This is a genomic window from Paracoccus denitrificans, assembly GCF_900100045.1.
GTDB classification, from domain to species: Bacteria; Pseudomonadota; Alphaproteobacteria; order Rhodobacterales; family Rhodobacteraceae; genus Paracoccus; species Paracoccus denitrificans.
Genome location: NZ_FNEA01000005.1, coordinates 55,431 through 164,163, shown reverse-complemented (window position 1 = coordinate 164,163; position 108,733 = coordinate 55,431). Strand labels below are relative to the sequence as shown.

The 108,733-nt window shown below is 66.7% G+C and carries 115 protein-coding genes and 1 tRNA gene (2 of these 116 only partly in view); 71 read left to right on the top strand and 45 right to left on the bottom strand.

Translation table 11 applies throughout. The features are described from left to right. Together BLT64_RS05745 and BLT64_RS05740 are read left to right on the top strand one after the other, a co-directional pair. Positions 1-195, top strand: partial view of an MlaD family protein gene (locus BLT64_RS05745; protein ID WP_011748599.1) — the end only. 1,107 nt of this gene lie to the left of the window's left edge; the window shows 195 of its 1,302 coding nt (coding positions 1,108-1,302); its start codon lies off the left edge, out of view; its stop codon occupies positions 193-195. 8 nt (positions 196-203) lie between these two features. After that, on the top strand, positions 204-833 hold the full coding sequence (locus tag BLT64_RS05740; protein WP_164901591.1) for an ABC-type transport auxiliary lipoprotein family protein: 630 nt from the start codon (positions 204-206) through the stop codon (positions 831-833). 6 nt (positions 834-839) lie between these two features. Here the strand turns inward: BLT64_RS05740 and BLT64_RS05735 are convergent, their stop codons facing one another. The 12 genes from BLT64_RS05735 to BLT64_RS05680 all read right to left on the bottom strand — a co-directional run bounded on the left by BLT64_RS05735 (position 840) and on the right by BLT64_RS05680 (position 14,718). Further along, a complete protein-coding gene (locus BLT64_RS05735; RefSeq protein ID WP_011748597.1) occupies positions 840-1,271 on the bottom strand; it encodes a DUF6841 family protein in 432 nt (143 codons plus the stop codon). 12 nt (positions 1,272-1,283) lie between these two features. Further along, positions 1,284-3,155 (bottom strand): excinuclease ABC subunit UvrC, encoded by a 1,872-nt coding sequence (uvrC, locus tag BLT64_RS05730; RefSeq protein WP_011748596.1) that lies wholly within the window; start codon positions 3,153-3,155, stop codon positions 1,284-1,286. 301 nt (positions 3,156-3,456) lie between these two features. After that, positions 3,457-4,227 (bottom strand): SDR family oxidoreductase, encoded by a 771-nt coding sequence (locus tag BLT64_RS05725; RefSeq protein WP_011748595.1) that lies wholly within the window; start codon positions 4,225-4,227, stop codon positions 3,457-3,459. 103 nt (positions 4,228-4,330) lie between these two features. Beyond that, entirely contained in the window at positions 4,331-5,134 is an 804-nt protein-coding gene (locus BLT64_RS05720) for a S49 family peptidase (protein WP_011748593.1), read from the bottom strand. A gap of 39 nt (positions 5,135-5,173) precedes the next feature. Beyond that, complete coding sequence (locus BLT64_RS05715) at positions 5,174-6,043, bottom strand: ribokinase (RefSeq protein ID WP_011748592.1); 870 nt, start codon at positions 6,041-6,043, stop codon at positions 5,174-5,176. 138 nt (positions 6,044-6,181) lie between these two features. After that, entirely contained in the window at positions 6,182-7,534 is a 1,353-nt protein-coding gene (locus BLT64_RS27590; RefSeq protein WP_011748591.1) for a cytochrome c1, read from the bottom strand. Positions 7,535-7,546: 12 nt separating this feature from the next. Further along, a complete protein-coding gene (gene petB, locus BLT64_RS05705; RefSeq protein ID WP_011748590.1) occupies positions 7,547-8,869 on the bottom strand; it encodes a cytochrome b in 1,323 nt (440 codons plus the stop codon). A 10-nt stretch (positions 8,870-8,879) separates the two neighbouring features. After that, positions 8,880-9,467, bottom strand: a complete 588-nt coding sequence (gene petA, locus BLT64_RS05700) for a ubiquinol-cytochrome c reductase iron-sulfur subunit (RefSeq protein ID WP_011748589.1) — start codon at positions 9,465-9,467, stop codon at positions 8,880-8,882. Positions 9,468-9,649: 182 nt separating this feature from the next. Then, a complete protein-coding gene (gene radC, locus BLT64_RS05695) occupies positions 9,650-10,441 on the bottom strand; it encodes a RadC family protein (RefSeq protein ID WP_011748588.1) in 792 nt (263 codons plus the stop codon). A 45-nt stretch (positions 10,442-10,486) separates the two neighbouring features. Beyond that, the gene (dnaJ, locus tag BLT64_RS05690) at positions 10,487-11,641 is read right to left on the bottom strand and encodes a molecular chaperone DnaJ (RefSeq protein WP_011748587.1); all 1,155 of its coding nucleotides are present in this window, start codon (positions 11,639-11,641) and stop codon (positions 10,487-10,489) included. A gap of 81 nt (positions 11,642-11,722) precedes the next feature. Then, entirely contained in the window at positions 11,723-13,639 is a 1,917-nt protein-coding gene (dnaK, locus tag BLT64_RS05685) for a molecular chaperone DnaK (RefSeq protein ID WP_011748586.1), read from the bottom strand. 257 nt (positions 13,640-13,896) lie between these two features. Next, a complete protein-coding gene (locus BLT64_RS05680; protein WP_011748585.1) occupies positions 13,897-14,718 on the bottom strand; it encodes an ABC transporter permease in 822 nt (273 codons plus the stop codon). Between the two features lie 141 nt (positions 14,719-14,859). On the opposite strand from BLT64_RS05680, the gene cysQ reads away from it, so the two are divergent. The 9 genes from cysQ (at position 14,860) to BLT64_RS05635 (ending at position 25,080) form a co-directional block, all read left to right on the top strand. Further along, on the top strand, positions 14,860-15,657 hold the full coding sequence (cysQ, locus tag BLT64_RS05675; RefSeq protein ID WP_011748584.1) for a 3'(2'),5'-bisphosphate nucleotidase CysQ: 798 nt from the start codon (positions 14,860-14,862) through the stop codon (positions 15,655-15,657). Between the two features lie 4 nt (positions 15,658-15,661). Further along, the gene (locus tag BLT64_RS05670; RefSeq protein WP_011748583.1) at positions 15,662-16,462 is read left to right on the top strand and encodes a 3-deoxy-manno-octulosonate cytidylyltransferase; all 801 of its coding nucleotides are present in this window, start codon (positions 15,662-15,664) and stop codon (positions 16,460-16,462) included. Between the two features lie 14 nt (positions 16,463-16,476). Further along, positions 16,477-17,670, top strand: a complete 1,194-nt coding sequence (locus tag BLT64_RS05665) for a glycosyltransferase family 2 protein (protein ID WP_241663487.1) — start codon at positions 16,477-16,479, stop codon at positions 17,668-17,670. Positions 17,671-17,816: 146 nt separating this feature from the next. Beyond that, positions 17,817-18,707 carry a UTP--glucose-1-phosphate uridylyltransferase gene (locus BLT64_RS05660; protein WP_011748581.1) on the top strand — a complete coding sequence of 297 codons (891 nt, stop codon included), beginning with the start codon at positions 17,817-17,819 and terminating at the stop codon, positions 18,705-18,707. A gap of 5 nt (positions 18,708-18,712) precedes the next feature. After that, a complete protein-coding gene (galE, locus tag BLT64_RS05655) occupies positions 18,713-19,711 on the top strand; it encodes a UDP-glucose 4-epimerase GalE (RefSeq protein WP_011748580.1) in 999 nt (332 codons plus the stop codon). Further along, positions 19,701-20,939 carry a glycosyltransferase family 4 protein gene (locus tag BLT64_RS05650; protein ID WP_011748579.1) on the top strand — a complete coding sequence of 413 codons (1,239 nt, stop codon included), beginning with the start codon at positions 19,701-19,703 and terminating at the stop codon, positions 20,937-20,939. The genes galE and BLT64_RS05650 overlap by 11 nt, the downstream gene beginning before the upstream one ends. Positions 20,940-20,966: 27 nt before the next feature. Then, the gene (locus tag BLT64_RS05645; protein WP_011748578.1) at positions 20,967-21,992 is read left to right on the top strand and encodes a glycosyltransferase family 2 protein; all 1,026 of its coding nucleotides are present in this window, start codon (positions 20,967-20,969) and stop codon (positions 21,990-21,992) included. Further along, on the top strand, positions 21,989-23,689 hold the full coding sequence (locus tag BLT64_RS05640) for a DUF5927 domain-containing protein (protein ID WP_011748577.1): 1,701 nt from the start codon (positions 21,989-21,991) through the stop codon (positions 23,687-23,689). The genes BLT64_RS05645 and BLT64_RS05640 overlap by 4 nt, the downstream gene beginning before the upstream one ends. Then, positions 23,686-25,080, top strand: coding sequence for a hypothetical protein (locus BLT64_RS05635; RefSeq protein ID WP_011748576.1), 1,395 nt, complete (start codon positions 23,686-23,688; stop codon positions 25,078-25,080). The genes BLT64_RS05640 and BLT64_RS05635 overlap by 4 nt, the downstream gene beginning before the upstream one ends. A 12-nt stretch (positions 25,081-25,092) precedes the next feature. Here the strand turns inward: BLT64_RS05635 and BLT64_RS05630 are convergent, their stop codons facing one another. The 7 genes from BLT64_RS05630 to choX form a co-directional block, all read right to left on the bottom strand. Beyond that, the gene (locus BLT64_RS05630; RefSeq protein WP_011748575.1) at positions 25,093-26,034 is read right to left on the bottom strand and encodes a DMT family transporter; all 942 of its coding nucleotides are present in this window, start codon (positions 26,032-26,034) and stop codon (positions 25,093-25,095) included. Continuing rightward, a complete protein-coding gene (queG, locus tag BLT64_RS05625; RefSeq protein ID WP_011748574.1) occupies positions 26,031-27,074 on the bottom strand; it encodes a tRNA epoxyqueuosine(34) reductase QueG in 1,044 nt (347 codons plus the stop codon). Before queG ends, BLT64_RS05630 begins: the two co-directional genes overlap by 4 nt. Beyond that, positions 27,055-27,744, bottom strand: coding sequence for an FtsZ-binding protein FzlA (gene fzlA, locus BLT64_RS05620; RefSeq protein ID WP_041529955.1), 690 nt, complete (start codon positions 27,742-27,744; stop codon positions 27,055-27,057). Before fzlA ends, queG begins: the two co-directional genes overlap by 20 nt. A gap of 85 nt (positions 27,745-27,829) precedes the next feature. After that, positions 27,830-28,588: a monofunctional biosynthetic peptidoglycan transglycosylase gene (gene mtgA, locus BLT64_RS05615; RefSeq protein WP_011748572.1), complete on the bottom strand. Its 759-nt coding sequence runs from the start codon at positions 28,586-28,588 to the stop codon at positions 27,830-27,832. 39 nt (positions 28,589-28,627) lie between these two features. Beyond that, the gene (locus BLT64_RS05610; RefSeq protein ID WP_011748571.1) at positions 28,628-29,209 is read right to left on the bottom strand and encodes a DUF1269 domain-containing protein; all 582 of its coding nucleotides are present in this window, start codon (positions 29,207-29,209) and stop codon (positions 28,628-28,630) included. A 134-nt stretch (positions 29,210-29,343) separates the two neighbouring features. Then, complete coding sequence (gene betC, locus BLT64_RS05605; RefSeq protein ID WP_011748570.1) at positions 29,344-30,840, bottom strand: choline-sulfatase; 1,497 nt, start codon at positions 30,838-30,840, stop codon at positions 29,344-29,346. After that, entirely contained in the window at positions 30,841-31,776 is a 936-nt protein-coding gene (gene choX, locus BLT64_RS05600; protein ID WP_011748569.1) for a choline ABC transporter substrate-binding protein, read from the bottom strand. A gap of 171 nt (positions 31,777-31,947) precedes the next feature. On the opposite strand from choX, the gene BLT64_RS05595 reads away from it, so the two are divergent. Then, positions 31,948-32,023, top strand: a tRNA-Ile gene (locus BLT64_RS05595). Between the two features lie 781 nt (positions 32,024-32,804). After that, complete coding sequence (locus BLT64_RS25975) at positions 32,805-33,869, top strand: tetratricopeptide repeat protein (protein WP_011748567.1); 1,065 nt, start codon at positions 32,805-32,807, stop codon at positions 33,867-33,869. Between the two features lie 237 nt (positions 33,870-34,106). Here the strand turns inward: BLT64_RS25975 and BLT64_RS26760 are convergent, their stop codons facing one another. The 3 genes from BLT64_RS26760 to BLT64_RS05580 all read right to left on the bottom strand — a co-directional run bounded on the left by BLT64_RS26760 (position 34,107) and on the right by BLT64_RS05580 (position 35,540). Next, positions 34,107-34,262 carry a hypothetical protein gene (locus BLT64_RS26760; protein WP_157137437.1) on the bottom strand — a complete coding sequence of 52 codons (156 nt, stop codon included), beginning with the start codon at positions 34,260-34,262 and terminating at the stop codon, positions 34,107-34,109. Positions 34,263-34,265: 3 nt separating this feature from the next. Next, positions 34,266-34,634: an Arc family DNA-binding protein gene (locus BLT64_RS26755; RefSeq protein ID WP_041529953.1), complete on the bottom strand. Its 369-nt coding sequence runs from the start codon at positions 34,632-34,634 to the stop codon at positions 34,266-34,268. Positions 34,635-35,120: 486 nt separating this feature from the next. Further along, positions 35,121-35,540: a hypothetical protein gene (locus BLT64_RS05580; protein WP_011748565.1), complete on the bottom strand. Its 420-nt coding sequence runs from the start codon at positions 35,538-35,540 to the stop codon at positions 35,121-35,123. Positions 35,541-36,153: 613 nt separating this feature from the next. On the opposite strand from BLT64_RS05580, the gene BLT64_RS05575 reads away from it, so the two are divergent. Further along, on the top strand, positions 36,154-36,393 hold the full coding sequence (locus tag BLT64_RS05575; protein ID WP_011748563.1) for a hypothetical protein: 240 nt from the start codon (positions 36,154-36,156) through the stop codon (positions 36,391-36,393). Between the two features lie 749 nt (positions 36,394-37,142). On the opposite strand, the gene BLT64_RS05570 is transcribed toward BLT64_RS05575, so the two are convergent. Then, positions 37,143-37,883, bottom strand: coding sequence for an N-formylglutamate amidohydrolase (locus BLT64_RS05570; protein ID WP_011748562.1), 741 nt, complete (start codon positions 37,881-37,883; stop codon positions 37,143-37,145). A 120-nt stretch (positions 37,884-38,003) separates the two neighbouring features. Between BLT64_RS05570 and pyk the strand changes: the two genes are divergently transcribed. From pyk to pheS, 7 genes are all read left to right on the top strand, one after another. Next, positions 38,004-39,449 carry a pyruvate kinase gene (pyk, locus tag BLT64_RS05565; protein WP_011748561.1) on the top strand — a complete coding sequence of 482 codons (1,446 nt, stop codon included), beginning with the start codon at positions 38,004-38,006 and terminating at the stop codon, positions 39,447-39,449. A gap of 40 nt (positions 39,450-39,489) precedes the next feature. Then, entirely contained in the window at positions 39,490-39,879 is a 390-nt protein-coding gene (locus tag BLT64_RS05560; protein ID WP_011748560.1) for a hypothetical protein, read from the top strand. 108 nt (positions 39,880-39,987) lie between these two features. Further along, positions 39,988-40,188: a 50S ribosomal protein L35 gene (gene rpmI / locus BLT64_RS05555; protein ID WP_010398741.1), complete on the top strand. Its 201-nt coding sequence runs from the start codon at positions 39,988-39,990 to the stop codon at positions 40,186-40,188. 12 nt (positions 40,189-40,200) lie between these two features. Then, positions 40,201-40,560: a 50S ribosomal protein L20 gene (gene rplT / locus BLT64_RS05550; protein ID WP_011748559.1), complete on the top strand. Its 360-nt coding sequence runs from the start codon at positions 40,201-40,203 to the stop codon at positions 40,558-40,560. 238 nt (positions 40,561-40,798) lie between these two features. Beyond that, a complete protein-coding gene (locus BLT64_RS05545) occupies positions 40,799-42,160 on the top strand; it encodes a cytochrome P450 (protein ID WP_011748558.1) in 1,362 nt (453 codons plus the stop codon). A 31-nt stretch (positions 42,161-42,191) separates the two neighbouring features. Next, positions 42,192-42,536 (top strand): arsenate reductase family protein, encoded by a 345-nt coding sequence (locus BLT64_RS05540; RefSeq protein ID WP_011748557.1) that lies wholly within the window; start codon positions 42,192-42,194, stop codon positions 42,534-42,536. Between the two features lie 58 nt (positions 42,537-42,594). After that, the gene (gene pheS / locus BLT64_RS05535) at positions 42,595-43,677 is read left to right on the top strand and encodes a phenylalanine--tRNA ligase subunit alpha (protein ID WP_011748556.1); all 1,083 of its coding nucleotides are present in this window, start codon (positions 42,595-42,597) and stop codon (positions 43,675-43,677) included. Between the two features lie 107 nt (positions 43,678-43,784). Here pheS and BLT64_RS05530 read toward each other — a convergent pair whose 3' ends face one another. Next, positions 43,785-44,762 carry an NAD(P)H-quinone oxidoreductase gene (locus tag BLT64_RS05530; RefSeq protein WP_011748555.1) on the bottom strand — a complete coding sequence of 326 codons (978 nt, stop codon included), beginning with the start codon at positions 44,760-44,762 and terminating at the stop codon, positions 43,785-43,787. A gap of 11 nt (positions 44,763-44,773) precedes the next feature. Continuing rightward, entirely contained in the window at positions 44,774-45,460 is a 687-nt protein-coding gene (locus BLT64_RS05525) for a COQ9 family protein (RefSeq protein WP_011748554.1), read from the bottom strand. Positions 45,461-45,584: 124 nt separating this feature from the next. Here BLT64_RS05525 and rpsU point away from each other — a divergent pair, with 124 nt between their 5' ends. After that, positions 45,585-45,791 (top strand): 30S ribosomal protein S21, encoded by a 207-nt coding sequence (rpsU, locus tag BLT64_RS05520; protein ID WP_011748553.1) that lies wholly within the window; start codon positions 45,585-45,587, stop codon positions 45,789-45,791. A 53-nt stretch (positions 45,792-45,844) separates the two neighbouring features. Here the strand turns inward: rpsU and BLT64_RS05515 are convergent, their stop codons facing one another. Continuing rightward, on the bottom strand, positions 45,845-46,303 hold the full coding sequence (locus tag BLT64_RS05515; RefSeq protein WP_024843610.1) for an Lrp/AsnC family transcriptional regulator: 459 nt from the start codon (positions 46,301-46,303) through the stop codon (positions 45,845-45,847). Positions 46,304-46,457: 154 nt separating this feature from the next. Next, on the bottom strand, positions 46,458-46,895 hold the full coding sequence (gene mscL, locus BLT64_RS05510) for a large conductance mechanosensitive channel protein MscL (RefSeq protein WP_011748551.1): 438 nt from the start codon (positions 46,893-46,895) through the stop codon (positions 46,458-46,460). A gap of 97 nt (positions 46,896-46,992) precedes the next feature. On the opposite strand from mscL, the gene BLT64_RS05505 reads away from it, so the two are divergent. After that, positions 46,993-47,694: a glutathione S-transferase C-terminal domain-containing protein gene (locus BLT64_RS05505; RefSeq protein ID WP_041529951.1), complete on the top strand. Its 702-nt coding sequence runs from the start codon at positions 46,993-46,995 to the stop codon at positions 47,692-47,694. Positions 47,695-47,875: 181 nt separating this feature from the next. Here the strand turns inward: BLT64_RS05505 and BLT64_RS05500 are convergent, their stop codons facing one another. Both BLT64_RS05500 and pheT read right to left on the bottom strand, forming a co-directional pair. After that, positions 47,876-48,433: a hypothetical protein gene (locus tag BLT64_RS05500; RefSeq protein ID WP_011748549.1), complete on the bottom strand. Its 558-nt coding sequence runs from the start codon at positions 48,431-48,433 to the stop codon at positions 47,876-47,878. 178 nt (positions 48,434-48,611) lie between these two features. Beyond that, complete coding sequence (gene pheT, locus BLT64_RS05495; protein WP_011748548.1) at positions 48,612-50,999, bottom strand: phenylalanine--tRNA ligase subunit beta; 2,388 nt, start codon at positions 50,997-50,999, stop codon at positions 48,612-48,614. Positions 51,000-51,181: 182 nt separating this feature from the next. Here pheT and BLT64_RS05490 point away from each other — a divergent pair, with 182 nt between their 5' ends. Continuing rightward, positions 51,182-51,493, top strand: coding sequence for a TM2 domain-containing protein (locus BLT64_RS05490; protein WP_011748547.1), 312 nt, complete (start codon positions 51,182-51,184; stop codon positions 51,491-51,493). Between the two features lie 8 nt (positions 51,494-51,501). Here BLT64_RS05490 and BLT64_RS05485 read toward each other — a convergent pair whose 3' ends face one another. Both BLT64_RS05485 and BLT64_RS05480 read right to left on the bottom strand, forming a co-directional pair. Next, a complete protein-coding gene (locus BLT64_RS05485) occupies positions 51,502-51,984 on the bottom strand; it encodes a hypothetical protein (RefSeq protein WP_011748546.1) in 483 nt (160 codons plus the stop codon). A gap of 181 nt (positions 51,985-52,165) precedes the next feature. Further along, a complete protein-coding gene (locus tag BLT64_RS05480) occupies positions 52,166-52,786 on the bottom strand; it encodes a ribonuclease T2 family protein (RefSeq protein WP_011748545.1) in 621 nt (206 codons plus the stop codon). 160 nt (positions 52,787-52,946) lie between these two features. On the opposite strand from BLT64_RS05480, the gene BLT64_RS05475 reads away from it, so the two are divergent. Further along, positions 52,947-53,693 carry a DUF1013 domain-containing protein gene (locus BLT64_RS05475; RefSeq protein WP_011748544.1) on the top strand — a complete coding sequence of 249 codons (747 nt, stop codon included), beginning with the start codon at positions 52,947-52,949 and terminating at the stop codon, positions 53,691-53,693. 45 nt (positions 53,694-53,738) lie between these two features. On the opposite strand, the gene BLT64_RS05470 is transcribed toward BLT64_RS05475, so the two are convergent. Next, complete coding sequence (locus BLT64_RS05470) at positions 53,739-55,211, bottom strand: NAD-dependent succinate-semialdehyde dehydrogenase (protein ID WP_011748543.1); 1,473 nt, start codon at positions 55,209-55,211, stop codon at positions 53,739-53,741. A 284-nt stretch (positions 55,212-55,495) separates the two neighbouring features. On the opposite strand from BLT64_RS05470, the gene BLT64_RS05465 reads away from it, so the two are divergent. Further along, the gene (locus BLT64_RS05465) at positions 55,496-56,200 is read left to right on the top strand and encodes a DNA alkylation repair protein (protein ID WP_011748542.1); all 705 of its coding nucleotides are present in this window, start codon (positions 55,496-55,498) and stop codon (positions 56,198-56,200) included. Here BLT64_RS05465 and BLT64_RS05460 read toward each other — a convergent pair. Continuing rightward, a complete protein-coding gene (locus tag BLT64_RS05460) occupies positions 56,188-56,691 on the bottom strand; it encodes a hypothetical protein (protein ID WP_011748541.1) in 504 nt (167 codons plus the stop codon). The two genes, BLT64_RS05465 and BLT64_RS05460, sit on opposite strands and share 13 nt — an antisense overlap. A 124-nt stretch (positions 56,692-56,815) precedes the next feature. Here BLT64_RS05460 and moaA point away from each other — a divergent pair, with 124 nt between their 5' ends. Beyond that, positions 56,816-57,850 (top strand): GTP 3',8-cyclase MoaA, encoded by a 1,035-nt coding sequence (moaA, locus tag BLT64_RS05455; protein ID WP_011748540.1) that lies wholly within the window; start codon positions 56,816-56,818, stop codon positions 57,848-57,850. On the opposite strand, the gene BLT64_RS05450 is transcribed toward moaA, so the two are convergent. After that, entirely contained in the window at positions 57,847-58,200 is a 354-nt protein-coding gene (locus BLT64_RS05450) for a GFA family protein (protein ID WP_011748539.1), read from the bottom strand. The two genes, moaA and BLT64_RS05450, sit on opposite strands and share 4 nt — an antisense overlap. 145 nt (positions 58,201-58,345) lie before the next feature. Between BLT64_RS05450 and uvrA the strand changes: the two genes are divergently transcribed. From uvrA to aroA, 29 genes are all read left to right on the top strand, one after another. Continuing rightward, the gene (gene uvrA, locus BLT64_RS05445; RefSeq protein ID WP_011748538.1) at positions 58,346-61,225 is read left to right on the top strand and encodes an excinuclease ABC subunit UvrA; all 2,880 of its coding nucleotides are present in this window, start codon (positions 58,346-58,348) and stop codon (positions 61,223-61,225) included. After that, entirely contained in the window at positions 61,222-61,593 is a 372-nt protein-coding gene (locus BLT64_RS05440) for a DUF4260 domain-containing protein (RefSeq protein ID WP_011748537.1), read from the top strand. Before uvrA ends, BLT64_RS05440 begins: the two co-directional genes overlap by 4 nt. Positions 61,594-61,771: 178 nt before the next feature. Further along, on the top strand, positions 61,772-62,137 hold the full coding sequence (locus BLT64_RS05435; RefSeq protein WP_011748536.1) for an NADH-quinone oxidoreductase subunit A: 366 nt from the start codon (positions 61,772-61,774) through the stop codon (positions 62,135-62,137). Then, on the top strand, positions 62,128-62,661 hold the full coding sequence (locus tag BLT64_RS05430; protein WP_041529949.1) for a NuoB/complex I 20 kDa subunit family protein: 534 nt from the start codon (positions 62,128-62,130) through the stop codon (positions 62,659-62,661). The genes BLT64_RS05435 and BLT64_RS05430 overlap by 10 nt, the downstream gene beginning before the upstream one ends. Before the next feature lie 3 nt (positions 62,662-62,664). Then, positions 62,665-63,291, top strand: a complete 627-nt coding sequence (locus BLT64_RS05425) for an NADH-quinone oxidoreductase subunit C (RefSeq protein ID WP_011748534.1) — start codon at positions 62,665-62,667, stop codon at positions 63,289-63,291. Between the two features lie 53 nt (positions 63,292-63,344). Beyond that, entirely contained in the window at positions 63,345-64,583 is a 1,239-nt protein-coding gene (locus BLT64_RS05420; RefSeq protein WP_011748533.1) for an NADH-quinone oxidoreductase subunit D, read from the top strand. Beyond that, the gene (gene nuoE, locus BLT64_RS05415; RefSeq protein ID WP_011748532.1) at positions 64,583-65,302 is read left to right on the top strand and encodes an NADH-quinone oxidoreductase subunit NuoE; all 720 of its coding nucleotides are present in this window, start codon (positions 64,583-64,585) and stop codon (positions 65,300-65,302) included. The genes BLT64_RS05420 and nuoE overlap by 1 nt, the downstream gene beginning before the upstream one ends. Positions 65,303-65,326: 24 nt before the next feature. Continuing rightward, positions 65,327-65,971, top strand: coding sequence for a helix-hairpin-helix domain-containing protein (locus BLT64_RS05410; RefSeq protein ID WP_011748531.1), 645 nt, complete (start codon positions 65,327-65,329; stop codon positions 65,969-65,971). Next, complete coding sequence (locus BLT64_RS05405; protein ID WP_011748530.1) at positions 65,971-66,234, top strand: DUF5337 domain-containing protein; 264 nt, start codon at positions 65,971-65,973, stop codon at positions 66,232-66,234. Before BLT64_RS05410 ends, BLT64_RS05405 begins: the two co-directional genes overlap by 1 nt. 4 nt (positions 66,235-66,238) lie before the next feature. After that, a complete protein-coding gene (gene nuoF / locus BLT64_RS05400; protein WP_011748529.1) occupies positions 66,239-67,534 on the top strand; it encodes an NADH-quinone oxidoreductase subunit NuoF in 1,296 nt (431 codons plus the stop codon). 174 nt (positions 67,535-67,708) lie between these two features. Next, entirely contained in the window at positions 67,709-68,107 is a 399-nt protein-coding gene (locus BLT64_RS05395) for a DUF5333 domain-containing protein (RefSeq protein ID WP_041530248.1), read from the top strand. Between the two features lie 8 nt (positions 68,108-68,115). After that, positions 68,116-68,256, top strand: coding sequence for a hypothetical protein (locus tag BLT64_RS26750; RefSeq protein ID WP_157137436.1), 141 nt, complete (start codon positions 68,116-68,118; stop codon positions 68,254-68,256). 130 nt (positions 68,257-68,386) lie between these two features. Then, positions 68,387-70,411 carry an NADH-quinone oxidoreductase subunit NuoG gene (nuoG, locus tag BLT64_RS05390; protein WP_011748527.1) on the top strand — a complete coding sequence of 675 codons (2,025 nt, stop codon included), beginning with the start codon at positions 68,387-68,389 and terminating at the stop codon, positions 70,409-70,411. Between the two features lie 5 nt (positions 70,412-70,416). Further along, complete coding sequence (locus tag BLT64_RS05385) at positions 70,417-71,184, top strand: YNQ4 family lipoprotein (protein ID WP_011748526.1); 768 nt, start codon at positions 70,417-70,419, stop codon at positions 71,182-71,184. 18 nt (positions 71,185-71,202) lie between these two features. Then, the gene (nuoH, locus tag BLT64_RS05380; protein WP_011748525.1) at positions 71,203-72,240 is read left to right on the top strand and encodes an NADH-quinone oxidoreductase subunit NuoH; all 1,038 of its coding nucleotides are present in this window, start codon (positions 71,203-71,205) and stop codon (positions 72,238-72,240) included. A gap of 3 nt (positions 72,241-72,243) precedes the next feature. Further along, positions 72,244-72,426, top strand: a complete 183-nt coding sequence (locus BLT64_RS05375; RefSeq protein WP_041529948.1) for a hypothetical protein — start codon at positions 72,244-72,246, stop codon at positions 72,424-72,426. Next, positions 72,426-72,917 carry an NADH-quinone oxidoreductase subunit NuoI gene (gene nuoI / locus BLT64_RS05370; protein ID WP_011748524.1) on the top strand — a complete coding sequence of 164 codons (492 nt, stop codon included), beginning with the start codon at positions 72,426-72,428 and terminating at the stop codon, positions 72,915-72,917. Before BLT64_RS05375 ends, nuoI begins: the two co-directional genes overlap by 1 nt. After that, on the top strand, positions 72,914-73,306 hold the full coding sequence (locus BLT64_RS05365; RefSeq protein WP_011748523.1) for a carboxymuconolactone decarboxylase family protein: 393 nt from the start codon (positions 72,914-72,916) through the stop codon (positions 73,304-73,306). The genes nuoI and BLT64_RS05365 overlap by 4 nt, the downstream gene beginning before the upstream one ends. Beyond that, the gene (locus BLT64_RS05360; RefSeq protein ID WP_011748522.1) at positions 73,303-73,707 is read left to right on the top strand and encodes a carboxymuconolactone decarboxylase family protein; all 405 of its coding nucleotides are present in this window, start codon (positions 73,303-73,305) and stop codon (positions 73,705-73,707) included. Before BLT64_RS05365 ends, BLT64_RS05360 begins: the two co-directional genes overlap by 4 nt. After that, a complete protein-coding gene (locus BLT64_RS05355; protein WP_041529947.1) occupies positions 73,704-74,306 on the top strand; it encodes an NADH-quinone oxidoreductase subunit J in 603 nt (200 codons plus the stop codon). Before BLT64_RS05360 ends, BLT64_RS05355 begins: the two co-directional genes overlap by 4 nt. Before the next feature lie 99 nt (positions 74,307-74,405). After that, positions 74,406-74,711: an NADH-quinone oxidoreductase subunit NuoK gene (gene nuoK / locus BLT64_RS05350; RefSeq protein WP_010392916.1), complete on the top strand. Its 306-nt coding sequence runs from the start codon at positions 74,406-74,408 to the stop codon at positions 74,709-74,711. A 6-nt stretch (positions 74,712-74,717) separates the two neighbouring features. Beyond that, positions 74,718-76,829: an NADH-quinone oxidoreductase subunit L gene (gene nuoL, locus BLT64_RS05345; protein WP_011748520.1), complete on the top strand. Its 2,112-nt coding sequence runs from the start codon at positions 74,718-74,720 to the stop codon at positions 76,827-76,829. Between the two features lies 1 nt (position 76,830). After that, entirely contained in the window at positions 76,831-78,372 is a 1,542-nt protein-coding gene (locus BLT64_RS05340) for an NADH-quinone oxidoreductase subunit M (RefSeq protein ID WP_011748519.1), read from the top strand. A gap of 9 nt (positions 78,373-78,381) precedes the next feature. Then, a complete protein-coding gene (gene nuoN, locus BLT64_RS05335) occupies positions 78,382-79,881 on the top strand; it encodes an NADH-quinone oxidoreductase subunit NuoN (RefSeq protein WP_011748518.1) in 1,500 nt (499 codons plus the stop codon). Continuing rightward, on the top strand, positions 79,874-80,632 hold the full coding sequence (locus tag BLT64_RS05330) for a biotin--[acetyl-CoA-carboxylase] ligase (RefSeq protein WP_011748517.1): 759 nt from the start codon (positions 79,874-79,876) through the stop codon (positions 80,630-80,632). The genes nuoN and BLT64_RS05330 overlap by 8 nt, the downstream gene beginning before the upstream one ends. A 3-nt stretch (positions 80,633-80,635) precedes the next feature. Beyond that, the gene (locus BLT64_RS05325) at positions 80,636-81,415 is read left to right on the top strand and encodes a type III pantothenate kinase (protein WP_011748516.1); all 780 of its coding nucleotides are present in this window, start codon (positions 80,636-80,638) and stop codon (positions 81,413-81,415) included. Beyond that, positions 81,408-83,084 (top strand): ribonuclease J, encoded by a 1,677-nt coding sequence (locus BLT64_RS05320; RefSeq protein WP_011748515.1) that lies wholly within the window; start codon positions 81,408-81,410, stop codon positions 83,082-83,084. Before BLT64_RS05325 ends, BLT64_RS05320 begins: the two co-directional genes overlap by 8 nt. Before the next feature lie 21 nt (positions 83,085-83,105). Further along, a complete protein-coding gene (gene trmB / locus BLT64_RS05315; RefSeq protein WP_011748514.1) occupies positions 83,106-83,807 on the top strand; it encodes a tRNA (guanine(46)-N(7))-methyltransferase TrmB in 702 nt (233 codons plus the stop codon). Positions 83,808-83,884: 77 nt separating this feature from the next. Continuing rightward, positions 83,885-85,216 (top strand): 3-phosphoshikimate 1-carboxyvinyltransferase, encoded by a 1,332-nt coding sequence (aroA, locus tag BLT64_RS05310; protein WP_011748513.1) that lies wholly within the window; start codon positions 83,885-83,887, stop codon positions 85,214-85,216. A gap of 85 nt (positions 85,217-85,301) precedes the next feature. On the opposite strand, the gene BLT64_RS05305 is transcribed toward aroA, so the two are convergent. Further along, entirely contained in the window at positions 85,302-87,206 is a 1,905-nt protein-coding gene (locus BLT64_RS05305) for a propionyl-CoA synthetase (RefSeq protein WP_011748512.1), read from the bottom strand. A 251-nt stretch (positions 87,207-87,457) separates the two neighbouring features. Beyond that, a complete protein-coding gene (locus BLT64_RS05300) occupies positions 87,458-89,737 on the bottom strand; it encodes an NADP-dependent malic enzyme (RefSeq protein WP_011748511.1) in 2,280 nt (759 codons plus the stop codon). A 163-nt stretch (positions 89,738-89,900) separates the two neighbouring features. Here BLT64_RS05300 and BLT64_RS05295 point away from each other — a divergent pair, with 163 nt between their 5' ends. From BLT64_RS05295 to BLT64_RS05270, 6 genes are all read left to right on the top strand, one after another. Further along, complete coding sequence (locus BLT64_RS05295; protein ID WP_011748510.1) at positions 89,901-90,296, top strand: cytidine deaminase; 396 nt, start codon at positions 89,901-89,903, stop codon at positions 90,294-90,296. Beyond that, entirely contained in the window at positions 90,293-91,585 is a 1,293-nt protein-coding gene (locus BLT64_RS05290; RefSeq protein ID WP_011748509.1) for a thymidine phosphorylase, read from the top strand. Before BLT64_RS05295 ends, BLT64_RS05290 begins: the two co-directional genes overlap by 4 nt. Beyond that, the gene (locus BLT64_RS05285; RefSeq protein ID WP_011748508.1) at positions 91,582-92,766 is read left to right on the top strand and encodes a phosphopentomutase; all 1,185 of its coding nucleotides are present in this window, start codon (positions 91,582-91,584) and stop codon (positions 92,764-92,766) included. Before BLT64_RS05290 ends, BLT64_RS05285 begins: the two co-directional genes overlap by 4 nt. After that, positions 92,763-93,731 carry an adenosine deaminase gene (locus BLT64_RS05280; RefSeq protein WP_011748507.1) on the top strand — a complete coding sequence of 323 codons (969 nt, stop codon included), beginning with the start codon at positions 92,763-92,765 and terminating at the stop codon, positions 93,729-93,731. Before BLT64_RS05285 ends, BLT64_RS05280 begins: the two co-directional genes overlap by 4 nt. Then, positions 93,728-94,363, top strand: coding sequence for a uracil phosphoribosyltransferase (gene upp / locus BLT64_RS05275; protein WP_011748506.1), 636 nt, complete (start codon positions 93,728-93,730; stop codon positions 94,361-94,363). Before BLT64_RS05280 ends, upp begins: the two co-directional genes overlap by 4 nt. A 69-nt stretch (positions 94,364-94,432) precedes the next feature. Next, positions 94,433-95,482 (top strand): SPOR domain-containing protein, encoded by a 1,050-nt coding sequence (locus BLT64_RS05270; protein ID WP_011748505.1) that lies wholly within the window; start codon positions 94,433-94,435, stop codon positions 95,480-95,482. Between the two features lie 7 nt (positions 95,483-95,489). Here the strand turns inward: BLT64_RS05270 and BLT64_RS05265 are convergent, their stop codons facing one another. From BLT64_RS05265 to BLT64_RS05255, 3 genes are all read right to left on the bottom strand, one after another. Beyond that, positions 95,490-96,509 carry a hypothetical protein gene (locus tag BLT64_RS05265; protein ID WP_011748504.1) on the bottom strand — a complete coding sequence of 340 codons (1,020 nt, stop codon included), beginning with the start codon at positions 96,507-96,509 and terminating at the stop codon, positions 95,490-95,492. A 366-nt stretch (positions 96,510-96,875) separates the two neighbouring features. Then, positions 96,876-97,781 carry an RNA polymerase sigma factor RpoH gene (gene rpoH / locus BLT64_RS05260; RefSeq protein WP_011748503.1) on the bottom strand — a complete coding sequence of 302 codons (906 nt, stop codon included), beginning with the start codon at positions 97,779-97,781 and terminating at the stop codon, positions 96,876-96,878. Positions 97,782-97,847: 66 nt separating this feature from the next. After that, positions 97,848-98,873: an RluA family pseudouridine synthase gene (locus BLT64_RS05255; RefSeq protein WP_011748502.1), complete on the bottom strand. Its 1,026-nt coding sequence runs from the start codon at positions 98,871-98,873 to the stop codon at positions 97,848-97,850. On the opposite strand from BLT64_RS05255, the gene BLT64_RS05250 reads away from it, so the two are divergent. Next, complete coding sequence (locus tag BLT64_RS05250; RefSeq protein ID WP_232290458.1) at positions 98,872-99,177, top strand: DUF6476 family protein; 306 nt, start codon at positions 98,872-98,874, stop codon at positions 99,175-99,177. The genes BLT64_RS05255 and BLT64_RS05250 overlap by 2 nt on opposite strands. Here the strand turns inward: BLT64_RS05250 and BLT64_RS05245 are convergent. Beyond that, the gene (locus BLT64_RS05245; RefSeq protein WP_011748501.1) at positions 99,168-99,422 is read right to left on the bottom strand and encodes an accessory factor UbiK family protein; all 255 of its coding nucleotides are present in this window, start codon (positions 99,420-99,422) and stop codon (positions 99,168-99,170) included. The genes BLT64_RS05250 and BLT64_RS05245 overlap by 10 nt on opposite strands. A 126-nt stretch (positions 99,423-99,548) precedes the next feature. Here BLT64_RS05245 and lgt point away from each other — a divergent pair, with 126 nt between their 5' ends. From lgt to pgeF, 3 genes are read left to right on the top strand one after another with little or no spacing between them, the layout of a single operon-like run. Further along, positions 99,549-100,439: a prolipoprotein diacylglyceryl transferase gene (lgt, locus tag BLT64_RS05240; protein WP_011748500.1), complete on the top strand. Its 891-nt coding sequence runs from the start codon at positions 99,549-99,551 to the stop codon at positions 100,437-100,439. After that, positions 100,436-101,503, top strand: coding sequence for a class I SAM-dependent methyltransferase (locus BLT64_RS05235; protein WP_011748499.1), 1,068 nt, complete (start codon positions 100,436-100,438; stop codon positions 101,501-101,503). The genes lgt and BLT64_RS05235 overlap by 4 nt, the downstream gene beginning before the upstream one ends. Next, positions 101,487-102,251: a peptidoglycan editing factor PgeF gene (pgeF, locus tag BLT64_RS05230; RefSeq protein ID WP_011748498.1), complete on the top strand. Its 765-nt coding sequence runs from the start codon at positions 101,487-101,489 to the stop codon at positions 102,249-102,251. The genes BLT64_RS05235 and pgeF overlap by 17 nt, the downstream gene beginning before the upstream one ends. A gap of 96 nt (positions 102,252-102,347) precedes the next feature. Here pgeF and BLT64_RS26240 read toward each other — a convergent pair whose 3' ends face one another. Continuing rightward, entirely contained in the window at positions 102,348-102,773 is a 426-nt protein-coding gene (locus tag BLT64_RS26240; protein WP_128492949.1) for a hypothetical protein, read from the bottom strand. A 92-nt stretch (positions 102,774-102,865) separates the two neighbouring features. Further along, positions 102,866-103,366 (bottom strand): Lrp/AsnC family transcriptional regulator, encoded by a 501-nt coding sequence (locus BLT64_RS05225; RefSeq protein WP_011748496.1) that lies wholly within the window; start codon positions 103,364-103,366, stop codon positions 102,866-102,868. Positions 103,367-103,530: 164 nt separating this feature from the next. On the opposite strand from BLT64_RS05225, the gene trxB reads away from it, so the two are divergent. After that, positions 103,531-104,547, top strand: a complete 1,017-nt coding sequence (gene trxB, locus BLT64_RS05220) for a thioredoxin-disulfide reductase (RefSeq protein ID WP_011748495.1) — start codon at positions 103,531-103,533, stop codon at positions 104,545-104,547. 28 nt (positions 104,548-104,575) lie between these two features. Further along, entirely contained in the window at positions 104,576-105,379 is an 804-nt protein-coding gene (locus BLT64_RS05215) for a bifunctional sulfate adenylyltransferase/adenylylsulfate kinase (protein WP_041529946.1), read from the top strand. Between the two features lie 164 nt (positions 105,380-105,543). On the opposite strand, the gene BLT64_RS05210 is transcribed toward BLT64_RS05215, so the two are convergent. The 3 genes from BLT64_RS05210 to BLT64_RS05200 all read right to left on the bottom strand — a co-directional run bounded on the left by BLT64_RS05210 (position 105,544) and on the right by BLT64_RS05200 (position 106,914). Then, positions 105,544-105,771 carry a DUF1150 family protein gene (locus BLT64_RS05210; protein ID WP_011748493.1) on the bottom strand — a complete coding sequence of 76 codons (228 nt, stop codon included), beginning with the start codon at positions 105,769-105,771 and terminating at the stop codon, positions 105,544-105,546. A gap of 13 nt (positions 105,772-105,784) precedes the next feature. Then, a complete protein-coding gene (locus tag BLT64_RS05205; protein WP_011748492.1) occupies positions 105,785-106,195 on the bottom strand; it encodes an Hsp20 family protein in 411 nt (136 codons plus the stop codon). Between the two features lie 122 nt (positions 106,196-106,317). Further along, positions 106,318-106,914, bottom strand: coding sequence for a DUF1176 domain-containing protein (locus BLT64_RS05200; RefSeq protein WP_011748491.1), 597 nt, complete (start codon positions 106,912-106,914; stop codon positions 106,318-106,320). 162 nt (positions 106,915-107,076) lie between these two features. Here BLT64_RS05200 and BLT64_RS05195 point away from each other — a divergent pair, with 162 nt between their 5' ends. The 3 genes in view from BLT64_RS05195 to BLT64_RS05185 are tightly spaced (at most 52 nt apart) and all read left to right on the top strand, a layout consistent with a single transcriptional unit that may run on beyond the window. After that, on the top strand, positions 107,077-107,295 hold the full coding sequence (locus BLT64_RS05195; protein WP_011748490.1) for a YdcH family protein: 219 nt from the start codon (positions 107,077-107,079) through the stop codon (positions 107,293-107,295). Between the two features lie 52 nt (positions 107,296-107,347). Then, positions 107,348-107,845 carry a 5-(carboxyamino)imidazole ribonucleotide mutase gene (gene purE, locus BLT64_RS05190; protein WP_011748489.1) on the top strand — a complete coding sequence of 166 codons (498 nt, stop codon included), beginning with the start codon at positions 107,348-107,350 and terminating at the stop codon, positions 107,843-107,845. Next, positions 107,838-108,733, top strand: the 5' portion of a protein-coding gene (locus tag BLT64_RS05185) for a 5-(carboxyamino)imidazole ribonucleotide synthase (protein WP_011748488.1). Its footprint extends 148 nt past the window's final position; the window shows 896 of its 1,044 coding nt (coding positions 1-896); its start codon is at positions 107,838-107,840; its stop codon lies beyond the right edge, outside the window. The genes purE and BLT64_RS05185 overlap by 8 nt, the downstream gene beginning before the upstream one ends.

The window sequence follows — 108,733 nt, the reverse complement described above, 5'->3', positions numbered from 1 at the left end:
GCCAGTCTGCGCGGCATGCTGGACAGCGCCCGCGCCCCGGTGCAGGCTTTCACCCGCGAGGGGCTGCCGCAATTCACCCGCATGGCCAGCGATCTGCGCGGGCTGGTGGGCAATGTGAACGAGCTGGTCTCGGCGCTGAGGCGCAACCCGTCGCAAGTCTTCTCGGGGCCGCGCGTGCCCGAGTTCCGCCGTTGAGGGAGTCCATGATGCGCATCACCGCCGCCCTGCTTGTCCTGACCCTGACCCTGCCGGGCTGCGCCGCGCTGCGCGCGCTGGAGGGAGAGCCCGACCGCGATGTGTTCGAGCTGCGCCCGCCTTCGGACGTGCCGCGCAGCTGCGGCCGGGGCCGGTTGGCCGAACTGGTGATCGAGCCGCCCAAGGCGCGCGGCACGCTGGACACCGACCGCATCATGGTCCGCCCGAACGAATTGCAGACGCAATACCTGCCCGATGCGCGCTGGGGCGATACGGTGCCCGTCACCCTGCAGACCCTGCTGGTGCGCGGCTTTGGCGTCTATGACGCCTTTACCCATGTCGGCCGCGCGCCGCTGGGCACGGCCGGCGACTACGCGCTGATTTCCGAGGTCAACGACTTCAATGCCGAGGTCGCGGGGCAGGGCGCCATCATCAAGTTGACGGTCGATGCGCAGATGGTGCGCGAGATGGACGCCCGCGTCGTCTCGCGCGGGCATTTCACCGCCACCGCCCAGGCGCCGACGACGAAAACCGCCGACCTGATCCCGGCCTTCGATGCGGCGGGCCAGCAGCTTGTCGCGCAGATGACCGATTGGGGATTGCGGGCGGTGGGGGTCAATCCTGCGCGCTGCCGTTAGCCCAGGTCAGACGATGCCGTGCTGTTTCAGCAGCGCCTCTTCGTCGCCGGTCACCCAGCCAAAGACCCTGGGCGTGCCGTCGAGGATCTGGACGAGGTAATGCACCTCGAATTCGATGGCGATTTCGGGCGCGTCGCTCCGGTCATAGAGGGCCGTCCAGCCGACATGGGCCACGCAATGCAGCGCGTCCATCGGCGACAGCCGGATCTCGCGGATCGTCATCTTTTTCGTGCCGATGGCCCGGTAATGCGCATAACCCTGCGCCATGGCCTGCCGTAGCTGATCGTCGTTGCGCCCCGCCTTCACCCCGGCCGGAGAGGCGGCGATGAATTCCGGGGCGTAGAGCGCGGCGACCTCTTCCATCTCCGCCTCGCCGGCCAGGGCCTGCGCGAACAGCCGCTCATAGCGGGCGAAGAATGTGCGAATGATGTCCTCCATGGCTTCCTCCTGTCAGCCCTTGTGGAAATGATCGACGATCTTCTGCGCCATGGCTTCGCTGATGCCCTCGACCGCGACCAGATCGGCAAGGCCGGCGCGACTGACCGCCTTGGCGCTGCCGAAATGCGCCAGAAGCGCCCGCTTGCGGGCGGCGCCGATACCGGCGATCTCGTCCAGCGGGTTGGCCATCACCGCCTTGGCCCGCTTGGCGCGATGGGTGCCGATGGCCCAGCGATGCGCCTCGTCCCGCAGGCGCTGGATGAAATACAGCACCGGATCGTTCATCCGCAGGGCGAAGGGGCGCTGGCCGTGACGGTGGAACTCTTCCTTGCCGTGGTCGCGATCCTCGCCCTTGGCGACGCCGATCATCGGAATGTCCTCGACCCCCATCTCGGCCATGATCTCATGCACGGCCGAGACCTGCCCCGCGCCGCCGTCGATCAGCAAGAGGTCGGGCCAGGCGTCGGTCTGGCGGTCGGGATCCTCTTTCAGCAGGCGCGAAAAGCGGCGGGTCAGCACCTCTTTCATCATGCCGAAATCGTCGCCCGGCGTGATCTCGGTGCCCTTGATGTTGAACTTGCGATACTGGCTCTTGATCCAGCCCTCGGGGCCGGCGACGACCATGCCGCCCACGGCATTGGTGCCCTGGATATGGCTGTTGTCATAGACCTCGATGCGCTGCGGAACGGCAGGCAGGTCCAGGGCCTCGGCCAGCCCCTCCAGCAGCCGCTGCTGCGCGGCGCTTTCCGACATGCGCCGCGCCAGGCTTTCGCGGGCGTTGCGCAGGGCGTTTTCCACCAGTTCGGCCTTTTCGCCGCGCCGGGGCACGCCCAGCGTGACCTTGCGCCCGGCCTTTTCCGACAGCGCCTCGGTCATCAGGTCGGGGTCCTCGATGCCGTGCGACAGCAGGATCAGCCGTGGCGGCACCTTGCCGTCGTAGAACTGCGCCAGGAAAGCCTGCATCACCTCGTCGGCCGACTCGACCCCGTTCAGCCGGGGATAGAAATCGCGGTTGCCCCAGCTTTGGTTGCCGCGGATGAAAAAGACCTGCACGCAGGCCTGCCCGCCCTCCATGTGCAGCGCGATCACGTCGGCCTCGGGTACGCCGCGCGGGTTGATCGCCTGCACCGATTGCACGGCGGTCAGCGCCTTGATGCGGTCGCGCAAGGCGGCGGCGCGTTCGTATTCCATCGCCTCGGCCGCCTCGGCCATCTCGCGGGCCAGCTGGGCCTGGATTGCGGTGGACTTGCCTTGCAGGAACAGCTCGGCATCGGCGACCAGGGCGTTGTATTCCTCCAGCCCGATGCGGCCGACGCAGGGCGCGCTGCACCGCTTGATCTGGTAAAGCAGGCAGGGCCGCGTCCGGCTGGAAAAGGTCGCGTCGGTGCAAGAGCGCAGCAGGAACACCCGCTGCAACTGGTTCAGCGTCCGGTTGACCGCCCCGGCGCTGGCGAAGGGGCCGTAATAGTCGCCCTTTTCCGCCTTGGCGCCGCGATGCTTCTTGATCTGCGCGAAGGGGTGCGACTTCGCCACCAGGATGTTCGGAAAGCTCTTGTCGTCGCGCAGCAGCACGTTGTAGCGCGGCTTGAGCTGCTTGATGAGGTTCTGCTCCAAGAGCAGCGCCTCGGTCTCGGTGCGCGTGGTCAGGAACATCATCGAGCAGGTCTCGCGGATCATCCGCGCGATCCGCGCCGAATGCCCGCTGCCGCGCGCATAGTTCGAGACCCGCGCCCGCAGGTTCCGCGCCTTGCCAACGTAAAGCACCGCCCCCTGCTGGTCCAGCATCCGATAGACCCCCGGCGAGCCGTCGAGCGTCTTCAGATAGTCCTGGATCAGCGCGTGGCCCGTCTTGGCGGGGCGCGTTTCTGGGGTGGAATCGGTCATATGGCTAACCAAATGATTCTCGGGCTCGGCTGCAAGCTGGTGCTGGGAAGTTCAAGCTGAATCCTGTCCACGGAATCTGTGGATAACTCTGTGAATCAGCTTGGGAGTATCACGCGTTCAATTAGCGTTTGTTGGGGTTTCCTCGATTTGCACAAATTCTAGGCACTAGAATAAGGTATTGATTAAAGGAGATATTTTTTCTCTCCTTCACAATCCTCTGAATTTCTTACCAGAATCGTGAAGATTGCGTGAACGCGTTCCGCAAGGTGGACAACTTGCCGCAGACCGGCGGATTTTTGCTCTATTCGACTCCCAGGACATCGGGGGTTCGCCAGGCCAGATGCTGGCCGCCGTCCACGCAGATCAGCTGTCCGGTGACCGAAGGCGCGTCCATCAGATAGCCTAGCGCGGCGCAGACATCCTCGGGTCCGGCGCCGCGTTGCAGGATGGTCGCGGCGCGCTGGTTGGCGAAATGGCTGTCGGACTGGCGGATGCCCTGCATGGTCGGGCCGGGGCCGATGGCATTGACGCGGATATCCGGCGCCAGTGCCTGGGCCGAGGTTCGCGTCAGCCACCACAGGCCGGCCTTGGCCAGCGAATAGGTCATGAACTCCGGCGTCGGCTTCAGCACGCGCTGGTCGATCATGTTGACGACCAGCCCGCGCGCCACCGGCTCGGTGCCGCTGCGGTCGGCCTTGGGAACCTGGCGCGCGAATGCCTGCGTCAGGATGAAGGGTGCGCGCAGGTTCGAGCCCATGTGGCGGTCCCAGCTTTCGTGCGTCGCCGTGGCGATATTGTCGTATTCGAAGATCGAGGCGTTGTTGACCAGAAGCGTCAGCGGTCCCAGCGTGGCATGGGCACGGTCCACCAGCGCCTCGCTCTGGTCGAGATCCAGAAGGTCGGCCTCGAAGATCTGGGCGCGCACGCCCATGGCGCGGGCCTCGGCGGCGGTGGCCTCGGCATCGGCGGCCGAGCTTTGGTAATGGATCGCCACGTCCAGCCCGCGCCGGGCCAGATACAGCGTGATGGCACGGCCCAGACGGCGGGCGCCCCCGGTCACCAGCGCGGTCATTTCCGCCCGATCCCCAGCAGCCTCGCGATCACGCGGCGCACCCCCGGGCCGGCGGCCAGGGCCAGCGCGACGATGATGAGCAGGCACAGGATGACGGTCTTGATCATCCGCGCCCCGCCCCAAAACGCGCGAAGGCGCTGCGTTCCTCGATGCCGTCGATGAAATCATCGGCGGAGAGGCCGAAGCGGCGCAGCAGCGGCACACGCTGGCCATAGGTCAGGAAGCGCACCTCCTTGCCGTAAAGCTCGCGCATCTTCGGGACCAGATGGGCGATCCCGTCGGCAAGTCCCAGTTCGACTGCCTCGCGGCCGGTCCAGATCTCGCCGGTGAACAGGTCGCGATCCTCGGGCAGGCGGTTGCCGCGCCGCGCGCGCACCTGTTCCTTGAACGCCTCGTGGATCGGACCCAGCAGGCGGTCCAACCGCTCGATGTCCTCGGGGGTCTGGGGCCGGAACGGATCCAGCATCGATTTCGAGCGACCGGCGGTATGCACGCGGCGCTCGATGCCGTGGCGCTGGATCAGCTCGACGAAGCCGAAGCCCGAGGAGATCACCCCGATCGAGCCCAGCACCGAGCTGTCGTCGGCCCAGATGTAATCCGCCGCCGTGGCCAGCCAATACCCGCCCGAGGCCGCCACGTCCTCGACGAAGGCATGGACCGGGATCCCGCGCTCTTCGGCCAGGCGGCGGATGCGGGCGCCGATCAGGCTGGACTGGACCGGCGAGCCGCCGGGCGAGTTCAGAGCCAAGGCCACGGCGGCGGGCTTGCGCCGCTTGAAGGCGCGTTCCAGCAGAGGCGCCAGCGCGGCATCGGACAGGCCGGGGCCGCCGCGACCGGCAACCCCGATGGCACCTTGCAGGCGCAGGACGGCGACGGTGGCCGGGCGGTTCAGGAACGGAATTCTCATGGGCTCCAGATAGGCAGATGCGGGGCTGCGGGCAAGCTCTCAGCCGCGGGCTTTCAGAAAAGCGAGGACTTCGGTGCGGTCGGGCATGGCATCGCCGGCGCCCCTGCGGGTGACTTGCAGCGCCGCTGCGGCTGCTGCATGGCGCAGGGCGGTCGGCGGGTTCTCGCCCCGTGCCAGCCCGGCGGCGAACCAACCGGTAAAGCAATCCCCGGCGCCGGTCGTATCCACCGCCTCTACCGCAAAGGCCGGCTGGTGCCAGGCCTGCCCGCCGCGCAGGTCGCGGAATTCGGCCCCCTCGGCGCCGCGGGTGACCAGCAGGCCCTCGACGGGCAGATCCTCGCCGAAGGCGGCGAAGGTGTCGCGGGCCTCGATCTCGTTCACCGACAGGATCGAAACATGCGGCAAAACCTCGCGCAGCGCCGCGATGCTGAAGGGGGCGGCGGAATAGATCACCCGCGCGCCCGCCCGACGGGCCAGCGCGGCGGTTTCGGCCTGCAGGTTGGTTTCGTTCTGCATCAGCAGGATGTCGTCCGGGCCAAAGCCGATGCCGCTGGCCAGGGCCGCCGGCAGGGCGAGGTTGGCGCCGCCATGCAGCACGATCGAGTTCTCGCCCGCGGTATCGACCAGGATGATCGCATGGCCGGTGGCGATGTCCGGCAGCCGGGCGATGGCCGAGGTCTGGACACCCGCCTCGGCAAGCCGCCCAAGCACCCAGCCGTCGCTCGCGGCCATGGCGCCCAGATGGACGACATCGGCCCCGGCTCGGGCGGCGGCGACCGACTGGTTGGCACCCTTGCCGCCCAGCCCCTGGGCATAGGATTGCGCGTGCAGCGTCTCGCCCGGGCGGGGCAGGGCGGGCAGGCGATAGACGTGATCGATGTTGATCGAGCCGAGATTGTAGATCGTCATATCCAGCCTCTTGCCAACGTCGCACCGGGCCATCTGAACGGCGCGCGGGCAGCTTGTCCATATCAGGCAGGGCGAAAGCGCGTCCCGGCAAAGAAAAACGCGCCCCGGAGGGCGCGTTTCAGGATCAGGACCGGGCGATCATTCCGGCTTGCGCGGATGCTTGATCGGCTGCCACAGCTTCTTGTTGGTCAGGTAGAGCAGCGCTGCAAGCACGATCAGGAAGATCACCGAGACGAAGCCGACCTGCTTGCGATCCATCATCTTGGGCTCGGCGGTCCACATCAGGAAGGCGGCCACGTCGGTCGCCATCTGGTCGACGGTCGCCGGGGTGCCATCCTCATAGGTGACCTGGTCGTCGCTGAGGGGCGCCGCCATCTGGATCCAGTTCCCGGCGAAGGCGGCGTTGTGGTAAAGCACCGCGCCTGCCTCTTCCTTTTCCTCGCCGTCATAGCCGGTCAGGACGGCATGGATGTATTCCGGGCCGCCGATGCCGTTGAACAGCTGCGAAAGGCCGGTGCCGTAGGGGCCGTGGAACCCGGCGCGCGCCTTGGCCATCAGCGACAGGTCCGGTCCCATCCCCTCACCGCTGACGGTGGGGAAGTGGTCGGTCGGAACGCGCGGGCGATCCTCTTCGGTTTCCGGGTCGGTGATGTCGAAGTTCGCGGCATAGGCGCGGACCTGATCCTCGGGCAGCTGCGGGCCGCCCTCGTCGGCAAGGGTGCGCAGCGGCACATAGCGCAGGCCGTGGCAGGCCGAGCAGACCTCGGTATAGACCTGCAAGCCGCGCTGCAGCTGATGCTGGTCGAACTTGCCGAAGGGCCCCTCGAAGCTGAACGAGATGTCCTCGATATGCGCGGCGGCATGGCTGTCGCCTGCCTCTTGAGCGGCCGCGTCGCCATGATCGGCAGCGGCTTCGTCTTCGACGACTTCCTCTGCGGGAGCTTCCTCGGCGGCGGCCTCCTCTGCGGGGGCTTCCTCCTCGGTCGCTTCCGGCTCTTCGGCGGCCGGTTCCTCGGCAGCTGCTTCGGGCTCGGCCGGGGCTTCCTCGGCCGCGGCCTCCTCGGCAGGAGCGTCTGCGGCCGGCTCTTCCGCGGGTTCTTCCGCTGCCGGTTCCTCGGCAGCCGGCTCCTCGGCCGGGGCCTCTTCCGTGGTCGCTTGCGCTTCCTCGGCAGCGGGCTCGGCTTCGGCGTCCGGTTCCTCGGTTGCCGCCGGCTCGTCCGCGGCCGGCTCTTCGGCCGGCGTTTCCGTGGCGGCCGGTTCTTCCGTTACCTCGGCTTCCCCGGCCTCGGCCTCTTCCGCTGCCGGCTCGTCCGCGGCTTCCGCCGCCGGTGCCGTGTCGGCAGCCGCGGGAGCGGCCTCGTTCGTATGATAGCTCGAGCCCGCAGGAGCCGTCGTGCCGGGCGCGGTGCTTGCGTCCTGTGCCACGGCGCCGCCTGCCAGGGCAACGGTCAGGGCCGCAACAGCCGTGAGCGATGCGTTTCTCAGGGTCATTGTTGCCTCTCCTTACTCGGCAGGATGGGTTTCAGGCCCGTAATGGGCATTGAAGTCTTCCTCGATGGTCTGCGGCATCGCATCGGGTTTTTCGATGATGCCCAGCAGCGGCAGGATGATGAGGAAATAGGCGAACCAATAGGCCGAGCCGGCCAGCGCGATATAGGGATAGATCCCCTCGGCCGGCATGGCGCCCACCCACATCAGGACCACGAAGTCCACCGCCAGCAGCCAGAACCACCACTTGAACAGCGGGCGATACTGGCCCGAGCGTACGCGCGAGGTGTCAAGCCACGGCACCAGGGCCATGACCAGGATGGCGCCGAACATCGCGATCACGCCGAAGAACTTGGCGTCGATGATGCCGAAGGACAGCCAGTTGACCAGCATCACCACCCAGACATCGGCGGTGAAGGCGCGCAGGATGGCGTAGAAGGGCAGGAAATACCATTCCGGCACGATATGCGCGGGCGTCACCAGCGGGTTCGCCTCGATATAGTTGTCGGGATGGCCCAGATAGTTCGGCATGAAGCCGACGATGGCGAAGAACACGACCAGCACAACGGCCAGCGCGAACAGATCCTTGATCACGAAATAGGGCCAGAAGGGCAGGGTGTCCTTCTTCGCCTCTTCCTTCGAGCCGCGACGGACCTCGACGCCGGTCGGGTTGTTGTTGCCGGTGGTGTGGAAGGCCCAGATATGGACCACTACCAGCGCCGCGATGACGAAGGGCAGCAGGTAATGCAGCGAGAAGAAGCGGTTGAGCGTGGGGTTGTCCACCGCCGGGCCGCCCAGCAGCCAGGTCTGGATCGCTTCGCCGACGCCCGGGATCGCGCCGAAGAGGCCGGTGATCACCGTGGCGCCCCAGAAGGACATCTGGCCCCAGGGCAGCACATAGCCCATGAAGGCGGTGCCCATCATCATCAGATAGATCAGCATGCCGACGATCCAGGTCACCTCGCGCGGGGCCTTGTAGGAGCCGTAATAGAGGCCGCGGAAGATGTGGATATAGACGGCGAGGAAGAACAGCGAGGCGCCGTTCGCATGCAGGTAGCGCAGCATGTAGCCGCCGTTCACGTCGCGCATGATATGCTCGACCGAGGCGAAGGCCAGGTCGACATGCGGCGTGTAATGCATCACCAGCACGATGCCGGTCGCGATTTGCAGCACCAGGCAGAAGGCCAGCACGATGCCCCAGATCCACCACCAGTTGAGGTTCTTGGGGGTGGGGATCATCAGGGTGTCGTAGACCAGGCTGACGATGGGCAGGCGGCGATGCAGCCAGCGCTCGAAGCCCGTCTTGGGCTCGTAATGGTCGTGGGGAATTCCGGCCATGTGCGCCTCCTCAGCCCAGCTTGATGGTGGTGTCGTCGAGGAATTCGGCGACGGGGATATGCAGGTTCTGCGGCGCCGGCCCCCTGCGGATGCGGCCCGAGGTGTCGTAATGCGACCCGTGGCACGGGCAGAACCAGCCGCCGAAATCGCCGGCGCCGTCGCCGATCGGCACGCAGCCCAGATGGGTGCAGACGCCGATCATCACCAGCCACTCGCCGGCCTCGTCCATCGTGCGGTTTTCGTCGGTGGCGGGCGCGTCGGGCTTGTTGGAGTTCTGGGCGCTCCGGTCGATCAACTGGCCCAGATCGACCTCACGGCCGGCCTGGATCTCGTCCTCGGTGCGGCGACGGATGAACACGGGCTTGCCGAGCCATTTCACCGTCAGCTGGGTGCCGGTCTCGACGCCGCTGACATCGACCTGGATCGAGGCAAGCGCCTGCACATCGGCCGAGGGGTTCATCTGGTTGACAAGGGTCCAGGCGGCGGCCCCGGCCGCGACGGTGCCGGCACCGGCCGTCGCGTAGTAGAGGAAGTCCCTCCGGGTGGCGCCGTGATCGCCTGCGTGTTCGTCTGCGTGGGACACGGGTTTGATCTCCATTTATGCCCCGGAATTCGGGGCGATACGACGGAACGGGCCGTGTTTTGCACAAGCCCTCGCCGCGCGGTTCTAGCGATCAAATCCCCGTCAGTCCAGCGGCCCCGGTGTCCGGCAGCGCCGCAAATCGCCGCAGGTGTGGGATTTTGGTTGCGCGGGAACAGGCGCCTTTCCGCGTGTTTGCGCTAAAGCAGTCCTTCGCTGCGAAAGCTGAGTTCGCGCGACCTGCCGATGATCAGGTGGTCGTGGACCGCGATTCCCATCACCTCGGCCGCCGCGACGATGCGGTTCGTCATGCCGATGTCGGCCTGCGATGGGGTCGGGTCGCCCGAAGGATGGTTGTGCACCAGAATCAGCGCGCTGGCGGACAGTTCCAGCGCCCGGCGCATGATCTCGCGCGGATAGACCGGGACGTGATCGACGGTGCCGCGCGCCTGTTCCTCATCCGCGATCAGCACATTCTTGCGGTCGAGATAGAGCACCCGGAACTGTTCGATCTCGCCATGCGCCATGGCGGTGTGGCAATAGTCCAGCAGCGCGTCCCAACTGGTCAGCACCGGGCGATGCATGACGCGCGACCGGGCGAGCCGTTGTGCCGCCGCCTCGACGATCTTCAGCTCTTGCAGGACGGCGGGGCCGAGGCCCGAAACCTCGGCCAGCCGGGCGGGCGGGGCGGAAAGCACGCGGTTGAAATCCCCGAAACGATCGAGCAGCCGGCGTGCCAGGGGCTTCACGTCCTGGCGCGGGATGGCGCGGAACAGCACCAGCTCCAGAAGTTCGTAATCGGGCATGGCCGCCGCGCCGCCCTGCATGAAGCGTTCCCGCAGCCGGGCACGGTGATCGGCGATATAGCTGGGCGGGCGTGTGCCGCACGCAACGGAGGCGGCCCCGGCGAGCGGAGCTTCATCCCCCGCAGAGCCTGGCGCGGGGGCGAAAAGCGGCAATGGTGCTTCGTGAAAGGCGCGATTCGGTTCCATGCCGCCAGACTGGCATGGAGGGGTGAACAGGCGGTTAACGCCCGATCAGCCCTTCATTTCGTCCCAGAACCCCTTGATCTTCTGGAAAAAGCCCTGGGTCTGCGGGTTGTTGTCGGCATTGATGGCCTCGAACTCGCGCAAAAGCTCTTTCTGGCGCGCGGTCAGGTTCACCGGCGTCTCGACCGCCAGCTCGATCAGCATGTCGCCGGCTTCGCCGTTCAGCCCCGGCCCGTGGCGCAGGGGCGGCATGCCCTTGCCGCGCAGCCGCAACTGCTTGCCCGATTGCGTGCCCGGCGGCACCTTGACGCGCGAGCGGCCGCCGTCGATGGTCGGCACCTCGATCTCGCCGCCGAGCGCGGCGGTGGTCATGCTGACCGGAACCTGGCAGGCCAGCATCCGGCCGTCGCGCATGAAGATCGGATGTTCCCTGACCTCGATGAAGATGTAGAGGTCGCCCGCCGGACCGCCGCGCATCCCGGCATCGCCCTCGCCCGCCAAGCGGATGCGGGTGCCGGTCTCGACCCCGGCGGGAATGTTCACCGACAGCGTGCGCTCTTTCTGGACGCGTCCGGCGCCACGGCATTCCTGGCAGGGATTCTTGACGATCTGGCCATGGCCGCTGCAGGTCGGGCAGGTGCGCTCGACGGTGAAGAAGCCCTGCGTCGCCCGGACCTTGCCCATGCCCGAACAGGTGGGGCAGGTGGCGGGCTCGACCGCGCCCTCGGCGCCGGTGCCGTTGCAGGCGGCGCAGGCGACCGAACCGGGAACGTTGATGGTCTTTTGCGCGCCGTTATAGGCTTCTTCCAGCGAGACGCGCAGATTGTAGCGCAGATCCTGGCCGCGGCTGGCACGAGAACGCCCGCCGCCACCGGCGCGGCGGCCCATCATGTCGCCGAACAGGTCCTCGAACACGTCGGCGAAGGCCGAGCCGAAATCGCCATGGCCGTTGCCCCGGCCGAAACCGCCGCCGCCGTTCTCGAAGGCGGCATGGCCGAAGCGGTCATAGGCGGCCTTCTTCTGGTCGTCCTTCAGGCACTCGTAAGCCTCGTTCACTTCCTTGAACGCGGCTTCGGACACCTTGCAATCCTTGTTGCGGTCGGGGTGCAACTGCTTTGCCTTGGCGCGGTAGGCCTTCTTGATCTCGTCGGCCGAGGCGCCCCGTGCAACGCCCAGCACCTCGTAATAGTCACGTTTCGCCATGTCGTTCGAGTCCGGGGTCTTTCAAGAAATGGCCGGCCCGTGCGGGTCTGCATCGGGCCGGCCGGATGGTTCGCATCGCGCTTACTTGCGCTTGTCTTCGCCGAGATCCTCGAAATCGGCATCGACGATCTCGTCATCCACGTCGCGCGGTCCGGCCTCGCCCTCGGCATCGCCGGTGCCGGCTTCGGCCTGGCTGGCCTTGTAGATGGCCTCGCCCAGCTTCATCGAGGCGTCCATCAGGTTCTGGATGCCGCCCTTGATCTTGCCGGCATCCTCGGACTTGAGGGCCTCTTCCAGCGCGCCGACGGCCAGTTCGATCGCCTCGACGGTCGAGCCGTCCACCTTGTCGCCATGCTCTTCCAGCGACTTCTTGGTGGTGTGGATCAGGCTTTCGGCCTGGTTCTTGGCCTCGACCAGCTCCTTGCGCTGCTTGTCGGCCTCGGCATTGGCTTCGGCGTCCTTGACCATGCGGTCGATCTCGTCATCCGAAAGGCCGCCCGAGGCCTGGATGGTGATCTTCTGCTCCTTGCCGGTGCCCTTGTCCTTGGCGCTGACGCTGACGATGCCGTTCGCGTCGATGTCGAAGGTCACCTCGATCTGCGGCATGCCGCGCGGTGCCGGCGGGATGTTTTCCAGGTTGAACTGGCCCAACAGCTTGTTGTCGGCCGCCATCTCGCGCTCACCCTGGAAGACCCGGATGGTCACGGCGTTCTGGTTGTCCTCGGCGGTCGAGAAGATCTGCGACTTCTTGGTCGGGATGGTGGTGTTGCGGTCGATCAGCCGGGTGAACACGCCGCCCAGCGTCTCGATGCCCAAGGACAGCGGCGTCACGTCCAGCAACACCACGTCCTTGACGTCGCCTTGCAGCACGCCGGCCTGGATGGCGGCGCCAAGCGCCACGACCTCGTCGGGGTTCACGCCCTTGTGCGGTTCCTTGCCGAAGAAGGCGGTCACTTCCTCGACCACTTTCGGCATGCGGGTCATGCCGCCGACCAGCACGATCTCGTCGATGTCGCCCTTGGACATGCCGGCATCCTTCAGCGCGTCCTGCACCGGCTTCATCGTGCGCTTGATCAGGTCGCCGACCAGGCTTTCCAGCTTGGCACGGGTCAGCTTCATGACCATGTGCAGCGGCGTGCCCGAATCCTTGTCCATCGAGATGAACGGCTGGTTGATCTCGGTCTGGCTGGAGCTCGACAGCTCGATCTTGGCCTTCTCGGCGGCTTCCTTGAGGCGCTGGAGCGCCATCTTGTCCTTGGTCAGGTCGACGCCGTGTTCCTTTTTGAACTCGTCGGCCAGGTAGTTGACGATGCGCATGTCGAAGTCCTCACCGCCCAGGAACGTGTCCCCGTTGGTGGATTTGACTTCGAAAAGCCCGTCGTCGATTTCCAGGATGGTGATGTCGAAGGTGCCGCCGCCGAGGTCGTAGACCGCGATGGTCTTGCTGTCCTTCTTGTCGAGGCCATAGGCCAGCGCCGCCGCGGTCGGCTCGTTGATGATGCGCAGGACTTCCAGCCCGGCAATCTTGCCGGCATCCTTGGTGGCTTGGCGCTGGGCGTCGTTGAAATAGGCGGGAACCGTGATCACCGCCTGGGTGACCGGCTCGCCCAGGTAGGATTCTGCGGTTTCCTTCATCTTCTGCAGGATGAAGGCGGAAATCTGGCTGGGCGAATATTTGTCGCCGCGCACCTCGACCCAGGCGTCGCCATTGCCGCCGTCGACGATGGCATAGGGGACGAGCTTCTTGTCCTTCTCGACTTCCGCGTCGGTGGTGCGGCGGCCGATCAGGCGCTTGACGGCAAAGACCGTGTTCGACGGGTTGGTGACCGCCTGGCGCTTCGCGGGCTGGCCGACCAGACGTTCGCTGTCGGTGAAGGCGACGATCGAGGGCGTGGTGCGCGCACCTTCCGAGTTCTCGATGACCTTGGGCTGGCTGCCGTCCATGATGGCGACGCAGCTGTTGGTGGTTCCGAGGTCGATGCCGATGACTTTGGACATGCAATAACCTTTCTTGCGGCGATATTCTGGGCCTTGGGTCCTTAAACGGCCCCCGAAGCCCGATCCCTGGATTGAGCGAGGGGGACCCTGTTCAGGGCCCCTTCGCACTTCATGGGCCTATATAGGAAGGGGTCTGGCGGGCTGCAAGCTGGCCGGACGGCAGAAAACATGCCGTCGGCGCCTGCGGTCGGGGCGCCGGCGCGCGGCCGGGCAAGGCCCGGCGCGAAGGCACGGCAGATGCGGGGCGGGGCGCGGCATCAGCGGCCGGCCGACCAGCTGATCGAGACCGTCCGGCGGGTCACGAATTCCGCCATCAGCCCGATCATCAGCAGCGTCAGCGTGGCATAGAGCGGATAGTCCAGCGACGAGTTGCGCGGCGAGTAGTTGATGAAGGCAAAGCCGCGCGTCTGGTCGATGACATGGAACAGCGGGTTCCACGAGAACATGTGCAGCAACGCGCTGGGCATCAGGTTCGCCACGAACATCTTGCCCGAAAACACCATGTTGATGCGCTGGTAGAACTGCGTCAGCACCTGGATGCCCTGCGGCCACCAGGGCCGGAGCGACAGGAAGATCAGCCCGATGCAGCACCCCGCGAACCAGGAAAGCAGCAGCATGGCATAGCAGCCCAGCGGGTTGTCGATCTGGATCGGCTGGATCAGGTAGTGATAGCCGGTCAGCACCACGATGCTGGAGAAGGTCTGCTTGTAGAGCGAGGCGAGCGCCGCGGCCGTGATCATCACCGCGGTGTTCATCGGCCCGTGCTTCATCATCTGGTTGTTGGGACTGCCCGCCGAGGCCACCGCGCCGATGGCCTGGGAATGGGCCATGAACATGAAGATGCCGGACATGATATAGACGATGTAGTCGCCCCGGATCGGCGCATGCCGGACCCCCATCATGGCGAAGATCAGGTAGAAGCCCGTGATCATGACGATGGCCTGCGTGACCGTCATGATCAGCCCGACCACGGCATTGCGCTGGCCCTTGCGCAGGTTGTTGACCGTGACATGATAGATCAGCGACAGCGTGGTGAACGCGGCTTCGAGCAGGTTGCGGCTGCGGCGCTGGGTGAACATCGGCGGTTCGGTTCCACCTGGGGTTTCTGTTGCGGCTCAGCGGGGCGCTTGCCCTGCGCGGTTCGCGGCATCATAAGGAAGCCGACAGCGGTATTCAATCGCCGCCGCATCCCCGAGGCTGCGGATCGGAAAGGAAAAACGATGCAATTCGATCGAATGATTGCCGAAATGCGACGTCTCGCCCTGCGCGCCGGCGACGAGATCATGAAGATCTACGGTGCCGAGGATTTCGACGTGCGCGCGAAGGCCGACGCCTCGCCCGTGACCGAGGCCGACGAGGCCGCCGATGCGCTGATTTCGGCCGGGCTGCGCGCTGCATTCCCCGACATCCCGCTGGTGACCGAGGAACAGGCCGAGACCCACGGCCAAAGCCTGTCGACCTTTCTGATCGTCGATCCGCTGGACGGCACCAAGGAATTCGTGCAGCGCCGCGGCGACTTCACCGTCAACATCGCCTATGTCGAGAACGGCGTGCCGCGGCTGGGCGTGGTCTATGCGCCGGCCAAGGGGCGGCTGTTCTACACCACCGCGCAGGGCGGCTCGGTCGAGGAAAAGGGCCCCTTCGGCGAAGAGCCGGGCGAGGTCACGCCCATCGGCGTCAATTCCATGCCTGACAACCGGGCGCTGATGGTCGTCGCCTCGAAATCGCATCGCGACGCGGCGACCGACGCCTATATCGCCCGCTACGGCGTGCGCGACATGACCTCGGCGGGCAGCTCGCTGAAATTCTGCCTGGTGGCGACGGGCGAGGCCGATCTCTACCCGCGGCTGGGCCGCACCATGGAATGGGACACCGCCGCCGGCGACGCCGTGCTGCGCGGCGCGGGGGGCGAGGTGGTGCGTTTCGACGACCATGCCGCCCTGGCCTATGGCAAGCCGGGATTCGAAAACCCGTTCTTCATCGCCTTCGCCCCGGGCGTGCTGCTGGTCAAGGATTGATCCGATGTCCGTCGTTATCGTCATTCCCGCGCGCCACGCCTCGACGCGCTATCCCGGCAAGCCGCTGGTCGAGCTGCGCGGCGCGACCGGCACCGGACAGACCCTGATCCGCCGCAGCTGGGAGGCGGCGCGGGCGGTCCAGGGCATCGACCGGGTGATCGTCGCCACCGACGACGAGCGCATCCGCGACCATGCCGCCGGCTTCGGGGCCGAGGTCGCCATGACCTCGACCGCGGCCCGAAACGGCACCGAACGCTGCGCCGAGGCGGTGGCCAGCCTGGGGCTTTCGCCCGAGATCGTGGTGAACCTGCAAGGGGACGCACCGCTGACTCCGACCTGGTTCGTCGAGGAGCTGGTCGCCGGGCTGCGTGCCGATCCGGGCGCCGACGTGGCGACGCCGGTGCTGCGCTGCTCGGGGGCCATGCGCTCGGAACTGATCTCCGATCGGGTGGCCGGCCGGGTGGGCGGCACCACCGCCGTCTTCGGGCACGACCGCCGGGCGCTGTATTTCTCCAAGGAGGTCATCCCCTATGCCGGCGCCGATTTCGGCCCCAGCGAGCCGACGCCGGTGTTTCACCATGTCGGCGTCTATGCCTATCGCCCCGCGGCGCTGGCCGAATATCCGGCCTGGGGCGAGGGCCGGCTGGAGGTGCTGGAGGGGCTGGAGCAATTGCGTTTCCTGGAGCGCGGCCGCCGCATCCTTTGCGTCGAGGTCGAGGCGAAGGGCCGCGAGTTCTGGGAGCTGAACAACCCCTCGGACGTGCCCAAGCTGGAGGCGATGATGAGTCGCATGGGCATCGCCTGATGCCCCCGAGCGGGATGCCTTCGACCAGCATCGTCGTCATCTCGCGCCATCGGCCGCAGGCTCTGGCCCGTTGCCTGACCGCGCTGGCCGCCCAGACCCATCCCGATTTCGAGATCGTGCTGGTGGCCGATCCCGCCTCGGCCGGCATCCGCCCGGACCTGCCGCTGAAGCGGCTGGCCTTCGACCGCGCCAATGTCTCGGCGGCGCGCAACGAGGGGCTGGCGCTGGCGGCGGGCGAGGTGGTGCTGTTCATCGACGACGATGCGCTGGCCGCGCCGGGCTGGGCTGCGGCGCTGGCCGCGCCCCTGGCCGATCCGCGCGTCCTTGCCGCAGCCGGCTTCACCCGCGGCCCGGACGGGCTGCGCTGGCAGGTCCGGGCCGAGCGGATCACGCGCTCGGGCCGGACCTTGCCGCTGAATATTGCCGAAACCACGCTGCTGGCACCCGAAAAGGGCAATCCGGTCAGCACCATCGGCACGAATTGCGGCTTTCGTCGCGAGGCGCTGCTGGCCATCGGCGGCTTCGATCCGGCGTTTGCCTATTATCTGGACGAAAGCGACGTGAACCTGCGCATGGCGGCGCGCTTTCCGCAGGGGCTGACGGCAGTGGTGCCGGAGGCCGAGGTGATCCATGGCGCGGCCCCCGGCGCCGGCCGGGGCGAGGCGGGCGTGCCCGGCGATCTGACCGTCATCGGCCGGTCGGCCGCGATCTTTGCCGCACGGCACGGCGGCGATGCGGGCTGGCTGCGTGCCAGCCAGCGCCGGAGGCTCTTGCGCCATATGGTGGCCGGTCGGCTCGATCCCTTTGCCATCGCCCCGATCCTTGCGACGCTGGAGCGGGGCCTGGCCGAGGGGCGGGGACTAGCACCCGCGCCGCCGCTCTGGAGCCGGTCTCCTCCTCCGCCGTTCCGGCCCATGCCGCGCGCGGCGGCGACCGGGGAGCCGCTGTTTCTGGGCGGCTGGCACTGGCAGGCGCCCGCCTTGCGCGCCGGCGCGGCGCGGGCCGTGGCCGAGGGGCGGCCGGCGGCGCTGCTGCTGCTGACCCCCAGTTTCCTGCCGCACCGGCTGACCCTGACGGACGGCGGCTGGTGGGAGCAATGCGGCGGGCTTTGGGGCGCCTCGCAACCCGGCGATTCGCCTGTGGTATTCCTGGGCAGGAATGCGCGCATTCTGCGCGAACGGGGAAATTTGCCTGGACGGCGGAGATGAACCAGCGGATTATCGCCATTAAGTCTAGAATTTGAATCACTTTGGCATTTCGAAGGAACGACTGGGCCGGTCAGGCGCTTGTTGCGCAGGCGCCGGCAAAAAGGGATAATATCCTGCGACGGCGCAGAAATCAGGAGACAGACTTCATGACTCGCAAAGTCACCAAGGCCATCTTTCCCGTGGCTGGACTGGGCACCCGCTTTCTACCCGCCACCAAAAGCATTCCCAAGGAAATCATGACCTTGGTGGATCGCCCGCTGATCCAATACGCCATCGACGAGGCGCGCGCCGCGGGAATCGAGGAATTCATCTTCGTCACCTCGCGCGGCAAGGGGGCGCTGGAGGATTACTTCGACCACGCCCACGAGCTGGAATCGAGCCTGAAGAAATCCGGCAAGACCGAGCTTCTGGAGATCCTGCGCTCGACCAACATGGATTCGGGCGCCATCGCCTATGTCCGCCAGCACAAGGCGCTTGGCCTCGGCCATGCCGTCTGGTGCGCCCGTCGCCTGGTGGGGGACGAGCCCTTTGCCGTCATCCTGACCGACGACGTCATCATGGGCGAGCCGCCCTGCCTTCAGCAGATGGTCGAGGCCTATAACGAAACCGGCGGCAGCATGGTCGCCACCATGGAAGTGCCGCTCGACAAGACCAGGGCCTACGGCGTGCTGGACGTGGCCGAGGACATGGGCGCCATCGTCCGTGCCCGCGGCATGGTCGAGAAGCCCAAGGAGAACCCGCCCTCGAACCTGGCGGTGATCGGCCGCTATATCCTGGCCCCCTCGGTGCTGAACAACCTCAATAAGCTCAAGCAGGGCTCGGGCGGCGAGATCCAGCTGACCGACGCCATCGCCGACGAGATCGCCGAGGGTCGCGACGTGTTCGGCCTGCGCTTCCGCGGCCAGCGGTTCGACTGCGGCTCCAAGGCGGGCTTCCTGCAGGCGACCGTGGCCTTCGGGCTGGCGCGCGACGATCTCAAGGACGAGTTCGCGGACTATCTTTCCGACCTCCAGGCGATGCGCAAGGCGGCGGAATAAGCGGCATGACCGACAAGGTTCTGGTGACGGGTGGCGCGGGCTATATCGGCTCGCATGCCTGCAAGGCATTGCGCGCGGCGGGTTTCGAGCCCGTCACCTATGACAATCTGTGCACCGGCTGGCGGCAGGCGGTGCGGTTCGGCCCCTTCGAGCAGGGCGACCTGCTGGACCGCGTCCGGCTGGATGAGGTCTTTGCCAGGCACAAGCCCGTCGCCGTGATGCATTTCGCCGCGCTGAGCCAGGTGGGCGAGGCGATGCGCGAGCCGGGCAAGTATTGGCGGGGCAATGTCGGCGCCTCGCTGAGCCTGATCGAGGCCACGCTGGCGGCGGGGGTCGGGAACTTCGTCTTCAGCTCGACCTGCGCCACCTATGGCGACCATGACGGGGTGGTGCTGGACGAGGCGACCGCGCAGACGCCGCTGAACGCCTATGGCGCCTCCAAGCGCGCGATCGAGGACATGCTGAAGGATTTCGGCGCCTCCGACGGGCTGCGCTCGGTGATCTTTCGCTATTTCAACGTGGCCGGTGCCGACCCCGAGGCCGAGGTGGGCGAGTTCCACCAGCCCGAGACGCACCTGATCCCGCTGATCCTCGATGCCATCGACGGCAAGCGCCCGGCGCTGACCATCCACGGCACGGATTACCCGACGCCGGACGGCACCTGCATCCGCGACTATGTGCATGTGATGGACCTGGTCGATGCGCATGTGCTGGGGCTGCGATACCTGCTGGACGGCAAGGTGGCCGAGGGCGGGCACGAGGTGTTCTGCCTTGGCACCGGCAACGGTTTTTCGGTGCGCGAGGTGATCGACCATTCCCGCCACGTCACCAACCGCCCGGTGCCGCTGACCGAGGGGCCGCGCCGCGGCGGCGATGCGGTCAAGCTGGTCTCGGGCAGCGAGAAGGCGATCTCGGTCTTGGGCTGGAACCCGGCGCGCTCGACCCTGCCGCAGATGATCGGCGACGCCTGGCGCTGGCACCAGAACGGCGGATATGAGGCCTGATCCGGCGGTCCTGCTGGATGTCTCGCGGCTGATCTCGCGGCTCGGCGGTGGTCCGGCGACGGGCATCGACCGGGTAGAGGCGGAATGGCTGGCCCATTTGCAGGACCGGCCGCATCTGCTGCTCTGCCGGGTGCGGCGCGGCCAGTTGCTGCTGCCGCCCCGGGCCGGGGCGGCGATCCTGCGCTGGTTGGGCGGTGCGCTGGACGACCTGCCGCCGCCCGATCTGCTGGACCGGCTGCGCGGGCGGCACACCCTGCCTGCGCGGGCCGAGGCCGCGCTGCGCCGCATGGCGCTGGCACGGACCGGCCGCGAAGGGCGGGGGCTTGGCCGTGCTGTGCAGGCGCATCTGGGGCAGGCCGCCTATCTGAATGTCGGCCACGCCAATCTGCAACCGGGCCTGTTGCGGAGCCTGCGCCCCTTGCCGCGGGCGGTCCTGATCCATGACACGATCCCGCTGGACCATCCCGAATTCACCCGCGCCGCGCAGGCGGAGAAGTTCCGCGCCCGCCTTGCCGCCGCGCTGGAACAGGCCGAGCTGATCCTGACCGTTTCGCAGGCCACCCGCGCCGATGTGCTGCGCTGGCGCGAGCGGCTGGGGCTGCCGGACGGGGCGCCGGTCGTGGCCGCACCCATCGGCACCCGTCTGGCCGCGCCCGGCGCCGCCGGGCTGCCCCCCGGCCTGGACCTGTCGCGCCCGTTCTTCGTCACCCTCGGCACCATCGAGCCGCGCAAGAACCATGCCCTGCTGCTGGAGGCTTGGCAGATGCTGGAGCGCCGGCCCGATCCGCCGCAACTGTTCATCATCGGTCGCCGCGGCTGGGAGAACCGCGAGGTCTTTGCCCGGCTCGACCGCCTGCCGTCCGGCGGGCCGGTGCGCGAGCTGTCCGATCTGGACGACGGCGCGGTGGCCGCGCTGATCGGTCGCAGCCACGCGCTGCTGATGCCCAGCCGGGCCGAGGGCTTCGGCCTGCCGCTGACCGAGGCGGCGGGCCGCGGCATCCCGGTCCTTGCCACGCCCCTGCCGGCCGCGCGCGAGATGCTGGGCGATTACGCGACCTGGCTTTCCCCCGATGCGCCGGCCGACTGGGCGGCCGCGGTGGCGCGGCTGGCCGATGCGCCGGCCTTGCGGCTGCCGGCGCTGGCGGTGCCGGATTGGGAAACGCATTTCGCGGCGTTCTACGCAGGGTTGAGCCAGACATTGCACCACCCGCCCGTTACGGCTATGTGACGCCTTGTAAAAGGTAAAGATGTTCCCGTGCCGCGCCCGTTCAGGTCTCTCCGGCGAAAGCTGACGCTTCGTGCCCGCCGTCAATGGCTGTTGGCGCGCGCATTGCGGCGTGGCCGCCAGCTGCGCCCGGTCCGGGACCGCACCGGGCGGATCAACCCGGGCGATATCCTGCTGTTCGCGACCATGCGCAACGAGGCGCTGCGCCTGCCTTGGTTCCTGGACTATTACCGGGCGATGGGCATCCGGCATTTCCTGGTGGTCGACAACGGCTCGGACGACGGCGGGCGCGACTATCTGAGCGGACAAGAGGACGTTTCGGTCTGGCTGGCCCATACCAGCTACAAGGCTGCGCGCTTTGGCATGGACTGGCTGAACTGGCTCTTGCACCGCCATGGTGCGGGGCATTGGTGCCTGACGGTCGATCCCGACGAATTCCTGGTCTATCCGCATCACGACACGCGGCCCTTGCAGGCGCTGACCGACTGGCTGGACGCCAGCAACATCCGCTCGTTCTCGGCCATGCTCCTGGACATGTATCCCAGGGGCTCGCTGGTCGCGCAGCCCTATCGCGCCGGGCAGGACCCCTTCCAGATCGCGCGCTGGTTCGACCCGGCCAATTACGTCATCCGCAAGAACGGCGAATACGGCAATCTGTGGGTCCAGGGCGGGCCTCGGGCCCGGGCCTTTTTCGCCGACGACCCCGAAAATGCGCCGGCGCTGAACAAGATCCCGCTGGTCCGCTGGCGGCGGGGGATGGCCTATGTCAGCTCGACCCATATGCTGCTGCCGCGTTCGTTGAACCTGGTCTATGACCAGGACGGCGGCGAAAAGGCGTCGGGCTGCCTGCTGCATGCCAAGTTCCTGTCCACCTTTGCCGAGAAATCCGCCGAGGAACTGACCCGGCGCCAGCATTACGCCGACAGCCAGGAATATCTGGCCTATCATGCCGGGCTGCGGGACGACCCGGATTTCTGGTGCGAGCAATCCTGCGCATTGCGCGATTGGCGCCAGCTCGAGGATCTGGGCCTGATCTCCAAGGGGAACTGGGCATGAGCGACGCGCCGGTCAGGCTGGGCGTGGTCATGCTGTGCCACGAGGAACTGCCCATCGCCGCCGGCATGGCGCGCGTCTGGGCCGAGGGCGGGGCCGCGGTTTCGGTCCATGTCGATGCCAAGGTGTCGGCGGATGCCGTCCGGGCCATGCGTGCCGGGCTGGCCGACCTGCCGCAGGTGCTGTTCAGCCCGCGCCATCCCTGCGAATGGGGCACCTTCAGCCTGGTGCGCGCCACGCAGGACGCGGCCGCGCTGCTGCTGGACCACTTCGGCGATGTGACGCATGTGCTGGTCGTCTCGGGTGCCTGCCTGCCCTTGCGGCCGGTGCGGGATCTTTGCGCCTATCTGGCTCGGCATCCCGGATGCGATTTCATCGAAAGCGTCACGGCCGGGGATGTGGGCTGGACCGTCGGCGGGCTGAACGAAGAGCGTTTTACCCTGCGTTTTCCGTTCTCGTTCCGGCGCCGGCGCAAGCTGTTCGACCGCTATGTCGCCTTGCAGCGCCGGCTGAAGCTCAGCCGCCGCATTCCGCAAGGGCTGGTGCCGCATCTGGGCTCGCAATGGTGGTGCCTGACGCGGTCCACGCTTGCCGCCATCCTGGCCGATCCGCGCCGGGCCGAGTTCGAACGCTATTTCAGCCGGGTCTGGATCCCGGACGAAAGCTATTTCCAGACCCTCGCCCGGCGCCATTCGCCGAATATCGAAAGCCGGTCGCTGACGCTGGCCAAGTTCGACGACCAGGGCAAGCCCTATATCTTCTATGACGACCACCTGGAGCTTTTGCAGCAATCGCGCTGCTTCGTCGCCCGCAAGATCTGGCGCGGCGCGGCCCGGCTTTACCGGCATTTCCCGCAAGGCGACCCCACCGCCGCCCCGGCCGCCGAGCCGCGCCCGGGGAGGGTGGACCGCATCGTCGGGCAAGCGGTGGCACGCCGCCGGCTTGGCCGGGCCGGGCTTTACATGCAAAGCCGCTTTCCACTGAAGGACCGCGAGAACGGCAAGACCGCGGCACCCTATGCCGTGCTCCAGGGCTTTGCCGACCTGCTGCCGGGATTCGAGACCTGGCTGGCCGACCGGATCGATGCCGATGTGCATGGCCATCTTTTCGCGGTGGATGGCGTGGAATTCGCCGGCCGCTCGCCGATCGGGCCGGGGGCGCTGTCGGACAGCGCCGCGTTGCGCGACCTGGACCCGCGCGGCTTTCTGGCCAACCTGATCCGCATCACCCGGCGCATGCAGGTCTGGCAGTTCAGCCCGCGCGACATGCAGGAGATGAACTGGTTTCTCGCTACCGACCCCAATGCGCGCATCTTCGTCGTCACCGGCGCCTGGGCGGTGCCGCTTCTGCATTCCGACATGCCCTTTGACGACATCCGCAGTGCCGCCGCCATCCTGCAACGCACCGAGCTGGCGCAGATGGATGTGCTGAATTCGGTCTGGCTCAAGGCGCAGGTGCAGGTCTGGGATCTGGGCGATTTCTGTGCCCGGCCCTCGGTCGTGCTGGGCAGCATCCTGCAAGGGCTGGGTGGCGACCCCGCGGCCGCGGCCGACTTGCCGCCGATACGCGAGATCGCCGGCATGGACCGGTTCCTGCAAAGGCTGCGCAATGCCGGGCTGCGCCCGCAGCTCATGGGCGATCTGACCGCCCCCCGCTTCGATCCCGATACGCCGACCCTCCAAGGATACCCCGCGCCATGACCCAGCCTTTCCGCAGCTTCGTCATCTTCGCCGAGATGCGCACCGGCTCGAACCTGCTGGAGGCGACGCTGAATGCCATCAAGCGCGTCACCTGCTTCGGCGAGGCCTTCAACCCCTACATGATGGGCTGGCCCGACAAGGACGAGCTCAAGGGTATCACCATGGCCGAGCGCGATGCCGATCCGCACCGGCTGCTGGCCGCCATCTTCGACAAGCCGAACCACCTGCCGGGGTTTCGCTATTTCCACGACCACGATCCGCGCGTCTTCGATGCCATCATGGAGGATCGCGCCTGCGCCAAGATCATCCTGACCCGCAACCCGGTGGACAGCTATGTCTCGACCGCGCTGGCCCGGACCACCAACCAGTGGAAGCTGAACGAGACCGAGACGCCGATCCCCGCCGCCGTGTGCTTCGATGGTGCCGAGTTCCGGCAGACGGTGGGAGAGATCGAGGAATTCCAGCTCAAGGTCATGCACCGTTTGCAGCTGACCGGCCAGGCCGCCTTCTGGCTGGGCTATGAAGACCTGCGCGATGCCGGGGTGATGACCGGCCTGCTGCACTGGCTGGGCCGCACCGACCTGAAATGGGTCGAGCCGGCCAGCGACCAGGTGCCGCAGAACCCGCGCGAGCTGTCCGAGAAGGTCGAGAACTTCGACGAGATGGAGGCCGAACTGGCCCGCCTCGATCCGTTCATGCTGCGCCGTATTCCCAATTTCGAGCCGCGCAGGGGACCGGCCGTGCCCTCGTTCCTGGGATCCGAGGCGGGCAGGGGGCTGATCTTCATGCCGATCAAGGGCGGCCCGACCGGCAGGGTCTCCGGCTGGCTGCGGCGGATGGGCGCGGTCGCGGGGGATTTCAACCAGAACAGCCTTCGGCAATGGAAGCGCCAGCATGTCGGCCACCGCAGCTTTACCGTGCTGCGCCACCCGCTTCTGCGTGCCTGGGCGGCGTTCGAATCGCTGATCGGGGGCAGGAATGCCGAATTGCGCGATCTGATGCGCCAGATCCATCGCGTGCCCCTGCCGCCGGATCAGGAACTGGCCGCGCTGGACCTGGGTCGCAAGGCCGAATTGTTCGCGGCCTTCCTCGATTTCCTGCGCCGCAACCTGAACGGCCAGACCACGCTGCCGACCTATCCGGGCTGGGCCAGCCAATCCGAGGTGCTGGCCGGCTTTGCCCGCATCGGTTCACCCGACATGGTGCTGCGCGAGGCGGACCTGCCGCGCGATCTGTCCTGGCTTGCGGCCAGTGCGGAAATCGGGAAGCCCGCGGCCTTTCCCGGCCCGGATGCCTTCCCGGACTTTCTGGACGATCAGGAACTGTGCGGTGCGGCGAAAAAGGCTTACCTGCGCGACTACGTCGCCTTCGGCTTTGCCGGGCAGCCCTAAGCCAGCCGCGCCCTAACCCTGCGGGGTCATGGCCTTGCGCTGGCGGTTGCGCTCCAGCCCCAGCTGCCGCTCGCGCCAGATGATCAGGATGCCGGCGGTGATGACCAGCGCCGCGCCGATCAGCATGACCAGGGTCGGCGCCTCGTCGAAGATGAACCAGCCGATCAGCAGCGCCAGCAGCATCGAGGCATATTCGAAGGGCGCCACCAGCGAGGCATCGGCATAGCGATAGGCCGAGGTCAGCAGGATCTGCCCCAGCCCGCCCAGAAGCCCGATGGTGACCAGCAGCGCCGCGGTTTCGGCATCGGGCATCACCCAGCCGAAAGGCACCGTCAGCAGCCCCAGCAGCGTCGAGGTGACCGAGAACCAGAACACGATGGCCGAGGTGCGCTCCTCCTGCACCAGCTTGCGCACGAAGATCTGCGCCAGCGCCGTGCAGGCGGCACCCGACAGCGTGACCATGGCCCCCAGGCTTTCCTTGTAGCCCATTTCGGCGCCGAAGCTCAGGCGCGGGGACAGCACGATCACCACGCCGACCAGCCCCAGCACCACCATGGACAGGCGGAACAGCCGCACGTCCTCGCCCAGGAACATGGCGGCGAAGATCACCGTCAGCAGCGGCGCGGCATAGCCGATGGCCGTGACCTCGGGGAAAGGCAGCAGCGCCAGGGCCCAGAAGCCCAGCCCCATGGCGGCGGTGCCGATCACGCCGCGATAGAAATGCCCCATCGGGCGAAAGGTCTTCAGCCCGACGCCCAGTTCGTGCCGGAATGCCAGCCAGACCAGGATGACCGGAATGGCGAAAAGCGAGCGGAAAAAGACCTGCTGGCCCGGCGGCACGCCCAGCCCGCCCTCGGCGGTCGCCTTGACGATCGAGGCCATGATGGTGAACACCAGCACGCTGAGGCATTTCAGCAGGATGCCGCGCAGCGGGCTTGGAGGCGTGTGGATCATGGCAATCGCTCGCATGCCCATTGCGCCGCATCGGCGACGCCCGGGTCGGGGTCCTGCCGCAATGCTTCGGCCAGCGGGCGCAGATGTGCAAGCCCCGAATTGCCGATGGCGTAAAGCACATTGCGCACCATGCGGTCGCGGCCGATGCGCTTGATCGGACTGCCCGAGAAACGCTCGCGGAAACCCGCATCGTCCAGTTGCGCAAGCTCCGCCAGCACCGGCGCGCCGTGGGGGCCGTGATAGCGCAGCTCGGTCGCCGCCTGTGCGAACTTGTTCCAGGGGCAGGCGGCAAGGCAGTCGTCGCAGCCATAGATGCGGTTGCCCAGCATCGGCCGCAGCTCGGGATCGACCGGCCCCTTGTGCTCGATGGTCAGGTAGGAGATGCAGCGCCGCGCGTCCAGCTGATAGGGTGCCGGAAAGGCCCCGGTCGGGCAGGCGTCGAGACAGGCCCGGCACGAACCGCAATGCGAATGCTCGGGTGCGTCCTTCGGCAGGTCCAGCGTGGTGAAGATCGCGCCCAGAAAGAACCAGCTGCCCAGTTCGCGCGACAGCAGGTTGGTGTGCTTGCCCTGCCAACCCAGACCGGCGGCCTGCGCCAGCGGTTTCTCCATCACCGGGGCGGTATCGACAAAGACCTTGATCTCGCAGCCGGTCAGCCCGACCAGCCAGCCGCCAAGGCGCTTGAGCCGCTTCTTGACCAGGTCGTGGTAATCCTTGCCCTGCGCGTAGACGCTGACCGCGCCGCGATTCTTGTGGTCCAGCACCGCCATCGGGTCGTGTTCCGGCGTGTAAAGCTCGGCCAGCATGACGACCGAGCGCGCCTCGGGCCACAGGGTCGCGGGCGAGGCGCGCCAATGCGTGCGCTCGGCCATCCAGCCCATCTGGCCGTGGCGGCCTTGTTCCAGGAACGCGGCCAGCCGCTCGGGCAGTTGCGGGTTCGCGTCGGGGGCGCAAATGCCAAGGGCCGAGAAACCCTCGGCCCGTGCCTGCTGTTCCAGCCGCGAACGGATCTCGGCGGGGTCAGAAATCCAGGAGCGCATAATGCGGCGCCGGGTGGACGCCCGGCAGATGGTCGGCCAGCAGGCTGCGGAAGGCGGGCCGCGACTTGATCTTGGCATACCATTCCTGAACCTCGGTCGAATAGGTCCAGTCCACGTCCGAGATGTAATCGAGGCAGGACAGATGCGCGGCGGCGGTGAAATCGGCCAGCGTCATCACGTCGCCCGCCAGCCAGCGGCGATGCTCCAGCAGGCTTTTCATGTAGTCGAGATGATAGCGGATCGCCGAGAGGCCCGCCTTGACGGTGCGCGAATCCGGGTAGCCCAGGCGCATCACCTTTTTCCAGACCCGCTCGGTCATCACCGGCCGGGTCACCTCGGCGTTGAACTTGTCGTCGAACCAGGCGCAGAGGCGGCGGACCTCGTAACGCTCGGCCGGCAGGGCGGGCATCAGCGAGGGCTGGGGCTGGATTTCGTCCAGGTATTCGCAGATCGCCTGGCTTTCGGCCATCAGCCGGCCTTCCATGCGCAGGACCGGCAGCTTGCCTGCCGGGTTGCGGCGCAGGATTTCCGAGCCCGGCTCCCAGAAACGGTCCTCGACCAGCTCGACCTCGATCCGCTTTTCGGCCAGCACCAGCCTGACCTTGCGGCAAAAGGGCGACAGGGCGACATGGTAAAGGCGAATCGTGGAACTGGGCGAGGAAGTATTCATGAGGGGAAAACCGGTTCGTTCTCGGGTCTTCGGTTGATACGCCCCGTGGCGCGCGGTTTCAACCGCCATGGCGGGGGCCGGCGGATCAGCGCCCCAGCCTCAGGCAGGAATCGCGCCCGTCCGCCCGGATCGTCTCGGCGCCGCTGACGATCGAGCGGGTGCGGGCCGAGCCGGTCTGCGGGTTGCGCGTGCGCGGCGCCGGCAGGATCGAGGCGAGCGCCGCCGACTGCCGCAGGGTCAGCTTGTCGGGCGTGGTCTTGAAGTAATGTTCCGCAGCCGCCTTGATGCCGAAGACGCCGCGGCCGAATTCGGCGATGTTCAGATAGACCTCGACGATGCGGCGCTTGGACCACAGCGCCTCGATCATCGGGGTGTAGACCGTCTCCATCACCTTGCGGGGCCAACTGCGCCCTTGCCACAAGAAGACGTTCTTGGCCGTCTGCTGGGTGATGGTCGAGGCGCCGCGCGACGAGCCCGAGGCGATGACGCGGCGGATCTCGACCATGTCGAAGCCCCAGTGGTTGCAGAAATTGGCATCCTCGGCCGCGACCACCGCGCGGACCATGTGGGGCGAGATCCGGTCCAGGCCGACCCATTGCCGTGCCGCCCGGCCGGGAAATTCGCGCTGGCCCTGGATGATGGTCCAGGTGGTCGGCGGGTTGATGAAGGAAAACAGCAGCACCAACACGATCATCAGCGCCAGAAGCCGCACGCCGATCCAGCTGAGCCAGGACCACAGCCACAGCACGACGCGGCGCAGGGGCCGCCAGCCGCGCATGCGACGACGCGCGCGCGGCATCGGCGCCTCGGGGTTGTCGTCAATGGTGTCCGTGCGGTGGGGCATGGAGGCGTCCTGTCACGCCCATGCCCCTTGCGTCAAGCGTCAGGCCGAGGGCGAAGGCTCCGATCCTGCCGCCGGTGCGGCGCCCGGGGCGGGCCGGTCCACCTGCGGCATGCCGAGCGCCGAGCCCAGCTTGCCGCCGGCAAAGGCTTCGCGCAGGCGCTCTTCCTCGGCCTCGGGCAGCGAGGTCTGCATGACCCGGCCCCTGAGATGGAAGCTTTCCAGCCGCGCCAGCACCTTGTCGGCGGTCATCTTGCGCACCAGGATGAACACGGCCGAGCCGCCGGGCGGGATGGACTGGCCAAGCTCGCGCATGAAATCGTCGTTGATGCCGATGTCCGAAAGCTTGCCGGCGATGGCGCCGGCGCCCGCGCCCACCGCCGCGCCGATCAGCGGGTTGAGGAAGATCAGCCCGACCAGCGTGCCCCAGAACCCGCCGCCAAGTGCGCCCGCGGCGGTCAGGTTCACGGCCTGATGCAACTGGATATCGTCGGCCGAGGGGCGGGTGACGACCACGGCATCCTCAAGCTCGATCAGGTATTCCTTCTGCATCTTGACCAGCTCGGTGCGCAACTCGAAACCGGTCGCCTCGTCGTCGAAGGCGATGACAAGCAGGTCGGACATGGGATGTATCCTCTTGGCTGATGACGGCGGGCCAACGCCCCGGCCGTGCGGCGGGTTCCCCGGCTGCGACACGCGGTCGCGGCCGGGGTCCGATGCCGTGCGGTGGCTGGCATCTCTTGGACAGAAAGCGCCGCCTATTCGCCCCGCGGGAAGCGCCTGGACTCCTCCAGCACGTTCAGGTCCATGTGGTTGCGCATGTAGCGTTCGGATGCCTTCATCAGCGGCTGGTAGTCCCAGGGGAAATAGGCGCCGTTGCGCAATGCCTCATAGACGATCCAGCGCCGTGCCTGGCTTTCGCGCACCTCGGCGTCATAGGCGGCCATGTCCCAACGCTCGCCGGCCATGGCCCGCATCCGTGCCAGCACCTCGGCCGCCGTCGGGTCGGCCGCGCGGTTCACCCGCTCGGCCGGGTCCTCGGCCAGGTTGAAGAGCATCTCGGGGTCCGCCTCACAGGCGATGTATTTCCAATCGCCGTCGCGCAGGCAGACCAGTGGCGCGACGCTGCCTTCGGCGGCGTATTCCATCGCCACCGGGCCGCGTCCCTCGGCGCCCCGCGCCAATGAGCGTCCGTCGGTCCAGGGCGCGATCTCGGCCATCGAGATCCCGGCGAGGTCGCAGATCGTCGGCAGCACGTCGACGGTCGAGACCGGCACCTCCACGCGGCCGGGCGCCATGCCCGGCGCCGCGATCATCAAGGGCACCCGCGCCGAGCCCTCGAAGAAGCTCATCTTGAACCACATGCCGCGTTCGCCCAGCATCTCGCCATGGTCCGACAGGAAGACCACGATCGCCTCCTGCCGGGTGCGCTCCAGCACGTCCATGATCTCGCCCAGCTTGTCGTCGATATATGAGATGTTGGCGAAATAACCCTGCCGGGCGCGGCGGATGTGATCTGGCGTGACCTCCAGCCCGCGCCAGTCGCAGGCGTCCATCAGCCGCTGCGAATGCGGGTCCATCCGGGCATGGGGGATCGGCTCGGGCGGCTCCAGTTCGGGGATGCCCTCGTAGAGATCCCAATACTTCCGCCGGGCGACGAAGGGGTCGTGCGGATGGGTAAAGCTGACCGTCAGGCACCAGGGCCGGTCGTCGCCGCCGCGCGCCAGGTCGTATAGCTTGCGGGTGGCGTTATAGGCGACCTCGTCGTCGTATTCGTATTGGTTGGTGATCTCGGCCACGCCGGCGCCGGTGACCGAGCCGAGGTTGTGATACCACCAGTCGATGCGCTCGCCCGGCTTGCGGTAATCCGGGGTCCAGCCGAAATCGGCCGGATAGATGTCGGTGGTCAGCCGTTCCTCGAAGCCGTGCAACTGGTCGGGTCCGACGAAATGCATCTTGCCCGACAGGCAGGTGTGATAGCCCGCCCGGCGCAGGTGATGGGCATAGGTCGGAATGTCCGAGCAGAACTCGGCCGCATTGTCATAGACCCGCGTGCGGCGCGGCAACTGCCCGGACATGAAGCTGGCGCGTCCGGGCGCGCAAAGCGGGCTGCCGGTATAGGCATTGCCGTAGCGGGTCGAGCGTTCTGCCAGCGCCCGCAGATGCGGCACATGCAGGAATTCGGCCGGGCCGTCGGGGAACAGCACCCCCGACAGCTGGTCGGCCATCACGATCAGGATATTGGGTCGTTTCAATTATTTTACCGATGCCATGACTGCTTCCGCACCGGGTTTTCCATCCAGCGTGGTCACGCCGTCAAGCCATGTCGCCACCGTCTCGGCATTTTCGCCGATCCAACCCTTGGCGGCATCGGTCGCATCCATGCCGTCGTCGAGGATCTTGCCCATCAGCAGGTTTTCCTGATCGACGGTAAAGGTCAGCTGGGTGAACAGCTTCGCCACGTTGGGGCAGGCTTCGACCCATTCGTTGCGGGCCAGGGTGTGGACGGTGGCGCCGCCGTAATCCGGGCCGAACTCCTCGTCCCCGCCCGACAGATAGGTGATGGCCAGCTTGACGTTCATCGGATGCGGCGCCCAGGCCAGGAAGACCGAGGGTGTCTTGGCCGCATCGTTGCGCGCGACCTGCGCCAGCATGCCCTGTTCGCTCGATTCGACCAGCTCCCAGTCGCCAAGGCCGAACTTGTCCGCTTCGATCATGCCCTGGATGGTCTGGTTGGCGGGGGCGCCGGGCTCGATGCCATAGATCTTGCCCTGGAAGGCGTCCTTGTGCGCATCCAGATCGGCGAAATCCTGGATGCCCAGATCGGCGGCAGCATCGGTGACGGCCAGGGTGAACTTGGCGCCTTCGAGGTTCTGCACCAGTTCCTGGATGGTGCCCGAGGCGTCGAGGTCGTCGCGGAATTTCTGCTGCGCGGGCATCCAGTTGCCCAGGAAGACGTCGGTATCGCCGTTCTTCAGCGCCTCATAGCCGACGGGAACCGACAGCGTGCTGACCTGGGGCGTGTAGCCCAGCCCTTGCAGCAGGGCGATGGCGACGCCGTTCGTGGCGGTGATATCGGTCCAGCCCGGATCCGAGAAGCGGACGGTTCCGCAACTGGCGGGGTCCTGCGCCAGCGCGGGCGCAGCTGCAAGGGCAAGGGCAAGAGGCGACAACAGGGCGGTTCTGAGCATGGTCGGATCTCCGGTTTCGCGCCGCGGCAGGGCCGCGGCTTCATGCGCCATCAGCCCACAGGCGCGATGCCGGATCAAGAGCGGATGCCGGGCTGCCCGGGTATTTTCGGGGCCGGTGGCGATCTCGTCCTTGACGAAGCGAGCTTGCTCGATCAATGGTTGCGCCGTTCGGGGCCTGTAGCTCAATGGTCAGAGCAGGGCGCTCATAACGCCTTGGTTGGGGGTTCGAGTCCCTCCGGGCCTACCACGAACCTTTCAGTGTTTTGAAATATAGCGACTTTATGACTGGCTTGCTGCCTTCCCAGGGTGGGTTTGCTTCGTTCTGTTCTTGTTCCGTGCCCAGAGCGAGCCTCTTCATCCCTGCCGCCTGGATGTATCTCTGGATCTCGCAAGCGTCTTGTGGCCGCCCAGGCCATGATTGCGTCCACGGATCCGCGGCATTCCGCGATCATCGTCAGCTTGGCTTTCCGCAACCCGTGAGCGGTTCGATTCTCCAACTCCATGTCCCGCGGCGTTGTTCATGACGTTCCCCAGGCCCTTGACGCTGCAGGTACGTCCCGTCTCCGTTTGGAGGAAAGCCAGTTTCCCGGCGGCTACGGGCATGACCTCGTGGGCGACCTGGTGTTTGCTTTCCCAGCTTTTCGCGAGGTCGGGAAGCGGCGACGTCCACAGCACATGAGCCCTGCCGCCTGTCTTGCTTTGCTTGAAGACCAGCAGACCGTCGCGCCCGACATGCTGACAACGACCAGAAGATCCGTGTGCTCATTGATTGCCTCCTGTAGCTTGGGCGCGAGTAGGGTCGGTGAGATCCGGCAGGGAAAGAAAGTCAGCGACGTAGGCGACGGGCGCCATTCCCCAACTGCATTCTCACTGATTGCGCTAATCAGGGCTTCCCTGCGCTCGTCATGGGTCCGGTAGCGCAGCAGGCGACCTTGTTGGATTGCCTGGGCTGTTCTAAGAAGGCAGCAGGCTAACGTGGAGCATTCATAGCGTATCATCATTTCATTGAGTGTTCGTCATCCGAAAGGATGCTGATTTTATTTACGGCAACCGGCGCGCCGGAGGGGCGGTTTAATTTTTGGCAGACAGCACAGGAATTATCTACCGACACTCATGTGTTGCTCGTCCAAGGATGGAGCAACACATGGTATCAGGATGGCGTGCGCGGCCTTGGAAAAAGCTTGAACACCAGTATAAAGGAGATAGAAAAGCTTTGCCAATCGAAGGGCGTCCGAGAGGTATTTTGCTCTGGCCAGTCTATGGGTGGATACGGAGCGCTGTTGTTCGCTGGGCTGGTTAAAGGGGCAAGAGCTATCGCTTTCGGAGCGGAGACGATTCTTGATCTTCCGCATAGTCAATACAGCAGGAAAGCGAATCGTGATGTTAAAGTTCGGCATCCGGATTTAGCCAAATCCTTTAAGGATGGTTTAAATGCGCTGTTGATTTCCGGTGAGCGAGACCCGATTGACGTATATTGCGCCAATCATTTGATGGGCGTTCCAGGGGTAGAAGTAAGGACAATGAGATTCGTCGGTCATGGACCGGCTGGTTACTTAAGGAATCGTGCACGACTTGTTCCAACCCTGCGCAATTTCATGTCCGGAGAGCCTCTGCCTCCAATGCCGGAGTATGGGGATGCCCTATCTCATGGAGGTTTCCCGAGGCAATTTTATCATGGGTGGTGCGCGCTCAGATCGAAGAACTATGCAGAGGCTGTTTACGAACTTCAGGGCGCCACAGAATCATATCCGGCAAGCGATGAGGCGCATCACCTCTTGGGGCAGGCCTATGAAGGTGTGGGGGATATAAGCGAGGCTATGTCGAGCTACGCCGTGGCCAACAGCATTGTTGCACGCAAGGATTCAATGGTCTCATTTGCTTCATGTTTACGGCGGTTGGGCTCTGACAAAGGCAGTCTCTATGTATGTAAGACTACAAAGAACAAATGGCCTGATTACGCGCCGGCGCATTTTGGTGAAGGACTGTCGTATATGAAGATGGGTAGAAAGATGGACGCAAGGAAGTGCTTTCAGAGGGCGTGTGAGTTGGAGCCGCTAAATGCACATTACCGCGCGAGATTGGAACGCACTTAGTTACCTTAAGCCTGATTGTGCTAGCCTCGCCAATCAGAAGATGTGAAATAAGGTTTGCGTGGAGCTTTTCCGTCCAAAGGTGAACATAGCCTTAGTTGAGTTTGCTAGTTATGCCCTGCCGTCGATTGGGCAGCCAGACCGAGGCAGCCCTCAACTATCCCGTCGTGATCACTGCCAGTGCGACGGGGGTCATTGGCGGAAAAGCAAACACGACGGGAAGGGTAAGCATGAAGCTGTTCACAATAACGCGTCGTGTTTCTTGACGGCCTTGCAGGCGTAGGACTTGCCGGCGTCACACTCGGCGCGAAGCTTGGCCGGCGATTTGCCCGCGGTCGATCCCGACGAGCAGGCGCAAAGGGAGGCGATCAGGATCAGGGCGATCAGGCGGGGCATGGGTCAGGCGTCCTGGATGGCCGGGTCGTCGACCCGGTCGTTGAGGTCGGCGGCTGCTTTTGCCGCGCGGAATACTGCCGCGAAGACCTCTTGGTCCTCGGCGCTGAAGCAAGCCATCCTGTGCGGGAGGTCCTTCATGAGTACGCTTCGCTCGTCGGCGCTGAGTTCGGTCATGAAGTCCAGGATTTGATCCGCCACCTCGCACACCTCAACAGGAGATGCCGGGTACCTATCTTCCAGAGCCGCCACGATCTCACCGTTCTGGCTTTGGCCATTGGCCTTGGCGGCTGCCTTGATCCGTTCGCGCAAGTCTTCCGGCATGCGAATCATCACGGGCACCACGCTTGCGCCACCAACCTGCCCTTGAACCATGAGTCGTCCTCCTCTGTAACATACACCCTGTCGCTGGCCCGCATGATCAGCGGCCGGCCCCCCGAGCCTAATCACACGCCACCAGCCGTCAAGGAATCGCTGATATTTAGTTGGCTCGTCTCGCGTGGGGCTTTTCCATCGGAAAGCGTGAGACGGAGCCGCCGGGGACAGGCGGCTCCGGTCAGGGAAGCTGCGCACGAAGCAAAGTTTCGGATGATACAAAGTAGTCGCGCATAAAACCGACCGGAGCCAGCCCGCCAAAGAAAGTGACAAAGGCAGGCGCGGGTCCATATCCCATCCTTACCTTGCAGTAATATGACAGCGCTTTGCCGGGCGTGATCGAGGCGCATGCTCGCAAGCCGGGAAGGCGCCCCGATGCCTGATTGGTTCAAGACGTGGCTGCGTGACGAGGCGAAACCCCGGGGATTCGCCCTCGTGCTGATCCTCACGTGGTTGGCGCCAAGGCTCCTCTGATGCTCGGCACGTTCAGTTCGAGAAAGCCTCGACTAGGTTCAGAACGGCGAGGATCTTTCGGGTGCCGCTGTCAACGCGGTAGATCCGGTCACCGTCGCGATAGTAATTCCACCCTCGGCGCTGCTCCAGGCCATACCGATCCAGGTCGCGGATCAGCACGTAGTTCCCGACGCGCAGCATGTCGCCGACCCGGGTGCCGTAGCGCTTGCCGACCTGACCCGGCGGAACGCAAGGCGGGTTCTTCTTGGCGAGTCCAGGCGGGCAATGGGCCACATATCGGGTTTGCACGCGATGGCCGTTTCTGTGGCCAAGTTCGTCATGATGGCGCGCGAAACCGCCTTTTCCATTGCCTCGACCGGGATCGGCCGCGCCCGGAGCGGCGCCCATCGCGGCAACAGCCACAGCGGCCATGAGTGTCGGTGCCAGTTTCATCCTTCGTGCTCCAAGGCAGTATCCAACGATAGCATATAGCGTCTGCGTGCCTCGAAGTTGCATCACGAAAACATGCGCCGGCGAAAAGGCGCTGCCGGCGGACCTGGGTTGCCGGCCGCTCGGCGCCCGATGTTCGCGTCAGTGGACGGAGCGGGAACATCTCGAAACCGATCAGTTCAGAAATAGAGCCATTTCCCGAACAAACATGGAACATTTCGGCATTGCCAATCCGCCTCGCGTGGGGCTTTTCACGGATAAGCGCATGCATTCAGCTGGGCTCCGGGGCGATGAGCTGCGCCGGTATGACTGGCCGGCCTTCGCCGGCGGTGGATCCCGGCCGAGATCCAGGATGTCATGGTCAAGCGGGCGCTGCGCTACGCGCTGCTCATTGCCTGGCAGTGGGTCGGCGCTCGATGCCGGCGCGAAGATCGGCGAGGCGGGGCGTTTTTTTATATTTTCATGCAAGCTGATTAAACAACTCATCAACCATGCCGAGATAAAACTTATCCATAGGTAGTATTTCAGGGTGCGGGATGGCTAATTAATCTTCTCAATATAGACTCAATCGTTCACTTTGTGTTCGGATCTTGGTGTTGAGAATCAGGATCCGGTTATGATGATCTTTGGTAACGTGCTCGCGGTTGAGCTGGAGGATGATTTGGAGGCGCATGTCCGCCGCTACCTCGCTTTCCGCTTCGCGGGCCACGCTGTAATGGAACTCCGTTCGCACAACGAGATCTGGACGGCAAGGCTGCGCTCGGCCGAATCCGGGGATGTCGAGGTCAAGGTCAGAGCCAATCTGATCGAGGATGACCTTTGCCTGGCGTTCGACATCTTAGAGCTCTCGGCATGACGACCTTGCGCTGCTGATGTCACTGGTATCCGGCATGGGCCTGAATGAAGTCGATGCCGGCCTCTTCGGGACCGGGCTGCCCCTCTCTGGCTGATCTCGCCGCCACGAGGCGGGCGATGGTGGCGGTTGACCGCCTAGGCCAGCATGAGCGTTGGGCGGGTTTCGGCTAGGCCGGCAGGATGGCGGGTTTTTGGCGAGCATATCGTGAATGGCTCGGCCTAATATCCTCGCATGCCTGTGCTCATGCTGTTACCCGTCGCCGCAGCGATTGCCCTTACATTGGCCACTATCCGCAGCGGATGGCGAAGATACCTGCTGTTCGCGCTTGGTGGGGCGGTCCTGGCTCCGTGGGTGCTGTATCTGATCGCTTTGGTGCGGATGGATCTGCCGCCCTGAGTGACCAGACAGCGTCAGGGTGCGGCACATAAAAAAGCCGGACCCGAAGGCCCGGCGCTTTCCAACTGGTTCACTGAAATGATGCACTGATTAACTGATCAATCAACTACAGCGCGACGAGGATTCGCGATAGTTGTCTCTTTGGGCAGGATGCGCCGGGAGGTGGTCCACCGATGACCGTCGATCCTGGTGCGTTCGTTGGTCCCGGCGCTGCACCAGCCCCGGTGCCGCGGCGCTTGGCAAGGAACCGAACTCGAACAGCGCGTCCCTGGCCAATGGGCCGCGATCTGCCCCGCCAAGGTTTGATCCAGGAGCGCCTCGGCCTGACTTTACAGGGCATCGCGCTGTTTCCTTCACAAGCCCTGCCGGTCCAGGAAATCCTCCAGCACCTCGGCCAGTCGTTCGGCCCAAAGCTGCTGGCCGGCCTCGTCGGCGATCAGGTCGTTCCTCACCTCGATCAGCAGGTTCGGCCTGCCATGCGCCAGCGCGTGGCGGTCGATGGAATCGCCGTCCAGATGGCCGGAATAGGGTTCGTTCTCGCCGGTGATCCAGCCAAGGTCGCGGCATTCGCGCACCATGGCCGGACCCAGCCGCTTGTCGCGATGCGAGTAAAGCACCCCGACCGCCCAAGGCCGGCGCGGCCGGCCGCGCAATTGCCGGGTAAAGCTGTGGATCGCGCAGATCGCGCGGCGCGGATGCATGGCCGCCAGCCGGGCATAGGCGTCGTGATAGGGGCGGTAAAGCCGCTCGAGCCGCCTTTCGCGCTCGGTCGCATCGATGCGGCGATTGGCGGGGATCACCGTGCCGTCATAGATGCGCATCACCAGGGTCGGATCGTCCTCGCCGCGATTCGGGTCGATCACCAGGCGCGAGAAATCCGACAGGATCGCCGGGGCATCCAGCCGCTCGGCCAAGGCCCGCGTCAGCCCGGCGGCGCCGACGTCATAGGCGATATGGCGGGCCATGTCCTCGGGCGCGATACCCAGGTCGCCGCCGCCGATCCAGCCCGGCACGCGGTTCGTGGCATGGTCGCAGGTGATCAGCCAGCGCGAGGGCCGGTCCTCTCCGATCGTTGAATAGGGCTTTGCCGTCATCCGTCCGTCGCCTTTCCGCAGCAAGCTTTAGGCAATCGCAAGCCCAAGCACCAGTTGCCGCAGGCCGCCCGATAGGCCATAACAGCGGCGACGATAGCGCAAACATGCAGGGAGAGACGGATGAGACGGCATCGCAAGGTCAAGATCGTGGCAACCCTGGGTCCGGCATCCAGCGATTTTGCCACCATCCGGGCGCTTTTCGAGGCCGGGGCGGATGTGTTCCGCCTGAACATGAGCCACGGCACCCATGAGGAACAGCGCGCCCGCTACGACATCATTCGCCAGGTCGAGGCCGAATCGGGCCGCCCCATCGCCGTGCTGGCCGACCTGCAGGGGCCGAAGCTGCGCGTCGGCACCTTTGCCGATGGACCGCACGACCTGGCCGAGGGGCAATCCTTCCGCTTCGACCTGGACGCGACGCCCGGCGACGCCAGCCGCGTGCAATTGCCGCATCCCGAGATCTTTGCTGCGCTGGAACCGGGCGCCGAACTTCTGGTCAACGACGGCAAGATCCGCTTGCGGGTGCAGGCCTGCGGTGCGGATTTCGCCGATTGCACGGTGACTGCGGGCGGGGCGATCTCGAACCGCAAGGGCGTGAACGTGCCCGACGTTGTGCTGCCCCTGGCCGCGCTGTCCGAGAAGGACCGCGAGGACCTGGAATTCGCCTGCGAGATCGGCGCGGACTGGCTGGCGCTGAGCTTCGTGCAGCGGCCCGAGGACGTGATCGAGGCGCGCGAACTGGCCAAGGGCCGCGCGGCCATCCTGTCCAAGATCGAAAAGCCCGCCGCCGTGCGCGCCTTCAGCGAGATCCTCAAGGTCTCGGACGGGATCATGGTGGCGCGGGGCGACCTGGGCGTCGAACTGCCGGTGCATTCCGTGCCGCCGATCCAGAAGCGGCTGGTGCGCGCCTGCCGCGCGGCCGCGAAGCCGGTCATCGTCGCCACGCAGATGCTGGAATCGATGATCGAAAGCCCGATGCCGACCCGCGCCGAGGTCTCGGACGTGGCCACCGCCATCTACGAGGGGGCCGATGCGGTGATGCTTTCGGCCGAAAGCGCCGCCGGCGCCTATCCGGTCGAGGCGGTCGCCACCATGGACAATGTCGCGCGCTCGGTCGAAAGCGACCCGACCTATCGCGACATCATCGAAAGCTCGCGCAGCGCCAAGCGCCAGACCGTGGCCGATGCCATCGTCGCCGCCGCGCGCGAGATTGCCGAGACCACCGACATTTCCTGCATCTGCGCCTATACCCAGTCCGGCACCACCGCCAGCCTGACGGCGCGGGAACGGCCGCGGGTGCCGATCGTCGCCATGTCCTCGGAACAGGGCACGCTGCGCCGGCTGTGCCTGACCTGGGGCACGCATTGCGTCAAGACGCCCTCGCTGGAACGCTTCAAGCAGGCGGTGGTGAATGCGGCCAAGGCGGCGCGGGATTTCGGCTTTGCCGACGAGTCGAATCAGATCGTCGTCATGGCCGGCGTGCCCTTCAATGTGCCGGGCACGACCAACATTCTGCGTATCGCGCCCTGCGACGAGCGCTTGATCTATCGCACCGATCCAGAATAAGGCGCGGATCCAAAGAGATCTGCAACGGAAAGGTGATCCGATGATCGACATCCTGCTGTTGGCCGGCGCGGCGCTTTGCGCTCTCTCGGTCCTCATGGCCATCGTTTCGGTGGTGCGCACTCAGGCGCCCCGCGGTGCCGCGCTTCTGCTGGTGCTGGGCATCGTGCTGCTGTTCGCGGCCGCCTGGCTCGACCCGCGGCCCTTCGGCATCCAGTCGCTGGAGGAAAGCTGGCAGCGGCTGGTCAGCGGGCAGGTGACGACCGGCACCGACCCGGTGACCGCGCCGGCCCCCGAGGCGCCGGCCGAGACGGCCCCGACCGAAACGCCTGCCGCCGAAACCCCTGCCGAAGCCGCGACGGAAACCGCCGCCGATGCCCCGGCTGCGGACGCGCCAGAGGCTGAGCCCGAAGCTCCGGTCGAAGGGCAATAACCCTTGCCAATCCCCGCGTGCCCCCTTATAGGGCACGCTTCCACCCGCGCGGCCGGCCGAGATGGCATTGCCGAGTCGTGCGTTCACTCTGACCGCAAGGAGAGTAAAATGCCGAAGATGAAGACCAAATCGGCCGCCAAGAAGCGGTTCTCGATGACGGCCACGGGCAAGGTCAAGGCCGGCCCGGCCGGCAAGCGCCACGGCATGATCAAGCGCTCGACGAAATTCATCCGCGACGTGACCGGGACCATGATCCTGTCCGATGCGGACGCGAAGATCGTCAAGAAATACATGCCCTACAACCGCTAAGGAGAACCGGACATGGCACGAGTCAAATCGGGTAAGATCACCCACGCCCGCCACAAGAAGGTTCTGGACGCGGCGAAAGGCTATTACGGCAACCGTTCGCGCAACTTCCGCACCGCGACCCAGGCCGTCGACAAGGCCAACCAATACGCGACCCGCGACCGCAAGACGCGCAAGCGCAACTTCCGCGCGCTGTGGATCCAGCGCATCAACGCCGCCGTTCGCGCCGTCGATGCCGAGATGACCTATTCGCGCTTCATCGCCGCACTGGCGAAAGCGGGCATCGAGGTGGACCGCAAGGTCCTGGCCGACCTGGCCGTCCACGAGCCCGAGGCCTTTGCCGCCGTCGTCGCACAGGCGAAAGCCGCCGCCTGATTTCGGGCGAAAGGCTGGACTGACAGAACCCGCGTCCGAATGGCGCGGGTTTTTTCATGGCCCGGCCTTCGGGCAGGAGGCTCGCCCGGCGGCGCCGTCGCGGGGGCTCTGCCCCGTTCGTCGCTGAAAAAGGTCCGCTGGACCTTTTTCGCTCCTCACCCCCCGGAGTATTTGGGAAACGGTGAAGAGCGCCGGGCGGGAGGGGAACCGAGGCCGCGGCTTGCGGGTTCTGCCGCTGATGTCTCCTGACCACCCGCCCGAACGCTATCCTGCCCGTGTGGCCCTGCATCGCCAGCCGATGGGGGTCATCGCCAGCGCCATGACCGCACGGCGCAACGTGCTGGAACTGATCCCCGAGATCGCCACCCGCCAGCCCATGGTTTCGGGCAAGACCGGCAAGCGCTGGCATATGGTCATGGACCTGGGGGCGCTGCGGCGCGTGCTCAAGGACCGGGTGGAGGATTATCCGAAATCGCTGGTGACCCGCCTGATCCTGGAGCCTGCCATCGGCAATTCGATGTTCGTGGCCGAGGGCGCGCATTGGCGCTGGCAGCGCCTTGCCGCCGCCCCGGCCTTTGCGCAGCGCCATGTCGAGGCGCTGGGTCCGGTGATGACAGCCGCCGCCGAGGCCAGCGCGCAACGGCTCGCGGCGGCCGACGGCCCGGTCGATGTCTTTGCCGAGACCGTGGCCGCGACTTTCGAAGTGATCTCGGACGTGACGTTTTCGGGCGACGAGGGCTTCGACCGCGATGCGGTGCATCACGCCATCGACGCCTATATCGCCGGCACGGCGCGGATTTCCGTGCTGGACATCCTGGGGCTGCCCGGCTGGATTCCGCGCCCCGGCCGGCTGTTTTCCGGCGGCGACCTGCGCCGCATGAAACGCGTCGCCGACGAGGCGATCCGCGCCCGTGCGCGTTCCGGCCCCCGCCCGGTGCCAGACCTGCTGGATCTGCTCCGCGCCGGCGAGGACCCCGAGACCCATCGCCGCATGACCCCGGCAGAACTGCGCGACAACCTGTTGACCTTCATCGTCGCCGGGCATGAGACCACGGCGCTGACGCTGGCCTGGGCGCTTTACCTGCTGGCCTTCGACGCGCAGGTCCAGCACCGCGCCGCCAGCGAGGCGGTCGCGGCGCTGGGCGGCCGTGCCGCGACCGCCGCCGATCTGCCGCGCCTGACCTATATCCGGCAGGTGGTCGAGGAGGCGTTGCGGCTTTACCCGCCCGCGGCCTTCCTGTCGCGCACCGCCCGCATCCACGACAGGCTGGGCGGTCGCGAGGTGCGGCCGGGCGACACGATCATGATGCCGATCTATGCGCTGCATCGCCATCACATGCTCTGGGACGATCCCGACCGCTTCGACCCTGGGCGTTTCGCTCCCGGCGTGACCCGCGACCGCTTCGCCTTCCTGCCCTTTGGCGCCGGTCCCCGCATCTGCATCGGCGCCAGCTTCGCCTTGCAGGAGGCGGTGATTATCCTGGCCACGCTGGTGTCGCGCTTTCGCTTCGAGCTGACCGGGCGCCAGCCGCAGCCGCGCATGATCCTGACGCTGCGGCCGCATGGCGGGGTCTGGTTGAAGGTTGCGGAACGGTCTTGAAAGCCCGCGCGGGCCGGGCCAAAGTCCCGGCATGATCACCATCTATCACAAGCCGACCTGCTCGACCTCGCGCAAGGTCCTGCAGATGATCCGCGACGCCGGGCACGAGCCCGAGATCGTCGATTATGCCCGCGAGGGCTGGACCCGCGCCCAGCTTCTGGGCCTGTTCGCCGCCGCCGACGTCACGCCGCGCCAGGCAATGCGCGTCAAGGGCACCGATGCCGCAGAGCGCGGCCTGCTGGATGCCGGCGACGAGGACATCCTTGCCGCCATGGTCGAGAACCCGCTGCTGGTCGAGCGGCCCATCGTCTGCGGTCCCGGCGGCGTGCGGCTGTGCCGGCCGGCGGAACTGGTGGCGGAAACCTTCGCCCGCTGAGGCTTTTCCCTGCGGCGCCCGCGTGCTAATCGGCGCGGGAACCGCAAGGAAGCCTGCCATGTCCGATCTTTCGACCCTTCGCCAGTCCTATCTCGACCGCATCTCTGCCGCCGCCGACGGCGACGCGCTGGAGCAGGTGCGCCTGGCCGCCCTTGGCAAGAAGGGCGAGATCAGCGGCATGATGAAGGAGCTGGGCCGGATGACGCCGGAAGAGCGCCAGACCACCGGCGCCGCGCTGAACCGCCTGAAGGACGAGATCGACGCCGCGCTGCGCGCCCGCAAGCAGGGGCTGGAGGACGCGGCGCTGGACGCAAGGCTCAAGGAGGAATGGCTGGACGTGACCCTGCCGGGCCGTCCGCGTCCGCAGGGCACCATCCATCCGATCAGCCAGGTGACCGAGGAAGTCACCGCGATCTTCGCCGACATGGGCTTCCGCGTCGCCGAGGGGCCGCAGATCGAAAGCGACTGGTTCAACTTCGACGCGCTGAACATCCCGCCCGAGCATCCCGCCCGGCAGGAGCACGACACCTTCTTCATGGCCCGTGCCGGGGACGATCCGCGCCCGCCGCAGGTGCTGCGCACCCATACCTCGCCGGTGCAGATCCGCGCCATGCAGGCGACGGGCGCGCCGATCCGGGTGATCTGCCCGGGCCGGGTTTACCGGATGGACATGGACCAGACCCATACGCCGATGTTCCACCAGGTCGAGGGGCTGGCGCTGGGCAAGGACATCTCGATGGCGAACCTGAAATGGACGCTGGAGGAGTTCTGCCGCGCCTTCTTCGAGGTGGACGAAGTCGAGCTGCGTTTCCGCGCCTCGCATTTCCCCTTCACCGAGCCCTCGGCCGAGGTCGATATCCGCTGCTCGTGGGAGGGCGGCAAGCTGACCATCGGGCAGGGGGAAAGCTGGCTGGAGATCCTGGGCTCGGGCATGGTGCATCCCAAGGTGCTGGCGGCGGGCGGGATCGACCCCGAGCAGTGGCAGGGCTTCGCCTTCGGCATGGGCATCGACCGCATCGCCATGCTGAAATACGGCATTCCCGATCTGCGGGCCTTCTTCGAAAGCGACCTGCGCTGGCTGCGGCATTACGGTTTCGCCGCCGGGGACGTGCCGAGCGTGGCGGGCGGCTTGTCCCGGTAAGGGGCTGGGTCAGCGCGTCGGGTTCCCGGCCCGGGCTTTCGGTCCGTCCTCTAGAGCCCGGAGCGCCTGGCGGCGGCGTGTGATCCGAGTCCCAGGCGCCGCTGGGTTCAATCCTGGGCCGAGACCTGCAACAGGATCTTTCCGATATGGTTGCTGCCTTCCATGCGGCGATGGGCCTCGGCGGCCTCGCCCAGCGGGAAGGTGCTGTCGATCAGCGGGCGCACCGCCCCCGCCTCGACCAGCGGCCAGAGCCGCTCTTGCAATTCGCAGGCGATGCGTGCCTTGGCCAGGTCGGATTGCGGCCGCAGGGTCGAGCCCGTAACCGACAGCCGCCTGGCCATGATCTGCGCGAAATTGATCTCGGCCTTGGGACCGGCGAGAAAGGCGATCATCGCCAGCCGGCCGTCATCGGCAAGGCACCTGATATTGCGGGCGATATAGTCGCCGCCCACCATGTCCAGGATCAGGTCGGCGCCGCCGGCCTTGCGCAGCACGGCGACGAAATCCTCTTCGCGATAATTGATTGCATTGGCGCCCAGCTTTTCGCAAGCCGCGCATTTCTCGGCCGAGCCCGCGGTGGCCCAGACCCGCGCCCCCAGCGCCCGGGCGGTCTGGATCGCCATGGTCCCGATGCCCGAGGAACCGCCATGGACCAGGAATCGCTCGCCCGGTCGCAACCCGCCGCGCATGACCACGTTGGACCAGACCGTGAAGGCGGTTTCCGGCAGCGCCGCGGCCATGCGCAGCGTCAGGCCCTGGGGGATCGGCAGCGCATGCTCGGCGGGGCAGGTCGCGTATTCCGCATAGCCGCCGCCCGGCAGCAGCGCGCAGACCTGCTCGCCCGGTTTCCAGCGCGTGACGCCCGGCCCCACGGCCGCGACCTCGCCGGCGCATTCCAGCCCGGGCAGGTCCGACGCCCCCGGCGGCGGCGCATAGGAGCCCGCGCGTTGCAGCACGTCGGGACGATTCACCCCGGCCCAGGCGATGCGGATCAGGATCTGGCCATGTCCGGCCACCGGCACCGGCCGCGTTACCGGTCGCAACACTTCGGCGCTGCCGGGGGATGAGATCTCGATCGCCTGCATCACATCGGGAATCACCCGTCGCCTCCTTCTGTCCGGGCGCGCGAAGTTGCGCGCAACTCTCCGGGCAGATTGCGATTTTCCGGCCGTTTGATCCAGCCCGTTGCAAGGCCGGCCAGCATCGAGACGCCGGGCAGGCCCCCGACCCGTTCCTTGAAGCTTTCGAAACGCATCACGCCTTCGATGCGGCGGTCCAGGAAGCGGCGCGTCTCGTCGGCCTCGGGCGAATCGTCGCCCAGCCAGTAAAGCACCGTCGCGCCATAGACCGCCGACAGTGTCGCGCGCTTGGAATACCAGTTCACGTCCTCGGAGCGGTCGCCGAGCCCGTCCCAGATCGCGTCGGCCGTCTCCCAGACCAGCCGTGCGCCAAGCGCGGCGTTCTGCGGCAAGGCCAGGATCGCCGCGCCCGCGCGGGCAAGCTCGCGGTTGCTGAGCGACAGCCGATGCATCACCGCCGCCGAGATACGGTCGCGGAACCGTCCCTCGGGCGGGTGCGCCGCCAGCCAGTCGCGCAGTGCCGCATCGCCCTTGCGATGATAGGCGGCGGCAAGATCCGCCCCGCCGCGCGGCAGATACACCCGCGCCAGCGCCGGGTTCATGCCGATGTCGCGCGCGCCCTCGGCGATGGCCTTTTCGCCCATGCCCTCGAAGATGACATGCGACAAGGCGGCCTCGATCAGCCGCTCGCGTTCATCCGTCATGGCACTCTCCTCATTCTTCATGCCGCGCGGGCCCGGAAAATCTGGACAAAGCCGATTCGCCTTGCTAGAAGGCCGCGTCCTGCAAATCTGCTCAACTTTAACCTAGGAAGGTGGTGACAACCACATGCAGGTAAGTGTTCGCGACAACAACGTCGAACAGGCGCTTCGTGCTCTGAAGAAAAAACTTCAGCGCGAGGGGGTGTTCCGTGAAATGAAGCTCAAGCAGCATTTCGAGAAACCCTCGGTCAAGAAGGCCCGTGAAAAGGCCGAGGCCGTCCGCCGCGCCCGCAAGCTGGCGCGCAAAAAAGCGCAGCGTGAAGGCGCGCTGTAAGACGAGCGACCACATCGGTTCAGGAAAACCCCCGCATTGCCGGGGGTTTTCTTTTAGACCGGCAGGGCGGTGGTAAAGGCTACCGTGCGCAGCGAAAAGGACGAATGCATCTGCTGGACGCCCGGCAGCTTCGCCAGTCGCTGACGGTGGATGCGGGCGAAATCGTCGGTATCCTGGGCCACCACCTTCAGCAGGTAATCCGCCGATCCGGCCATCAGGTGGCATTCCAGCACATCGGGGATGGTGCGCACCGCACGCTCGAACGCCTCCAGCAACTCGTCGGCCTGGCCCGAAAGCGTGATCTCGACGAAGACCGTGGTGGGACGCTCCAGCTTGCGCGCGTCGAGCAGCGCGACATAGCCGCGGATCACCCCCGCTTCTTCCAGGCGCTGCACGCGGCGGTGGCAGGCGCTGGGGGACAGCCCGGCCTCGTTGGCAAGATCGGCATTGGTCATGCGCCCGTCGCGTTGCAGGACGGAGAGAATGCGGCGATCCGTCGCGTCAAGCTCGATCATCAAGGCGATCCCTGTCTCGCAGGCGCCGGGCGGCGCCGGTTTTCCTGACAATAGCCGCGCTTGACCTTCGACATAAGCGAAAACCGCCCGGCCGGAACGACAAGGGCGCGACCCGGGGGGCCGCGCCGCTGCCTTGCCGAATGGCATGGTCTCAGGTGCGGCGGGCGCGCAGCTCGTCGCGGATCTCGGTCAGCAGCTCTTCCTGCGTCGGGCCGGCGGCGGCCTCGGCCTCGGCTTCCTTCTGGCGGCTGGCGGCGCTTTGCACCCTGTTCACCGCCTTGACCAGCAGGAACACCGCCCAGGCGATGATCAGGAAGTTGATGACCGCCGACAGGAAGGCGCCATAGGCAAAGACCGAGGCGCCGGAATCGCGTGCCACCTGCAGGCTGGCGCCGGGCGGAACCTCGCCCTTGAGCACCAGGTAATGCCCGCTGAAATCGGTCCCGCCGGTCAGCAGGCCGATGATCGGGTTGATCAGGTCGGCGACCAGCGAATTCACGATCGCCGTGAAGGCCGCGCCGATGATGATGCCCACGGCAAGGTCGATGACATTGCCCCGGGCGATGAATTCCTTGAACTCCTTGAACATGGGCTTACCTTTCCCAGCCTGTTGCGCGTGTTCCGGCAGAGGCTGCCACATCACGCTAACCCCTTGCAACATGAGACAGGACATGACTGGAAACGACATGACGGCACTTTCCGAATTCCCGATCACCCGGCGCTGGCCGCCCAGGCGCCCCGACGTCATCCAGCTTTATACGCTGAACACGCCGAACGGCATCAAGACCTCGGTCATGCTAGAGGAATGCGGGCTGGACTATGACGCGCATCGCATCAGCATCGGCGACCCCGAGGACCAGTTCACCCCCGAATTCCTGTCGCTGAACCCCAACAACAAGATCCCGGCGATGATCGACCCGAACGGTCCCGACGGCAAACCCATGGGCCTGTTCGAGACCGGCGCCATGCTGGTCTATCTGGGCGACAAGACCGGCAAGTTCCTGCCCGCCTCGGGTGCTGCGCGCTATCACACCATCCAGTGGCTGATGTGGCAGATGGGCGGAGTCGGCCCGATGTTCGGCCAGGTCGGATATTTCCACCGCTACAAGGGCAGCGAGATCGAGGACGCCCGCCCGCGTACCCGCTATTACAACGAAGCGCGGCGGCTTCTGGGCGTGCTCGACCGCCAACTCGAGGGGCGCGACTGGATCACCGGCGAATATTCCATCGCAGACATGGCGGTCGGTCCCTGGCTGCGCACGGTGCGGGTGAACTACGAGGCCGAGAAGGAGACGGGGATGGACGGCTTTGCCAACGTGCAGGCCTACCTGGACCGCTTCCTGGCCCGCCCGGCCGTGCAGCGCGGCATCGAGGTCGGGGCAGAGTGAAAAGCGAAACGCCCCGGGCATAGCTCGGGGCGTTTTCGGGGCCAGCCCGAGAGTGTCGGTCATGCGGGACGGAGCGGACGGTCGAAGTGAAGCAAGAGAGCGCCGACTACGCAGGTGGGCGCGGCTGTTCCGGGCGGGGTTTTACTAAGCCCTCATTACCAACGGAATTCAGGCATGAGCCTTACTTCCGGTAGGCTTTCAGTACACGCTTAGTTTCGGCTTCCACGAAGCTTTCGCGGTCGTTGTAGTGATCTTCCCAGTCTTCGATCAAGGCATTAACCAACCCAAAGAAGCCATTTTCGCTCGGCATACTAGTGTTCTTCCGGTGCACTACCACCGACAGCAGAACCCCTTTTTCCCGGTAGCTCCGACGCGATACCTCGCCTAGAATCCATCCGATCTTGGTGCGGTCAGCGCTGAGCTTTGATGAAAGCCCCAGAAGTTCCATGACAGGGGCGTATTCTACAGACACCACCCCGTGTCGCGCCTGTTGTTCCAAATATGCCTTGACGATCTCGACTTCCCGGTCGGTCTTGGAGATCGCGTCCAGCACGCTCCCCATTGTGACATAGCGGGTGCCGGAAATCCTAATCTCCCCAAGAACACCATTCCGCACCCTCGACACGATCCCGGCGCCGGTAATACCGAACAGATCGGCAGCCATCGGGACCGGCATCACGGCCAGCGAACGATCCTTGGAATAGGCCCGGACATACGCCTCAACGCTTTCAAATTCCACTTTCGCAACTCCACAGTTTGCACTTGTGAAGTATGTAAATAGTGCACATTCCGGTGTCAACGAGATTATTTCCGAATGTCAGCAAAACGCTCAAACCCGCCTCGATCCTCCGCGACGGGGCGCTGCACCGCGCTCTCCGCGTTTCGCAGGGTGCGCCTGAGCGCACCCCGCAGCGCTATCAACTCCGCAGCACGCCGCCGGTGGCCTTGCTTACCTTTTCGACGATCCTGGCGCTGACCGCCTCGATCTCGGCATCGGTCAGGGTCTTTTCCCGCGGCTGCAAGCGTGCGGTGATGGCGATGGACTTCTTGCCGCCTTCCAGCCCGGTGAACTGATCGAAGACCGTCACCCGCTCGATCAGCGCCTTGTCCGCACCCACCGCCGCGTTCACCAGTGTCAGCGCCTCGACGCCGCTATCCACCACGAAGGCAAAGTCGCGTTCGACGGCCTGCAGGTCGGACAGCACCAGCGCCGGGCGCGAAGGCGTCCGGACCTTGGGCAGCGGCACGGCGGCGATGCGGACGGTAAAGCCGACCGCCGCGCCCTTGATGCCGAAATGCCGCAGCACGCGGGGATGGATCTCGCCGAATGTCGCCAGCGCGTTCGGCCCCAGCGCGATGTTGCCGGCGCGGCCCGGATGCCACCAGCCGTCCAGCTTGCGGTTGATCTGGGCCTTGGCAGGTGCGCCGATGGTCTGCAGGATCGCCTCGGCATCGGCCTTGGCGTCGTAAATGTCCACCTTGCGCCGCGAGGCATAGGGGTCGCGCGCCGCGTTCGCACCGACCAGGATGCCCGAGAGATGCAGGTCCTGCTCGCCCGGCTCGCCGCCCGAGAAGACCGGGCCGCATTCGAACAGCGCCAGATCGGCAAAACCGCGCGCCTGGTTGCGCGCCGCCGCCGCCAACAGGCCCGGCAGCAGGTCGGGGCGCATATGCGTCATCTCGCTGCTGATCGGGTTTTCGATTCGCACGGCGTCCGAGCCGCCGCCGAACAGCACGGCCGCCTTTTGGTCGATGAAGCTGTAGGTGACGCATTCGTTGTAGCCCAGCGAGGCCGCCATGCGCCGCGCCGCCTGCTCGCGACGCTGCAAGGGGGTCAGCACCGACTGCGGCACGCCCGCCTGCGGACGCGGCAGGGGCTGGCCTTGCAGCTTGGTCAGGCTGGCGACGCGCGCGACCTCTTCGACCAGATCGGCGCTGCCCTGCACGTCGGGACGCCAACTGGGAACGAAGGCCCGGTCGCCCTCCAGCCGGAAACCCAGCGCCGTCAGCGTCGCGCGCTGTTCGGCCTCGGGGATGTCCATGCCGACCAGGCTGCTGACGCGCGCCGGTTCCAGAAGGTAGCTGCGGCTGGTGTCGGGCACCGCGCCCGCCGTCACCACCTCGGATGCCTCGCCGCCGCAAAGCTCCAGGATCATCTGCGTCGCCAGTTCCAGCCCCGGCAGGGTGAAGGCCGGGTCCACGCCGCGCTCGAATCGATAGCGGGCATCGGAGCTGATCTTCAGCGCCCGCCCTGCCGTGGCGATGGCGATCGGGTCCCAATAGGCGCTTTCCAGGAAGACGTTCACCGTCCCGTCCGAACAGCCGCTATGTTCGCCGCCCATGATGCCGGCGATGCTTTCGGGGCCGGCCTCGTCGGCGATGATCATGGTGCCGGGGGCGAAGGCATAGGCCTTGCCGTCCAGCGCCAGCAGCTCCTCGCCCTCGGTCGAGGGGCGAACGATCAGGTTGCCCTTGACCTTGTCGGCATCGAAGACATGCAGCGGCCGGTTCAGGTCGAAGGTGAAAAGGTTGGTGATGTCCACCAGCGCATTGATCGGCCGCAGCCCGATGGCGGTCAGCCGCTTTTGCAGCCAGTCGGGCGAGGGGCCGTTCCTGACCCCGCGGATCAGCCGGCCCGAGAAGAACGGTGCCTTCCCGGCCACTTCCGGCGCGATCGTCACGCCGATGGGCGAGGCGAAGCTGCCCGGAACGGTGACGTCCTCGACCTGCTTCAGCCTGCCCAACCCGCGCGCCGCGAGGTCGCGGGCCACGCCATGCACGCCCAATGCGTCGGGACGGTTCGGGGTGATCTTGATCTCGATCACCGGATCGACCGCCTCGGGCCGGTTCGCGGCCAGCCAGTCGACGAATTTCTCGCCCACCTCGCCCGAGGGCAGCTCGATGATGCCGTTATGTTCGTCCGAAAGCTCCAGCTCGCGCTCCGAGGCCATCATGCCATGGCTTTCCACGCCGCGGATCTTGCCGACGCCCAGCGTCACGTCGATGCCGGGGACGTAGTCGCCGGGCTTGGCCAGCACCACGGTGATGCCGGCGCGGGCATTGGGGGCGCCGCAGACGATCTGCTTCTCGCCCTCGTCCGTCAGCACGCGGCAGACCCGCAGCCGGTCGGCATCGGGATGCTGCTCGGCATGCAGCACGCGGGCCAGCGTGAAGGTGCCCAGCTTCGCCGCAGGGTCGGTCACGCCCTCGACCTCGAGCCCGAGATCGGTCAACGCCTCGGTGATTTCGCCGAGCGAGGCTTGGGTGTCGAGATGCTCCTTGAGCCAGGAGAGGGTGAATTTCATGGAGGTGGCTCCGTCACGTTTGCGCGTCCCTTAGCGCATGGCGCGGCGGATTGGTAGGGGCGCGGCGGCGCATGGAGGATGCGCGGCCTGCACCGGCCCGGCGCCCGCCTGTCGCCCCCGGATATTGCAAGAAATCCGGTGCGCCCTATATGTGAATATGATTAACATGGGCATGGGAGCCAATGGACACGCAACGGGAACTGCTGATCGAACAGAGGGTCGCGAACGACGCCAAATCGCCGCTGGTGGCCTATCTGCTGGCGATCTTTCTGTGGGGTTTCGGCGCGCATCGCATGTATCTGGGCCGCTGGGCCAGCGGGATCGTCATGCTGGCGCTTTGGGGCCTGGGCTGGCTGACCGCGCCCATCCTGATCGGCTGGCCGCTGGTCGGCCTCGTCTGCCTCTGGGCGCTGATCGACCTGTTCCTGATCCCCGGCATGATCCAGGACGACAAGGACAAGATCCGGCGGCGGCTGGGCTCGTCGCTCTGGTAGGCGGCGGCTCAGCCGGTAAAGATCCCCACGGTGACGAAAACCGCGCCGGCGGCCAGCCAGGCCGGCTTGTTCCTTGCCGCGAACAGGCCGAAGGCCAGGCAGGGCAGGGCGAGGAACCAGGCCCAGTGCCGCGCCATGGCCGGGGCGACGCCGGTGGCCCAGCCCGGTGCCATCAGCGCGAAGACATAGCCAAGCAGGGCCAGAAACCCGAAATAGCAGGCCCCGGCCAGGCCCAGTTCCAGCACGCGGCGCTCGGTCCGCTCGTCGTTCCAGCGTTGCGGGTGGGGCAGGTAGCTGCGCGACAGCGCGATCACGGTCACGGCAAGGAACGTGGCCGTGGTCAGCCCCAGCACCGGCAGCAGATAGGCCTGGGTGATGGCCGAGGCGACGGTCGCGCCCTCGTTCACCCGTCCGGCATCGACAAGGCCGAACAGGCTGATCGAGGCCATGAAGGCCGAGGCATAGGCGGTGAGCGTGCTGGGATTCGACATGCTGGCCCTTCGTGCTGGCGTGGTCCGGTGACTCGCGGTCTGGCGCAAGATAGCGGCGCGCGGCGGGCCTGTCATCTGACAGCGGCGTGGGGTCCGGGCCTGCGGTCGGGCTGCTGGCAGGAAGCGGCGCATGAAGGGGCTTGCGGCCGGGCCGGTGCGGCGGCGATCAGGCGGGCTTTCCTCAGCGTGGCGCCGGCATCAGGAAGCTGCCCGAGCAATCGCGCCGGGTATCCGCCGCGCAGGCACGGGGCCGGAGGTCGCGGGTCAGGCAGATGCGCACCTCTTGCAGGGCGCGGTCGCGGCAAGTCACGGTGATGCCGTCCCGTGCAAGCGCGGGGTTGGCCTCGATGAAGGCGTCCTCGATCACGCGGGCGGGCAGGGTCGCGTCCCGGTTCAGCCGGTGCAGGATATCGGGCAGGGCGATCCGGTTGGCGGCCTCGCGGGTCAGGGCGAAATAATCATGCGCCGACAGTCCCGAGCAACGGCCGTGCTTCTTCCACTGATACCAGGCCAGGCCGCCCGATCCCATCACATCGGTCATGGCTCGCGTTTCGCGGCGCGAGGGATCGCGGGCGTCGGTCCGGCAATGCTCGGGCCAGCCGCGTTCGTATTGCGGCCAAAGGCCGTGGACCACGAAGCCCAGCCGCCGCCCGGTCGCGCATTGCTCGGCGTCGCCCTCGGTCCGGCACCAGCTGGGCGACCAGCTCAGCGACAGGACGTAATAGTCGAACCGTCCCGCGACGTCCTGGGCGAGGGCGGCGGGGGCAAGCAGCAGAAGGGCGATCAGCGCGGACAGTCTCATGCCGGCGAAACTAGCGTCGGTCTTTGTCCGGCGCCACGAATTTCAGGCTTTATTTTGGTCCCTTTCGGCCCTATACAGCCTGTCAATCCCCCGAAAATGGAATGGCGCCCGCCGAAAGCCGTTTTCCCCGGCCGGAAGAGATATTGTTAAGGAGAAGGTCATGAACAAGCCGCTGATGGCCAAGGCCACTGCCGTCTGGCTGGTCGACAACACGACGCTGAGCTTCAAGCAGATCGCCGATTTCTGCGGCATGCACGAGCTTGAGGTCCAGGGCATCGCCGATGGCGACGTGGCCGTCGGCGTCAAGGGCTTCGACCCGGTCGCCTCAAACCAGCTCGACGCGTCCGAGATCGAAAAGGGCCAGAAGGACCCGCGCCACAAGCTGAAGCTGAAGCGCAACCCCGCCGCCGAGGGCGAGGAAAAGCGCCGCGGCCCGCGCTACACCCCGCTGTCCAAGCGCCAGGACCGGCCTGCCGCCATCCTGTGGCTGGTCAAGTTCCACCCGGAACTGGCCGATTCGCAGATCGCCAAGCTGGTGGGCACGACCAAGCCGACCATCGCCTCGATCCGCGACCGGACGCATTGGAACATCCAGAACATCCAACCCATCGATCCGGTGGCGCTGGGGCTTTGCCGGCAGTCCGAACTGGACGCCGCCGTGCAAAAGGCTGCGAAGCGCAAGGCGGCCGAAGGCGGCGCGATGACCGATGACGAGCGGCGCAAGCTGCTTTCGACCGAAACCTCGCTGGCCATGTCGGACGAACCCCGGCTGCCGTCCTCGATCGCCGGGCTGGAGAATTTCAGCCTGACCCGCGACGAGGAAAGCGAGGCGCAGAACGACAAGCTGGATGCCGACAGCTTCTTCAACCTGCCCGAAGCGGATGACGACGAGGACGAGGATCACTGATCCCGAAGACCCCGGAGCCCGGCTCCGGGGTTTTTTCATGGCCGGTCAGATCGATAGGCAGATGTATTTCATCTCCAGGTAATCCTCGATGCCGTGGCGCGAGCCCTCGCGGCCCAGGCCGGATTGCTTGACGCCGCCGAAGGGCGCCACCTCGGTCGAGATGATGCCGGTATTCACGCCCACGATGCCGTATTCCAGCGCCTCCTGCACCCGGGTGATGCGGCCGATGTCGCGGGCATAGAAATACGAGGCAAGGCCGAAGATGGTCGCATTGGCGCGCTCGACGGCCTCTTCCTCGGTCTCGAACCGGAACAGCGGCGCGAGCGGGCCGAAGGTCTCTTCGGTCGCCACCTTCATCTTGTCGGTGATGCCGGTGACCACGGTCGGGTCGAAGAACAGCCCCTCGCGCGGCTTGCCGCCGGTGACCACGGTGGCGCCGCCCGCGACGGCGTCCTGGATATGCTCCTGGACCTTTTCCACCGCATCCTGGTTGATCAGCGGGCCGGTGGTCACGCCCTCTTCCAGCCCGTCGCCGACGCGCAGCTTGTCCACCGCCGCGGCCAGCTTTTGCGCGAATGCGTCATAGACGCCGGCTTGCACATAGATGCGGTTGGCGCAGACACAGGTCTGGCCGTTGTTGCGGAATTTCGAGGCCATGGCCCCCTCGACCGCCGCGTCCAGGTCGGCGTCGTCGAAGACGATGAAGGGCGCGTTGCCGCCCAGCTCCATCGAGCATTTCAGCACCTGGTCGGCGGCCTGCCGCAGCAGGATGCGACCGACCTCGGTCGAGCCGGTGAAGGTCAGCTTGCGGATCAGCGGGTTCTCGCAGAATTCCTTGCCGATGTCCGATGACCGCGACGAGGTCACGATGCTGAACAGCCCCTTGGGGATGCCGGCGCGCTCGGCCAGAACGGCCAGCGCCAGGGCCGAAAGCGGCGTCTCGGCGGCGGGACGGCCGACGAAGCCGCAGCCGGCGGCGATGGCCGGGCCGCATTTGCGGGTGATCATCGCATTGGGAAAGTTCCAGGGCGTGATCGAGCCCACCACCCCGATCGGCTGGCGGATCACCGTCAGGCGCTTGTCGGGCAGGTGGCCGGGGATGGTCTCGCCATAGATGCGCTTGGCCTCTTCGCCGAACCATTCGATGAAGCTGGCGCCATAGGCGATCTCGCCCTTGGCCTCGGGCAGCGGCTTGCCCATCTCGGCGGTCAGGATGCGGCCCAGGTCGTCCTGGTTCTCCATCATCAGGTCGAACCATTTGCGCATGATCTGGGCGCGTCCCTTGGCGGTGCGCGCGGCCCAGCCCTTCATCGCCTCGGCGGCGGCCGCGATGGCGCGGGCGACCTCGGCGCGGCTCAGGTCCGCCACCTCGGCGATCACGTCGCCGCGTGCCGGGTTCACCACCGGGAAGGTCTTGCCGTCGTCGGCATCGACCCATTCGCCGGCGACATAGGCGCGGGTCTGCAAGAGCGAGGGGTCTTTGAGCAGCATCTTCAGGTCGGTCGCATGCTTGGTCATGGCGGGGCTCCTTCCATTCCGGTCGGGGGCAGGCTTGCGCTTTTGCCGGACTAACGCAAGCCGTTGCTCATGCGCCGCCGGGATCGAGGAAACGTGATGAACCGAAAGGCGCTCTGCGGCGTTGCACCCATATCGTCAGGTTTTCCCTCTTGGCGTATTCGACTGGGGCGGCGTCTCTCTCTGGCGCCGCCCCTTTTCCATTGCTTCTTTTTGCGCCCAGGGCGGATTATTCCCCGCATGAGGTCGGTGACCGGCCCATTTCGAGTATTTGGAAAACGGTGAAGATGCGGGAATTGGATGAGCTGAAAGCGCTGGGTGATGCCGGCAAGGCCGCGGAGATGGCGGCCTATCACAAGGCCCCGCGCGAGTATCTGGGCGTGGTGGTGCCGGTGATCGACGATCTTGCGCGCGGCTGGCGGGCCGAGTTGGACGTACCGGGGCGGGTCGATCTGGCGGCGCGGCTTTGGGACAGCGACGTGCATGAGGCGCGAATCGCGGCGGCGAAGCTTTTGACCCAGGCGCGCATCAGGCCCGACGAGGCGGCATGGAGGCTAATCGCCGGATGGGTGCCGCAATTCGACACCTGGGCGATTGCCGATCATGCCATGAAGGCGGGCGAGCGGCGGCTACTGGCCCAGCCCGCGCGGCTGGACGAGGTCGAGCTTTGGCTGGAGCATCCCAGCCTATGGGTGCGGCGCGCGGCGCTGGTCGGCACGCTGCCCTGGACGCATATCCGCAATCCCAAACCCCAGGATCTGGAGCGGCGCGAGCGCGTGCTGTCCTGGCTGGTCCGGCTGGCCGATGACCGCGAATGGTTCGTCCAGAAGGCCATCGGCTGGTGGTTGCGCGAATTGTCCAAGCACGACCCTCAGCGCGTGCGCGACTGGCTTGCGGCGGATGGAGCGCGGCTGAAGCCCTTTGCCCGGCGCGAGGCCGGGCGGTGGCTGCCGGAAAGCCGGGACGGTTCCGGGGGCGGTCAGCTGCCATAGACCTCGATCGTGGGCAGGTCGGTCAGGCTGACCCCGATCAGCTGCAATGCCGGCAGCGAGACCTGGCTGCCGCCGCTGGCCGGGCCGTCCAGCGGGATCAGCCGCACCTTGGCGGATTTGCCGTTCGCCGGGTTCACGATGCGGCCGTCGGTTTCGGATTTCGCCAGCGGCGTCTTGATCCAGAAGCCGGGCTGCGACGGATCGCCCAGCGAGGCGATGGTGGTGCCCAGCCGGCGCTCCCCCGTCGTGGGCGGGGCGGCGGCCGCGACCCTTTGCTCGCGCGTGGTGGTGTCGAACTCCGCCGCGGTGCGCGCGGCGGGCGAGGGGCGTGCGGCCGCGGTGACCAGGGCCGTGCCGGCGGCGCTTGCCGCCCGCTGGTCGCTGGCGGTGGTGGCGCCGGGCGCGGTCTGCGGCGTCTTGTCGGCAGGGGTGCAGGCGGCCAGTGCCAGCAGCATCAGCGCGCCCGGCAGGCGCAGGATCGGCTTGGTCATCGGCAATTCCCTTCGTGATCGTCCTTCTGGTCGGGGCCGAGGCTAGACTCGGGAAGGCGGTCCTGTCCACCCGACCTTCCATTCCTGGTTACGAGACTGTCAACGGATCGGCCGGCTTGTGCCGATGCCGGCCCATGCCTATCTTTGCGCCATGGATGCGCATGCCCCGCTGATAGACCCATTTGCCAGGCCGATCACCTACCTTCGGGTTTCGGTGACGGATCGTTGCGATTTTCGCTGCACCTATTGCATGGCCGAGCACATGCAGTTCCTGCCCAAGCGCGACCTGCTGACGCTGGAGGAACTGGACCGCCTGTGTTCCGCCTTTGTCGGCCTGGGCGTGCGCAAGCTGCGGGTCACGGGCGGCGAGCCCCTGGTGCGGCGCAATATCATGGAATTCTTTCGCGCCATGTCGCGCCATCTGGGTGCCGGCCTGGACGAGTTGACGCTGACCACCAACGGCAGCCAGTTGGCGCGTTTCGCGACCGAACTGGCCGATTGCGGCGTGCGGCGGGTCAATGTCTCGCTGGACACGCTGGACGAGGACCGCTTCGCGCGGATCACCCGCTGGGGCAGATTGCCGCAGGTGTTGCAGGGGATCGAAGCCGCGAAGGCCGCCGGCATGCGGGTCAAGATCAACACCGTGGCGCTGAAGGGCTTCAACGAGGACGAACTGTTCCGCTTGGTTGGCTGGTGCGCGGATCAGGGCCACGACCTGACCTTCATCGAGGTCATGCCCATGGGAGAGATGGGCGAGGAAGAGCGGCTGGACCAATACTGGGCGCTGTCCGACCTGCGCGACCGGCTGGGCGAGCGATTCACCCTGACGCCGCTGGCCGAGCGCACCGGCGGGCCGGCACGCTATGTCCGCCTTGATGAGACCGGGCAGAAGATCGGTTTCATCACGCCCTTGACGCATAACTTCTGCGAAAGCTGCAACCGCGTGCGCATCACCTGCACGGGCGAGTTGTTCATGTGCCTGGGGCAAGAGGACCGCGCCGACCTGCGCGCGCCCTTGCGGGCCGGTGCGGAGGATGCGCCGCTGCGTGCAGCGATCCGCGATGCCATCGCCCGCAAGCCCAAGGGTCACGACTTCGACTATTCCCGCCGGCATGTCGCCGGGCAGGTCAGCCGCTACATGAGCCATACCGGCGGCTAGTAGCTGGCCCCGTCCACCGCCTGACTGGCCAATTCGCGCGGGTTGACGCCTTCCAGGCAGTTCACGTTCACTGCCACCATCTCGCCTCCGTCCGCCCCTTGGCCCAGGGCATAGGATTCGACGCCGCAGGTCGGGCAGAAGCGGTGACGGATCTGCTTGCGGTTGAACAGGTATTCCGTCACCGGCCCGTCGCTGGTCAGGTGGAAGTCCGCCTTGGGCACGAAGGTCAGCACGAAGCCCAGCCGCTGGCATCGCGAACAGTTGCAGGTAAAGGTCTTGTCCAGATCGGCATCCACCTCATAGGCGACGCTGCCGCATTGGCAGCCGCCCTTGTAGTGCTGTCGGCTCATCGGTGCCTCCTTTTGCGACTCACCTGCATGGTGGGGCAGGGCTGCCAGGGCCGCAAGCGGAAATGTTCCTGTGATGTTCTGTTTGAGGTTGCCATTTCGGCGCGGATGCCTATCTCATGCGCTTGGCGGAATCAGGACTGGCGCGATGGAACAGAAGTTCATCGAGGTTCGCGGCGCGCGCGAGCACAATCTGAAAAACGTGGACATGGACATTCCGCGCGACAAGCTGGTGGTGATCACCGGCCTGTCGGGCTCGGGCAAGTCCTCTCTGGCCTTCGACACCATCTATGCCGAAGGGCAGAGGCGCTATGTCGAAAGCCTGTCCGCCTATGCCCGGCAGTTCCTCGACATGATGGGCAAGCCGGACGTGGACCATATCTCGGGCCTGTCGCCGGCGATCTCCATCGAGCAGAAGACCACCTCGAAGAACCCGCGCTCGACCGTCGGCACGGTGACCGAGATCTACGATTACCTGCGGCTGTTGTTCGCCCGCGCCGGCACGCCCTATTCGCCGGCGACCGGCCTGCCCATCGAGGCGCAGCAGGTGCAGGACATGGTGGACCGGGTGATGGAAATGCCCGAGGGCACGCGCGCCTACCTGCTGGCGCCCATCGTCCGGGACCGCAAGGGCGAATACAAGAAGGAATTCCTTGAGCTGAGGAAGCAGGGCTTCCAGCGCGTCAAGGTGAACGGCCAGTTCTACGAACTGGACGAGCCGCCGACCCTGGACAAGAAGTTCCGCCACAATATCGACGTGGTGGTCGACCGCATCGTCGTGCGCGAGGGCATGGAGACGCGGCTGGCCGACAGTTTCCGCACCGCGTTGGACCTGGCCGACGGCATCGCGTTGCTGGAGACCGCCGCGGGCGGGGCCGGCGAGGAAAATGGCGCGGCCGAGCCCGAGCGCATCACCTTCAGCGAGAATTTCGCCTGTCCGGTCAGCGGCTTCACCATCCCCGAAATCGAGCCGCGGCTGTTTTCGTTCAACGCGCCCTTCGGTGCCTGCCCGGTCTGCGACGGGCTGGGGGTCGAGCTGTTCTTCGACGACCGCCTGGTGGTGCCCGATTCGGCGCTGTCGGTGGCACAGGGGGCCATCGCGCCCTGGGCCAAGTCGAAATCGGCCTATCTGACCCAGACCGTCAACGCGCTGGCCAGGTTCTATGGCTTCGACAAGAAGACGCCGTGGAAGGACCTGCCGGAATCGGTGCGCGAAATGTTCCTGCGCGGCTCGGGCGAGGACGAGATCCCGTTCCGCTTCGACGATGCCGGCCGCGTCTACGAGGTCACCCGCCAGTTCGAGGGCGTGATCCCGAACATGGAGCGGCGGCTGCGCGAAAGCGACTCGGCCTGGGTGCGCGAGGAATTCGAGAAATACCAGAACAACCGCCCCTGCGGCGCCTGCAACGGCTATCGGCTGAAGCCCGAGGCGCTGGCGGTCAGGATCGCCGGCAGCCATATCGGCAATGTCACCGAATTGTCGATCCGCGAGGCGCTGGCCTGGATCGAGGCGGCGCCCCGGCACCTGACCAAGCAGAAGAACGAGATCGCCGCCGCCATCCTCAAGGAAATCCGCGAAAGGCTGGGCTTCCTGGTCAATGTCGGGCTGGATTACCTGACGCTTTCCCGCGCGGCGGGCACGCTTTCGGGCGGCGAAAGCCAGCGTATCCGGCTGGCCAGCCAGATCGGCTCGGGGCTGACCGGCGTGCTTTACGTGCTGGACGAGCCCTCGATCGGGCTGCACCAGCGTGACAACGACCGGCTGCTCTCGACGCTCAAGGGGCTGCGCGACCAGGGCAATTCCGTGCTGGTGGTCGAACATGACGAGGATGCGATTCGCCATGCGGACTATGTCTTCGACATCGGCCCGGGTGCGGGGGTGCATGGCGGGCAGGTCGTGGCCCGGGGCACGCCGGCCGAAATCGCCGCCGATCCCTGCAGCCTGACCGGACAGTATCTTTCGGGCGCGCGCGAGATCGCCGTGCCGCCGGAACGCCGCAAGGGCAATGGCAAGGCGGTCAAGGTGGTCGGCGCCACCGGCAACAACCTGAAGAACGTCACGGCCGAGTTTCCCCTGGGCAAGTTCGTCTGCGTCACCGGCGTCTCGGGCGGCGGCAAATCGACCCTGACCATCGAGACGCTGTTCAAAACCGCCAGCCTGCGACTTAATGGCGCACGCCAGACGCCTGCACCCTGCGAGACGATCAGGGGGCTGGAATTGCTGGACAAGGTGATCGACATCGACCAGCGCCCCATCGGCCGCACGCCGCGCTCGAATCCGGCGACCTATACCGGCGCCTTCACCCCCATCCGCGACTGGTTCGCCGGCCTGCCCGAGGCCAAGGCGCGCGGCTACAAGCCCGGCCGCTTCAGCTTCAACGTCAAGGGCGGCCGCTGCGAGGCCTGCCAGGGCGACGGCGTCATCAAGATCGAGATGCATTTCCTGCCCGACGTCTATGTCACCTGCGAGACCTGCAAGGGCAAGCGCTACAACCGCGAGACGCTGGAGGTGACCTTCAAGGGCAAGTCCATCGCCGACGTGCTGGACATGACGGTCGAGGATGCGCAGGAATTCTTCAAGGCGGTGCCCTCGATCCGCGAAAAGATGGATGCGCTGGTCGAGGTTGGGCTGGGCTATATCAAGGTCGGCCAGCAGGCCACGACGTTGTCGGGCGGCGAGGCGCAGCGGGTGAAGCTTTCCAAGGAACTGTCGCGCCGCGCCACCGGCAAGACGCTGTATATCCTGGACGAACCGACGACCGGGCTGCATTTCGAGGATGTGCGCAAGCTGTTGGAAGTGCTGCATTCCCTGGTCGACCAGGGCAACACGGTCGTGGTGATCGAACATAACCTGGACGTCATCAAGACCGCCGACTGGATCATCGACATCGGCCCCGAGGGGGGCGACGGCGGCGGCCGCATCGTCGCCACCGGCACGCCCGAACAGGTGGCCGAGGTGCCGGAAAGCCATACCGGCCGCTATCTGGCGCCCATGCTCGACGCGGCGCGCAGCCGCGCTGCGGAATGAGCACGATCGCCTGGCAGCGGGTCGAGGGCGCCGGGCTGGCGCTTGGCGGGCTTGCCGTGGCCGCGCTGGCGGCGCCGGGCTGGGGCGCTGCGATCTGGCTGGCGATCCTGCTTGCGCCCGACCTGACGATGGCTGGCTATCTGGCCGGCCCGCGCATCGGTGCGGCATTTTACAACCTGGGCCATCTCTATGCGCCGGCTTTCCTGCTGACGGTGCTGGGCGTGGCGCTGGGATCGACCGGGCTGATCGCCGGCGGCGGGCTTTGGCTGGCGCATGTCGGCTTTGACCGGATGCTGGGTTACGGGCTGAAATCGCCCTCGGGCTTTCGCGACACGCATCTGGGTCGAATCGGCCGGGAAGCCGAGTAAAATACCTTGAGAATCCCGTGCCGTGACCTGCGGTTTTCTCGTGTCGCAGCGGCTGCAAAGCCGGTCTGACGCGGGGTGGCACCGTTGACCATATCCGCGACCGGGGATAAACGGACCTTAGCCAAACCCATCGCGGGGCGCCAGTCGGGTTCCTGCGAGCGAAAGGGAGCCCAACCCAGTGGAATACCTGCTGCAAGAATACCTGCCGATCCTGGTTTTTCTGGGAATGGCCTCGGCGCTTGCCATCGTGCTGATTCTGGCCGCCGCGGTCATCGCCGTACGCAACCCGGACCCGGAAAAGGTCAGCGCCTATGAATGCGGCTTCAACGCCTTCGACGACGCGCGGATGAAGTTCGACGTGCGCTTCTATCTGGTGTCGATCCTGTTCATCATCTTCGACCTCGAAGTCGCTTTCCTGTTCCCCTGGGCGGTCAGCTTTGCCAGCCTGTCGGACGTGGCCTTCTGGGGCATGATGGTGTTCCTGGCCGTTCTGACCGTGGGCTTTGCCTATGAATGGAAGAAGGGGGCGCTGGAATGGGCGTGATGACCGGCCTGAACACCGCAGGCGCCGACCGTGACCTCGCCACGGCCGAGCTGAACCGAGAGTTGCAGGACAAGGGCTTCCTGCTGACCACGACCGAGGACATCATCAACTGGGCGCGCAACGGTTCGCTGCACTGGATGACCTTCGGCCTGGCCTGCTGCGCGGTCGAGATGATGCAGACCTCGATGCCGCGCTATGACCTGGAACGCTTCGGGACCGCGCCGCGCGCCTCGCCGCGGCAGTCGGACCTGATGATCGTCGCGGGCACGCTGACCAACAAGATGGCCCCGGCGCTGCGCAAGGTCTATGACCAGATGCCCGAGCCGCGCTATGTCATCTCGATGGGCAGCTGCGCCAATGGCGGCGGCTACTATCATTATTCCTATTCGGTGGTGCGCGGCTGCGACCGCATCGTGCCGGTGGACATCTATGTCCCGGGCTGCCCGCCGACCGCCGAGGCGCTGCTCTACGGCATCCTGCAACTTCAGCGCCGCATCCGGCGCACCGGCACGCTGGTGAGGTGAGCCATGTCCGAAGCCCTCTCTGACGAAGCCCTGCTGGAACTGGCCGAGCATATCGCGCTCCGCCGCGAGAACGACGTGATCTCGACCCAGGTCGCCTTCGGCGAGCTGACGGTCAATGCCACGCTGTCGGGCGTGATCGGCCTGATCGAATTCCTGCGCAACGATCCGAACTGCCGCTTTTCCACGCTGATCGACATTACCGCCGTGGACAACCCGGCACGGCCTGCGCGTTTCGACGTGGTCTATCACCTGCTGTCGATGTATCAAAACCAGCGCATCCGGGTTAAGGTCCAGGTGCGCGAGGACGAGCTGGTTCCCAGCCTGATCGGCGTATTCCCCGGCGCCAACTGGTATGAGCGCGAGGTCTTCGACCTGTTCGGCATCCTGTTCTCGGGCCATTCGGACCTGCGCCGCATCCTGACCGATTACGGTTTCCGCGGCCACCCGCTGCGCAAGGATTTCCCGACCACAGGCTATGTCGAGGTGCGCTGGAGCGACATCGAGAAGCGCGTGGTCTACGAGCCGGTGAACCTGGTTCAGGAATACCGCCAGTTCGACTTCCTGTCCCCCTGGGAGGGCGCGAAATACGTGCTTCCGGGCGACGAGAAGGCGCCGGAGGCGAAGAAGTGACCGCAGCCGCGCAGCACGGGCTGTGCGTCCCGCATCGGATTTGAGGGCTGACCATGGACGGCGACATCCGCAAGAACAGCTATGACGACGGCTCGATGGACGCCCTGACCGGCGAGCAGAGCATTCGCAACTTCAACATCAACTTCGGCCCGCAGCACCCGGCCGCCCATGGCGTGCTGCGCATGGTGCTGGAGCTGGACGGCGAGATCGTCGAGCGCGCCGATCCGCATATCGGCCTGCTGCACCGCGGCACCGAGAAGCTGATGGAAAGCCGCACCTATCTGCAGAACCTGCCCTATCTGGACCGGCTGGACTATGTGGCGCCGATGAACCAGGAACATGCCTGGTGCCTGGCCATCGAGCGGTTGACCGGCACGGTGATCCCGCGCCGCGCCAGCCTGATCCGGGTGCTCTATTCCGAGATCGGCCGCATCCTGAACCACCTGATGGGCGTCACCACGGGCGCCATGGACGTGGGCGCGCTGACCCCGCCGCTCTGGGGGTTCGAAGCGCGCGAAGAACTGATGATCTTTTACGAGCGCGCTTGCGGGGCGCGGCTGCATGCCGCCTATTTCCGCCCGGGCGGGGTGCATCAGGACCTGCCGCCCGACCTCCTGGACGACATCGAGGAATGGTGCGAGCGCTTCCCGAAGCTGGTCGACGACCTCGACACGCTCCTGACGGAAAACCGCATCTTCAAGCAGCGCCTGGTCGATATCGGCATCGTGACCGAGGCCGACGCGCTGGACTGGGGCTATACCGGCGTGATGGTGCGCGGCTCGGGCCTGGCCTGGGACCTGCGCCGTTCGCAGCCCTATGAATGCTATGACGAATTCGACTTCCAGATCCCGGTGGGCAGGAACGGCGACTGCTACGACCGCTATCTGTGCCGCATGGCCGAGATGCGCGAATCCTGCAAGATCATGCAGCAGGCGGTGCAGAAGCTGCGCGCCGAGCCGGCGGGCGACGTGCTGGCCCGCGGCAAGCTGACCCCGCCCAGGCGCGCCGAGATGAAGCGCGACATGGAAAGCCTGATCCACCACTTCAAGCTTTACACCGAAGGCTTCAAGGTTCCGGCGGGCGAGGTCTATGCCGCCGTCGAGGCGCCCAAGGGCGAGTTCGGCGTCTATCTGGTCGCCGACGGCACCAACAAGCCCTGGCGTGCCAAGCTGCGGGCGCCGGGTTTTGCGCATCTCCAGTCGATCGACTGGATGTCGCGCGGCCACATGCTGGCCGACGTTCCGGCGATCATCGCCACGCTCGACATCGTTTTCGGAGAGGTTGACCGCTGATGCTGCGCCGTCTGTCCCCCATCCAGCCGGACTCCTTCGAGTTCACGCCCGCCAACCTCGAATGGGCCCGTGCCCAGATGACCAAATACCCGGAAGGCCGCCAGCAATCGGCGATCATCCCGGTCCTGTGGCGCGCGCAGGAACAAGAGGGCTGGCTGAGCCGCCCCGCCATCGAATATTGTGCCGACCTTCTGGGCATGCCCTATATCCGGGCGCTGGAGGTCGCGACCTTCTATTTCATGTTCCAGCTGCAGCCGGTCGGCTCGGTCGCGCATATCCAGATCTGCGGCACCACGACCTGCATGATCTGCGGCGCCGAGGATCTGATCCGGGTCTGCAAGGAAAAGATCGCGCCCGAGCCGCATGCGCTGTCGGCGGACGGCCGGTTCAGCTGGGAAGAGGTCGAATGCCTTGGCGCCTGCACCAACGCGCCCATGGCCCAGATCGGCAAGGATTTCTACGAGGACCTGACGGTCGAGAAGCTCGCGGCGCTGATCGACCGCTTTGCGGCGGGCGAGGTTCCGGTGCCGGGTCCGCAGAACGGCCGGTTCTCTGCCGAGGCCCTGGGCGGCCCGACGGCGCTGGCCGATCTGAAGGGCGGCGAGGCGCATAACGCCAGCGTGGCGCGCGCCCTGCGGCTGGGCGACTCGATCAAGCGCATCGACGGCACCGAGGTGCCGATCACGACGCCTTGGCTTGCCACGCAGAACGGCGTCTAATCGAAAGGGAGCAGGCGGGTCGCGATGGAACGGGCAGAGTGCAACAGGAACTGCTGGATCTCGGCGGCAATCGCTGGGGTGGTGGTGCTGTTGTTCACCGCCGGCATCGGCGATCTGCATTGGCTGGCCGGGCTGTTCCTGGGCGTCGTGACCTTCGTGCTGTTCGGGGCGCTGATGGTCTGGCTGGTCTGCCATGAACGGCCCGAACTGTTCGAGGAGGGCGCCGGCCTGACCGGCACCGACTGGCAGCGCGCCGCCGTGGACCGCCAGCCCGAGACCCTGCTGGTCGGCGGCTCGCTGGGGCCCGAGCCCTTCACCTCGGAGGCGCAGATGCCCATCGTCGCCGGGGCGATGCCGGCAGAGCCGCTTGTCGAGCACCGGCCCGAACCCAAGCCTGCCGCTGCGGCCAAGGTCGCGCGGGGCGCCGACGATCTGAAGCGGATCAAGGGCATCGGCCCCAAGATCTCGGACTGGCTGAACGCGCAGGGCGTGACGCGCTATGACCAGATCGCCGCATGGGACCCCGCCACCGTTGACGATTTCGCGCAGCGGCTGGGCCGGATGGGCGGGCGGATCGAGGCCGACGACTGGGTCGGCCAGGCGAAATTGCTGGCGGCGGGGGGCGAGACCGGCCATTCCCGCCGCGTCGACAAGGGCGAGGTCGGCTGATGGCCCGCCCGGCAGGACATGCGGCGTCGCAGGCGGGTGGGACCGCTGCGGCGGATGCCCGGCAGATGCGTCTGGTGGCGGCGGTGATCGCCGTCACCATGGCGCTGTGGCTGGGGGTGCAATGGCTGGGGGGCCAGCAGGACTGGCCCGCGAAATATGCCTTTCTCGCCGATCTGGCGGCGATTGGGGCCTTGATCTGGTCGCTTTTGGTGACCTTTCGGATCTGGCGGCGGCGCAAGGCGTCCTCGCAGGGACAAGGATAAGACGATGCTGAACGATCAGGACCGGATCTTTACGAACCTTTACGGCATGGGCGACCGCAGCCTGGCCGGCGCGAAAAAGCGCGGCCATTGGGACGGCACCGCCGCGATCATCCAGCGCGGGCGCGACAAGATCATCGACGAGATGAAGGCCTCGGGCCTGCGCGGCCGTGGCGGCGCCGGCTTCCCGACCGGCATGAAATGGTCCTTCATGCCCAAGGAATCGGACGGCCGCCCCTCTTACCTGGTCATCAATGCCGACGAATCCGAGCCCGCGACCTGCAAGGACCGCGAGATCATGCGCCACGATCCGCACACGCTGATCGAGGGCGCGCTGATTGCCAGCTTCGCCATGGGCGCCCATGCCGCCTATATCTATATCCGCGGCGAGTTCATCCGCGAGCGCGAGGCGCTGCAGGCCGCCATCGACGAATGCTACGACGCGGGCCTTCTGGGCCGCAATGCCGCCGGTTCGGGCTGGGATTTCGACCTATACCTGCATCACGGCGCCGGCGCCTATATCTGCGGCGAGGAAACCGCGCTGCTGGAATCGCTGGAAGGCAAGAAGGGCATGCCGCGCATGAAGCCGCCCTTCCCGGCGGGCGCGGGCCTTTACGGCTGCCCGACCACGGTGAACAACGTCGAATCGATCGCCGTGGTGCCGACCATCCTGCGCCGCGGCGCCGAGTGGTTCGCCAGCTTCGGCCGGCCGAACAATGCGGGCGTGAAGCTGTTCGGCCTGACCGGCCATGTCAACACTCCTTGCGTGGTCGAAGAGGCCATGTCGATTCCCATGCGCGAGCTGATCGAAAAGCATGGCGGTGGCATCCGCGGCGGCTGGAAGAACCTCAAGGCGGTGATCCCCGGCGGCGCTTCCTGCCCGGTGCTGACCGCCGAGCAATGCGAAAACGCCATCATGGACTATGACGGCATGCGCGAGCTGCGCTCGTCCTTCGGCACCGCCTGCATGATCGTCATGGACCAGTCGACCGACGTGGTGAAGGCGATCTGGCGGCTGTCCAAGTTCTTCAAGCACGAAAGCTGCGGCCAGTGCACCCCCTGCCGCGAAGGCACCGGCTGGATGATGCGGGTGATGGAGCGCTTGGTGCGCGGCGATGCCGAGGTCGAGGAAATCGACATGCTCTTCGACGTGACCAAGCAGGTCGAAGGCCATACCATCTGCGCCTTGGGCGATGCGGCGGCCTGGCCGATCCAGGGCCTGATCCGCAATTTCCGCGAAGAGATCGAGGACCGCATCAAGGCCAAGCGCACCGGCCGCATGGGCGCGATGGCGGCGGAGTAAACGGCGATGGCAACCGGCCCCCTGATTCCGGCATGGCTGACCCCTCGGGGGGAAAGCCCGCGCCTGCGCGCGTGTCGGCCGGGCCGGATCACGCGGCGCTCACCCCTTGGTGTCGAACCCCGGCGGTGCCTTCGTGTTATGGACCAGGTCCATCCCATGAAGGAAGCATCTGCCATGAAACTCATTCCTGCCGCGCTGATCGCCGCGACGCTGGCGACGCCTGCCGCCGCGTTGGAGCCGCTGTCTCAGGAGAAATACATCAACGACCGGCTGATCGCGGCGCGCATCGCCGATCGCATCCGCCGCACCTGTCCCAGCATCGACGGCCGCATCCTCTATGCCTATGGCGAGGCGCGCAAGCTCAAGCGCTATGCCGAGAGCAAGGGCTATTCCCGCGCCGAGATCGACGCTTTCCTGGACAGCAGGCCGGACAAGCAGCGCATCTATGCCGTGGCCGAGGATTACCTGACCCGTCAGGGCGCCAAGGCCGCGGAACCCGAGAGCTTTTGCCGCATCGGCCGGCAGGAGATCGCGCGGAACACCGTAATCGGCAGCCTGTTGGTGGCGAAATGAAGACGTGGATGAACCGGATCGGTATTGCCCTGATGGCGGCGGCAGCGGCGGCGATGATCGCCGCAGACGGCTTTGCCGGCGAGCGCGCGTCGCGGCCAGGGCAGGACGCCGCCCGCGCGACCGTTTCCGTGCAGGAGCCGCAGCCATGACGACGGGGCGGATGGAACCGACAGCGCCACAGAAAACCGGGCCAGCCTTCGGCCAGCATTTACATCGCGCGAAACCTGCCGGAGATCGTTCCGGCTCGATCTCCGGGCGCGAGGGATAAGGGAAGACAAGATGGCAGATCTTCGCAAGATCAAGATCGACGACACGATTATCGAGGTCGATCCCAACATGACCCTGATCCAGGCCTGCGAGATGGCCGGGATCGAGGTGCCGCGTTTCTGCTATCATGAGCGGCTGTCGATCGCCGGCAACTGCCGCATGTGCCTGGTCGAGGTGGTGGGCGGCCCGCCCAAGCCCGCCGCGTCCTGCGCCATGCAGGTCAAGGACCTGCGCCCCGGTCCCGAGGGCGCGCCCTCGGAGATCCGCACCAACTCGCCCATGGTCAAGAAGGCCCGCGAGGGGGTGATGGAGTTCCTGCTCATCAACCATCCCCTGGACTGCCCGATCTGCGACCAGGGCGGCGAATGCGACCTGCAGGACCAGGCCATGGCCTATGGCGTCGATTTCAGCCGCTACCGCGAGCCCAAGCGCGCCACCGAGGACCTGAACCTCGGCCCGCTGGTCGAGACGCACATGACCCGCTGCATCTCCTGCACGCGCTGCGTGCGCTTCACGACCGAGGTGGCGGGCATCACCCAAATGGGCCAGACCGGCCGCGGCGAAGACAGCGAGATCACCAGCTATCTGAACCAGACGCTGGAATCGAACATGCAGGGCAACATCATCGACCTCTGCCCGGTCGGTGCGCTGGTCTCCAAGCCCTATGCCTTCACCGCGCGGCCCTGGGAACTGACCAAGACCGAATCCATCGACGTGATGGATGCGCTGGGATCGAGCATCCGTATCGACACCAAGGGCCGCGAAGTCATGCGCATCCTGCCGCGCAACCATGACGGCGTGAACGAGGAATGGATTTCCGACAAGACCCGCTTCGTCTGGGACGGGTTGCGCCGCCAGCGCCTCGACCGGCCCTATATCCGCGAGAACGGCCGGTTGCGCCCGGCCAGCTGGCCCGAGGCGCTTGAGGCCGCCGCCCGCGCGATGAAGGGCAAGAAGATTGCCGGCCTGATCGGCGATCTGGTCCCGGCCGAAGCCGCCTTCAGTCTCAAGCAACTGGTCGAGGGGCTGGGCGGCAAGGTCGAATGCCGCGTGGACGGCGCGCGGCTGCCGGCAGGCAACCGCTCGGCCTATGTCGGCACGGCGCGGATCGAGGACATCGACGATGCCGAAATGATCCAGCTGATCGGCACCAACCCGCGCGACGAGGCGCCGGTGCTGAACGCCCGCATCCGCAAGGCCTGGAGCAAGGGCGCCAAGGTCGGGCTGGTCGGCGAGCCGGTCGATCTGACCTATGACTATGCTCATGTCGGCACCGACCGCGCGGCGCTGGAAAGCCTGTCCTCGCGCGAGATCAGCGACGAGACCAAGGCCAGGCCGAGCATCGTGATCGTCGGCCAGGGCGCGATCCGCGAGGCGGATGGCGAGGCGGTGCTGGCCCATGCCATGAAGCTGGCCGAGAATTCGAATTCCGGGCTGCTGATCCTGCACACCGCCGCCGGCCGCGTCGGCGCCATGGATGTCGGCGCCGTGACCGAGGGCGGGCTGCTGGCCGCCATCGACGGGGCCGAGGTGGTCTACAACCTCGGCGCGGACGAGGTCGACATCGATCAGGGGCCTTTCGTCATCTATCAGGGCAGCCATGGCGACCGCGGGGCGCATCGCGCCGACATCATCCTGCCCGGCGCCTGCTATACCGAGGAAAGCGGCCTGTTCGTGAATACCGAAGGCCGGCCGCAACTGGCGATGCGCGCCAATTTCGCGCCGGGCGAAGGCAAGGAAAACTGGGCGATCCTGCGTGCCCTTTCGGCCGAACTGGGCGCGACCCAGCCTTGGGACAGCCTTGCCGGCCTGCGCCGCAAGCTGGTCGAGGCCGTGCCGCATCTGGCGCAGATCGACCAGGTGCCGCAGAACGAATGGCAACCGCTCGGCCGGTTCGACCTGGGGCAGGCAAGCTTCCGCTACGCGATCAGGGATTTCTACCTGACCAACCCCATTGCGCGCTCCTCGCCGCTGATGGGTGAGCTTTCGGCGATGGCCGCGGCCCGCAAGGCCCCGGCGCCGTTGGCGGCGGAGTGACGGGGATGCGGCCCCGCCTTGCCCTTCTGAGCGGTATCGGCGCCCTGGCCCTGCTGGCCGGCTGCGCCGAGACCAAGGATGCGCGCCCGCGGCCCAAGCCGGCCGAACTGGGCGTGGCGGTGCTGCAAAGTGACGCAGGCGCGCCGGACAAGAAGACGCTGACCAGGGGCCGGATCTCGACCAAATCCGGCGAGATCCTGATTCTCGAACCCGACGGTTCGGTCAGCGAGATGGCGCTGGACAGCCCCGAGGGCCGCGACGCCTTCGCGGTGACCGAGGCCGAGTTGATGGCTCTGAACGCGAATCTGGAGCTGGACCTGTCCGGCCTGCCAAACATGGCCCCGGTGCGCAAGCGCGAGCCCACGGCGCAGGAAAAGGCGCTGGCTGCATTCTCGGCCCGTTCCCGCCCGTTGCGGCTGAACCTGCCCGTGAGTTTCGAGGCCGATCCCCAGGATTTCCAGGGCGCGCAGGTCGCCGCGCTGGCCAGTTCGCGCAAGGGGGCGGACAGCCTGGTGGAAGTTACGGCAAACCTGCGCGGCGGGGTGGACGCCGACACCGCCTTCGCCTATGCCACATGCGCGCTGGCCAGCTGGGCCGATGCGAAAGGGGCGTCCTACGCCCGGCACATCCGCACGCTCCGGGACAAGCGCAACGGCAAGATGGTCGTCGGTTCGGTATTCACGCTTTCCGAGAAAAAACCGATGGGCCTGACGGTGATGACAACGAAACAGACCTTGCAGGAATGCAAGGCACGCGGCATTCCCGCGGCGTGATGAGAGGGACGAAAGATCATGGCTGAATTCTGGGCCTCGCCCTACGGTTTCGCGCTCAGCATGCTCTTGCAGGGTCTGGCGGTCATCGCCTTCGTCATGGGTTCGCTGATCTTCATGGTCTATGGCGACCGCAAGATCTGGGCGGCGGTGCAGATGCGCCGCGGCCCGAACGTGGTCGGCCCCTGGGGCTTGTTGCAGACCTTCGCCGACGCGCTGAAATACATCGTCAAGGAAATCGTCATTCCGGCCGGCGCGGACAAGTTCGTCTATTTCCTGGCGCCCTTCCTGTCGATGATGCTGGCGCTGTTCGCCTTTGTGGTCATCCCCTTCGACGAAGGCTGGGTGATGGCGAACATCAACGTGGGCATCCTGTTCATCTTTGCCGCCTCCTCTCTCGAGGTCTACGGCGTCATCATGGGCGGCTGGGCCTCGAACTCGAAATATCCGTTCCTCGCCTCGTTGCGGTCGGCGGCGCAGATGATCTCCTACGAGGTGTCGCTGGGGCTGATCATCATCGGGATCATCATCTCGACCGGCTCGATGAACCTGACCGCCATCGTCGAGGCGCAGCGCGGCGATTACGGGTTGCTGAACTGGTATTGGCTGCCGCACCTGCCGATGGTGGTGCTGTTCTTCGTCTCGGCGCTCGCCGAGTGCAACCGCCCACCCTTCGACCTGGTCGAGGCCGAGTCCGAACTGGTCGCGGGCTTCATGACCGAATATTCGTCCACGCCCTACCTGCTGTTCATGGCGGGCGAATATATCGCCATGTATCTGATGTGCGCGCTCCTGTCGCTGCTGTTCTTCGGCGGCTGGCTGTCGCCGGTGCCGTTCATCGCCGACGGCTGGTGGTGGATGGTCATCAAGATGTGGTTCTGGTTCTACATGTTCGCCATGGTCAAGGCGATCGTGCCGCGCTACCGCTACGACCAGCTGATGCGCATCGGCTGGAAGGTGTTCCTGCCCCTGTCGCTGGGCTGGGTGGTGCTGGTGGCGATCCTGGCCCGCTACGAAATCCTGGGCGGCTTCTGGGCCCGCTTTGCGGTCGGAGGATAAGCCATGTATTCCAACAAGCTAGCCGAGGCATTTGCCAAAGCCAGTGAGACCGACAAGGTGGAGCTGGCGCATTTCCTCGCCAACAATCTGGACAGTGCGGAACAAGCGCAGGACGGCGCCCGCATTCGGGATTATGTCGCCGCGTTCGACCGTTTCGCGGCCCCCAGGGAAGGGGAGCGTTTCTGATGGCCTTCGATTTCGCCCGTGCGACCAAATATTTCCTGATGTGGGATTTCATCAAGGGCTTCGGCCTGGGGATGCGCTATTTCGTGTCGCCCAAGCCGACGCTGAACTACCCGCATGAAAAGGGCCCGCTGTCGCCGCGCTTCCGGGGCGAACACGCACTGCGCCGCTATCCCAACGGCGAGGAACGCTGCATCGCCTGCAAGCTGTGCGAGGCGGTCTGCCCGGCACAGGCCATCACCATCGACGCCGAACCGCGCGAGGACGGCTCGCGCCGGACCACGCGCTACGACATCGACATGACGAAATGCATCTATTGCGGCTTCTGCCAGGAAGCCTGCCCGGTCGATGCCATCGTCGAGGGTCCGAACTTCGAATATGCGACCGAAACCCGCGAGGAGCTGTTCTACGACAAGCAGAAGCTGCTTGCGAACGGCGAACGCTGGGAGGCCGAGATCGCCCGCAACCTGCAACTGGATGCGCCCTACAGATGACCGCTGACGCCGCATATCAGCGCGGCCGCGCCCTGGCCGAGCATCTCAATCCGGGGATGGAGGTGGCCCTGCGCGACCGCTATGGCCGCTGGCTGCCCGATGCGGTGGCCGAAACGGTCGTGGGTCACGGGATGGGCGAGGTCTATGCGCGCGAGGGGCTGGATCTGAAGACCCGGCTGCTGGTCACCGTCGGCGCATTGGCGGCGATGGGCGGGCAGACCCGGCCGCAGCTCAAGGTGAACGTGGCCTCGGCCCTGCGCGCGGGCGCAAGCGCGCGGGAAATCTGCGAGGCGATCTTCCAGATGCACCTCTATGGCGGGATGCCGGCGGCGATCAACGCGTTGAACGCCGCCATCGAGGTTTTCGAAGCGGAAGGAACAAGTCCATGACCGATGCCTTCCAGAAGCTGTTCCAGCAGATGCTGCAATCCGGCCAGGAGATGGCGCGCGCCTTCAACCCGGCGCTCGAGCATTTCGACATGCGCGCCATGGAAAAGCTGGTGCCGACCATTCCTGCCGACATGCTGGAAATGTGGTTCGGCAAGACCTTCAACCGCGAGGGGCTGGACGCCAAGACGCGCCTGCTTCTCACCATCGGCGCGATCACCGTTCAGGGCGCGCTGGCCGAGCCGCAACTGCGCATGACCGTCCGTCAGGCGCTGGCGGCCGGCGCCACCAAACGCGAGATCGCCGAGACGATCTTTCAGATGAGCATGTTCGGCGGGCTGCCCGCGATGCAGAAGGCGCTGGAAATCGCCCAGAGCGTCTATGCCGAGGAGGACGAGGAATGATGACCTTCGCTTTCTACCTGTTCGCGATCAGCGCCTGCGTCGCCGGGTTCATGGTCGTGATCGGCCGCAACCCGGTGCATTCGGTGTTGTGGCTGATCCTGGCCTTCCTGTCCGCGGCGGGGCTGTTCGTGCTGCAAGGCGCGGAGTTCGTCGCCATGCTGCTGGTCGTGGTCTATGTCGGCGCCGTGGCGGTGCTGTTCCTGTTCGTCGTCATGATGCTGGACGTGGATTTCGCCGAGCTGAAGGGCGAACTGGCGCGCTACCTGCCGCTGGCGCTGGTGATTGGCGTCGTGCTGCTGGCGCAACTGGGCATCGCCTTCTCGGGCTGGACGCCCTCGGACCAGGCCGAAAGCCTGCGCGCCGCTCCGGTGGATGCGGCGGTCGAGAACACCCTGGGCCTCGGCCTCGTGCTTTACGACCGCTATGTGCTGATGTTCCAGCTTGCCGGCCTGGTGCTGCTGGTGGCGATGATCGGGGCGATCGTGCTGACCATGCGCCACCGCAAGGACGTCAAGCGCCAGAACGTGCTGGAACAGATGTGGCGCGACCCGGCCAAGACGATGGAATTGAAGGACGTGAAGCCGGGGCAGGGGCTTTGAACGCGGCAGGCTGGACCGCGATAGCCATCGGGATCGTCACGGCGGTCCTAGTAGCAAACGGATATTTCAACGGGTGAACGACCCGGAGGGACCAGGACGATGATCGGATTGACTCATTATCTTGTTGTGGGGGCGATATTGTTCGTCACCGGCATTTTCGGGATCTTCGTGAACCGAAAGAACGTCATCGTCATCCTGATGTCGATCGAACTGATGCTGCTGGCGGTGAACATCAACTTCGTCGCCTTCTCGACCCATCTGGGCGATCTGGCCGGGCAGGTCTTCACCATGTTCGTGCTGACCGTCGCCGCCGCCGAGGCCGCCATCGGCCTGGCGATCCTGGTGGTCTTCTTCCGCAACCGCGGCACCATCGCGGTGGAAGACGTCAACGTGATGAAGGGATAAGCGGCCATGGAAAAATTCGTCCTCTTTGCGCCGCTCATCGCGTCGCTGATCGCCGGGCTGGGCTGGCGGGCGATCGGCGAGAAGGCAGCGCAATACCTGACCACGGGCGTGCTGTTCCTCAGCTGCCTGATCAGCTGGTACCTGTTTCTGTCCTTCGACGGCGTGCCGCGGCATATCCCGGTGCTCGACTGGGTCGTGACCGGCGATTTCCATGCCGAATGGGCGATCCGGCTGGACCGGCTGACCGCGATCATGCTGATCGTCGTGACCACCGTTTCGGCGCTCGTGCACATGTATTCGCTGGGCTACATGGCCCATGACGACAACTGGACGCATGACGAGCACTACAAGGCCCGCTTCTTCGCCTATCTCTCGTTCTTCACCTTCGCCATGCTGATGCTGGTGACGGCGGACAACCTGTTGCAGATGTTCTTCGGCTGGGAGGGCGTGGGCGTCGCCTCCTACCTACTGATCGGATTCTACTACAAGAAGGCCAGCGCCAATGCCGCGGCGATGAAGGCGTTCATCGTCAACCGGGTCGGCGACTTCGGCTTCCTGCTGGGTATCTTCGGCATCTACTGGCTGACCGGCTCGGTCCAGTTCGACGAGATCTTCCGCCAGGTGCCGCAGCTCGCGCAGACCGAGATGCATTTCCTGTGGCGCGACTGGAACGCCGCGAACCTGCTGGGTTTCCTGCTGTTCGTCGGCGCCATGGGCAAGTCGGCGCAGCTCTTGCTGCACACCTGGCTGCCGGACGCGATGGAAGGCCCGACCCCGGTTTCGGCGCTGATCCATGCCGCGACCATGGTGACGGCCGGCGTGTTCCTGGTCTGCCGCATGTCGCCGCTTTACGAATTCGCGCCGGATGCCAAGAACTTCATCGTCATCATCGGCGCCACCACCGCCTTCTTCGCCGCGACCGTCGGCCTGGTGCAGAACGACATCAAGCGCGTCATCGCCTATTCGACCTGTTCGCAGTTGGGCTACATGTTCGTGGCGGCGGGTGTCGGCGTCTATTCGGCGGCCATGTTCCACCTGCTGACGCACGCTTTCTTCAAGGCCATGCTGTTCCTGGGCGCCGGCTCGGTGATCCATGCCATGCACCATGAACAGGACATGCGGAACTATGGCGGGCTGCGGAAGAAGATCCCGCTGACCTTCTGGGCGATGATGATCGGCACCTTCGCCATCACCGGCGTCGGCATTCCGCTGACCCACCTGGGCTTTGCCGGTTTCCTGTCCAAGGACGCGATCATCGAAAGCGCCTATGCGGGCAGCGGCTATGCCTTCTGGCTGCTGGTCATCGCGGCCTGTTTCACCAGCTTCTACAGCTGGCGGCTGATCTTCCTGACCTTCTACGGCAAGCCGCGCGGCGACCATCACGCCCATGATCATGCGCATGAAAGCCCGCCGGTGATGACGATCCCGCTGGGCGTGCTGGCCATCGGCGCGGTCTTTGCCGGCATGGTCTGGTATGGTCCCTTCTTCGGCGACCATCACAAGGTCACGGAATATTTCCACATCGCCGGCGCGCATCACGAAGCGGCCGAGGGCGAAGAAGCAGAGCACGCGACCGCCGAGGCTCCGGTGGAGCACGCCGTCGCCGATACCGCGACCGCCGAGGGCGAAGCGGCCGCCGAGGCCGAACATGCCGAGATCGCCGCGCCGGTCGGCGGTGCGATCTACATGCATCCCGACAACCACATCATGGACGAGGCGCACCATGCGCCGGCCTGGGTGAAGGTCTCGCCCTTCGTCGCCATGGTGCTGGGGCTGATCACCGCCTGGACATTCTACATCGCCAACCCGTCGCTGCCGCGGCGGCTGGCGGCGCAGCAGCCGGCGCTGTATCGGTTCCTGCTCAACAAATGGTATTTCGACGAGATCTACGAGTTCATCTTCGTCCGCCCGGCGAAATGGCTTGGCCGCGTGCTGTGGAAGGGCGGCGACGGCGCCGTCATCGACGGCACCATCAACGGGGTGGCCATGGGCTTGATCCCGCGGCTGACCCGCGCGGCGGTCCGGGTGCAATCGGGCTATCTGTTCCACTACGCCTTCGCGATGGTTCTGGGCATCGTGGGCTTGCTGATCTGGGTGATGATGCGGGGCGCGCACTGACATGACGAACCTTCTTTCCATCATCACCTTCCTGCCGATCGTCGCCGCCATCATCATGGCGCTGTTCCTGCGCGGCCAGGACGAGGCCGCGGCGCGCAACGCCAAATGGCTGGCGCTGCTGACCACCACGGCGACCTTCGTGATCTCGCTTTTCGTGCTGTTCCGCTTCGACCCGGCGAACACCGGCTTCCAGTTCGTCGAGGATCACGCCTGGATCATGGGGCTGCGCTACAAGATGGGCGTGGACGGCATCTCGGTGCTGTTCGTGCTGCTGACCACCTTCATGATGCCGCTGACCATCCTTTCGACCTGGCAGGTCCAGGACAAGGTCAAGGAATACATGATCGCCTTCCTGGTGCTGGAAGGGCTGATGATCGGCGTCTTCACCGCGCTCGATCTGGTGCTGTTCTACCTGTTCTTCGAGGCGGGGCTGATCCCGATGTTCCTGATCATCGGCATCTGGGGCGGCAAGGACCGCATCTATGCGTCCTTCAAGTTCTTCCTCTACACCTTCCTCGGCTCGGTGCTGATGCTGGTGGCGATGATCGCCATGTATCGCATGGCGGGCACCACCGACATCCCGACGCTGCTGACCTTCGACTTCCCGTCCGAGAACTTCCGCCTCTTGGGCATGACCGTGGTCGGCGGCATGCAGATGCTGCTGTTCCTGGCCTTCTTTGCCAGCTTCGCGGTCAAGATGCCGATGTGGCCGGTCCATACCTGGCTGCCCGACGCGCACGTCCAGGCGCCGACCGCCGGCTCGGTCCTGCTGGCCGCGGTGCTGCTGAAGATGGGCGGCTACGGCTTCCTGCGCTTCTCGCTGCCGATGTTCCCGGTCGCCAGCGGCGTGGCCCAGCCCTATGTCTTCTGGCTGTCGGCCATCGCCATCGTCTACACTTCGCTGGTGGCGCTGGCGCAGTCGGACATGAAGAAGGTCATCGCCTATTCCTCGGTCGCCCATATGGGCTACGTGACCATGGGCGTCTTTGCCGCGAACCAGATCGGCGTCGACGGCGCGATCTTCCAGATGCTGTCGCACGGCTTTATCTCGGGCGCGCTGTTCCTGTGCGTCGGCGTGATCTACGACCGCATGCACACGCGCGAGATCGACGCCTATGGCGGGTTGGTGAACCGGATGCCGGCCTATGCGGCGGTGTTCATGTTCTTCACCATGGCGAACGTGGGCCTGCCGGGCACCTCGGGTTTCGTGGGCGAGTTCCTGACGCTGATGGGGGTCTTCCGCGTCGATACCTGGGTGGCGCTGGTCGCGACCTCGGGGGTGATCCTGTCGGCGGCCTATGCGCTCTGGCTGTATCGCCGGGTGACGCTGGGCCAGCTCATCAAGGAAAGCCTCAAGTCGATCACCGACATGACCCCGCGCGAACGCTGGGTGTTCATCCCGCTGATCGCCATGACGCTGATCCTGGGCGTCTATCCGCGGCTCGTCACCGACGTGACCGGCCCGGCGGTCGCAGCACTCGTGCAAGACTACAACCAGAGCCAGCCGGCGGCACCCGTCGCCACGGCCCAAGCCAGCCACTAGGGGACGGACATGACCTCGCTCGATTTCTCGACCATTCTGCCCGAGGTGGTGCTGGCCGGTTACGCCCTTGCCGCCCTGATGGCGGGGGCCTATCTCGGCAAGGACAGGCTGGCCCGGACGCTGCTTTGGGTCACGGTCGCGGCCTTCCTGGTCGTCGCGGCCATGGTGGGCCTCGGCAACCATGTCGACGGCGCCGCCTTCCACGGCATGTTCATCGACGACGGCTTCTCGCGCTTTGCCAAGGTGGTGACGCTGGTCGCCGCCGCCGGCGTGCTGGCGATGAGCGCCGATTACATGCAGCGCCGCAACATGCTGCGCTTCGAGTTCCCGATCATCGTTGCACTGGCGGTGCTGGGCATGATGTTCATGGTCTCGGCCGGCGACCTGCTGACGCTCTACATGGGGCTGGAGTTGCAATCGCTGGCGCTTTACGTCGTCGCCGCCATGCGCCGCGACTCGGTGCGCTCGTCCGAGGCGGGGTTGAAATACTTCGTGCTGGGATCGCTTTCCTCGGGCCTGCTGCTCTATGGCGCCTCGCTGGTCTACGGTTTTGCCGGCACCACCGGGTTCGAGGGCATCATCTCGACCATCGAGGCCGGCCACCTGTCCCTGGGCGTGCTGTTCGGCCTGGTGTTCATGCTGGTGGGCCTGTCGTTCAAGGTTTCGGCCGTGCCCTTCCACATGTGGACGCCCGACGTCTACGAGGGCTCGCCGACGCCGGTCACCGCCTTCTTCGCCACCGCGCCCAAGGTCGCGGCCATGGCGCTGATCGCGCGGCTGGTCTTCGACGCCTTCGGCCATGTCATCGGCGACTGGAGCCAGATCGTCGCGGCGCTGGCGGTGATGTCGATGTTCCTGGGCTCGATCGCCGGGATCGGCCAGACCAACATCAAGCGGCTGATGGCCTATTCCTCGATCGCGCATATGGGCTTTGCCCTTGTCGGCCTTGCCGCCGGCACCGCCATCGGCGTGCAGAACATGCTGCTTTACATGACCATCTATGCGGTGATGAACATCGGCACCTTCGCCTTCATCCTGTCGATGGAGCGCGACGGCGTGCCGGTGACCGACCTTGCCGCGCTGAACCGCTTTGCCTGGACCGATCCGGTCAAGGCGCTGGCGATGCTGGTCCTGATGTTCAGCCTTGCCGGCGTGCCGCCGACGCTGGGCTTCTTTGCCAAGTTCGGCGTGCTGACGGCGGCGGTCGATGCCGGCATGGGCTGGCTGGCGGTGCTGGGCGTGATCGCCTCGGTCATCGGCGCCTTCTATTACCTGCGCATCGTCTATTACATGTATTTCGGCGGCGAGTCCGAGGGCATGACCTCGCGCATGGGCGCGGTGCAATACCTGGCGCTGATGGTGCCGGCGCTGGCGATGCTGGTGGGTGCGATCAGCATGTTCGGCGTCGATTCCGCCGCCGGCCGCGCCGCCGAGACCCTGGTCGGTCCGGTGGCCGCCATCGAGCAGCCCGCCGAAGCCGCGCAAGCCGAGCCCGTGCAAGGTGAGTGACGCCTGGCCCGAGGGCGTGGCCCGCCATGTGCTGGCCCGCACCGACAGCACCAATGCCGAGGCGCTGAAGCTGGCGCCCGGCCTTTCCGGTTCTGCCTGGGTGCTGGCCCGCGAGCAATTCGCGGGCCGTGGCCGTCGCGGGCGCGAATGGGTCATGCCGGCCGGAAACTTTGCCGGCACGCTGGTTCTGCGGCCCCAGGGAGGGGCGCTGGCGGCGGCGCAACTGTCCTTCGTCGCCGCGCTGGCGCTCTACGATGCGCTTGGTCTGGCCTGCGGCCCGGCCGCGCGGCTGGCGATCAAATGGCCGAACGACGTGCTGCTGAACGGCGGCAAGGTGGCGGGCATCCTGCTGGAAAGCTCGGGCTCCGGCCCCGGCGTGCAGGCCGTCGCGGTCGGCATCGGCGTCAACCTGGCCGCCGCGCCCGATGCCGGCGCGGTCGAGCCCGGTGCCACCCCGCCGGTTTCCGTGCAAGGCGAGACTGGCCACGCCGTCGATCCCGAGGAATTCCTGGACCTGCTGGCGCCGGCCTTTGCACGCTGGCAGGCGCAACTCGACACCTATGGCTTCGCGCCGATCCGCAATGCCTGGCTGGCCCGCGCGGCCCGGCTGGGCGAGCCGATCATCGCCCGCACCGGCACTGCCGAAAGCCACGGCATCTTCGAGGGCATCGACGACAGCGGCGCGCTGATCCTGCGCGGCCCGGCGGGGCGGCAGGTCATTCCCGCCGCCGAAGTCTTTTTCGGAGGCTAGGCCATGCTGCTTTGCATCGACACCGGCAACACCAACACGGTCTTTTCCGTCTGGGACGGCGAGAAATTCGTGGGCCTCTGGCGCATCTCGACCGACCACCGGCGCACGGCGGACGAGTATTTCGTCTGGCTGTCCACGCTGATTTCCCTGCAGAAGCTGGAACTGAACATCGACGCCTGCATCATCAGCTCGACCGCGCCGCGGGTGGTGTTCAACCTGCGCGTGCTCTGCAATCGCTATTTCGACACCCGCCCACTGGTGGTGGGCAAGCCGGACTGCCTGCTGCCTGTGGCGCCGAGGGTCGATTTCGGCACCGTGGTCGGCCCCGACCGCCTGGTGAATACCTGGGGGGCGTTCGAGCGGCACGGACCGGACCTGATCGTGGTCGATTTCGGCACCGCGACGACCTTCGACGTGGTGGACACCGACGGCGCCTATGTCGGCGGCGTCATTGCGCCGGGGGTGAACCTGTCGCTGGAGGCCCTGCACATGGGCGCGGCCAGCCTGCCGCATGTCGACGTGACCATGCCGGCCAAGGTGATCGGCACCAATACCGTGGCCTGCATCCAGTCCGGCATCTTCTGGGGCTATATCGGCCTGGTGCAGGGCGTGGTCGACAAGATCCGCCTGGAACGCGGCCGGCCGATGAAGGTTATAGCCACGGGCGGGCTGGCGCCGCTGTTCGACCAGGGATTTGATTTGTTCGACGCGATCGAGGACGACTTGACCATGCACGGCCTGCGCCTGATCCATGATTACAACAAGGAGATGGGCAATGGCTGAGCGCCTGATCTATCTGCCGCTGGGCGGCGCGGGCGAAATCGGCATGAACGCCTATGTCTACGGCTATGGCCAGCCGGGACGCGAGCGGCTGATCGTCGTCGACCTGGGGGTGACCTTCGGCGACATGGACAGCGCGCCCGGCATCGACCTGATCATGGCCGATGTCGCCTGGCTGGAAGCCAATCGCGACCGCATCGACGCCATCTTCATCACCCATGGGCACGAGGATCACGTCGGCGCGCTTGGCCTGCTGTGGCCCAGGCTGCAAAAGCCGGTGCATTGCCGCCGCTTCACCGGCGCGCTGGCGCGGCTGAAGCTGGAAGAGGCCGGCCAGCCCGTCGATCAGTTGCATATCCACGCCCCGCGGCCCGATGTCGTGACGGCCGGCCCGTTCCGGGTGCAGTTCGTCCCGATCAGCCATTCGATCCCCGAAAGTTCGGCGCTGATCATCGACACGCCGGCGGGGCGGATCGTGCATACCGGCGATTTCAAGCTGGACGGCACCCCGGTGGTAGGCGAGGCTTTCGACCCGATCCTCTGGCACGACATCGCCAACGAGGGGCAGGGGATCAAGGTGCTGACCTGCGATTCCACCAATGTCTTCTCGCCCCATCCCGGCCGGTCCGAGGCGGTGCTGGCCAATCCGCTTCTGGATTTCGTCATGGCGCAGCGGCAGATGGTGGTGGCGACCACCTTCGCCAGCAACATCGCCCGCCTCAAGACCCTGGCCGAAGCCGGCGTTGCCGCCGGCCGCAAGATCTGCCTGTTGGGCCGGGCCATGCGTCGCATGGTGACCGTCGGCGTCGAAACCGGCATCCTGACGAACTTCCCCTCGTTCATCGGCCCCGAGGAAGCCTCGGAACTGCCGCGCGACAAGGTGATGCTGATCGTCACCGGCAGCCAGGGCGAGCGCCGTGCCGCCAGCGCCCAGCTGTCGCGCGGCCGCTATCTGGGCATCGAGCTGAAAGAGGGCGACAGCTTCCTGTTCAGCTCGCGCACCATCCCCGGCAACGAGCGCGGCGTGATCCGCATCATGAATGCGCTTTCCGAGATGGGCGTGGACCTCTATGACGCCGAAGACGGGCTCTATCACGTCTCGGGCCATGCCAACCGGCCGGATATCGAGGCTGTGCACGACCTCCTGAAGCCGCAGATCGTCATTCCGATGCATGGCGAGCACATGCACCTGCGCGAACATGCCAAGCTGGCCGAGGCGCGTGGCATCCCCTCGGTCGTGGCGACGAACGGCACCATGCTGGACCTGTCGGGCACGGCGCCGCGGGTGGTCGATCAGATCGATACCGGGCGGCTTTACCTCGACGGGACGATGCTGATCGGGGCCATGGACGGTGTGGTCCGCGACCGCATCCGCATGGCGTTGAACGGCCGTGCCATGGTCTCGGTCATCATCGACGAGGACGACAGCCCGTTGCCCGACGCCTGGGTGGAGCTGTCCGGCCTGCCGGAGCTGGGCCGCGCCGGGGTGCCGCTGGCGCGCAATATCGAGGGCGAGCTGGCCGAGTTCCTGGAACGCGCCGACGACCGCACCGTGATGGACGACGACCGGCTGGAAGAGGCGATCCGCAAGATCACCCGCCAGGTCTCGATGGAGGAAATCGGCAAGAAACCCGAGGTGACGGTGGTGATCTCGCGCCTTGCCGCCGAGTGACGGAGCCGGCCTGAACGAACCATGAGCGAATTCGATCCGAATCCCCCGCGCCGCAACTTCTACGGTCGCCGCCACGGCAAGACCCTGCGCCAAAGCCAGAAGGGCTATCTGTCCGAGGATCTGGGCAGCCTGCGTCCGCGCGGCATCACCGTCCAGGAGAACCCCGAGCGCAAGCCCGTCGCGCCCAGCACGATCTTCGGCGACGACCGGCCGGTCTGGCTGGAAGTCGGCTTCGGCGGCGGCGAGCACATGGTCCACATGGCCGCCCGCTATCCCGAGATCGGCATCATCGGCTGCGAGCCTTTCATCAACGGCGTCGCCATGCTCCTGGGCAAGATCCGCGCCGCGGGGGTCGAGAACGTGAGCGTGCATCCGGGTGATGCGCGCGACCTGATGGATGTGCTGCCCGATGCCTCGATCGACAAGGCTTTTCTGAACTATCCCGACCCCTGGCCCAAGGCCCGCCATCACCGCCGCCGTTTCGTCACGCCCGAGCACCTCATCCCGCTCGCCCGCGTGATGAAGCCGGGCGCCGAGTTCCGCGTCGCGACCGACATCCCCGATTATGTCCGCCAGACGCTGGAAGAGGTGCCGCAGGCCGGCTTCGATCTGGTCGCCGAGGGGCCGCAGGCATGGGAGGACTGGCCCAGCACCCGCTATGAGCAGAAGGCGCTGCGCGAAGGCCGGGTGCCGCATTACGTCACCTTCCGCCGCCGATCCTGAAGCGCCCTGATCGCCCCCGATTGCAACCCCCGCCCGTGACCGCTATCACCTTGCGCGACAAGCACGAGGGGGCCTTCATGTCACATTCCGCCGAACCGCTGCCGATGACCGCCCGCCGCTCGGGTCCCCTGACCGGCGAGGCCCAGGTGCCGGGCGACAAGTCGATCAGCCATCGCGCGCTGATCCTGGGCGCGCTTTCGGTGGGCGAGACCCATATCACCGGCCTGCTGGAGGGCCAGGACGTGCTGGACACGGCAGCGGCGATGCGGGCCTTCGGTGCGCAGGTCGAGCGGTTGGGCGAGGGGGAGTGGCGCGTCAACGGCGTCGGGGTCGGCGGCTTTGCCGAGCCCGAGGGGGTGATCGACTGCGGCAATTCCGGCACCGGCGTGCGGTTGATCATGGGCGCCATGGCAACCACGCCGATCACCGCCACCTTCACCGGCGATGCCAGCCTGTCGCGCCGCCCGATGGGCCGCGTCACCGACCCGCTGGAACTTTTCGGCTGCGAGGTCACGGCGCGCGAGGGCAAGCGCCTGCCGCTCACCATCAAGGGCGCGTCCGAGCCGGTGCCGGTGCGCTACAAGACCCCGGTCGCCAGCGCCCAGATCAAGTCGGCGGTGCTGCTTGCCGGGCTCAACGCGCCGGGCGAAACGGTGGTGATCGAAGCCGAGCCGACCCGCGACCATACCGAGCGCATGCTGGCCGGCTTCGGTGCCGCCATCACCACCGAGACGACCGCCGAGGGGCATGTCATCATCCTCAAGGGCCGGCCCGAGTTGAAACCGCAGCCGGTGGCGGTGCCGCGCGACCCGTCCAGCGCCGCTTTCCCGGTGGCGGCGGCGCTGATCGTGCCGGGCTCGGAAATCCGCGTCCCGGGCGTCAGCCGCAACCCGACCCGCGACGGGCTCTATGTCACGCTGCTGGAGATGGGCGCCGACATCCGCTTCGAGAACCAGCGCGAAGAGGGCGGCGAGCCGGTCGCCGACCTGGTCGTCCGCCATGGTCCTCTGAAAGGCGTGACCGTGCCCGCCGAACGCGCCGCCAGCATGATCGACGAATTCCCGATCCTCTCGGTCATCGCCTGCTTTGCCGAGGGCACGACCGTCATGCAGGGTGTTCACGAATTGCGCGTCAAGGAAAGCGACCGCATTGACGCCATGGCCGTCGGCCTGCGCGCCAATGGCGCCGAGGTCGTGGACACCCAGGATACCATGACCGTCCACGGCAAGGGCGGGCTCGATGGCGGCGCCACCTGCGCCACCCATCTCGACCACCGCATCGCCATGTCCTTCCTGGTCGCGGGCCTCGCCTCGCACCAGCCGATCTCGGTCGATGACGGCGGTCCCATCGCCACCTCCTTCCCCGATTTCCTGCCGCTGATGCGCGGCCTCGGCGCACAAATCGACTGACGACAAGGGGCGCCGCTTCCATACGCGGCGCCCCTGCTTCTTCGTTCCCCAAATACTCGAATCCGGCCGCGAAGCCGGGAACGGCCTAGCTCGCCTTGGCGGCCTCGGGATAGCCGAGCCCCGCCAGAGCCTCGCGGATCTCGTCCAGGATCGCCGGGTCGTCGATGGTGGCGGGGGTCTTGAACGGTTCGCCATCGGCGATCTTGGCCATGGTGGCGCGCAGGATCTTGCCCGAACGGGTCTTGGGCAGCCGGTCCACCACGCAGGCCGACTTGAAGGCTGCGACCGGGCCGATCTTGTCGCGCACCATTCGCACCACATCCGCGACCACCCGCTCATGCGGCGTGCTTGCCCCGGCCTTGAGGCACAGGAACCCGACCGGGGACTGGCCCTTGAGACTGTCCGCCACGCCGATCACCGCGCATTCCGCCACATCGGGATGGCTGGCCAGCACCTCCTCCATCGCTCCGGTCGAAAGCCGGTGCCCGGCGACGTTGATCACGTCGTCGGTGCGCGCCATGATGTAAAGATAGCCGTCCTCGTCGATATAGCCCGCATCGCCGGTCTCGTAATAGCCCGGGAAATGGTCGAGATAGGACTTGCGGAAGCGGTTTTCCGCATTCCACAGCCCGGGCAGCGTGCCGGGCGGCAAAGGCAGCTTGACCGCGATGGCGCCCAGCGTGCCTGCCGGCACCGGATGGCCTGCCTCGTCCAGCACCTGCACGTCATAGCCGGGCATCGGGACCGAGGGGCTGCCCAGCTTGGTCGGCAGGGTCTCGATGCCGATGGGATTGGCGGCGATGGCCCAGCCGGTCTCGGTCTGCCACCAGTGATCGACCACCGGCACGCCCAGATGCTCCTGCGCCCATTTCACCGTGTCCGGGTCGGCGCGCTCGCCGGCCAGGAACAGCGCCTGCAGGTCGTGCAGCTTGTAGCGCTTGATCCACTCGCCCTCCGGGTCCTCGCGGCGGATGGCGCGCAGCGCGGTCGGCGCGGTGAAGAAACTCTTGATGCGGTGGTTCTGGATGATGCGCCAGAACACGCCCGGATGCGGCGTGCCCACGGGCTTGCCCTCGAAGACCACGGTGGTCGCGCCGGCGATCAGGGGCCCGTAGCAGATATAGGAATGCCCGACGACCCAGCCCACGTCCGAGGCGGCCCAGAAACGGTCGCCGGCCGCGATGTTGTAGATGTTCGTCATCGACCATTGCAGCGCGACCAAGTGGCCGGCGGTGTGGCGCACCACGCCCTTGGGCTGCCCGGTGGTGCCCGAGGTGTAAAGGATATAGGCCGGGTGATTGCCTTCGACCGGCACGCATTCGGCGGGCTTCACGCCGTATTGGAAGCCGTGCCAGTTGAAGTCGCGGCCCTCGACCAGCTTCGCCACCTCCTGCTCGCGCTGGAAGATCACGCAGAATTCGGGCTTGTGCTCGGCCATGTCGATGGCGGCGTCGAGCAGCGGCTTGTAATGCACGACCCGGTTCGGCTCCAGCCCGCAAGAGGCGGCGATGATCGCCTTGGGCTGGCAATCGTCGATGCGCACCGCCAATTCGTTCGCGGCGAAACCGCCGAAGACGACCGAGTGGATGGCGCCAAGGCGGGCACAGGCCAGCATCGCCTCCAGCGCTTCGGGGATCATCGGCATGTAGATGATGACGCGGTCGCCCTTTTCGACGCCGCGCATGCGCAGCGCGCCGGCCAGCGAGGCGACGCGGTCCTGCAACTGCTTGTAGGTGATGCCCTTGGTCGAAAGCGTGATCGGGCTTTCATGCTGGATGGCGATCTGGTCGCCGCGCCCGGCCAGCACATGGCGGTCCACCGCGTTCCAGCAGGTGTTCACCATCCCGTCCGAGAACCATTCGTAGATCGGGGCCTTGTCGTCGAACAGCGCCTTCGAGGGCTTGCGCTCCCATTCGATGGCCTCGGCCGCCTGCATCCAGAAACCCTCAGGATCTGCCTGCCAGGCGGAATAGATCTCCCGATATCCCATGAACCAACTCCTCCCCGGATGAATGGGGCGGAGTTATGCGCGCCAAGAGGCAGGGCGCAAGGATGTTAACGCCCACAACCGGGGGTGCGACAAAAAGTTTTGCAGAACATCGCCCCCATAGGGCGAGTTAATTTGCAAACCGGCGCAGACTTTGCTTTGGGCTGAAAATCCCGCGCCATTTTGCAAAATGAAGTCCGGCCGGGCAGGGGCGGCGGCAGAATCACCGCCGCCCCGCCCCATGTTCCGTGCGCTTACCTGTAGTGATCGACCGGGGTGCCGGCGATCGCGCTCATGTTCAGCAGCCCGCGGGTGGTGATCGAGGGCGTCACGATATGGGCGCGATTGCCCATGCCCATCAGGATCGGCCCGACCTCCAGCCCGTTGGCCTTGAGCTTGAGCGCGTTGCGCACGCCCGAAGCCGAGTCGGTGCCCGAAAAGACCAGCACGTTGGCCGCGCCTTCGATCCGGGAATGCGGCAGCAGCCGCTCGCGGATCGTCGGGTCCAGCGCCGAGTCCACATGCATCTCGCCGTCGAAGATGAAATCGACGCCGCGCGCATGCAGGATCTCGACCGCCGCGCGCATCTTGCGGCCCGAGTCGGTGTCCAGGTTGCCGAATTGCGAATGGCTGCACAGCGCGACCTTGGGCGTCACGCCGAAGCGGCGCACATGGCGGGCGGCGCCGATGGCGGCCTCGGCCACCTGCTCGGGGGTGGGGGAATGGGTCACCTGGGTGTCGGCGATGAACAGCGGCCCGTCCTCGAGGATCATCAGCGACAGCGCGCCCTGCGGCCGCAGCCCGTCGCGCGCCAGCACCTGGCTGACATAGTTCAGGTGCCAGCTGTATTGCCCGAAGGTGCCGCAGATCAGGCTGTCGGCCTCGCCCCGGTGGACCATGACGGCGCCGATGGCGGTGGTGTTGGTGCGCATGATGGCACGGGCGATGTCGGGCGTGACGCCGCGCCGGGCCATCAGCTCGTGATAGGTGCCCCAATAGTCGCGATAGCGCGGGTCGTTTTCCGGGTTCACGATCTCGAAGTCGCGGCCGGGGCGGATCGGCAGGCCGGCGCGTTCGGCGCGCCTTTCGATCACCTCGGGGCGGCCGATCAGGATCGGCGCGTCGGTGGTTTCCTCCAGCATGGCGTTGGCGGCGCGCAGCACGCGCTCATCCTCGCCCTCGGCAAAGACGATGCGGCGCTTGGCGGTGGCGGCCGCCTCGAAGACCGGGCGCATGATCATCGCCGAACGGAAGACCGAGCCGTCCAGCGCGCGCTTGTAGGCGGCGATGTCGTCCAGCGGCCGGGTGGCCACGCCGGTTTCCATCGCGGCCCGGGCCACGGCGGTCGAGACCACGCCGATCAGCCGCGGATCGAAGGGTTTCGGGATCAGGTAGTCGGCGCCGAAGCTCATCTTCTCGCCGCGATAGGCCATCGCCGCCTCGGCGCTGGTGGTGGCGCGGGCAAGCGCGGCGATGCCCTCGATGCAGGCCAGCTGCATCTCGTCGTTGATCGTGGTTGCGCCCACGTCCAGCGCGCCGCGGAAGATGAAGGGGAAGCACAGGACGTTGTTGACCTGGTTGGGATAGTCGCTGCGGCCGGTGGCGATGATCGCATCGGGCGCGACGGCGCGGGCATCCTCGGGCAGGATCTCGGGGGTGGGGTTGGCCAGCGCGAAGATGATCGGGCGCTTGGCCATCTTGGCCACCATATGCGGCTTGAGCACGCCGGGGCCGGACAGGCCCAGGAACAGGTCCGCGCCCTCGATCGCCTCATCCAGCGTGCGCAGGTCGGATTTCTGCGCATATTCCGCCTTTTGCGGGGTCATTTCCTCGGTCCGGCCCTCGTGGACCAGGCCGGCGATGTCGCACAGCCAGACGTTCTCGCGCTTCACGCCCAGCTTCAGCAGCATGTTGAGGCATGCGATGCCGGCCGCGCCGCCGCCGGTCGAGACGACCTTGATGTCCTCGAACCGCTTGTGGGCGATATGCAGCGCGTTGGTCGCGGCGGCGCCGACGACGATGGCGGTGCCGTGCTGGTCGTCGTGAAAGACCGGGATGTTCATGCGTTCGCGGCACAGCTTCTCGACGATGAAGCAGTCGGGCGCCTTGATGTCCTCGAGGTTGATGGCGCCGAAGGTCGGCTCCAGCGCGCAGACGATCTCGGCCAGCTTCTCGGGGTCGGGCTGGTTCAGCTCGATGTCGAAGCAGTCGATATTGGCGAACTTCTTGAACAGGACCGCCTTGCCCTCCATCACCGGCTTCGAGGCCAGTGCGCCGATATTGCCCAGCCCCAGGACGGCGGTGCCGTTCGAAACCACGGCGACGAGGTTGCCGCGCGCGGTATAGCGGGCGGCGGCGGCGGGGTCGGCCTTGATGTCCAGGCAGGCTTCCGCCACGCCGGGCGAATAGGCGCGGCTCAGGTCGCGGCCGTTGGCAAGGGGCTTGGTCGCGCGCACCTCGAGCTTACCCGGGCGCGGGAATTCGTGATAATCCAATGCCGCCTGCCGGGCGTTGTCCTGTCTGCGTTCTTCCATCGCCAGACCCTCTCCTCTCAAGATGGTTCAGCGTTAAACTATTTTTTCGCCGGGGAACAGGGGGCATCGCGGGCAGGGGCGGGGATGCGCCGCACTTGCATCGCGGGGGGCAGGCGCGCAAACTCTCAATCCGGTCGGACGGGCAGGCGAAAGGTGAGGGGCGATGGCGCTTCTGGATGCGGCGCGCGAGGTGCGCGAAAGGGCCTATGCGCCCTATTCCAACTTCAAGGTGGGCGCGGCGGTGCGCGGCGCCTCGGGCCGGATCTATGCCGGCTGCAACGTCGAGAACGTGGCCTATCCCGAGGGCACCTGCGCCGAGGCCGGCGCCATAGCCGCCATGGTCGCGGCGGGCGAGACCGAGATCGTCGAGGTCGCCGTCATCGCCGACTCGCAAGGCCCGGTGCCGCCCTGCGGCGGCTGCCGCCAGAAACTGGCCGAGTTCGGCCGCCCCGAGACGCCGGTGCTGCTGGCCACGACCCGGGGCCATGAACTGGCCACCACCATCGGCGAGCTGCTGCCCGGCCGCTTTGGCATCAGCCACATGTCGGGCACGGAATGAGCCCTGCCGGCCCCGGCCACGACCCGCGTCCGGTGATCGCCGCCGTTCGCGACGGGCGCGGGCTGGACGCGGCGGGCGCGGCGCTGGTCGCGCGCGGCCTGGCCGACGGTTCGGTCAGCGATGCGCAGGCCGCGGCCTTTGCCATGGCGGTGCTGACGCGCGGTCTGGACGAGGCGGGGCGGGTGGCGTTGACCCGGGCCATGCGCGATTCCGGCCATGTGCTGCGCTGGGATCTGCCGGGGCCGGTGGTGGACAAGCATTCGACCGGCGGCATCGGCGATGCGGTCAGCCTGATCCTGGCCCCGCTGGTGGCGAGTTGCGGCGCCTATGTGCCGATGATCTCGGGGCGCGGGCTGGGCCATACCGGCGGCACGCTGGACAAGCTGGAGGCGATCCCCGGCTTCCGCACCGCGCTGTCCGAGGACGATTTCCGCCGCGTGGTGGCCGAGGTCGGCTGCGCCATCGTCGCGGCCGGGCCGGAACTGGCGCCGGCCGATGCGCGGCTTTACGCGATCCGCGACGAAAGCGCGACGGTGGGCTCGATCGACCTTATCACCGCCTCGATCCTGTCCAAGAAGCTGGCGGCGGGGCTGGATGCGCTGGTGCTGGACGTCAAGCAAGGCAGCGGCGCCTTTCTGCGCAGCCCGGATGCGGCGCTGGCGCTGGCCCGCGCGCTGGTCGATACCGCGAAGGGTGCCGGCTGCCGCACCCGCGCCTATGTCACCGACATGGATCAGCCGCTGGCGCGCGCCGCCGGCAATGCGCTGGAACTGCGCGAGGCCATCGCCGTGCTCACGGGCGAACAGGGGGCGTTGCGCGACCTGTCGCTGGCGCTGTCCTCGGCCTGCCTCGATCTTGGCGGCTTGGCCGACGGCGCCTTGCGGGCGCTGGACGGCGGCGCCGCGGCCGAGCGTTTCGCTCGCATGGTGGTCGCGCAGGGCGGGCCGGCCGACCTGCTCGAACATCCCGAGCGCCACCTGCCGCCCGCGCCGGTGGTGCGCGCCGTGCCCGGCCATGGCCGCGTCGTCGCCATCGATACCGAGGTGCTGGGCCATGCCGTGGTGGCGCTGGGCGGTGGGCGGCTGCATGCCGGTGACCGGATCGACCCTCGGGTGGGGCTTGCGGAACTGCTCCGCATCGGCGAGGAGGCGGGTCCGGGTCGTCCCCTGGCGCTGGTCCATGCCGCTTCCGATGCGGCGGCCGATGCGGCGGTCGCCACTGTCGCGGCCGCCTATCTGCTGGGCGATGGCCCGGAGCCCGGCCCATTGATCCGCAGCGAGGTAACATGACCGACAGACGCGCCTTCCTGATCGTGATGGATTCGGTGGGCATCGGCGGGGCACCCGACGCGAACGCCTATTTCAACGACGGCCTGCCCGATACCGGCGCCAATACCGTCGCCCATATCGCGCAGGCGCGGCCGCTGCGGATGCCGCATCTGGACGCGCTGGGCCTTGGCGCCGCGATCCGGCTGGCCAGCGGCGAGACGGCGCCGGGCCTCGGCGCCGAGCCGCAGGGGCTGTGGGGCGCGGCGACCGAGAGATCGCGCGGCAAGGACACCCCCTCGGGGCATTGGGAGATCGCGGGCGTCCCCGTGCCCTGGGACTGGCACTATTTCCCGAACACCCGTCCGGCCTTTCCCGCCGACCTGACCGGGCGTATCGCCCAGGCCGCGGGAACCGAGGGCATCCTCGGCAACGAACACGCCTCGGGGACCGAGATCATCGCCCGGCTGGGCGCCGAGCACCTGCGCACGGGTTGGCCGATCTGCTACACCTCGGCCGACAGCGTGCTGCAGATCGCCGCGCATGAAGAGGCCTTCGGCCTCGACCGGCTCCATCGGCTGTGCCGGGACGTGGCTGCCCTGGTCCATCCGATGCGCGTGGGCCGGGTCATCGCCCGGCCCTTCATGGGCGCCGAGGGCGGCTTTGCCCGCACGCCGAACCGGCGCGACTATGCCATCGCCCCGCCCGGGCCGACGCTTCTGGACGTGGCGCAAGATGCAGGGCGGGCGACCCATGCCGTGGGCAAGATCGGCGACATCTTCTCGCATCGCGGCATCGGCAAGCTGCACAAGGGCAAGTCCGACGCCGATCTGGCCGGCCATCTGCTGGCCCTGGCGGACGAGGCCGAACCGGGCAGCCTGACATTTGCCAATTTCGTCGAGTTCGACAGCCTTTACGGCCATCGCCGCGACGTGGCGGGCTATGCGGCGGCGCTGGAATGGTTCGACGGCGTGGCGGGCGCGCTGATCTCGCGCCTGCGGCCGGGCGATCTGGCGATCTTCACCGCCGATCACGGCAACGATCCGACATGGCACGGCACCGACCACACCCGCGAACGCGTGCCGGTGCTGGGCTGGGGCTGCGGCGCGCGCGGCATCGGCCAGGTCGGTTTCGCCGACATCGCCGCCTCGGTCGCTGCGCATCTTGGCCTGCCGCCGGTCGGCCCGGGGAGGTCGTTCCTGTGAAATCGCTGAAGAAAATCGAGCTGCACCTGCATCTGGAAGGCGCGGCGCCGCTCGGTCTGATCCGGGCGCTCGCCGCCGAGAAACATCACGACATCAGCCGCATCTTCGACGAGAACGGCGCCTATGCCTATCGCGATTTCAAGGACTTCCTGCGTGTCTATGAGGCGGCGACCTCGGTTCTGACCACGCCGCGGGACTATGCCCGGCTGCTTGCCGAGGTGCTGGCGGAATGCGCGGAGCAGGGTGCGATCTATGCCGAGCTTTTCGTCTCGCCCGAATTCTGCGGTGGTGCGGACCTGCCCGCCTGGCGCGACTATCTGGCCGCCATGGAAGAGGCCGCGACCCAGGCCGAGCGTGACGGCATCGCCAGCCGCGCCGTGCTGACCTGCATTCGCCATTTCGGCCCGGAGCGTGCCCGCAAGACCGCGATCTGCGCGGCCGAGACCTCGGGCGGCTGGGTCGCCGGCCTTGGCATCGGCGGCGCCGAGGATGCTGGCGAGCTTGGCGATTTCGCCTGGGCCTTCGACTGCGCGCGCGAGGCGGGGCTGGGCCTGACCGCCCATGCCGGCGAATGGCGCGGGCCCGAGTCGATCCGCGACGCGCTGGCGCTTGGCGTCACCCGCATCGGCCACGGCATCCGTGCTGTCGAGGATGCGCAGCTGCTTCGCGACCTTGCCGAACGCGAGATCACGCTGGAGGTCTGCCCGGGCTCGAACGTCGCGCTTGGCCTGGTGCCGGGCTGGGCCGCCCATCCCATTGCGCGGCTTGCCGATGCGGGCGTGCGCGTCACCGTCTCGACCGACGATCCGCCCTTCTTCCATACTTCGCTGTCGCAGGAATATCAGCGGCTTGCCGACGCTTTCGGGTGGGCCGAGGCCGAGTTTCGGCAGATGAACCTCTGGGCCGCCGATGCGGCCTTTTGCGACCAGACCACCAGAACCCGCCTGCGAAAGGACCTGACATGACCCAAGCGCACCTGACCGTCGTCGATCACCCGCTGGTGCAGCACAAGCTGACGCTCATGCGCGACAAGACCACCTCGACCGCCGGCTTTCGCCGTCTCCTGCGCGAGATCAGCCTGCTTCTGGCCTATGAGGTCACGCGCGAGCTGGAGATGACCACGATCCGCATCGACACCCCGCTTTGCGAGATGGAGGCGCCGACGCTGGAAGGCAAGAAGCTGGCGCTGATCTCGATCCTGCGGGCCGGCAACGGGCTCATGGACGGCATCCTTGAGCTGATCCCGGCCGCGCGCGTCGGCTTCATCGGGCTTTACCGCGACCCCGAGACGCTGCAGCCGGTACAATATTATTCCAAGGTTCCCAAGGAATTGGATGCGCGCATGACCATCGTCGTCGATCCGATGCTGGCGACGGGGAACTCGTCCGTCGCGGCTATCGACCTGCTCAAGGCGGCAGGCGCGCGCAACCTGCGCTTCCTGTGCCTGCTCGCCTCGCCCGAGGGGGTCGAGCGGATGCGCGAGGCCCACCCCGACGTGCCGATCGTGACCGCCGCGCTGGACGAGCGGCTGGACGAGCACGGCTATATCGTGCCGGGCCTGGGCGATGCCGGCGACCGCATGTTCGGCACGAAATGAGCCGGCGTTAACGGGGTCTTCAGGGTTTTCGCCCTATCACCGGATCAGGCGTGATTCGAGGATGGGGCGATGCGGGTTGTTCTGTGGCTGATGCTGGTTCTGCTGCCGGGGCTTGTGCTGGCGCAGGGGCTTCGCCCGGCCGAGGATCCGCCGGACGATTTCCCGTCGCGGCAATATATCGACAGCCGCGGCTGCGTTTTCCTGCGCGACGATGCGGGCGGCTGGACGCCGCGGCTTGCGCGCGACGGCACGCGGGTCTGCGGCTATCCGCCGACGCTCTCGGCACGCGGGGCGGATGGCGGATCAAGCCTGCCGGCGCTGGACCCGAATGCCGGGCGCAGCCGTGCTGACTTGCTGGAAGAGGCGCTGTTGCAGCAGGTCATCACCAACCTGCGCCCCGGCGAATTGGCCAGCGATCCCCGGCCGATGGAGCGTCTGCCAGATCTGGGGCCCGAGCCGCATTCCCCGGTTCCGGCGGATACGTTGCGGGCGGCATTGGCGGCGGCGCCTGCGCTGCGTCAGGACATGGGGGGCGCCCTGCAACCGAACCGCCGGCTTTGCGAACTGCTGGGTTATGACGATAGGCCGGGCGCGGCCGGGCTGGACGATCCGACGCAGGGCTATTGCGCGACGCTGCCCAAATCCGAACTGTCGCGGCTTAGCTTCGCGCGTCCGGTGGGCAGCATGTCCAAGGCCGCGGAAAGCACGCTGCCCGATCTGTCCGCAGGCGAAACCGCCACCGCTCCGCTGCCTGCGCCGCCGCCGACGGCAGCGGTCAGGCCGCCGCGATCCGCAACTGTCGGACAGACACCCGAAAAACCGGCCCCAACCACAGTATCGGCCGCCCCCCGCGCCAAGCCTGCGACGCAACCTTCGGCCGGCATGATCCCGGCCGGGGCGCGCTATGTGCAGATCGGCACTTTCGCCGATCCCCGGAATGCCGAACGTGCGGCCGGCCGCATCGCCGGCATGGGCTATCCGCTGCTTCGCGGCAAGGATCGGGTCGGCGGTCGCGAGGTGCAGTTCCTCATGGCCGGCCCCTTTGCCGACCGCGAAGGCATCGTCCGGGCGCTCGATGCCATCCGCAAGGCCGGGTATCACGATGCCTTTCCCCGCTGAGCGGCGGCTACTGGTCGCAGATCTCCTGCAGCGCGATCCATTCCCGGTCGCCAAGCACGGGACGCGGTTCGGCGGTGCGGAAGGGGTCGGCCTCGATCAGGCCCAGCACCGCCTCGCCCGTCGGGTCCAGCGAGCGGGCATAGGGTTCGCTGGAGATGCCGGCGCGGGTGAAATAGGCCAGAAGCGGTTCGTCCTCGGGGCGGGGCAGGGGGCCGGCCAGCAGCTTCTCGCCATATCCCGTCAGCGATTTTTCCGGCAGCGTTCCGGCAGTCAGCAGATGGAAGGTGGCGCGGGGCCCGGCATGGCGCAGTGCGGCCAGCAAGGGATCGTCCTGCACCGCCGCCGCCTGGGCGGCCAGGATATGGCCGGCGGCGACTTCGGGGGTCATCTGGCCCGCGACCAGATCCTCGCCGATGACGGTGATCGGGCCGGGCAGGCGGATCGCGCCGCGCAGGCTTGCCGGCACCACGACGATCTGCGCATCCGGGCCGATCAGCCGCATCGCCAGTTTCTGGCGCACCATGTCCCCCGCCGGGCGCGAGCAGGGGCTGCCGGTGGTCTTGGCAACCTCGGCCAGCACCATGCGAGCGATCTCGGCCCGTTGCGCCGGCGGGGCGATATCGGCGGCATGGCGCACCAGCGCCGGCGGGACCCAGAACACCGCCAGCAGCGCCATGACCGCCGCCGCGCCCAGCATCAGCCCGCCGCGCAGTCGGCCGGGATGCGGCTTGCTGGCCTCGATCACATGATGCACCTTGGAAATGGCCGAGATCATCAGCTCGTCGTCGATTTCCAGTTCTTCGCCGGCATCGGGCCCGCCCGGCGCATAGCGCGCCGGCAACTTGCCGGGATTGAGCCGGGTGACGGCGGGCAGCGACCAATGCGCCAGCGGCACTTCCGAGCGCGGATCGGTCAGCACCAATGTCGCATCCCCGAACGAGACGATCACGTCGCGCAGTTGCGATCGGGGCGTCTCGCGCCAGATTCCTGCGGCTTCCAGCCGTTGATATTGGTTCAGCGCCGTCATTTCCGCGCCATCGGCCCCTGCTGTCCTGTCCCGACCATAAGCCAAGCCGGGCGCCGGTCAACTCTGCCCGCTGTCACGATAATTCCCGTCCCGGCGCTGGCGGGGCCGGCGGGTGGCTGCCGGAAAAACCGCCCGGCCTGCGCCAGCCGCGCAAACGGGCTGCTGCATGGGGCGGTCGCTCCGGGCCGACGTCGCTCCACCGGGCTTTCAGGCAAGGCTGGCGGCGGTTTTCCGATGCCTTGGGCCGAAAAGACCCTCGTGCCGGCCAGGGTGTCGGCCGGCGCATCGTCCCTCGCGCGCCGTCGGAGCAGAGCCCTGCCGGGAGCGGAAAGACGATGGAACGGACAGGCCGGCGGCAATCGCGGGTCAGGCGTTTTCGGGCACGGTCATGCCGCGTTCGCGCGCCAGCTCCCGAATGCGGTTCTGCAGCTTCTCGAAGGCGCGGACCTCGATCTGGCGAATGCGCTCGCGCGATACCCCGTAGCGCGTCGAAAGATCCTCCAGCGTCATCGGATCGTCGCGCAGGCGACGCTCCATCAGGATGTCCTTTTCGCGGTCGTTCAGCACGTCCATGGCGGCGATCAGCATCTCGCGCCGCGCCGACAATTCGTCGGCCTCGGCGAACGCCTCGGCCTGATTGGCGTCCTCGTCCTCCAGCCAGTCCTGCCATTGCGCCGTCGATTCGCCATCGCCCGAGCCCACCGTCGCGTTCAGCGAGGCATCGCCGCTGGACAGGCGGCGGTTCATGTCGATGACCTCCTGCTCGGTCACGTTCAGGTCATGGGCGATCTGGGTGACGTTTTCGGGGCGCAGGTCGCCCTCTTCCAGCGCGCCCAGCTTGGACTTGGCCTTGCGCAGGTTGAAGAACAGCTTCTTCTGGGCCGAGGTGGTGCCCATCTTCACCAGCGACCACGAGCGCAGGATATATTCCTGGATCGAGGCGCGGATCCACCACATGGCATAGGTGGCCAGGCGGAAGCCCTTTTCCGGGTCGAAGCGCTTGACCGCCTGCATCAGGCCCACATTCGCCTCGGAAATGACCTCGGCCTGCGGCAGGCCGTAGCCGCGATAGCCCATGGCGATCTTGGCGGCGAGCCGCAGGTGGCTCGTCACCAGCCTCTGGGCCGCCTCGGCGTCCTGATGGTCGACCCAGGCCTTGGCCAGCATGTATTCCTCTTCCGGTTCCAGCAGGGGAAACTTGCGGATCTCCTGCAAATAGCGGTTGAGGCCCTGTTCGGGGCTGGGTGCCGGAAGGTTGGTGTAGTTCGCCATCTGAAAATTCCCTGTCCCGCGCTTTGGCGGGTAATTGTGAACGCTATCGGCGCGGCCCGGGTTCCGTCAGTCCGCCGCCTTGCGCAGTGTCGCCAGCAATCCGGCCATGTCGGCCGGCAGCGGGCTGGCAAAGGTCAGCGTCTGGCCGCTGACCGGATGTTCGAAGCCCAGCTCGGCGGCGTGCAGCGCCTGGCGGGGAAAGGCGGCGACGGCCGCGGCGGCATCCGCCCCCAACGCCCTGGCCGAGGCCCGCCTGTTGCCACCATAGACCGGGTCGCCGACCAGCCCCAATCCCGCATGGGCCATATGCACGCGGATTTGATGCGTGCGTCCGGTTTCCAGCCGGCATTCGACCAGCATGGCCGCGGGGGGCGTGCCGAAGGTCTCGACCACCCGGGCGCGGGTCACGGCATGGCGGCCGTTCTGGAAGCTGACGGCCTGGCGCTGCCGGTCGCCGGGGTGGCGGCCGATCAGCGTGGCGATGCGCAGCACGCCGCCCGGCTCGAATCCCACGCCCGGCAGGCCCCGCAGCCGGGCATCGGCCGGGTCGATCATGCCATGCGCGATGGCCAGATAGCGCCGCCGTGCCGTGTGGTCGGCGAATTGCCGCGCCAGCCCCTGATGGGCGCGGTCGGTCTTTGCCACCACCAGAAGGCCCGAGGTTTCCTTGTCGATGCGATGCACGATGCCGGGCCGCGCCGCGCCACCGATGCCCGACAGGCTGCCCGCGCAATGCGCCAGCAGCGCGTTGACCAGCGTCCCCGAGGGCGCGCCCGGCGCGGGATGCACCACCATGCCGGCGGGCTTGTCCACCACGATCAGCTCCGCGTCCTCATAGGCGACGGCCAAGGGGATCGGCTCGGGCTGCGCCTCCAGCGGCTCGGGCGCAACGATCCGCACCCGGTAGTCGCCGGTCTCGGCCCGCACCTTGCCGTCCGTCACCGGCCCCGAGGGGCCGAGGACTGCGCCCTCGGCGATCAACTTGGCCAGGCGCGAGCGCGATAGCGCCGCCTGCTCTGGCGCGGCAAGGGCAAGCGCCTTATCAAGGCGCTCGGACAGACCTTCGGGAATGGTGATGAGGATTTCGGCCATGGCACGGGATGATAGGCTGGACGGCGGGCCAGAGGAAGCGCTGCCGATGCTGCGCTGGCTGCGCTTCCTGGTGACCGCGCTGGCGGCGGTGATGGGACTGGGCGTGCTGGTGATCGCGGCGCTGCTATGGTTGCGCCTGTCGCAACCGCCCTTGCCGGAACTGCCCGAACAGATCGCCCTGCCCGAAGGGGCCGTGCCCGCCGCCGTCACCTTTGCCCGCGATTGGCTGGTGGTGGTGACCGAGACGGGCGAGGTGCTGCTTTACGACAAGCAGGGCCGGCTGCACCGGCAGGTTCAGCCCTGATCGGCCGCCTTGCCCTCCAGCGCGTCGAGGCGGGCGCGCAGCTCGGCATTCTCGGACCGCGCCTTGATCGCCATTTCGCGCACCGCCTCGAATTCCTCGCGGGTGACGAAGTCGCGATCGGCCAGCCAGCGGTCGATCCAGCCGTTGAAGGCGGTCTGCGCCTCGTCCTTGGCGCCCTGGGCCACGCCCATGGCATTGGTCATCAATTTCGAGAGATCGTCGATAAAGCGGTTGTTCGCGGTCATGGCGGGCCTTTCGGTTCAGCGTGACCCCCTATATGGCCCCGGGGGCGCGGCTGTTCAATTGCCTGACAGCGCCGGTTGACACCCGGTCGCCCCCGCGTAGCCTGCCCGCGCCGAAACGAGGAGCCCATGATCCCCTTTCCCGACATCTCGCCCGAGATCTTCACGATCCACCTGTTCGGCATGGCGCTTTCGCTGCGCTGGTATGCGCTGGCCTATCTGGTCGGGCTGCTGATCGGCTGGCGCATCATCGTCGCGCTGATGCGGCGCCCGCGGCTTTGGGGCGCCGATGCGCCGATGCGTCCCGAGCGGGTCGAGGAATTGCTGACCTGGGTGATCGCCGGCGTGGTGCTGGGCGGGCGGCTGGGCTTCGTGCTGTTCTACGAGCCGGCCTATTACCTGGCCAATCCGGGGCAGATCCCGGTGATCTGGCAGGGCGGCATGTCCTTTCACGGCGGCTTCCTGGGCGTGGTGCTGGCCTCCTGGTGGTATTGCCGCCGCCACGGCATTCCGGCGCTGCGGCTGGCCGATGCGCTGTCGGTGGCGACGCCGATCGGGCTGGGTCTTGGCCGGATGGCGAATTTCATCAATGCCGAACTGTGGGGCCGGCCGACCGATGCGCCCTGGGGCGTGATCTTTCCTGGCGAGGCGGCGCAGAACTGCCCCGGCATCGCCGGCCCCTGCGCCCGTCATCCCAGCCAGCTTTACGAGGCGGGGCTGGAGGGCGTGCTGCTGGCCGGTGCGCTGTTCCTGCTGGTCCGCGCCGGGGGCCTGCGCCGTCCGGGGCAGGCGCTGGGGATATTCCTGATCGGCTACGGCCTGTCGCGTTTCGTCGTCGAGTTCTTCCGCCAGGCCGATGCGCAGTTCATCACGCCCGACAATCCGCTGGGCCATGTGCTGGGCGGGCCGGCCTGGGGCGTGACCATGGGCCAGCTTCTGTCGCTGCCGATGGTGCTGGTCGGGCTGGCCTTCCTGATTCGCGCGCGCATGCGGCCGGCCGTGCCGCAGACGGCCGCATGACGCCGCTGGCCCGCCTGATCGCCACGCGCATCCGGCTGTCGGGGCCGATGGCTCTGGACGAATACATGCGGCTGTGCCTGCTGCATCCCGAGCATGGCTATTACGCGACCCGCGACCCCTTCGGCACGGCGGGCGACTTCACCACCGCGCCCGAGATCAGCCAGATGTTCGGCGAGATGATCGGGCTGGCGCTGGGGCAGGCGTGGCTGGACCAGGGCCGGCCCGCGCCCTTTACCCTGGCCGAGATCGGGCCGGGGCGCGGCACGCTGATGGCCGACATCCTGCGCGCCATCCGCATCGTGCCCGGCATGGCCGAGGCGGCGCGGGTCGCGCTGGTCGAAGCATCGCCGCATCTGCGCCGGGTCCAGCGCGACAGGCTGGGCGAGATCGTGCATCTGGACGATGTATCGCAACTGCCGCAGGCGCCGCTGCTCCTGGTCGCCAACGAGTTCTTCGACGCCCTGCCGATTCGCCAGTTCCAGCGCGGCGCGCAGGGCTGGGCCGAGCGCGTGGTGGCGCTGGATGCGCAGGGCGGACTGGAGATGGGGCTGCTGCCCATCCCCGGCGATGCTTCGCTGCCCCTCGCGCCCGAGGGGGTGATCCGCGAAACCTGCCCCGAGGCCGCGCCGATCGTCGCGCAGGTCGCCGGGCGCATCGCGGCGCATGGCGGTTGCGCCATCGTCGTCGACTATGGCGGTTGGGACGGGCAGGGCGACACCTTCCAGGCCCTGCGCCGCCACCGGCCCGAGGATGTGCTGGCCAACCCCGGCGAGGCCGACCTGACCGCGCATGTCGATTTCGCGCCCCTGGCTGCGGCGGGGCGGGCGGCCGGGGTTCGCGCCTCGCGCATGGTCGCGCAGGGCGACTGGCTGCTGCGGCTGGGGATCGAGAGCCGCGCGCAGCAACTGGCCCGGGCGGGCGACGAGGGGGCGATGGCCGCGCTTCATCGCTTGACCGCGCCCGGCGAAATGGGTCACCTGTTCAAGGTGCTGGCCTTCTGGGCTCGCCATGCGCCCGTGCCTGCCGGATTCGAGCCCCTGGACGACGATGCAGACGACGCTTGAGATCCTGACCCATCCATTGCTCGCCTCGGTGCGGCACGGCTTCTTCACCCGGCGCGGCGGCGCCTCCTCGGGGCTGTTTTCGGGGTTGAACTGCGGCTACGGCTCCAGCGACCAGGCCGAGATCGTCAGCATCAACCGCACCCGCGTCGCCGAGGCGATGGGCGTGCCGCCCGCCGGCCTTGCCACGGTGCATCAGGTGCATTCCGCCGAGATTGCCGTGCTGCGCGCGGGCGACGATCCCGCCGGTCTTGCGGGGATTCGCGCCGACGGCATCGTCACCGACCAGCCCGGCGTGGCGCTGGCGGTGCTGACCGCCGATTGCCAGCCGATCCTGCTGGCCGATCCCGAGGCAGGGGTGATCGGCGCCGTCCATGCCGGTTGGCGCGGCGCGCTTTCGGGCGTGATCGAGGCGGCGGTGGGCGCGATGAACGACCTGGGCGCTTCGCGGATTCGCGCGGTGATCGGCCCCACGATCAGTCAGCGCGCCTATGAGGTCGGCGAGGATTTCATGGACGAATTCCTGGTCGAGGAACCGGGCTATCACCGTTTCTTCGCCGGCGGGCCGAACGGGCGGCCGATGTTCGACCTGCCCTCGTTCGGCCTGATGCGGCTGCGCGAGGCCGGGGTCGAGGCGGAATGGACGCGGCATTGCACCTATTCCGACCCGGACCGCTTTTTCTCCTATCGCCGCAGCACGCATCAGAACCAGGCGGATTACGGACGGCTGATCTCGGCGATTGCGTTGTAGGTCGGGGGGATGGCGCGCGGGCTACGGCATTCGATGCCGGGGCGGGCGGCTGCGGGATGTCTGGCCGGTTTCCGTGATGCGGGACGAAGCTGTCAGTCACCCAGATATTGCGATGAAGATACCGCGTTGCGGATCGAAAACGGCGACATTCCCGCTGTGGTCAGACGAGATCATTGGCTGTGCGGCTTTGGTATAGTGCCAGGGGTCAGGCGAACCACTCGCTTTGCGGATTTCCGCATCCCAACATTCGCCAGCATTGTTTAGGGCTCGCAGTTCAACCGCTGTTTCGTTCACCCGATCAGACAATTGAGTCACGCTCCATGGCTCAAAGCCGTTAGCCAATTCGGGCGGTTTTATGCTGGGCGAGGCACGATAGATGGCAACCACGCATACAAAAGACTGCGCTTCGCTGGCCAAGAGAGACAAAGGTTTCGCGTTTCCTTTGGCCACAAATCGGTAAGCAATGTCCTCCTCTACGCACCCAGACAACACGGCGAGCGCGATAAGTGACAGGAGCTTCAAGTGGGCCTCCAAGACATAGCCGCTGTCGGCAGAGTATGCGTATCATGACCGTCGGCTAAGAACTCAAAAGCCCCCGCCGTCACCGCATCCCCTCACCCCAGCGCCGCCGCGCGTTCCTCGACCACCTCGAAGGGCACGCCCGGCTCGTCCTTGGCGCAGCGGATCACCAGCGAGGTCTTGACCGAAGCCACGTTCGGCGCCGCCGTCAGCTTCTCGGTCAGGAAGCGCTGGAAGCTGGTCAGGTCGGGCGAGACGCATTTCAGGATGAAGTCGATCTCGCCGTTCAGCATGTGGCATTCGCGCACCAGCGGCCATTCGCAGGCCAGGGCTTCAAAGGCCGACAGGTCGCGCTCGGACTGGCTGACCAGCCGGACCATGGCAAAGACCTGCACCTCGAATCCCAGTTCGCGCGCGTCGATATCGGCATGGTAGCCGCGGATATAGCCCATCTCCTCCAGCGCGCGGACGCGGCGCAGGCAGGGCGGGGCCGAAATGCCGACGCGGCGGGCCAGCTCGACATTGGTCATGCGGCCGTCGGCCTGCAACTCCGCCAGAATTTTGCGGTCGATTTCGTCAAGTCTGGCGGCAGTCATCGGATCCCCTGATTTGCCTTGCGGGCAAAAAACATGCCGGAAACTATCCCGCGAGCCCGGATTGCGCAACATTCTTTCCGCTGCTGCGCGAAAGGGGGTTCATGGATTGCATGCCGGGCCGGCGGTGATTAGCTAAGGCTGCGCCAAGCGAAAGGTTCCCTGCCATGTCCCATGCCCCTGCCGAGATTGCCGCCGACACCAGCCTGCCCGCCCATAGCCGCGTGCTGATCGTGGGCTCGGGTCCGGCCGGCTATACCGCCGCGGTCTATGCCGCGCGCGCGATGCTGTCGCCGGTGCTGATCCAGGGCATGCAGCCGGGCGGCCAGCTGACCATCACCACCGAGGTCGAGAACTGGCCCGGCGAGACCGAGATCCAGGGTCCCGACCTGATGGTCAGGATGGAGGCGCATGCCCGCGCCATGGGCGCGCGCATCTTTGTCGATACGGTGACGCGGCTGGACCTGGGCCGGCGGCCCTTCGTGGCCGAGCTTGATTCGGGGGCGCGCATCACGGCGGATGCGGTGATCCTGGCCACCGGCGCCCAGGCGCGCTGGCTGGGTCTGTCCAGTGAAGAGAAGTTCAAGGGCTTCGGCGTCTCGGCCTGCGCGACCTGCGACGGCTTCTTCTATCGCGGCCGCGAGGTCGTGGTGGTGGGTGGCGGCAATACCGCGGTCGAGGAGGCGCTGTTTTTGACCAATTTCGCCAGCAAGGTGACGCTGATCCATCGTCGCGACAGCCTGCGGGCCGAAAAGATCCTGCAAGAGCGGCTGTTTCGCAATCCCAAGGTCTCGGTGCTCTGGGATCACGAGCTGGTCGAGGTGCAGGGCGAACAGCAGCCGCCGGGCGTCACCGGCGTGCGCGTACGCCATGTCCGGCAGGGGACCGAGCAGGTGGTGCCGGCGGACGGCGTCTTCATCGCCATCGGCCATGCGCCGGCCTCGGAACTGGTCAAGGACCAGCTGGAGCTGCATCACGGCGGCTATGTCAAGGTCGAGCCCGGCACGACGCGGACCTCGATCCCCGGCGTCTTTGCGGCGGGCGACCTGACCGACCACATCTATCGCCAGGCGGTGACCAGCGCCGGCATGGGCTGCATGGCGGCGCTGGATGCCGAACGCTTCCTGGCCGAGCACGACATGGCCGGCGAGCCGAACCCGCATGCGGCCGAGATCCCCGCCTGATGGCCGGGGTTCTGTCTGCTTGCCGCCGATGAACCTGCCGCATCACCAGCCGATCCGTGCGCTTCTTGTCAGCCCCGAGGCCGGGCAGAAGCTGCGGGCCGAGGCCGGGCGCATGGCCGCCTGGGATCTGACGGCCCGGCAGATGGCCGACCTGGAATTGCTGACGGGCGGTGGGTTCCTGCCGCTGCGCGGCTTTCTGACCCAGGCGGATTACGATTCGGTGCTGGCCGGGATGCGCCTGACCACGGGTGCGCTCTGGCCCATGCCGGTGGTGCTGGAGGTCGGCGCGGATTTCGCGGCTCAGGTCGATCCGGGCGAGGATATCGCCCTGCGCGGCCCCGATGGCGCGGTCATGGCCATCCTGTCGGTTACCGACAAATGGAGCCCGGACAGGGCGCGCGAGGCTGAGCTCCTGTTCGGCAGCGCCGATCCCGCCCATCCGGGCGTGACCTTGCAGCGCGCGGCCGGGCCGATCTGCCTGGGCGGGCCGGTCAAGGGGCTGCCAGGTGCGGGCGATACCCGGCGCGGGCCGAACGGCTGGCGCGCGCATTTCCGCGCGCAGGGCTGCGAACGGGTGCTGGCCTGCGATCCTGCGGATGCGGCTGCCGGGGGGCGGCTGGCCGGCGAGCTTGGCGCCGAATTGCTGGCGGTCGGGGCCGAGCCGCGCCATGCGGGCGGGCGCGAGACGCTGTGGCAGGCGCTGATCCGCCGCAACCATGGCGCGACGCATCTGCTGCTGCCCGCCGATCCGGCTGCACCGGCGCTGCTGCGGCAATACCGGGACGAGATCGGGCTGGAACTGGTCGATGGTGAAGGGCGATCCATTCCTTGAGCGGGGCCGCCGGGCGCCTTGACGGTGCGCTTCGGCATTTTCTCAGCCCGGATCGGGGAACTGGTATCGGACGGGCGCGAGCCCGGCCTTGCGCTGCGAAAGCGACAACCGGACCCCGGCCACATGCCCCGCCGCCGCTTTTCCGGGCGGCGGCGCCTTTCGGGTCAGTGCACGCTGACCGGGGTCAGTTCATTCTGACGGGCCAGCATGAAGGCCAGGCTGCGGTCCTTGACCAGCGCCAGCCGCTCTCCGTCCGCGCCATGCACGGCGTAAAGCGCCTCGGCATCCGGCACCTGGCGGCGCACCTCGTCGGGCAGGCTGTCCATGGCGACGCGGCGGATATAGACGATGTTGCCCGCGTTTTCCGGGCCGAAATCGAATTTCTCGTTCATTTGCGATCCCCTTTCATTTGCGGCTGATCGGTATGGTCTGCACGATGCTGTCGGGCACGGAGCGGCTCAGGTCGATGTTCAGAAGCCCGTTTTCCAGACCTGCCGACACCACCTCGACCCCGTCCGCCAGCACGAAGCTGCGCTGGAAGGCGCGGGACGCGATGCCCCGGTGCAGAAAGACGCGGCCCTCCTCGGCATCCGACTGGCGGCCGCGAATCACCAGCTGGCGGTCTTCCAGCGTGATGGACAGGTCGTCGTCGGAAAAACCCGCCACGGCCAGCGTGATGCGGAAGCCGTTCGGCCCCTGGTGTTCGATATTGTAGGGCGGATAGCCCTCGGCGCCCTTGGCGGCCCGTTCGGCCAGGCGCTCCAACTGGTCGAACCCCAGCAGGAACGGATGAGTGGCCAGACTGATCTTGGTCATGTTCCCAAGCCCTTTGCATCAAAGCGACTGTCGGCCGGACCCCGGAATGGCGATCCGGCAAGACCAATATGTGAACGGATGCCGCCGGAAACAAGGGCTTGCCGCGTCGCAGCGGCGCGGCCTCAGGGTCGCAGGCCGCATGCGGCCATGGCCGTCCGGATCGCCCGGCCCGATCCGGCCAGCGGCAGGCTGCCCCGGCCGCGGTCGTCCGAAAGCTCGACCCGGCTGCCGCCGAGCAACCCGGCCAGCAGCGCCGAGCCGCGCGCCGCCTGGGTCGCGCGCATGCCGCCGCTTGTGGCAAAGGGCTGCGCCACCCGCTTGCCGTCGATGCGCAGCGCCAGCGAGCCGGGCGAGCCGGCCATGCCCTCGACGGCGATCAGCCCCTCGCTGCCGCGCTGGCACATGTAGCTCAGCGCCAGCCGCCCGGATTGCACCCTGGCGTAATGCGTCCTGCCGCCGTCGACCGCGCCGGTGGTCCAGGCGGCGCCCTGCCGCGGCGGCTGGGCGGGCTGCTGGCGTTGGGGCGCCGGGCCGGTCCCCTCGCATTGCTCGGCGACGCAGGCATGGTATCGCGGGTTCGAGGCCGGGCCGAAGTGATAAAGGCATTGGTTGACGCAAAGCTGCATCTGCTCGCCCGCCCCCTGCGCATGGGCGGGGACAAGCGGCAGCGACAGTGCAAGCGCAAGGGCCGAGGCTTTGACGGCGGCTGTGCGGGGCATCGGCTTCTCCTGCATGGGATCCAGGTCCAAGCTTTGGGGCGTATGGCGCCGCCAGGCAAGCGTTTTCTCGGAACGCGGCCTCGCGTTAACGCTTTTCCGCAAAACCATTAACAACGTCAGGGGGCTGCGCTATAACCGGAACGATCCAGCCCGAGGCCCGAGATGAACGCCCAACACGAGATGTCCCACGAAGAGATCGCCCGTGCCAAGCTCGAGGTGCTGCGGCGCGAGCATCGGGATCTCGACGAGGCGATCGCCGCGCTTTCCGAGCAGAGCCTGACCCATTCGCTGACCCTGCAACGGCTCAAGAAGCAAAAGCTTGCGCTCAAGGACCGCATCTCCCGGCTCGAGGACGAGTTGACCCCCGACATCATCGCCTGATTGCATGATCCAGCCCGGCGCTGTAGGGCGGGGCGCAAAAGGGGGTCGAGCCATGGAAAAAGCCACCGGAAAACCCGTCGGGATCATCATGGGCAGCCAGTCCGACTGGCCGACCATGCGCGAGGCCGCGGCCATCCTGGACGAGCTGCGCATCGGTTACGAGGCGCGGATCGTTTCCGCCCATCGCACGCCGGACCGGCTGTGGGACTATGGCAAGACGGCGGTGGCGCGGGGGCTGAAGGTCATCATCGCCGGTGCCGGCGGCGCCGCGCATCTGCCGGGCATGATGGCCAGCAAGACCCGGGTGCCGGTGATCGGCGTGCCGGTGCAGACCAAGGCGCTGTCGGGCGTTGATTCGCTTTATTCCATCCTGCAGATGCCCAAGGGCTATCCGGTCGCCACCATGGCCATCGGCGCGGCGGGTGCCGCCAATGCCGGGCTGATGGCGGCGGGGATCCTGGCGATCTCGGACCCCGAACTGGCCGCGCGGCTGGACGCCTGGCGGCAGGCGCTCAGCGATTCCATCCCCGAGGAGCCGAAGGATGAGTGAACTGGAACCCGGCGCCACCATCGGCATCCTGGGCGGCGGGCAGCTGGGGCGCATGCTCTCGGTCGCGGCCAGCCGGCTGGGTTATCGCTGCCATGTCTATGAGCCGGGCGCGGCGCCGGCGGGCGACGTGGCGCATCGGCTGACCACCGCGCCCTATGAGGACCAGGCGGCGCTGCGCGCCTTCGCCGAATCGGTCGATGTCATCACCTATGAGTTCGAGAACGTGCCGACGGCGGCGCTGGACTTGCTGGAATCGATCCGTCCGATCCGTCCGAACCGCCGCGCGCTGGCCGTGTCGCAGGACCGGCTGAGCGAAAAGGATTTCCTGACCGGCATCGGCCTGCGCACCGCGCCCTATCGCAATGTCGAGACTGAATCCGACCTGCCCGGGGCACTGGCGGCGCTGGGGGCGCCCTCGATCCTCAAGACCCGGCGGCTGGGCTATGACGGCAAGGGACAGATCCGCTTTTCCGATGCCGGGCAGCGGGACTGGACCGGTGCGCCATCTGTGCTGGAGGGGTTCGTCGAGTTCTCGGCCGAGATCAGCGTCATCGTCGCGCGCGGCGCGGATGGGCAGGTCGCGGCCTATGATCCGGGCCTGAACGTTCATCGCGAGGGCATCCTGCGCACCACCACGGTGCCCTGCGGGCTGACGGCGGGCCTGCTGACCGATGCGGTGCTGATCGCCGCGCGTATCGTCAATGCGCTGGACTATATCGGCGTCATGGGGGTCGAGCTGTTCGTGACCCGCGACGGGCTGGTGGTGAACGAGATCGCGCCGCGCGTCCACAATTCCGGCCATTGGACGCAGGCGGGCTGCGCCGTGGACCAGTTCGAGCAGCATATCCGCGCCGTGGCCGGCCTGCCCCTGGGCGACGGCCAGCGCTA

What these genes read in the sequence shown, in the direction of transcription:
- BLT64_RS05245 (WP_011748501.1), bottom strand. Translation starts at nt 99,422, where the DNA reads ATGACCGCGAACAACCGCTTTATCGACGATCTCTCGAAATTGATGACC.
- BLT64_RS05375 (WP_041529948.1), top strand. Translation starts at nt 72,244, where the DNA reads ATGTATTCCAACAAGCTAGCCGAGGCATTTGCCAAAGCCAGTGAGACC.
- BLT64_RS05525 (WP_011748554.1), bottom strand. Translation starts at nt 45,460, where the DNA reads ATGACGGATGAACGCGAGCGGCTGATCGAGGCCGCCTTGTCGCATGTC.
- BLT64_RS05560 (WP_011748560.1), top strand. Translation starts at nt 39,490, where the DNA reads ATGATCGACATCCTGCTGTTGGCCGGCGCGGCGCTTTGCGCTCTCTCG.
- BLT64_RS05385 (WP_011748526.1), top strand. Translation starts at nt 70,417, where the DNA reads ATGCGGCCCCGCCTTGCCCTTCTGAGCGGTATCGGCGCCCTGGCCCTG.
- BLT64_RS05270 (WP_011748505.1), top strand. Translation starts at nt 94,433, where the DNA reads ATGCGGGTTGTTCTGTGGCTGATGCTGGTTCTGCTGCCGGGGCTTGTG.
- BLT64_RS05650 (WP_011748579.1), top strand. Translation starts at nt 19,701, where the DNA reads ATGAGGCCTGATCCGGCGGTCCTGCTGGATGTCTCGCGGCTGATCTCG.
- BLT64_RS05630 (WP_011748575.1), bottom strand. Translation starts at nt 26,034, where the DNA reads ATGATCCACACGCCTCCAAGCCCGCTGCGCGGCATCCTGCTGAAATGC.
- nuoN (WP_011748518.1), top strand. Translation starts at nt 78,382, where the DNA reads ATGACCTCGCTCGATTTCTCGACCATTCTGCCCGAGGTGGTGCTGGCC.
- BLT64_RS05545 (WP_011748558.1), top strand. Translation starts at nt 40,799, where the DNA reads ATGTCTCCTGACCACCCGCCCGAACGCTATCCTGCCCGTGTGGCCCTG.
- BLT64_RS25975 (WP_011748567.1), top strand. Translation starts at nt 32,805, where the DNA reads ATGCTGATTTTATTTACGGCAACCGGCGCGCCGGAGGGGCGGTTTAAT.
- BLT64_RS05395 (WP_041530248.1), top strand. Translation starts at nt 67,709, where the DNA reads ATGAAACTCATTCCTGCCGCGCTGATCGCCGCGACGCTGGCGACGCCT.
- BLT64_RS05410 (WP_011748531.1), top strand. Translation starts at nt 65,327, where the DNA reads ATGGAACGGGCAGAGTGCAACAGGAACTGCTGGATCTCGGCGGCAATC.
- BLT64_RS05635 (WP_011748576.1), top strand. Translation starts at nt 23,686, where the DNA reads ATGACCCAGCCTTTCCGCAGCTTCGTCATCTTCGCCGAGATGCGCACC.
- BLT64_RS05610 (WP_011748571.1), bottom strand. Translation starts at nt 29,209, where the DNA reads ATGTCCGACCTGCTTGTCATCGCCTTCGACGACGAGGCGACCGGTTTC.
- moaA (WP_011748540.1), top strand. Translation starts at nt 56,816, where the DNA reads ATGCCGGCCCATGCCTATCTTTGCGCCATGGATGCGCATGCCCCGCTG.
- BLT64_RS05225 (WP_011748496.1), bottom strand. Translation starts at nt 103,366, where the DNA reads ATGACTGCCGCCAGACTTGACGAAATCGACCGCAAAATTCTGGCGGAG.
- BLT64_RS05670 (WP_011748583.1), top strand. Translation starts at nt 15,662, where the DNA reads ATGTCCGTCGTTATCGTCATTCCCGCGCGCCACGCCTCGACGCGCTAT.
- cysQ (WP_011748584.1), top strand. Translation starts at nt 14,860, where the DNA reads ATGCAATTCGATCGAATGATTGCCGAAATGCGACGTCTCGCCCTGCGC.
- dnaJ (WP_011748587.1), bottom strand. Translation starts at nt 11,641, where the DNA reads ATGGCGAAACGTGACTATTACGAGGTGCTGGGCGTTGCACGGGGCGCC.
- pheS (WP_011748556.1), top strand. Translation starts at nt 42,595, where the DNA reads ATGTCCGATCTTTCGACCCTTCGCCAGTCCTATCTCGACCGCATCTCT.
- BLT64_RS05485 (WP_011748546.1), bottom strand. Translation starts at nt 51,984, where the DNA reads ATGTCGAATCCCAGCACGCTCACCGCCTATGCCTCGGCCTTCATGGCC.
- BLT64_RS05300 (WP_011748511.1), bottom strand. Translation starts at nt 89,737, where the DNA reads ATGGAAGAACGCAGACAGGACAACGCCCGGCAGGCGGCATTGGATTAT.
- BLT64_RS05475 (WP_011748544.1), top strand. Translation starts at nt 52,947, where the DNA reads ATGAACAAGCCGCTGATGGCCAAGGCCACTGCCGTCTGGCTGGTCGAC.
- galE (WP_011748580.1), top strand. Translation starts at nt 18,713, where the DNA reads ATGACCGACAAGGTTCTGGTGACGGGTGGCGCGGGCTATATCGGCTCG.
- trmB (WP_011748514.1), top strand. Translation starts at nt 83,106, where the DNA reads ATGAGCGAATTCGATCCGAATCCCCCGCGCCGCAACTTCTACGGTCGC.
- lgt (WP_011748500.1), top strand. Translation starts at nt 99,549, where the DNA reads ATGATCCCCTTTCCCGACATCTCGCCCGAGATCTTCACGATCCACCTG.
- petB (WP_011748590.1), bottom strand. Translation starts at nt 8,869, where the DNA reads ATGGCCGGAATTCCCCACGACCATTACGAGCCCAAGACGGGCTTCGAG.
- BLT64_RS05530 (WP_011748555.1), bottom strand. Translation starts at nt 44,762, where the DNA reads ATGCAGGCGATCGAGATCTCATCCCCCGGCAGCGCCGAAGTGTTGCGA.
- BLT64_RS05660 (WP_011748581.1), top strand. Translation starts at nt 17,817, where the DNA reads ATGACTCGCAAAGTCACCAAGGCCATCTTTCCCGTGGCTGGACTGGGC.
- BLT64_RS05480 (WP_011748545.1), bottom strand. Translation starts at nt 52,786, where the DNA reads ATGAGACTGTCCGCGCTGATCGCCCTTCTGCTGCTTGCCCCCGCCGCC.
- BLT64_RS05575 (WP_011748563.1), top strand. Translation starts at nt 36,154, where the DNA reads ATGATGATCTTTGGTAACGTGCTCGCGGTTGAGCTGGAGGATGATTTG.
- BLT64_RS05295 (WP_011748510.1), top strand. Translation starts at nt 89,901, where the DNA reads ATGGCGCTTCTGGATGCGGCGCGCGAGGTGCGCGAAAGGGCCTATGCG.
- BLT64_RS05665 (WP_241663487.1), top strand. Translation starts at nt 16,477, where the DNA reads ATGCCTTCGACCAGCATCGTCGTCATCTCGCGCCATCGGCCGCAGGCT.
- queG (WP_011748574.1), bottom strand. Translation starts at nt 27,074, where the DNA reads ATGCGCTCCTGGATTTCTGACCCCGCCGAGATCCGTTCGCGGCTGGAA.
- BLT64_RS26750 (WP_157137436.1), top strand. Translation starts at nt 68,116, where the DNA reads ATGAACCGGATCGGTATTGCCCTGATGGCGGCGGCAGCGGCGGCGATG.
- BLT64_RS05365 (WP_011748523.1), top strand. Translation starts at nt 72,914, where the DNA reads ATGACCGCTGACGCCGCATATCAGCGCGGCCGCGCCCTGGCCGAGCAT.
- BLT64_RS05490 (WP_011748547.1), top strand. Translation starts at nt 51,182, where the DNA reads ATGGACACGCAACGGGAACTGCTGATCGAACAGAGGGTCGCGAACGAC.
- BLT64_RS05470 (WP_011748543.1), bottom strand. Translation starts at nt 55,211, where the DNA reads ATGACCAAGCATGCGACCGACCTGAAGATGCTGCTCAAAGACCCCTCG.
- purE (WP_011748489.1), top strand. Translation starts at nt 107,348, where the DNA reads ATGGAAAAAGCCACCGGAAAACCCGTCGGGATCATCATGGGCAGCCAG.
- BLT64_RS05725 (WP_011748595.1), bottom strand. Translation starts at nt 4,227, where the DNA reads ATGACCGCGCTGGTGACCGGGGGCGCCCGCCGTCTGGGCCGTGCCATC.
- BLT64_RS05505 (WP_041529951.1), top strand. Translation starts at nt 46,993, where the DNA reads ATGACGGCACTTTCCGAATTCCCGATCACCCGGCGCTGGCCGCCCAGG.
- BLT64_RS05465 (WP_011748542.1), top strand. Translation starts at nt 55,496, where the DNA reads ATGCGGGAATTGGATGAGCTGAAAGCGCTGGGTGATGCCGGCAAGGCC.
- nuoE (WP_011748532.1), top strand. Translation starts at nt 64,583, where the DNA reads ATGCTGCGCCGTCTGTCCCCCATCCAGCCGGACTCCTTCGAGTTCACG.
- petA (WP_011748589.1), bottom strand. Translation starts at nt 9,467, where the DNA reads ATGGAGATCAAACCCGTGTCCCACGCAGACGAACACGCAGGCGATCAC.
- BLT64_RS05740 (WP_164901591.1), top strand. Translation starts at nt 204, where the DNA reads ATGATGCGCATCACCGCCGCCCTGCTTGTCCTGACCCTGACCCTGCCG.
- mscL (WP_011748551.1), bottom strand. Translation starts at nt 46,895, where the DNA reads ATGTTCAAGGAGTTCAAGGAATTCATCGCCCGGGGCAATGTCATCGAC.
- BLT64_RS05425 (WP_011748534.1), top strand. Translation starts at nt 62,665, where the DNA reads ATGTCCGAAGCCCTCTCTGACGAAGCCCTGCTGGAACTGGCCGAGCAT.
- nuoI (WP_011748524.1), top strand. Translation starts at nt 72,426, where the DNA reads ATGGCCTTCGATTTCGCCCGTGCGACCAAATATTTCCTGATGTGGGAT.
- BLT64_RS05200 (WP_011748491.1), bottom strand. Translation starts at nt 106,914, where the DNA reads ATGCCCCGCACAGCCGCCGTCAAAGCCTCGGCCCTTGCGCTTGCACTG.
- rpsU (WP_011748553.1), top strand. Translation starts at nt 45,585, where the DNA reads ATGCAGGTAAGTGTTCGCGACAACAACGTCGAACAGGCGCTTCGTGCT.
- BLT64_RS05355 (WP_041529947.1), top strand. Translation starts at nt 73,704, where the DNA reads ATGATGACCTTCGCTTTCTACCTGTTCGCGATCAGCGCCTGCGTCGCC.
- BLT64_RS05540 (WP_011748557.1), top strand. Translation starts at nt 42,192, where the DNA reads ATGATCACCATCTATCACAAGCCGACCTGCTCGACCTCGCGCAAGGTC.
- BLT64_RS05680 (WP_011748585.1), bottom strand. Translation starts at nt 14,718, where the DNA reads ATGTTCACCCAGCGCCGCAGCCGCAACCTGCTCGAAGCCGCGTTCACC.
- BLT64_RS05195 (WP_011748490.1), top strand. Translation starts at nt 107,077, where the DNA reads ATGAACGCCCAACACGAGATGTCCCACGAAGAGATCGCCCGTGCCAAG.
- rplT (WP_011748559.1), top strand. Translation starts at nt 40,201, where the DNA reads ATGGCACGAGTCAAATCGGGTAAGATCACCCACGCCCGCCACAAGAAG.
- BLT64_RS05715 (WP_011748592.1), bottom strand. Translation starts at nt 6,043, where the DNA reads ATGACGATCTACAATCTCGGCTCGATCAACATCGATCACGTCTATCGC.
- BLT64_RS05360 (WP_011748522.1), top strand. Translation starts at nt 73,303, where the DNA reads ATGACCGATGCCTTCCAGAAGCTGTTCCAGCAGATGCTGCAATCCGGC.
- BLT64_RS05640 (WP_011748577.1), top strand. Translation starts at nt 21,989, where the DNA reads ATGAGCGACGCGCCGGTCAGGCTGGGCGTGGTCATGCTGTGCCACGAG.
- pgeF (WP_011748498.1), top strand. Translation starts at nt 101,487, where the DNA reads ATGCAGACGACGCTTGAGATCCTGACCCATCCATTGCTCGCCTCGGTG.
- trxB (WP_011748495.1), top strand. Translation starts at nt 103,531, where the DNA reads ATGTCCCATGCCCCTGCCGAGATTGCCGCCGACACCAGCCTGCCCGCC.
- nuoG (WP_011748527.1), top strand. Translation starts at nt 68,387, where the DNA reads ATGGCAGATCTTCGCAAGATCAAGATCGACGACACGATTATCGAGGTC.
- BLT64_RS05340 (WP_011748519.1), top strand. Translation starts at nt 76,831, where the DNA reads ATGACGAACCTTCTTTCCATCATCACCTTCCTGCCGATCGTCGCCGCC.
- BLT64_RS05735 (WP_011748597.1), bottom strand. Translation starts at nt 1,271, where the DNA reads ATGGAGGACATCATTCGCACATTCTTCGCCCGCTATGAGCGGCTGTTC.
- BLT64_RS05580 (WP_011748565.1), bottom strand. Translation starts at nt 35,540, where the DNA reads ATGAAACTGGCACCGACACTCATGGCCGCTGTGGCTGTTGCCGCGATG.
- nuoH (WP_011748525.1), top strand. Translation starts at nt 71,203, where the DNA reads ATGGCTGAATTCTGGGCCTCGCCCTACGGTTTCGCGCTCAGCATGCTC.
- BLT64_RS27590 (WP_011748591.1), bottom strand. Translation starts at nt 7,534, where the DNA reads ATGACCCTGAGAAACGCATCGCTCACGGCTGTTGCGGCCCTGACCGTT.
- BLT64_RS05265 (WP_011748504.1), bottom strand. Translation starts at nt 96,509, where the DNA reads ATGACGGCGCTGAACCAATATCAACGGCTGGAAGCCGCAGGAATCTGG.
- BLT64_RS05255 (WP_011748502.1), bottom strand. Translation starts at nt 98,873, where the DNA reads ATGGCCGAAATCCTCATCACCATTCCCGAAGGTCTGTCCGAGCGCCTT.
- BLT64_RS05405 (WP_011748530.1), top strand. Translation starts at nt 65,971, where the DNA reads ATGGCCCGCCCGGCAGGACATGCGGCGTCGCAGGCGGGTGGGACCGCT.
- nuoK (WP_010392916.1), top strand. Translation starts at nt 74,406, where the DNA reads ATGATCGGATTGACTCATTATCTTGTTGTGGGGGCGATATTGTTCGTC.
- nuoL (WP_011748520.1), top strand. Translation starts at nt 74,718, where the DNA reads ATGGAAAAATTCGTCCTCTTTGCGCCGCTCATCGCGTCGCTGATCGCC.
- rpoH (WP_011748503.1), bottom strand. Translation starts at nt 97,781, where the DNA reads ATGGCGAACTACACCAACCTTCCGGCACCCAGCCCCGAACAGGGCCTC.
- BLT64_RS05430 (WP_041529949.1), top strand. Translation starts at nt 62,128, where the DNA reads ATGGGCGTGATGACCGGCCTGAACACCGCAGGCGCCGACCGTGACCTC.
- BLT64_RS05285 (WP_011748508.1), top strand. Translation starts at nt 91,582, where the DNA reads ATGACCGACAGACGCGCCTTCCTGATCGTGATGGATTCGGTGGGCATC.
- mtgA (WP_011748572.1), bottom strand. Translation starts at nt 28,588, where the DNA reads ATGCCCCACCGCACGGACACCATTGACGACAACCCCGAGGCGCCGATG.
- BLT64_RS05325 (WP_011748516.1), top strand. Translation starts at nt 80,636, where the DNA reads ATGCTGCTTTGCATCGACACCGGCAACACCAACACGGTCTTTTCCGTC.
- BLT64_RS05420 (WP_011748533.1), top strand. Translation starts at nt 63,345, where the DNA reads ATGGACGGCGACATCCGCAAGAACAGCTATGACGACGGCTCGATGGAC.
- choX (WP_011748569.1), bottom strand. Translation starts at nt 31,776, where the DNA reads ATGCTCAGAACCGCCCTGTTGTCGCCTCTTGCCCTTGCCCTTGCAGCT.
- uvrC (WP_011748596.1), bottom strand. Translation starts at nt 3,155, where the DNA reads ATGACCGATTCCACCCCAGAAACGCGCCCCGCCAAGACGGGCCACGCG.
- BLT64_RS05440 (WP_011748537.1), top strand. Translation starts at nt 61,222, where the DNA reads ATGAGCACGATCGCCTGGCAGCGGGTCGAGGGCGCCGGGCTGGCGCTT.
- BLT64_RS05210 (WP_011748493.1), bottom strand. Translation starts at nt 105,771, where the DNA reads ATGAACGAGAAATTCGATTTCGGCCCGGAAAACGCGGGCAACATCGTC.
- BLT64_RS05205 (WP_011748492.1), bottom strand. Translation starts at nt 106,195, where the DNA reads ATGACCAAGATCAGTCTGGCCACTCATCCGTTCCTGCTGGGGTTCGAC.
- pyk (WP_011748561.1), top strand. Translation starts at nt 38,004, where the DNA reads ATGAGACGGCATCGCAAGGTCAAGATCGTGGCAACCCTGGGTCCGGCA.
- rpmI (WP_010398741.1), top strand. Translation starts at nt 39,988, where the DNA reads ATGCCGAAGATGAAGACCAAATCGGCCGCCAAGAAGCGGTTCTCGATG.
- BLT64_RS05720 (WP_011748593.1), bottom strand. Translation starts at nt 5,134, where the DNA reads ATGAGAATTCCGTTCCTGAACCGCCCGGCCACCGTCGCCGTCCTGCGC.
- dnaK (WP_011748586.1), bottom strand. Translation starts at nt 13,639, where the DNA reads ATGTCCAAAGTCATCGGCATCGACCTCGGAACCACCAACAGCTGCGTC.
- uvrA (WP_011748538.1), top strand. Translation starts at nt 58,346, where the DNA reads ATGGAACAGAAGTTCATCGAGGTTCGCGGCGCGCGCGAGCACAATCTG.
- BLT64_RS05450 (WP_011748539.1), bottom strand. Translation starts at nt 58,200, where the DNA reads ATGAGCCGACAGCACTACAAGGGCGGCTGCCAATGCGGCAGCGTCGCC.
- upp (WP_011748506.1), top strand. Translation starts at nt 93,728, where the DNA reads ATGACCCAAGCGCACCTGACCGTCGTCGATCACCCGCTGGTGCAGCAC.
- BLT64_RS05235 (WP_011748499.1), top strand. Translation starts at nt 100,436, where the DNA reads ATGACGCCGCTGGCCCGCCTGATCGCCACGCGCATCCGGCTGTCGGGG.
- nuoF (WP_011748529.1), top strand. Translation starts at nt 66,239, where the DNA reads ATGCTGAACGATCAGGACCGGATCTTTACGAACCTTTACGGCATGGGC.
- BLT64_RS05250 (WP_232290458.1), top strand. Translation starts at nt 98,872, where the DNA reads ATGGCACGGGATGATAGGCTGGACGGCGGGCCAGAGGAAGCGCTGCCG.
- radC (WP_011748588.1), bottom strand. Translation starts at nt 10,441, where the DNA reads ATGGAACCGAATCGCGCCTTTCACGAAGCACCATTGCCGCTTTTCGCC.
- fzlA (WP_041529955.1), bottom strand. Translation starts at nt 27,744, where the DNA reads ATGAATACTTCCTCGCCCAGTTCCACGATTCGCCTTTACCATGTCGCC.
- BLT64_RS05215 (WP_041529946.1), top strand. Translation starts at nt 104,576, where the DNA reads ATGAACCTGCCGCATCACCAGCCGATCCGTGCGCTTCTTGTCAGCCCC.
- BLT64_RS05290 (WP_011748509.1), top strand. Translation starts at nt 90,293, where the DNA reads ATGAGCCCTGCCGGCCCCGGCCACGACCCGCGTCCGGTGATCGCCGCC.
- BLT64_RS05570 (WP_011748562.1), bottom strand. Translation starts at nt 37,883, where the DNA reads ATGACGGCAAAGCCCTATTCAACGATCGGAGAGGACCGGCCCTCGCGC.
- BLT64_RS26755 (WP_041529953.1), bottom strand. Translation starts at nt 34,634, where the DNA reads ATGGTTCAAGGGCAGGTTGGTGGCGCAAGCGTGGTGCCCGTGATGATT.
- BLT64_RS26760 (WP_157137437.1), bottom strand. Translation starts at nt 34,262, where the DNA reads ATGCCCCGCCTGATCGCCCTGATCCTGATCGCCTCCCTTTGCGCCTGC.
- BLT64_RS05320 (WP_011748515.1), top strand. Translation starts at nt 81,408, where the DNA reads ATGGCTGAGCGCCTGATCTATCTGCCGCTGGGCGGCGCGGGCGAAATC.
- pheT (WP_011748548.1), bottom strand. Translation starts at nt 50,999, where the DNA reads ATGAAATTCACCCTCTCCTGGCTCAAGGAGCATCTCGACACCCAAGCC.
- aroA (WP_011748513.1), top strand. Translation starts at nt 83,885, where the DNA reads ATGTCACATTCCGCCGAACCGCTGCCGATGACCGCCCGCCGCTCGGGT.
- BLT64_RS05305 (WP_011748512.1), bottom strand. Translation starts at nt 87,206, where the DNA reads ATGGGATATCGGGAGATCTATTCCGCCTGGCAGGCAGATCCTGAGGGT.
- BLT64_RS05460 (WP_011748541.1), bottom strand. Translation starts at nt 56,691, where the DNA reads ATGACCAAGCCGATCCTGCGCCTGCCGGGCGCGCTGATGCTGCTGGCA.